Origin of the sequence: Cryobacterium sp. M96 (assembly GCF_002929845.1) — a bacterium.
Classification (GTDB): domain Bacteria; phylum Actinomycetota; class Actinomycetes; order Actinomycetales; family Microbacteriaceae; genus Cryobacterium; species Cryobacterium sandaracinum.
Window position 1 is genome coordinate 1 of sequence record NZ_PJJS01000046.1, and the last position, 114284, is coordinate 114284.

The window sequence follows — 114284 nt, forward strand, 5'->3', positions numbered from 1 at the left end:
CGTCTTCGTCGACGGCCGCATCGCCGAACAGGGCGGCCCCGAACTCGCCGACCGCCTCGAAGACGAGGGCTACGATCGCTTCCAGAGCGCCGACGTCGCCCGATGAGCCTCGGGACAACCGCACTGCAGTCGGCGGAATCGATCCTGGGCGCGGCGCGGTTCGATGCCGTCCAGGAGGCCCTCAAGGATGTGATCGACCCGGAACTCGGCATCAACATCGTCGACCTCGGCCTGATCTACGATCTGGGCTGGGACGATGAAAACGATGCCCTGATCATTCACATGACCCTGACCTCGGCCGGCTGCCCGTTGACCGAGGTGCTCGAGCAGGAGATCGGCGTCAACCTGGACGGCATCGTCGACCAGTTCCGCATCAACTGGGTCTGGATGCCGCCGTGGGGCATCGACAAGATCACCGACGACGGCCGGGAGATGATGAGCGCTCTTGGATTCAACATCTAGCCAGCCCGTTGCCCCGATTCGGCTGAGTCTGACCGGGGCGTGCCGATGACCTATGTGATCGCCCTGCCCTGCGTCGACGTGAAGGACCGTGCCTGCGTCGACGAGTGCCCGGTCGACTGCATCTACGAGGGTGAGCGCTCGCTCTACATCCACCCCGACGAATGCATCGACTGCGGCGCCTGCGAGCCGGTCTGCCCGGTCGAGGCCATCTACTACGAGGACGACGTGCCCGAGAAGTGGGCCGAGTACTACAAGGCCAATGTCGAGTTCTTCGACGACATCGGCTCGCCCGGCGGGGCGGCGAAATCCGGCGTGTTCCAGAAGGACCACCCGATCATCGCCGCCCTGCCCCCGCAGGTGCGGCCCTGATCCTGCCGCGATCCTGAGCGCACCGCCGTGCCGGCTACGAGCGGATGCGGCGGTGCACCGACTGCGGCTTGAGGTAGACGTGCAGACCCTCCAGGCCGAATTCGACGCCGAGACCTGAGCCATGCCGCCCCGCGAACGGGGCGGCATGGCTTGCGGCGAAGAATTTTATCCCGATCGAGCCCGTGTCCACCCGCGAAGCCACCGCGAGGGCGGCATCCTCGTCTGCGGAGAAGACCGTTCCTCCGAGGCCGAAATCAGTGTTGTTGGCGATCCCGATGGCCTCCTCGAGGCGGTCGTAGCGCAAAATCGACAGCACCGGCCCGAAGACTTCCTCCCGGGCGATCCGCATGCCGGGCGTCACGTCGGCGAACACGGTCGGCGTGACGGAGAAGCCCCGGTCGAACCCGCTGGGCACGTCGCCGCCGGTCGTGGCGCGGGCACCCTCCGCCAGGCCCGACCGGATGTAACCAAGCACCGTGTCCCCCTGCGCGGCGGTCGCGCTCGGCCCGAACACGGTTGCCGGATCCATCGGGTCTCAGATCGCGACGGGGTCGATCACCGGGGTGGTTTGCGGGCGCGGGCGGCGGGCTGCAGCGCCGAGGGGGGAGTTGCGCGATTCCGGCCTGGCTGCGCTCGGCCGTGCCGAGCAGGATCGGCAGGTTGCGTTCGAGCTGGTGGGCGCGGCTGGTCGGCAGCACGATGCCGAGCCCGCCGACGACGCGGCCGTCAGCCTGGAAGTCCGGAACCGCCAGGGAGCCGGAGCCGAGGCGAACCTCCTCCGAGGCGAGCGCGAACCCCTGCACGCGGATCTTCTCGATCTCCCGGCGGAGCTGCTCGTGGTCGGTCTTCGTGAAGGCGGTGCGGGCGATCAGCGTGCCGCCGAGCACGGCGTCCTGCACCCAGTCCTCCTCGAATGCCAGGATGGCGCGCCCCATGGCGGTGGCGTGCATGGGCAGCCGGCAGCCGACCCGGGGGGCCTGCTGCACGCGCCGGGTGCCGTAGACGCGGTCGATGTAGAGCACGTCGGCCCCGTCGCGGATGGCCAGATGTGCGGTCTCCTGGGTGAGGCCGGAGAGGTCCTGCAGGTAGGGGGCGGGCCACGTCGCGCAGCTGCCGCCCCGCGTGCTGGCCGAGTTCCCAGAGGCGCAGGCCGATCTGGTTGCGGCCGCGGGCATCCCGCTGCACGGCGCCCCACTCTTCGAGCTCGCCGAGCAGGCGGCGCACGGTGCTCTGTGGCAGCCCGCTCTCGGCGCAGATCTCGGAGAGCGACCGCGGTGCGGCGGGGTGCGGCACCCCCGTTCTGTTACCCCCTGAAGTCCCCCCACGTGCGACAGATTGCGTTTCGGATAACGTGGAGGGTGTGACCCACACCGCCCGCGACCTCGGAATCTCCGCCACCCCAGCCGCCCGGCCCGGGCTGCACGCCTGGCGGAACGCCGTGTTCGCACTCTTCTTCATTGCCGGACTCGCACTGGCCACCTGGATGTCCCGCATCCCGGCCGTGCGAGACGGCCTCGAGCTCTCGACCGCGCAGGTGGGCATTGTCATCTTCGGCCTCTCGGCCGGGTCGGTGATCGGCCTGGTGGCGGCGGTCGGGCTGCTCGCCCGCCTCGGCGCCCGGCGCGCCGTGGTGCTCGGCGTCGCGATCTCCTCGGTCGGGCTCATCACGGCCGGGGTCGGCACGAGCCTGCTGGGGTCCACCGAGCTGGTCTTCGCCGGGCTGGCCCTGGTCGGTTTCGGGATGGGCTCGGTCGACGTCATGATGAACGTCGAGGGGGCGGCGGTTGAGCGGGCGATCGGCAAGACGCTGATGCCGCTGATGCACGCCTGCTTCAGCCTCGGCACCGTGGTTGGCGCACTGGCGGGCGCGGGGGCATCCTACGTTTCGTTGCCGGTGTCCTGGCACCTGGCCGGGGTTGCGCTTCTCGTGCTCGCCACGGCCGTCGCCGGGGTGCGGTATATCCCGGTGCGAGCGGAGCTCGGCGACGAGCCGGCGACGGCGTCGGCGTCGGGCGCGGAGCCGGGCGTCGCGCCGGGAACGGCGGAGGCCGGGCCGCGCCCTGCGCCGCCGTGGCGGGAGCGCCTGCGCGTCGGCCTGTCCGCGTGGGGTGACACGAGGATCCTCCTGATCGGCACGATCGTGCTGGGCATGACCTTCGCCGAGGGCTCGGCCAACGACTGGCTGGCCCTGGCCGCCGTCGACGGGCACGGGCTGAGCAACACGGAGGGCGCCATCATCTTCGGCGTCTTCGTGACGGCGATGACCGTCGGCCGAGTGTTCGGCGGGCCGATCCTGGACCGGTTCGGGCGGGTACCGGTGCTGCGCGCCTGCGCCGCGCTGGGCATCCTGGGCCTGGTGTTGTTCATCCTCGCGCCGAACGAGGGGCTGCTCTACACCGGCACGGTGCTCTGGGGTCTCGGCGCGTCGCTCGGCTTCCCGGTGGGCATGTCGGCCGCCGCCGACGACACGCAGAACGCCGCCGCCCGAGTGAGCGCCGTCGCCATGATCGGCTACTTCGCGTTCCTCGTGGGCCCGCCCGTGCTCGGCCTGCTCGGCGAGGCCTGGGGCATCCTGAACGCCCTGTTCCTGATCCTGGCGCTGATGGTTCTGGCGGGCCTGGCCGCCCCCGCCGCGCGCGAGCGCACCAACGCCCCCGCCGCCTAACGAATTCGACGGAGATTTTGGCGCTAGCGGCCGGTTTTGGGGCTGTTTCAAGCCGAAACGGCAAAATCTCCGTCGAATTGGTTCGGACCCGGGGCGCGGGAGGTTCGTCGAGGGTGGGCGAACGTATGCCGCGGCGCGGTTAGGCTCGAACCGTGCGCCTTGTGATTGCGAAATGTTCCGTCGACTACGCCGGGAGACTGAGCGCGCATCTGCCGCTGGCCACCCGCCTGCTCATGATCAAGTCGGACGGCAGCGTGCTCGTGCACTCCGACGGCGGCTCGTACAAGCCGCTCAACTGGATGAGCCCGCCGTGCAGCCTGGCGCTGTCCTGGCCCGATGACGACCAGACGGAGGCCGGCGTCACGGCCGTCTGGACGGTCACCCACGCCAAGACCGCCGATCAGCTCATCGTCAGCATCTACGAGGTGCTGCACGACTCCGCCCACGAGCTCGGCATCGACCCCGGGCTGATCAAGGACGGCGTCGAGGCCCACCTGCAGAAGCTGCTGGCCGAGCACATCCACCTGCTCGGCGACGGCCATATCCTGGTGCGCCGGGAGTACATGACGGCGATCGGCCCGGTCGACATCCTGGCGCGCGACTCCACGGGCGGATCCGTCGCCGTGGAGCTGAAGCGGCGCGGCGACATCGACGGGGTCGAACAGCTCACGCGCTACCTCGAACTCATGAACCGCGACCCGCATCTTGCGCCGGTGATCGGGGTTTTCGCCGCACAGATCATCAAGCCGCAGGCGCGCACCCTGGCCGAGGACCGGGGCATCCGTTGCCTCGTTCTCGACTACGACGCCATGCGCGGACTCGACGACACACAATCGAAACTCTTTTAGGGGCTGGCGGCCCGCGCGAAAGCGTATTACTCCTATTTTTCTTTAAATTCATGCGATGGATCGACTCCCGACCCCTAGTATTAGCCTGTGATTTCGACATTGACCCGCACGTGGAGTGCCATCATATTTGACCTTGACGGAACGATCACCGATTCCGCCCCGGCCATCACCAATGCCCTCGCCCGCACCTTCGCCGTGCTGGGCCGCCCGGTTCCCGCCGACGCGGAACTACTGGCCTACGTGGGGCCGCCTCTGCTGGCCGCTTTCCGCGAGTACGCGGGAATGACACCGGAGGAGGCCGCCGAGGCTGTCGCCGTCTACCGCGCCGACGACCAGGGCAAGCACCTGCTGGACACCGCCATCTTCCCGGGCGTCGCCGGGCTCCTCGAGCGCATCCACGCGGCGAAGATTCCGATGGCCGTGGCCACCAGCAAAACCCAGCACAATGCGATCGCGGTGCTCGAGCACTTCGACCTGGCACAGTACTTCACCGCCATCGTGGGCTCCACCGACACCGAGACGCGCAGTTCCAAGGCCGACGTCGTGGCGGAGGCCCTCGAGCGCCTCGCCGCCGCCGGTGCCGACCTCAGCCAGCCCGTCATGGTCGGTGACCGCCGCTACGACGCGGAAGGTGCGGCCGCCCACGGCGTGCCGGCCATCCTCGTGGAGTGGGGCTATGGCTCCCCGTCCGAGGCCGCCGAGGCGACCGCGACCGTCTACTCCGCTGACACGCTCGGCAAGATGCTACTCGGCTGACACCCCCCCCTCCCTGCCCCCACGAGAAAGCACCCTCGTCTCGAAACGAGGGTGCTTTTTCCGTATCCACGCGGACTCCCGCGCCAACTCCGGCGCGGACTCCGGGGTGGCTAGATGATGGCGGCGCGCAGGGCGGCCGCCGCGGCGGCCGGGTCCTCCGCGCCGTAGATGGCGCCGCCGGCGACGGCGACCCGGGCCCCGGCACGCTGCACGGAGGCAATGGTGGCGACGCTCACACCGCCGGCCAGGGAGAACGGAACCCGGGCGGTCTCACCCTGGTTGAGCAAAGTCGAGAGCGAGAAGCCGGGCTCCGCCTGCTCGTCAAGGCCGGCGTGCATCTCGACGAAGACGGCGCCGAGCTTTGTCACTTCGCGGGCCCGCGTCACCTTGTCGGCGACGCCGATCAGGTCGACGACGACGCCTTTGCCATGCTTCGTGGCTGCGGCGACGGCCCCGACGATGGTACTGTCCCCGGCCGTGCCGAGCACGGTCACCAGGTCGGCGCCGGCGGTGAACGCCAGGTCGGCCTCGAGCTCACCGGCATCCATCGTTTTGAGGTCGGCGAAGACCGTCTTGTCGGGGTGAGCGGCCTTGATGGCGGTCACGGCACGCAGGCCCTCCGCCTTGATCAGCGGGGTGCCGAGCTCGATGATGTCCACGTAGGGTGCAACTTTCGCGGCCAGCTCGAGGGCCGCATCCGTGGTGAGTACGTCCATGGCGACTTGAAGCTTCATGATGGTCTTCTTTCCGGTTCTGGTGACGTCTGGTGAGGTCTGATAGGTCTGAGTGAGTGAAAAGCGTTATTCGAGGTTGGCGTGCCGCGGCCACAGATCGTCGGCCGTGGCCCCGGATGCCTTCCACAGGCTGTGGAAGATCGCGTCGCCGAGCACGACGACGGTCTGTTCAAAGAGCGCGCCCGAGTACTGCAGTGACCGGAGTTCGTCGTGGTCCTGCTTCTGGGCGGCCGGCACGACCACGGTCACCGCGGCCAGCGCGGCGAGCGGGGAGTCCGGAGCGGTGGTGATCGCGATTACCCGGGCACCGGATGCCGCGGCGGTCTCGGCCGCGCGCACGACGGCGGCCGTCGCGCCGGACCCGCTCGCTACCAGCAGCACGTCGCCGGCCGCGATCGCCGGGGTGGTGACCTCGCCGACCACGTGCACGTCGAGCCCGAGGTGCATCAGCCGCATCGCGGTCATGCGCAGGGCCAGGCCGGACCGGCCCGCGCCGAGCACAAACACGCGCCGGGCTCCCCGCAGGGCGGCCGCAGCCTGGTCGAGGGTCGGGAGGCCGGCCGTGTCGTCAGTGCTGTTCGTGCTGTTCGCGCTGTTCGTGGTCGCCGTCGTCAGGAGCTGGCGCACGATTCCGGCGTTCTCGGCCGCGATGGCGGCGAGCGATTCGGTCACGGTCAGTGTCACGGGGGTGTCGGTGCAAGAGGGCATCCCCTTATGGTCCACTCTTTCGGGCGGGCAGGAGGCCCACCGAACGGGCGGTGCACCTACCCGAACGGATGGCTGAACGCACCTCCGGTAGGCTGCTGAGGTGAATAGTCAGCGCCCAGCCCCCTCGATCGAGCCGTTCGACTCCCGCTCGGCCGCCGCCGAGCGCGCCCGGGTCGTCGCCGACCTGACCGACACGCAGGCGACCACGCTCGAGTCCCTGCTCGCCGTGCTCCGCTCCCGGAACACGAGCGACGCCTCGGCCCGGCAAACCGCGATCGACCTGGCCGCGACGGCGATGGTGGCGCTGCGCGCCGTCTCCGACCTCGACCGGTCCCTCACCGAGGAGCCCGTTGCTCGGGCCTTCGAACGCCTGCGCGACGACCTGCGCCCGCTCGTGCGCTTCGGCGACCTCGACGTGCAGTTCATCGAGCCGCCCGTGAACGGCCGGGCCCTGCCCGGCGAGGTGGCCCACGCCGCCCGGGCCATCGTGCGCGGCGCGGTCCTGGCTCTGGTCGAGCAGGCCGGGGTGGCCCGCGTGCGCGTGCACTGGGACTGCGACGGCAGCAACCTTTTGATCCACATCCGCGACGACGGCTCCGGCGACCTCACCCCGGACAGCCCGAGCGTCAGCCGGTTGACGAGCCGGGTGGCCGCACTGAACGGCTCGCTGCGGCTGGAGGCGACGACCGGCTGGGGGTCCGAAATGACCGTCACCCTCCCCCTCGACGTGCCGCTCGCACCGCTCACGGCCGCCGCCGCGTGGGGTCTGAGCCCGCGCGAGAAGGGCGTGCTCGAGCTGGTCGCCTCCGGCGCCCGCAACCGGGCGATCGCCGAGACGCTCTCGATCAGCGAGAACACGGTCAAGTTCCACGTCGCCAACCTGCTGCGCAAGGTGGGTGCTTCCACCCGGGCCGAGCTGGCAGCGCTCTCCCGCTGAGCCGCCGCTTCCGTGCGAAACTGGCCATCGCGCAGCATCCGTTCACACCGACGGATGCCCGCCGAGAGGACACGCCATGGACGCCACCGAATGGGACACCCGCTACCGCCTCGCCCGTGAGGCACAGGCCGGCCTGGCCGGACGTCTGTGGTCGGCTCTGCCGGCACAGATCGTGCAGGACACCGTGAGCCCGTTCCCGCCGGGGCGTGCGCTGGATCTGGCCACCGGCGACGGTCGCAACGCGATCTGGCTGGCCGGCCACGGCTGGACGGTCACGGCGGTCGACTTCTCCGCCGAAGCCGTCGGCCAGGCGGAAGCGCACGCCGCCGAGGCAGGCGTGTCGGTGGACTGGCAGGTCGGCGACGCCACGACCTGGGATCCGGCAGGCGAAAGCTTCGACCTGGTCACCGTGATGTACCTGCACCTGCCCGAGCCCGCCTTGCGCGCCGTGCTGGCCCGCGCCGCCGGGTGGCTCTCCCCCGGCGGGCACCTGGTCGCGCTCGGGCACGACCAGACCAACCTCGCGACCGGGGCTCCCGGACCAGGCGATCCGGCCATCCTCTACTCGCCCGAGCTGCTGCGTTCCTGCATCGACCCCGCAAGTCCGGGTGCCTCCCGGGTCGTGCGCTGCGAGACCATCCGCCGCGACCTCGCCACCGACCCGGAGGCCCCCGGCGACGGCGGCGCCGCCACATTCGCCCTCGACACCCTGCTCGTCGTCGAAGTCTAATTACCCCCTGGGGTATGCTAAAACCCCAGCGCACATGCCAGAAGGGAGCCCGATGTCCACCAATCCGGATGCGCCCGCGCCCGTGACCCCGGACGCCCGCCCCGCGCCCGCGCCCGCCGACCACACGCCGCTGCAGCGCACGGTCGTGCGGGTGCTCATCGCAGGCCAGATCCTCGGCGGCATCGGCATGGGCGCGACGCTCTCCCTCGGCGCCCTGCTGGCCGCGCAGCTCTCCGGCTCCAGCGCCTGGTCGGGCATGGCCGCCACCATGAGCACCCTCGGCGCCGCCCTCGCGGCCGTACCGCTGGCCCGCCTGGCCCAGCGCCGCGGGCGCCGCCGCTCCCTCGCGACCGGCTCGCTCATCGCCGGCTCCGGCGCTGTTCTCGCCATCACCTCGGTCGCGGTCGACATCTTCCCGCTGCTCCTGCTGGCCCTGATGCTCCTCGGCGCCGGATCGGCCACGAATCTGCAGGCCCGCTTCGCCGCCACCGACCTCGCGAGCACACAATTCCGGGCGCGCGACCTGTCCATCGTGGTCTGGTCGACGACCATCGGCGCCGTGCTCGGCCCGAACCTGTTCGGCCCCGGCGAGACCGTGGGGAAGGCCCTCGGCCTGCCCCCTCTGACCGGTGCCTTCGCCTTCTCCCTGATCGCCACGGTCGGCGCGGCCGTTGTCTACACGGTCGGACTCCGCCCCGACCCGCTGCTCACCGCCCTCGCCGCACGCGAGGTCGACCCTGTCGGCGGCACGCGGCGCGGCGGCCTGGCCATCGTGCGCGTCAACCCGCAGGCCCGCTTCGCAGTGGTCGTGATCGCCTGCAGCCACGCCACCATGGTCGCCCTGATGTCGATGGCCCCGGTGCACCTGCGCGACCACGGCGCCACCCTGACGCTGGTGGGGCTGACCATCAGTTTCCACGTCGCCGGCATGTACGCGCTCTCGCCCGTCTTCGGTTGGCTGGCCGACCGGCTGGGACGGATGCCCGTCATCCTCATCGGCCAGAGCCTGTTGCTGGTCTCGCTGGCGATCTTCTGGCTGGCCGGGGAGTCACAAACTGCCATGACGGTGGGGCTGATCCTGCTCGGACTGGGCTGGTCGGCATCCGTCGTCGCCGGCTCGGCGCTGATCGCCGAGGTGGTGGGCGTGCACGACCGCGCCGCCCTGCAGGGTTTCTCCGACCTATCGATGAACGGGGCCGGTGCCCTCGGCGGAGCCCTGGCCGGCCTGATCCTGAGCGCGATCGGCTACTCCGGGCTCGGGCTGGTCACCATGGTGCTCGCGGGCGTCATCGTCGTCTGGTCTGCCGTGCGCGGCACCACGGCCCGGCCGGCCGTGCGCTAACCGGGTCAGTCCTGACGATTGGTTATTTCACTGCGGCAGGTGCGAGTCGACCGCACCGCGTGGACGCTTTCCGCACAGCTGGCATCCCGCCCTCGGTGTCGAACCAATTCGACGGAGATTTTGTGCTGAGAGCGCTCTTTCCGACTGTTTGAACCCGATTTGGCCAGAATCTCCGTCGAATTCGTTCGGGACGCAGGTACTGCGGGGCCTCAGACTCGACAGACGTAGGGGCTGGAACGCCGGCCGACCCCCTCGCTGGCCGACCGGCCAGCTAGCGAACGGATGCCGGCGCGGGCTGCCGCCCCGCGGCGAGCGCGAGCAGCGCCGGAATGCCCACCGGCTCCTCCGCCAGCAGCGGCACCACCGCGAGCCGCGGGGCGCGCTTCTCGTGCACGTGCTCGAGCTCGGGGAGCTCGTTCCGGGCCCGCGCGAGCAGCAGCGGGTTGGTCGGCGCCGCCGCGGCGATCGAGTTGTTCACGATCCACGCCCACGGGGTGATGCCGGCCCGCTCCAGGTCGGCCTGCAGCTCCGCGGCCTCGAGCACGGGCGTGGTCTCGGCGAGGGTGACCAGGATCACTTTCGTCTGCTCCGGGTCCTGCAGCCGCATCATCGGCGTCGTCAGACGGATGCCGTCGCCCAGCTGCCGGGTGACCTCGCGGTGGTACGACCCGGTCGCATCCAGCAGCAGCAGGGTGTGGCCCGTGGGCGCGGTATCCATCACGACGAAGGTGCCCTTCGCCTCCCGGCTCACGCGGGAGAAGGCCTGGAACACGGCGATCTCCTCCGTGCACGGCGAACGCAGGTCCTCGCGGAGCATAGCTTGGCCCTGCGCGTCGAGGTGAGCGCCCTTCGTGCGCATGACCCGCTCGGAGTAGTTGGCGATTTCGACGGCCGGGTCGATCCGGGACACGGTCAGGTTCGCCAGCCCGCCAGCCAGGGTGTCATCGAGGTGCGCGGCCGGGTCGGTCGTGGTGAGGTGCACGGGCAGCCCGCGTTCGGCGAGGCTGACGGCGATCGCCGCCGCAAGCGTGGTCTTGCCCACACCGCCCTTGCCCATCAGCATCACCAGGCCGTGGCCGCCGGCCTCGATCTCGTCGACGAGAGCCGAGAGCGGGGCCCCCGGAGCGACCGTGGCGATTCCGGTGCCCGGTGTCGGGACGACTTCAGGCTCGAACAGGCTGCGGAGCGCGGCCAAGCCGACCATGTTGGTGCTCTTCAGCCCCACGTAGTCGGTGGGCGCGGTGCGCAGCCCCGCGGGCATCGCGGCGAGCGCCTGCTGTTCGCGCACCCGGATGGCGTCGAAGAGCGGGTCGGCCTCGGCGGGCGTGCCCGTATCGGCATCAGAATCCGTTGCCGGTCCGGCCGGCAGGATGCCGTTGACCACCAGGTGCTGACGCTGCATGCCGATGGCGGCGAGTTCTGCCTGGGTGCGGGCGGCCTCCCGCAGGGCGCCGCCCTGGGCGCGCGCCACGAGCACCAGCCGGGTGCGGGCAGGGTCGGCGAGGGCGGCCACGGCGTCGGCGTAGACGGCGCGCTGCTTCTCGAGGCCGGAGAGCGGCCCGAGGCAGGACGCGTCGCCCGTGCCCTCGGTGAGGAAGTCGGTCCACGACCCGGGCAGCTGCAGCAGACGGATGGTGTGCCCGGTGGGGGCCGTGTCGAAGAGGATGTGGTCGTACGCGGCCGTCCACGCGGCATCCGTCAGCAGGTCGGTGAACTCGTTGAACGAGGCGATCTCGGTGGTGCAGGCACCCGAGAGCTGCTCCTCGATCGAGGCCATCTCGGCGGGCGGCAGCAGGCCGCGCACCGGGCCGACGATGCGTTCGCGGTACTGCGCGGCCGCCTGCTCGGGGTCGATCTCGAGGGCCGACAGGCCGGGCACCGCCGCGATCGGCATGACCGTGTTGCCGATGGTCACCCCGAAGACCTGGCCCACATTGGAGGCCGGATCGGTGCTGACCAACAGCACGGATGCCCCGGACTCGGCCAGACGCACCGCGCTCGCGCACGCGATGGAGGTCTTGCCGACCCCGCCCTTGCCGGTGAAGAAGAGGAAACGTGGGGCGTCGTCGAGGAAGCGCAGGGTCGTCATGATCGGCCCTAGCAGCAGCCGCCGTTGCCGCAGCAGCCGGCATCGGCGCCCGCGGTATTTTCAGTGAGCTCGGTGGCTGTGGCGCTACCGGACCCGGCCATGGCTAGCAGCCGCACCGTTCCCTCCGGCTGCACGGCCGCACGGTGACTGGCCGCGCCGGTGTCGACAGCCGCCACGTCGGTCCAGCTCGCGAGCTCGGCGCGGGTCGGGTAGCGGCCGGTGAGCACGGTGGCTCCCCCTACGAGCGTGACGGGCAGGCCCTCCTGGCCGACGGTGTGCAGGAACTGGCGAGCCACCTCGTTCTGCACGAAGGCGAGGGGCTCCTGGGCCAGGTTGAATCGGGCAATGTCGCCGCCGTTCGTGCGGGTGAAATCGAGGTCCGCGGAGAAGGTGACCAGCGCCTGGTCGACGTCGACTCCGCAGATGCCTGTGCCGCAGCACAGTCCCGGTTCGAAAATCTCGATGTGTGCCATGGGTGACCATCTCCTAGACCGGCATCCAGAGGGGACGACTTGTCCGTGATGACGGTCCCCCCAGTATATCGACGCTTATCGATATTTGACGACTCGTTTGCGTTAGCACTGGCTCCCATTGCGAGCGCGGGAGTGGAAGACTGACTGCGGGCGCCTCTGCCCTGTTCATCATTCAACCCGAAAGGCATGCGATGACCGACGCGCACGACGCCGCAGACCTTCTCCCGCTGCTTCTCGAGCAGGAACGTGTCATTCAGTTCGACTCCTTCGACGTGGGCGACGCCTGGGCCGTCGGGTCGCGGCTCGTGGAACTCGGCAACGCCCGGCGGCATCCGATCGCGGTGTCGATCATGTTCGGCGACCAGCGCGTCTTCCATGCCGCCCTGCCCGGTGCCTGCGCCGACAATGACGCCTGGCTCGAGAACAAGTTCCGGGTGGTGCGGCGCTTCGCCAACTCCTCCTACGCCGTGGGCATGCGCTTCCGAGCGAACTCCCGCGACTTCAGCACCGACTCGAACCTCGACCCGAACACACACGCCGCGCACGGCGGCGCCTTCCCCCTGCGCGTACGGGGCTCGCTCATCGGCGTCGTCGGCGTCTCCGGGCTGGCCCAGCGCGATGACCACGACCTTGTCGTCGAGGCGCTCGAGGAACACCGCCGCACCCACGGCTGACCGGCAACGGTCTGGCCCGCACCCGACTCCCCTGCCCCGGCTGCCCCGTCCCGGCTGCCCCGTCCCGGCTGCCCCGTCCCGCGGCCCCGTCCCGCGGCCCTGTCCCGCGGCCCTGTCCCGCAGCCTGCCCGGATGTGAAAGTCTGGACCGAAGCCCCTGACCTGCTTTCGTTGGAGTATCCGTGACCGCCGCACCTGTCCGTTCGATGTCGCAATTCGACGCGGGCATGCCCGACGACCGCATCACCCTGCGGTTCATGGCCGTTCCCGCCGACGTCGCCGCTTCGGGCGCGACCGTGGCCGCTGGCAGCGTGCTCGAGTGGATTGACAAGGCCGCTTACGCCTGTGCGGTGGGCTGGAGCGCATCCGACACGGTCACCGCCTACGTCGGCAATGTGCACTTCACCCGGCCGATAAAGCCCGGCAACCTGGTCGAGGTGCACGCCCGCATCATCCACACCGGACGCACGAGCATGCACGTGCTTGTCACGGTCGAGACCACGGATGTCCGCGCCCGCGAATACAGTCCGGCGACCCACTGCATCCTCGTCTTCGTCGCCGTCGACGATGCCGGGAAGCCGCAGGAAGTTCCCTTGTGGGTGCCCCACTCCGACGTCGACCGGGAGCTGCAAGAGAACGCGATGGCCCGGCTCGAGCCGCGCAAGCGCATCCAGACTGTCATGCGCTCACAGGAATATACCGATGACAGCACCACGCCAGGCACGGTGTTCCGGTTTTTGGCCGACCCCGCCGACGCGAACTGGGGCGGCAACGCCCACGGCGGTACCGTGATGCGCTGGATCGACGAGGCCGCCTTCGCTACGGCGGCGGCCTGGAGCTCCGTAGCGGCCGTTGCCGTCTACTCGGGCGGCATCCACTTCTACCGGCCGATCCACATCGGGCACATCGTCGAAGTGGATGCCCGGCTCATCCACACCGGCAAGCGCAGCATGCACATCAGCATCCGGGTGCGCTCGGGCAGTCCACGCACGCCGCACGATTTGCACCTCACGACGCAGTGCATGAGCATTTTCGTCGCACTCGGCGCGAACGGGCACGCCGAGCCGGTAGAACCACTGACGCTGATCACCCCGGAGGACAAGCGGCTCGACCAGCACGCCCGGGACCTGATGGAATTGCGCGCGCCGCTGGTCATGATGCCCGTTGACCACCTGCGCCTGCCGTGACCGGCGCGCCCTTACGGCCCGAACGAATTCGACGGAGATTTTGCGCGAATCGGACCTGAATCCTGCGAAAGAGCGCTTTCACGCCAAAATCTCCGTCGAATTGGTTCTACACCGGCTCAGGGGAACCGACGGGTCACTCCGGGGAGTCGTTCGCATGCTCGGCGGCTGCGGCCAGTGCGGCGCGCTCGCTCTTCGAGAGCCGCGCGACGTAAGCGCGCTTGAGTTCGGCCCAGCGGGGCATCGAGACCTGGTTGGCAGGTACCTGCTGGTCGGAACCGGTGGGAGTGGTGCGGTCGGCCATGGGGTACTCAGCGACGCTCGCCGATTGGGGCGGCGCTCGGCGGGGACTGGCGGGACAGGAACGCTCTCTTCAGGGACGCCCAACGCAGCAGGGAAACGTAGTGGGTAGCGGTGGATCCGGATGTATCAGCCAATGGTTCTCTCAGTCTCAAACGTGGTTTGAACGGCACGCCGCTGAGCCTGGTTCAATAGAAGAGCGATCGAGATTGTCACGGTAGAACATCGGGATCTGTCACGGTTGAGCATCGAGATGAAGACCGGCCCACCACCATCAGCGGACGGGATCGCAATTCACCAGTATACCGCGTCGCCTCTCAGGTCCACTGTCTCTAGCCCGGCATCCGCCCAGACGTTCGGGCTAGAGTCGGCGGATGCAACCGCCTCGACCTGACGCCGACACCGCCGCCTCGACCCGGAACGCTCCGTCGACCGCACTAGGGAACGCGCCATTCGCGGGCTTCGTGCAGGTGCGCGGGGCTCGGGAGAACAACCTCCGGAACGTTGATGTCGACGTTCCCCGGGACGCCATCGTCGCCTTCACCGGGGTCTCCGGCTCCGGAAAGTCGTCGCTGGCGTTCGGCACCATCTTCGCGGAGGCCCAGCGCCGGTTTCTGGAGTCCGTCGCGCCCTACGCGCGTCGGCTGATCCAGCAGGGCCACACCCCGCAGGTTGACGAAATCATGGGGCTGCCGCCGGCCGTGGCCCTGCAGCAGCGCCGAGGCGCGCCCAGCTCCCGCTCGAGCGTGGGCACCCTGACCACCCTGTCCAACTCGCTGCGCATGCTGTATTCCCGGGCCGGCATGTACCCGGCGGCTGCCCCACGCCTCGAGTCCGACTCCTTCTCCCCCAACACCGTGGCCGGCGCCTGCCCGCAGTGCCACGGCCTCGGCACGGCGCACACCGTGACCGAGGCAACCCTCGTGCCCGACCCTGCCCTGAGCATCCGTGACGGCGCCATCGCGGCCTGGCCGGGCGCCTGGCAGGGCAAGAACCTGCGGGACATCCTGATCACCCTTGGCTACGACGTGGACACCGCCTGGCAGGACCTGCCGCGCTCTGCGCGGGACTGGATCCTGTTCACTGAGGAACAGCCCGTGGTGGAGGTCACCCCGCAGCGCGACCGCATCGCCAAGCCGTACCAGGGCCGATTCTGGAGCGCGAGGAGCTACGTGCTGCACACCCTGGCCGACTCCAAGAGCCAGAGTCAGCGGGAGCGCGCGCTGCGGTTCGTCGAATCCGGCCCGTGTCCGCTGTGCGACGGCAGCGGTCTCACGCCCGCGGCCCTGGCGGTCACGGTGGCCGGCCGGTCGATCGCCCAGCTCAACCTGCTGCCGCTGACCGTGCTCGCCGAGCTGCTTCGCCCGACGCTCCGGGCGAGCGGCGCCGAGCGCACCGCCGCGCCTGATTCCGCGGAGCCGCACACCGCGAGGCCGCACGCCGCGGAGCCCACGGAGGCCGCCGTGACCCTCACCCGGGACCTGCTCGCCCGCATCGAGGTGCTGCTCGAACTGGGCCTCGGCTACCTGAGCCTCGGGCGCGCGACGCCCACCCTCTCCCCCGGCGAGATGCAGCGCCTGCGCATCGCCACCCAGCTGCGCTCGGGCCTGTTCGGCGTGATCTACGTGCTCGACGAACCGTCGGCCGGGCTGCACCCGGCCGACGCCGAACCGCTGCTGCTCGTGCTGGAGCAGCTGAAGGCATCCGGCAACTCGGTCTTCGTCGTCGAGCACAACATGGACATCGTGCGCCGCGCCGACTGGGTCGTCGACGTGGGCCCGCTGGCCGGGGCCGGCGGCGGCGTCGTGCTTTACAGCGGACCCATCGCAGGTTTGGCCGATGTGTCAGAGTCGGTTACCCGGCAGTTCCTGTTCCCGGCCGCGCCGGAGCCGGCCGCGCCAGCCACGCTCCAGCCCGACGCGCCCCAGCCCGCGGCGCTGCGCACACCAGAACGCTGGCTGGGCCTGCACGGTGTCACCCGGCACAACCTCCGAGGCGTCGACGCCGGCTTCCCGCTCGGTGTGCTGACCGCGGTGACCGGCGTGTCCGGTTCGGGCAAATCCACCCTGGTCAGCCAGGTTCTGGCGGATGCCGTGCGGCTCGCGCTGCATCCGGAGTCCGACGCCACCGTCGCCTCTGATCCGACGGCAGCCGCAGGCGCCGTCGACGACGACGGCAACGACGGCGAACGCGGCGACCCCGAGCCGCGGGCGCGGGTCGACCGGATCACCGGCCTGGAGGCCGTGGACCGCCTGGTGCGCGTGGACCAGAAGCCGATCGGGCGCACTCCGCGCTCCAACCTGGCCACCTACACCGGGCTCTTCGACGCGGTGCGCGCGACCTTCGCGGCCACGGACGAGGCCCGGAAGCGCGGCTACGGCGCCGGGCGGTTTTCCTTCAACGTGCCCGGCGGCCGCTGCGAGACCTGTCTCGGAGAGGGCTCGGTGAGCGTCGGTCTGCTCTTCTTGCCCGGCAGCTACACGCCCTGCCCGACCTGCCTTGGCTCGCGCTACAACCCGGAGACCCTTCAGGTGACCTATCACGGCAAGTCCATCGCCGACGTGCTCGGCCTGAGCGTCGAGGAGGCCGCCGGCTTCCTGGCCGACGTGCCGGCCGCTGCCCGCAGCCTCGCCACCCTGCGGGAGGTCGGGCTCGGCTACCTGCGTCTCGGCCAGCCGGCCACCGAGCTCTCCGGCGGCGAGGCCCAACGCATCAAGCTCGCCACCGAACTGCAGCGCGCCCGCCGCGGCCACACGATGTACCTCCTCGACGAGCCGACCACCGGACTGCACCCCGCGGATGTCCGCCTTCTCCTGGCCCAGCTGGGCCGCCTCGTCGACGCCGGCAATACGGTGATCGTCGTCGAGCACAACCTCGATGTGGTGGCCGCCGCCGACTGGGTGATCGACCTGGGACCGGCCGGCGGAGATGCGGGCGGCCAGATCGTGGCGACCGGAACCCCGGATGCCGTCGCGCGGCACCCGCACAGCCGCACCGCGCCTTACCTTGCCCGCCGCTTGGCTGATCGCTAGTTCGGCGACGCAAGTGCCATAGATTGGGAAGCGTACGTGTCGGCGCGAAGGAGCACTCATGACTGGTTGGCGGATCCGCGACTTTCACTCGGACGACCTCGACGGCATCCTTCGCCTCTGGGAAGAGATCACGGCCGCCAAGACGGAGCCCGTCTACGGCCTGTCCGAGGTGCTGGCCTCCTGCCAGAAGGATGACGCCGTGGTCGCCCTTGCCGGCGACGAGGTCGTCGGGGCCGCCGTGGGCCGCGCCGCCCACGCCCAGGGCTGGGTCGTCTTCCTCGCCACCGCGCAGCGCTACCAGGGCCGCGGCATCGGCACGGCCCTGCTGGCCGCCCTCGAGAAGAAGATGTCCCGGCACGCGTTGACCAAGCTGTCCGCGCTGATGCCCGAATCGGCCACGCGCGTCGACGCCTTCGTGAAGCGGGGCTTCGAGGTCAAGCAGCACCTGCGCTACTTCGAGCGCCACATCCCGGTGCAGCGCGAGGAGCTGCGATCGCTCAGCGAACTGGGCGGGCGCATCCTGCCGCGCGACCTCTGGGAGGGCGTCGGCGGCATGCGCGCCGAAAAGGAGCTGCTCGAACGAAGGCTCGTCATGCCGCTGGCCAAACCCGACATGGCCGAACAGTACGGCGTCGTGCCACCGAAGGCGGTCGTGCTCTTCGGGCCTCCCGGAACGGGCAAGACCACCTTCGCAAAGGCCATCGCATCGCGGCTGGAATGGCCCTTTGTCGAGGTCTTCCCCTCGCGGCTCGCGGCTGACCCCAAGGGCCTTGCCGGTGCGCTTCGGGAGACCTTCCTGAAGATCTCCGAGCTGGAGCACGCGGTCGTGTTCATCGACGAGGTCGAGGAGATCGCGGCGCAACGCGGCGGCGAGCCACCCTCGGCGCTGCAGGGCGTCACCAATGAGCTGCTGAAGATCATTCCCGCCTTCCGCGAGCAGCCCGGCCGGCTCCTGGTCTGCGCCACGAACTTCATCCGCGCCCTCGATTCCGCCTTTCTCCGGCACGGACGCTTCGACTACGTCATCCCGATCGGGCTTCCGGATGTCGCCGCCCGCCAGGCCATCTGGGAGCGCTACATCCCCGAGGGCAGGAAAAGCACGGTCGATCTGAGCGCGCTCGTCACCGCAAGCGACGGGTTCTCACCAGCCGACATCGAGTACGCCGCCCGGCGCGCCTCTCAGCAGGCGCTGGAACGCGCACTGTTCGAGGGGGAGGACGAGTCGACGCCCGGCGGCCCGGGCACCGAGGACTACCTGGTCGCGATCCGGTCGACCCGCACGACCGTGTCGGCCCAGGTCGCCAGCGAATTCCTGGAGGACATCGAGCGGCTCGCCCGGCTCTGAGCACGAGGTGCCGGGCAACGGACACCGCGCCAGGCCGGCAGCCTCAGGCCCCGAGGCCCCGTTCGGCGCGGCCCGATTCCTGGATGAACTCGGTCAGGGTGGCTTCGATCGTGGCATACGACCAGCGGTACGCGGCATCCTCGTCGCGCGCGAACAGCGCCTCGGCCAGCTGGTTGTGCCGGTGGGCCGACGGCGGCGTGTACTCGGTGATGGTGAAGCGCTTCTCCTCCTCGCGCGTGCGGAGGAGCGCCGCGACCGTGCCGGCGAAGTGCCCCATCACGCTGTTGCCGGAGGCGATCAGGATCAGGGAGTGGAACTCGATGTCGGCCTCGAGGAACCCGCGACCGTCGCCGGCAAGGTCAGCCGCGACCATGCCCTCGGCTGCCGCCCGCACCGCGTCCAGCTGCTCGGCGGTCATCAGGCGCGCGCTCAGTCGGGCGGCCACAGGCTCGATGCCAAGGCGCAGTTCGAGCATCTCGCGCATCTGGGTGAGATAGTCGGTGCCGCGTCCGCGCCAGTAGATGATCTGCGGGTGCATCAGGTCCCAGGAGGTGCGAGGCAGCACCTGGGTGCCCACCCGCTGCCGCGGCTCGACCATACCCAGCGACTGCAGCACCCGCAGTGCCTCGCGCAGCACGGAGCGAGAAACCGCGAATTCCTCGCTGATCACGTCCAGGTTCAGGATGTCGCCGGTCAGGTATCCGCCGTCGACGATCTGTTGGCCCAGCGAGTTCACCACCCGCGCATGAAGCCCTCGCTCACGCCACACTCCTGCGCCCGCCCCACGGTTCATCTCAGCTTCTCCCTGCGGACTGGCCGCGCGCGTCGTCGCTACGTCGCCCATCGTGATCGTACCGGCGTTGGTCCCGGAGTCGCGATTCGTGTGCCACACTCAAATATCTGATTAATCAGATTATTGGACGATGAGGTCGCAGTGAAGCAGCCTCGGAATGGAAATTCAGATGATTCTTCCCTACGCGGCTCCGGTGGTTCCGATTGAACCGGCCGGCAGCGACCTCCAGCTCATCCTCGCCGCCCTCGTCGGCGTCGCGGTGATCATCCTGCTCATCACCTGGCTCAAGGTGCATCCGTTCCTCGCCCTCTCGATCGGCGCCGTGGGCGTCGGCGTCGGGGCCGGCCTCGCTCCCGCCGCCGCCGTCACGAGCTTCAGCGCCGGCTTCGGCGCCACCATGGCCGGCGTCGGCATCCTGGTCGGCTTCGGCGCCATGTTCGGCAAGCTGCTGGCCGACTCCGGCGGAGCCGACCGCATCGTCGACTCGCTGGTGACGCGCTCGAGCGCCCGCACCCTGCCGTGGACGATGGCCCTGATCGGCGGGCTGATCGGCCTGCCGATGTTCTTCGAAGTCGGCCTCGTGCTGCTCATCCCGGTGATCATCCTGGTGGCCCGCCGCAGCGGGCTCTCGCTCATCCGCATCGCCATCCCGGCCCTCGCCGGCCTGTCCGTCATGCACGGCCTGGTGCCGCCGCACCCCGGTCCGCTCGTGGCCGTGACCACTCTCGATGCGAACCTCGGGCTCACTCTCGCGATCGGCGTGCTCATCGCCATTCCGACCGTCATCATCGCCGGCCCGATCTTCAGCCGGTTCGCGAGCCGCTGGGTCTCCGTGCCTGTGCCGGCCCTGTTCCTCACCAACGAGGATCAGGGTCTGGGCGAGAACATGCGGCGCCCGAGCTTCCTGATCACCATCTCGGGCATCCTGCTCCCCGTCATGCTGATGCTCGCCCGATCGATCGCCGACGCGATCGACCCGGGATCCACCTCGCCTCTCAACGCCACGCTCGACTTCCTCGGCACGCCGATGATCGCCCTCGGCATCGCTGTGATCTACGCGATGATCGTCTTCGGTCGCGGTGGCGGCATGGACCGCGCCGGGGTCGCCAGGTCCCTCTCCGACTCCCTCCCGCCGATCGCGGGCATCCTGCTCATCGTGGGTGCGGGCGGCGGGTTCAAGCAGGTGCTCATCGACACCGGCATCGGCACCGTCATCGCCGACGCCGTGGCCGGCAGCAGCGTCTCGGTGCTCGTGCTGGCGTGGTTCGTCGCCGCCCTGATCCGCGTCGCTACCGGGTCGGCCACCGTCGCCACCGTGACGGCCGCCGGCATCCTCGCCCCCGTCGCGGCCAGCCTGGGCAGCACGGATGTCTCGCTGATGGTTCTCGCCATCGGCGCCGGTTCGCTCTTCCTCTCCCACGTCAACGATGCCGGGTTCTGGCTCGTCAAGGAGTATCTCGGCACGACCGTCGGGCAGAATCTGAAGACCTGGACCGTGATGGAATGTCTGATCTCCGTGGTCGGCCTTGCCGGCGTCCTCCTGCTGAATATCGTGATCTAGCATGTTCGAGACTCAGCAGCCCGTGCTCGTGATCATGGGCATCTCCGGATCCGGCAAGTCCACCGTGGCGGGGCTCCTCGCCGGCCAGCTGGGCTGGGATCTCGAGGAGGGCGACGACCTGCATCCCCAGGCGAACATCGACAAGATGTCTGCCGGTCGGCCTTTGAACGACGAGGACCGCGCGCCCTGGCTCGACACGGTCTCCTCGTGGATCATCGAGCACACCATGGCGGGGGCGCCGGGAATCATCACCTGCTCGGCGCTCAAGCGCCGTTACCGCGACGTGCTGCGCGAGCACAACGTGATCTTTGTGCACCTGACCGGGTCGACGGACCTGATCGGGCGCCGGCTTGCGACGCGCCTCGACCACTACATGCCGACCTCCCTGCTCGATTCGCAGGTGGCCACACTCGAGGCGCCTGACGCCGACGAGCGCGCGATCTCCATCGACGCCGGCCGCGCTCCGGCCGAGGAGGCCGCCGAGATCGTGCGGCGGCTCGGACTCACGCCCCGGTCCGGCTCGTCGAGCCTGGGCGCGCGAGAACCGGGCAAGTCCTCGGTGCCGGGGTCGCGAGCGATTTCCTGATCGGGTCTGGCGAGTGTCGGCGGCATGAACTACACTCACAGAATCGAATAGATGTTCGAGAAAATCAAGGGAGCCACGCATGCCTCAGATCATTGACGCAGTCGTCGACGTGGAGCTGTCCGTCGACGGCGACCCGCGGGCGTTCATCTGGAACCGGTTCGAACACACCGTCATCGGCCAGCCGCAGGCGATCTTCACCCGCACCCGCTGGTGGGAGAATGCCGGCGGCGTGCCGTCCCGCATCGACACCGAGCTCTGGCGCCTCGATGCCTCGCGCGGCGACGAGGAACAACACCGCTACGACCTGCGCCGCGACACCGACGGGTCGTGGGTGCTCGCGCTCGACTGGGGGTGAGCCCCGGCCCGGGTGTCGCCCCGGACCGAGGCTGCTCCCAGCTGACGCCGATCCGCCCGGTATACCCTGAGGGGGCATCCACGGTGAGCGACAGGCCGACGGAAGCCCAGACCACAGTTCGGACGGAGGCGGCAAGCTGCACACACGCGCTGCGATCTCGCTCCGTGGTGGACGCCGGGTCTTCCACTCCGCCCTGCTCATGATGGCCGCGCTGCTGCTCTGCCTGCTCGCGGCGCACACGGCCGGAACCGGACACGGGCCGGCGCACGGACCGGGCGGCCTGTCCTCGGCCCCGACCGCTCCCGCTCCCTCATCAACAACAGCGTCAACAACCATGACCACTGCGATGACCGCCGACGCACACTCCGCGGCCGGGCACACCGCATCATCCGCCGCGCCTCTCGCTGCATCCCTCGCTGCATCCCTCCCCGCATCCCTCACCGGCCCGCTGCTCGAGCGCGTCGCGCCCGCGACCGCGACCGTGGTCGCCCTGTCCGCCGGCGCACTCGGCAGCGCCGACACCCACGCGATGTCCGGTCTGGCCACCCTCTCGATGACGTGTTCCCTGCTGCTTGTGCTGGTCGGCCTGATTCTGCTGGCACGGCGCCCGTCGGCCTGCCGTCGCCTGCTCGAGGCCGGCAGCTTCATCGTCGGCTCCTTCCGGGAGATTCCGCTGCACCTGCATCGGCCCCGACTCACCCTGCTCTCCATCAGCCGCATTTAGGCCGAAACCCTCGCCAGCGCACCCCACCGGCCTGCGCGGCCCGGCCGCACCCCGGCCCCCGGTTTCTCACCCTTTTGTCAACGAATGGAACACCAATGCTCCGCACCATCCGCACCTCGCTGATCGCCGCCGCAGCGCTCACCACGGCGCTCACCCTTACCGCCTGCGGCGACCCGACCCCGGCCGCCGACGCCCCGGCCGCCGACGGACCCACCGCCACCGCGTCCGCCAACGCCAACGCCGCGGATGTCGACTTCGCCCAGATGATGATCCCCCACCACGAGCAGGCCGTCGCGATGAGCGACGACTTCCTCGCCAAGCACGGCACCGACCCGCGCGTCGTCGCCCTGGCGACCAAGATCAAGGCCGCGCAGGAGCCCGAGATCACCCAGCTGACCGATTGGCTGGGCGAGTGGGGCGCCGAAACGGGCGGCATGTCCGACATGAACCACGGCACCGACGGCATGATGAGCGAGGCCGACATGATGACGCTCGGCAACGCCTCGGGCGCAGACGCCGACCGGGTGTTCCTCGAGCTGATGATCGCGCACCACGAGGGCGCAATCGCCATGGCGCAGACGCACATCGACGAGGGCAGCAACGCCGCCGCCCAGACCCTCTCGGCCACCATCGTCGCGTCGCAATCCGCCGAAATCGCCGTCATGACCGACATCCTCGCCGCGGACTGACCCATGACGACGTCCAGCAGAACCCTCCGCCTCGGCGGCGCCGCCCTGATCACCGTCGGCCTCGCGGCCGCGCTGGCCGGTTGCGCGCCCACTCCGGCTGCTCCGCCAACCGGCACGTCCGCCCCCACCACGGCGGCTTTTGAACACATTCACGGCCTCGGCGCCGACCCGTCCACCGGCAAGACCTACGCCGGCACGCACCAGGGCGTGTGGCAGGTCCCGACCGACCTGCTGCCCGACAGCTACCTGGCCGGCGCGCCGGAGGCCGAACTCACCCAGCCCACCCCGAGCGATGGCCCGGCCTTCGACGCCATGGGCTTCACGGTGGCCGCGCCGGGCCTGCTGCTGGCCTCCGGGCATCCGGGCTCCGACGAGTCCACGTTGGTGGGCCCCAACGTGGGACTGATCAGCAGCGTGGATGCGGCAGCCACGTGGTCGAACGTCTCTCTCGCCGGCAAGACCGACTTCCACGACCTCGACGCGGTGACCCTGCCGCCGGGAGCCTTGCGCGTCTACGGCTACGACGCCGCCGCCGGCAGGGTCAGCATCAGCGACGACGATGGGGCCACCTGGTCGCCCGGAGCCGCGGTGGCGCTGCGCGACCTCGCCGCCGACCCGGCGACCCCCAACCGGGTCTTCGCGACCACCGAGAACGGCCTCGCCGTGAGCAAGGATGCCGGGCGCACGTTCGCGCTGGTCCCCGGCGCACCGATGCTGTACCTGATCGACGTTCAGGATGCCGCGGCCGGCGGCGGTGTCGTCGGCATCGACCCGGAGGGCGTGCTCTGGCACGAGGAGGCCGGAAGCGGAACCTGGACCCGCGGAGGACAGACCGACGGCAGCCCGGAGGCCTTCGGCTTCGTCGGCGGGAGCGTGCCCTGGCTCCTCGCCGCCGACCGACGCGGGGTCGTCGCGAGCGACGACTTCGGTCTCACCTGGACCGTGCTCGTTGCGGCCCAGGCCTAGCCCGGTGCGACGGATGAAGCTATGACCACCACGCTCCCAGCCGGTTCCCAGCCGCGCCGGGCAGAACCCGCTGCTCGCCTAGAATGAGCCGGAAAGAATTGAAGGACATGAAGCACACTGGGTTGTTCCGGCGCACGCCACCGGTTGCGGTCGAAACCGGCCGTCTCGCCGATTTCGCTTACCTCGAACCCGGCGCGGTCTACCTCGACTCCGCCTGTCAGAGCCTCCGGCCGCAGCCGGTCCTCGACGCCCTGACCGAGTACTACACGGAGTACAACGCCTGCGGCGGGCGCGTGAAGTACGCCTGGGGCACCCGCGTCGACCGGGAGGTGCAGGACGCCCGCCGGGCCGTGCTCGAGCTGCTCGGCCTCTCCGGCCGGGGTCACGCGGTCTCCTTCACCCTCAACACGACCTTCGGGCTGAACCTGCTGCTGCATCAGCTGCCGCAGGGCCGGTTCGGGCAGATGGTCACGAGCCACATCGAGCACAATTCGGTCTTCCTGCCCACCATGACGGCGGCGACCCGACTGGGGGTGCCCCGCCTGGTGCTCGACCGCGCCCCCGACGGCGCCCTGGTCTACCGGCCGGCCCAGCTCGAACGCGCGATCGTGGTCGTCAACGTGGCCTCCAACATCGACGGGCGTCTGCTTACCAACCTCACCGACCTGGTGCGCGACACCCACGCCCGCGGCGGCATCGTCATTCTCGACGCCGCCCAGGCCATGGCGCACGAACGCACCCTGCTGGCCAAAACCGAGGCCGACGCGCTCTGCTTCTCCGCCCATAAGATGTACGGCGCCAGCCTCGGCGTGGTCGTCGCCACCCACGAGCTGCTCAGTTCCCTCGAGCTCACCTTCGTGGGCGGCGGCATGGTGGCGGATGTCCGCGAAGACTCCTACGACCTTCTCGCCAACGACCCGGGCGCCCTGCTCGAACCCGGGCTGCAGGCCTGGGGCGAGATCATCGCCCTGCGCCGTGCGATCGAGTGGCTGGGACAGGTGCGCCCCGGCGGCCGGCCCGCGGCCGAGCACCTTCAGGGTCTCTCGCAGCGTCTCTTCGAGGGTCTCGGCGACATCCCCGGCCTCACTCTGGTCAACACCGCGGCCAGCCCGGTGATCAGCGCCTACGCCCCGAAACAGGATTCGCACCGGCTCGCAGTGTTCCTCTCCCAGTCCCACATTATGGTGCGCAGCGGCTACTTCTGCGCCCACCACTACCTGAAAGACCAGCTCGGGCTGCCGCCGCTGCTGCGCTTCTCGCTCGGACTGCACTCAACCACGGCCGATGTCGATCAGGCCGCACAGGCCCTCGCGCGCCTGATGAAAGGCCTCTCCTAAGTGTTCTGCATTGCCGCATTCATCGTTCTCGTTCTCATGGGGGCCGTGTCGGCACGATACCGCCGCTACCTAGGCAGGGCGTGGAACTGCACCCTCCGCCGTGTCACGTTCCGCCCCTGCGACACCACCTTCAAGCAGGACATCAAGGACCACCTGCTCGCGCCGCTGGCGGTGCGCCGTCCGAAGCTCGTCGGCCCGGCATCCGTCGCCCTCGAGGTGGTCGCGCTGCTCGTGGTGCTCACCACCGTCTGGAGCGCATACGTCGTCGTCAAGAGCGGTGTGAACCTGTACGTCTACGGCACCTGCAACAAGCAGGATTCCGCATCCTGCAGCCTGGGCGCCGAGGCCTGCTCGATCCCCGACCAGACGCCCACCTTCGGCGAGTCCCTGCTCTCCGGCGACGTGATCGGCGCCTTCGGCAACGACTTCGCCAGCCTCGGCGAGACGTTCTCGGCGATCCCCTCCCGCATGCAGAACTGGGAGGCCGAGGAATACCTGCCCGCCAACGCCAGCTACCTGGGCGTCTACGACGCGAAGAAGGAAACCGCGCTCGAGGTCATCGACCCCGGCTGCACCTACTGCCTGCAGCTGTTCAACAACATCGAGGAGGCCGGGTTCGACGACCGGATGAACCTCACCTACATCGCCTACCCGATCGCCGCCGCCGACGGCTACAAGTTCCAGAACTCGCTGCTCGTCACCCAGTACCTCGAGGCGCTGCGGCTGAACCCTCTCGCCGACGCCGCCACGCCGGTCGACTGGGAGATCCTGCGCCGGATCTACACGGAAGTCGATGACAAGGGCGTTTCCTGGCAGAGCGTGATCAACGGCGCCGAGCCGGCTGTCGCCACCGCGCTGCTGCAGGACTGGTCGGCCGAATTCGGCCTGAGCCAGGAACAGGTCGCCGACGTGGCATCCGTCGCCGCCTCCGACGAGGTCGCGGACATCATCGCCGCGAACACGCGGCTGGTCGAGGAGAGCATCCACACCGTGAAGATCCCGACGATCATCTTCGATGGCCGCCGTCACGACGGCCTGGTCTCGGTGGGCGACCTGGACTAGCCCGGCGAGACTGTGAACGGCTAGACCGGCTTGACCACCATCAGCACGACCACGACCACCAGGAGCAGCGAGACGATGCCCGAGCCCATGGCCACGCGCGAGTAACCGGCGACCTTGGCGCCGGCGACCCGGGTACCGCTGGCGGACTGCTCGGCGAGGAGCTCCGAGACCGACTTCATGGTCGGAACCACCAGGAACAGGCTGAGTACGAGGGCCACCGCGTAGAGCACGATCGACAGCCAGATCCAGGTCGACGCGAGGGAGGCGTTGTCCCTGAAGCCCGCCGCGCCGAAACCGAGGAACACCACCAGCAGCGACAGCAGAGTGAAGAGATTGGTGGACTTCGCCAGTGAGGCCACCTGGCCGGCTTCCCCGGCACGCATGGAGCGCATGGCGGTCATGGGGAGGATGGCCATGGGCCCGACGATGAAGACGCCGGTGACAATGTGCAGGGTGCTGAGGGGTTCCATTTTTCCAGCGTAGGCCCCCGCCGTCCGCTCGCCGGTGCACCGACACGTTTGAGGGGTTGGCGGCCCGCACCTCTCACGGCTGTCGTCTCGAGGCCCGCACCTCGGGGTGGTCGTCGGGCAGGGCGTGCCGGGAGCCGGCGCGCAGCAGCACGAGGTTCTTCCGCTCCCAGTCGAGCACGGCCTGCCGCTGCGGATCGATCGCCCGACCTTCCGCGCAAGCCGCGGCGGCGCGCCCGCAGACGCAGGCCAGCGGCATGCCCTCCACGGCGTGGTGCAGCTGCCCGATCCGCCAGAGCACGGCCATAGCCCAGTCGAGCTGACGGTGCGCGAGCTCGGTCTTCCGCTCGGCGCGCCGCACCAGGTCACTCTCGAGGAGCGCGCGCACCCCGGCGCTCTTCGTGCGGTCGGACTCGCCGGCCACGACGCCGCGCAGCTCCACCACCTGGGCCGTGAGCCCGTCGATCACCGCCTGCTGCTCGGCATCCGCCCCCGCCGACTTCTCGGCGAACTGCCGGTGGTTCTCCTGCTGGTCGGCGTATTGCCCGACCCACAGCTTGATGTGCTCCGCGTCCCGGCGGGTGGCCTTTTCCGCCCCCAGGTGGTGCAGGCAGGATGCGCAGACCACCTGGTCGGTCGCCGAGGTGAACGTGAACGGCTGCAGCGACTGGCAGCAGAAGCACTGCGCCCGGATGGCCACATACAACGGATACGGGTGGGTCACGGTTGGTCCTTCGTTAGCCTTCTTGAGCCCTATCGCCGAGCGTACCCAATCGGTGGGAGGCCGGGGTCACCCGCGGATGGCGGCCATCCGCTCGGCCAGTTGCGCGGGCGTCAGCGGTGCGCCTCCCCCGATGAAGGACCTCCCTGGGCCGCAGGATTTCCTGCTGGGGATGAGGGTTCCGTCCCCGGCCTCCGGGCCGGCCCCTTTTCGCAGCATCCCACCGGGCACACATCCGTCCATGGTCCGAGCGCGGTGAGCGCGCAGCGTTCCGGGGTCGTTGCCGGCGTCAGTCGCTCAAGCAACAGGTCGACGAGCCCCGCCACGAACGCCGGGTGCAGGCCGGGGGTCGACACCCGGGTAAACCCCAGGTCGTGCGCGGCGGCAGTGGCCGCCGCCTCCGTGTCGAGGTCCCAGGAGACCTCCATGTGGTCGGAGATGAATCCGATCGGCACCACGACGACGGCCCGCGTGCCGGCCGCGGCGAGCACGACGATGACGTCGTTGACGTCAGGTTCGAGCCAAGGCATTTCGGGCGGCCCCGACCGCGACTGGAATGCCAGAGACCAGGCCGGGGTGGCGTCGGCCACTGTGTCGTCGTCCGCCGCCGCTGAAACGGCGGCCATCACCACCTCCGCGACGGCCCGGTGCTGCGCCTCGTAGGCCCCGCCGGCACCGAAGGATCGCTCGCGTGGGCCACTCTGCTCGGCATCCGCCATCGGGATGGAGTGGGTTGTGAAGAGCACGTGAACGTCATCCGGGGCCAGGCCCTGCCGCGCGAAGTCGGCGAGGGCGGAGCAGACGCCGAGCACGAACGGGGCGACGAAGCCGGGATGGTCGAAGTAGGGGCGAACCGCGTCGATGCGCACGGCGTCGCCGAGCCCGGCGGCGCACCGCGCCTCGGCCAGGTCTTCCCGGTACTGCCGGCAGCTCGAGTAGGAGCTGTACGCGCTCGTCGTGAGCGCGAGCAATCGGGTGTGGCCGGCGTCGACGGCCGCAGTCACGGCGTCTCGCAGGTACGGAGCCCAATTGCGGTTCCCCCAGTACACCGGCACGAAGGTGTCTCGGGCGGCCAGTTCGGTCTGGAGCGCGTCACGGAGCGCCCGGTTTTGGGCGTTGACCGGGCTCACACCACCCGAGGAGCGGTAGTGGGCGGCCACGGTTTCGAGGCGTGCCTCCGGAACTCCGCGGCCCCGGGTGACGTTCCGTAGGAACGGGATGACGTCGTCCTGGCCCTCGGGGCCTCCGAAGCCGAGGAGGACCACGGCGTCGTACCCGGCTGGCTCCGTGGGAGGCGCGGGCACGAGGCCATCCACTGGCTGGGACTCAGGCACCGACGTGGGCGCCGGCCGCGCCGGGCTGGAACGGGCAGGCCGGGTCTTCCCCCAGCGGATCGCCGCTCGACGCGAACGCGCGGGCTCGGGAGCCCCCGCACAGGTCCGCGTACTCACAGCTGCCGCAGCGGCCGGTGAACTCCGTGGCCCGGATCTGTTTGAGTAGCGGGTTGTCCCGATAGATCTCGGCCAGCGGGGTCGTGCACACGTTCCCGAGGCCGAGTGGCAGGAACCCGGCCGGGTAGACCTCGCCGTCGTAGGCCACGAAGACGATGCCCTTGCCGTCGCGGGTCGACGCGGTCTGCGCCCGCGGCAGGCCCGCGGGCGGCCCCATCAGGGCTTCCAGCCTCGCGGACAGGATGTTGTACGGTGCGCTCATCGGTGCAGGGTCACCGGCGCGTCGGCGGGCGACGATTCGCCGGAAAAAGGGTGCCTCGACCGTGCGCACGATGAAGCCGTGCTGGGAGGCGTCGAAGAGGAAGTGGCAGATGTCTTCGTGCTCCGCTGGGCTGACGGCCTCGGTCGAGACGCCGCGGCCGACCTGGACGAGGAAGAAGACCTCCCAGATAGCGGCGCCGGCGTTCTTGATCAGGGCCGCGACATCTGCGAGCTCGTCGACATTGGCGCGCATGACGGTCGTGTTGACCTGGACGGTCAACCCCGCCGTGGCGAGAGCCCGGATCGCCGCCATGGTGTCGTCGAAGTGGCCCGGGATCCCGCGCACGCCCTCATGGGTCGCGGCGACGGCGCCGTCAAGGCTGATCGACACCGCCTTGACCCCGCTCGCCACGATCCGTTCGATCATCTGCGGAGTGAGACTCGGCGTGACCGACGGGGACAGCGCCGTCGGCAGTCCAAGGCCGGTGGCGTAGTCGACGAGTTCGAACAGGTCAGGGCGCATCAGGCAGTCGCCGCCGGTGAGCACCAGGATCGGGTACGGCCGGCCGAATCCGGCCACCTGGTCAATCAGGTCTTTGCCCGCTGCCGTGGTCAGCTCGCCCGGTAGGGCTTGCATCGTGGCGCTGGCCCGGCAGTGTTTGCAGGCAAGCGGGCAGGCGCGGGTGGTTTCCCAGAACACCAGCATCGGGCGCTGCGCGTAGTCCGGGCCCTTTCCACGGCGGGCGGTCGGCAGGGTCGGCAACACGGCGGTCTCGCCGAGGGGGATGCTGAGCCCGCTCATGCGGGCACCTCGCTCGCGGGACGCGCATCGGTCAGAAGCTGCGCGAGCTTGTCGGCGGTGCGCTCGGCATCGGCCACGCAGCTGGCCAGCCCGACCCCCCGGTAGGCGGAACCGGTCAGGTAGAGCCCCGGCAGCCGACCCAGAGCCACCTCCGCGGCGGCGAGCCGGCCCTGATGGCCGACGATGTACTGCGGCATCGCCTGCAGCCAGCGCTCGATGTGCTGCTCGGTCGGGCGCCCGGTCAGACCCATGGCCTCGACGAGTTCGGCGTGCACCTGGCTGACCAGGGTGTCCTCATCGAGGTCCATCCAGCGCTGGTCGCGGCGCCTGCCCACCATGCAGCGGATGATCATGGTCGTGTCATCGGCGAGGTGCGGCCACTTGGCGCTGGACCAGGTGCAGCCGACAATGAGTTTGCCTTCCTCCGGCGGCACCAGGAAGCCCGTGCCGACGAGGTTGTGGGCGACGGCGGAGCGCGGATAGGCCAGGCAGATCGTGGCAACATCGACGTAGGGAATACCCGCCAGCGCGGCGGCCAGGTCGGGGGCTTCCTTGCGCACCATGTCCGCCGCAGCGAACGCGGGAGTGGCGAGCACCACCGCGTCGGCCTCGAGCACCGTGCCATCGCTCAGTTTCACCTCATAGCCGGCGGTGCCGCGCGACACGGAGACGACCGCCGTACCGAGGCGCACATCGTCGCCCACGACGTGGACGGCCAGTGCGTCGATCAACCGGGCGAGTCCCCCACGGAGGGTGACGAGGACCGCGCCTCCTGCTCCGGCGGGCTTGGGTGGGGCATTCCGGCGTCGGCGCCGCAGTCCGAGGTAGAGGCTGCGATTGCCGCGGGCGAGAGCGTCGATGTCAGGCGCGGTGCTCCGAGCACTGAGCTCGTCGGCCCTGCCGGCATGCACACCTCCGAGCAGCGGATCGACGAGGCGATCGAACACCTGCCCGCCCATCCTCGGGCGAACGATTTCGGCGATTGTGGGGTCGTCTGGCAATCCCGCCGGGGCCGCCTTCACGAGGTCCAGGGCCGCACGGGCAAGACCGAGCGGCGACAGCAGTCGGGATTTCATCAGGGGCAGCAGCCGATCGGGGATGCCGAAGAGGGTGCCGGCCGGGAGCCGTCGCAGCTTACCGCGCGACCAGATGCGTGCGCCGGACCCGGCGGGGGCCACGACGAGGTCGCTGACCCCGAGATCCTCGATGAGGGCTGCCACCACGGGTGCCCGCACCATCAGCGCGTCAGGTCCGACGTCAACGAGGTGCCCGCCGAATTGCTCAGTGGAGATCTTGCCTCCCAACCGCGCCCCACCCTCAACCAGAGTGAGACGCACCCCGTCGCCAAGCCGGCGGTGCAGGTAGTGTGCTGTCGCCAATCCGCTGATTCCGCCGCCGACGATGACGACCCGTGGTTGAGCGAGCATTCGACATACCTCCAGTTGCCGGTGAATCCGGGGCAACCGGCAACCTGTGGCAATCCTTGTTACTTCGATCCTACGACCGTCGTCTCCAGCGGCCTCTCGCGGGCCGTCGGTGGCGGCCGCCGATCGGAGCACGAATCGCCGCCCGGACCGGGCCCGGGCCAGCCCTGGAATCAGGCCGGACCACGGCCGTATTCACGCCTTCTCATATTCCGTCGGACGGTTGCGCGCGACCGCCGCGCAGGCCCGTTCGACGGCAGCCACGGATGCGGCGACGTCGTCCGCATCCGTCGACCAGTTGCTCACGGAGACCCGCAGCACATCCCGGTCCTGCCAACGCGAACCCGACATCCAGGCGGTTCCCTCCTTGAGTAGTTCTTCCGTCACCCGTCGGGTGCGCTCGTCGTCGCCGAAGCTGACGCAGACCTGGGTGAAGACCACGTCGTTGAGCACCTCGGCGCCGGTGATGCGACCCAGTCCGTCGGCGATGGCCCGGGCGTGATCGGCCAGCCGCTCCACCAGCATCACGGTGCCCGATCGGCCCAGGGAGCGCAGAGCCGCCCAGACTGGAACACCGCGCGCCCGGCGCGACAGCTCGGGCACCTTTTCGTAGGGGTCACCCGGACCGGTCTCATCGGCGAACAGGTAGCTCGTGTGCACCCCGAAGGTGGACCGCAGCTCGGCGGGCCTGGCCACGATGGCCATGCCACAGTCGTAGGGCACTTGGAGTGTCTTGTGCGCGTCGGTGGCCCAGGAATCGGCGGTGTCGAGGCCTGCCAGCTGCTCGCGGTAGCGCGGGCTCACTGCGGCCCAGAGGCCGAAGGCGCCGTCGACGTGCACCCAGGCACCATGCTGGTGGGCGAGGTCGGTGAGTTCACCGACCGGGTCGAAGGCGCCGGAGTGCACATTGCCGGCCTGAAGGCAGACGATCGCGGGGCCAGTGCCCTGGTTGAGCGCGGCCGCCAGGGCCTCGGGGAGCATGCGGCCCTGGTCGTCGGCCGGGACGACAATGGGGGCGCCGAGTCCCAGGTAGCGCAGGGCCAGGTCAATCACCGCGTGGCGCTCATCGCCCACGTAGACGGCGACGCGGGGCGCCCCGGCCAGACCGGCGATCGCGACGTCCCAGCCGGCGTCGCCGAGCACATGATCGCGTCCGGCCGCCAAACCCACGAAGTTCGCCATGGTGGCCCCGGTGGTGAAGCCCACGTCGGCGCCGTCCGGCAGACCCAGCAGATCGAGGATCCAGCCGCCGGCGGCCTCCTCGGCGGCGGCCGTGGCCGGGGTCGCGAAGCGCATGCCGGCGTTCTGGTCCCACGCGCTGACCAGCCAGTCGGCTGCCAGGGCTGCCGGCAACGTGCCGCCGATCACCCAGCCGAAAAAGCGGCCGGACGTCATCGCCATCAGCCCCGGTTCGGCCAGCCGGGCCAGCTCGTCGATCACCTCCGCCGGGTCCGTCGGCTGCAGCGGCAGCGGCGCTGCGAAGCCCGCGGCGAGGGTGTCGGCGTCGACGCGTGGCCCCACGGGCCGGGTGGGCAGGGAGGAGAGCCAGTCCAGGGCATGGGCTTTCGCTCGCTCCAGGGCCTGACGATAGTCATCCGGGTCAGCAGACATGCCGAGATTTTATGCCCGCCGGGAGACCACCGAAAGAGCGCTGTTTTCCGGGCGCGGGTCGTCGCTGGCGAGGATGACCCATCGGAGGCGATCGCGACCCCCGTCCCGGCTCCGACGGCGATGCCCCCGTCGGCCTGCGTCGGCGAACACGCGGTCGATGCCCGGTTCCGCGGCGACCGTACGGTTTTGTTCCGACATGGGGGCTCGTCCAGCCGAAATTCAGCCCATCCGCCGTACCGTGGTCAATGGAGTTCCCCCACTCCAAACGAATCGGCCCCGGCAGATTCCTCGCCTCCCCCCGGCGCGGTGAAGCCGGGGCTTTTTCGTGGCGGTCAGCGAACTCCCTTGAACAAATCACGGCCGATCGGCTCTCGCGACCGCTCTGAGAATCAGTGTCGCACTTCCCCCGGTTGGGGCGGCTCTGGGGTGACGCGCAGACCGGCGGGTGTGTTCGAGATGCGGACGAGTTACTCCACCCTTGCCCGGTTCAGGAGAGGTTCTTTGCTGCCTTGAAAGTTGAACTGCAACGGGATGGTGGGGTGGATCCAGATGGAGCTGTGGCCGCTGCCAGCCGCCGCCGTGTACTCCCAGGAGAAAAAGAAGCTCTCCCCTCGACGCACCTTGGCGAGGATGACGATCTTGAGCTGCGAGACCCCGATCATCGAACTCGACAATGACAGAGGGATTTCCGTAGACAAATTCGCCCATGATTATTGTCCGAGTCCCACGTCGATGTCGCCCATCATGGCATCGAAGTCCTTCGCTGTTGCCTCTGCGTCCCCGTTTTTTTCCACAGTTTCCTTGATGCCCACTTCCGGCAGCTGCGGGACGGGAAAACGACGTGCCTCCTCTTCTTCACCGTCGCCGACATCGGCGATATCCCTGGCCCCGAAGCCACGGCGGGTGTTGTTCGGGACGCTCCAGCGCCCTGCACGGAGCAGAAGGCCCATTGCGCGAAGCGTAGGGGGCCTCCTGTACGGACGCCGCGTCAAGGGCAGATCCGGTCCGTGCACCGAGTCAGTTAGCGGCGGTTGTCGCGCTCGTCACGGTCGTAGTTCTCACGGCTTCCCGATTTGACCGGGCCGCGGCTAATCATGTAACCGATGGTGAGGAGCGTGGCGGACAGCCAGGCGGAGCTGGCCCCGAAACCCTGCCCGTCGTCCCCGTTATCGACCATGGCGGAAGCGATGAACGCGCGACGAGAATCAGCATTCAGGCGCTGAATTCGGTCGTCTTGAAAGCAGCCTTCGTCTCGGTCGAAACGCTCACGGGCTCAGATCACACCGCTGTCTGTGTTCGACGGAACCTGGTTCTGACACACCACGCGTTGCTCCTGCTCGGCGCCGGACCGCACGGACCGACTCAGCGTCCGGCGTTGGCCTCCGGGCGCAGACGGATGAGCCGATGCGGGCCATCTTCCTGCAGCTCGGCCACCTCGCTGCGCGAGGAGAGGAAGTCGGTGAAGGAACGGAAGCCGAGCGGTTTTTCGTTGAACGAGGGGTCCATCCGGCGCATCTGGTTCTTTACCGTGCCGGTGTTCAGCCACTCGTCATCGTCGCCCTTTGCGTGCCCGATCTGCAGGGCACGCACGAGGAGCTCCGACGCGATTGTCTGAGGGTCGATGTCCTCGGCCGGTTCCGGCTCCGGCTCGTCGAATTGCGAACTTGTGGTGTGCGAGAACATCGGGATCGTCGTCAGGGTGCGGGCTTTGACGGGCACCGTCTTGGGCGGCACGGTCGCGGGTTCTGCGGCCTTCCTGCCCGACGGGGGCTTCTGCACGAGCGCCACGGGGGCGGGCGCGGCGGCGGCGACCTTCGCTATGCCGGGGAGAGAGTCATAGTCTTCGAATTCGTCGCACGCAGCCGCGAGGGAGGTGCTGGTCGACCCGGCCACTCCAATGCCCACCACGAAGCGACCGAGACGTTTCGACTTCTGGGCGAGGGCGATGTAATCCGAGTCACCGGCGACGATGATGACGTGGGTGAGGTCGGGCAGCCGGAAGAGGTCTTCGACCACGTCGACGGCAAGACGGATGTCCGCCCCGTTCTTCGTTCCCCGCGTGGTCGTGGTGAATAGCTGGGTGAGGTCAACCGCTCGGGACATGAGCTGGCGTTGGTAGCTCGCATTCACGGGCACGGACCAGTCGGCGTACGCGCGATTGACAACCAGCGTGCCGAACGACGCGGCGAAATCAATGATCGCGTTGAAGTCGACCGTCGCGGCGTTCAGCTTCGCGGCAACCTCGGGCTCGGCATCCGCGCTCGATCTGTCGAAATTACGGATGCCATCGCGCTGGAAGGCATTTCGTCCGTGTAGTTGCTGATAGCGAGAGACGACGATGTTGTCGAAGTCGATGTAGAGGCCGACGCGTGCATCATTCGGTTCAGTCATGGTGGGTTCCTTAGCTACCGGGCGGACGAATCAGTCGCAACCCCAGACTCAAGTCTGCTGCGCACGATGCGACGACGGCAACTCGCGGAATCGACTGCGGCGCTCAGTACGCGCGCACCGATCCGCGCCGAGCCTGCCGGGAGGTACACAATGAGGTATGGCCACTGACGATCCATGCCCGGTTTTCTTTCTCTCGGATAGCACCGGAATCACGGCGGAAACGCTCGGGAGCACCCTCCTGTCCCAGTTCCCCACCGTGGAGTTCGACCGCACGACGATCCCGTTCATCCTGAATGTGGACCAGGCCCAGGCCGTGGTCGACCTGATCGACGCTCTGGTGGAGCGCGGCCAGAAGCCGATCGTATTCTCCACGGCCGTGACCAGCGACATCCGCCGCACCCTCGGCACCTGCACGGCCACCCTGATCGACCTGCTCGGAACCTATCTCAGCGAGCTCGAGGAGACCCTGGCGACGCAGGCCAGCAACGAACCAGGGCGCGCCCACGGCCTCGGCAACGCCGCCCGCTATCAGTCCCGCATGACGGCCGTCGAATACGCGATGGAGCACGATGACGGCCAGAGCCTGCGAGCGCTCGAGAAGGCGCAGCTGATCCTGGTGGCCCCGTCGCGCTGCGGCAAGACCCCCACCACGATGTACCTGGCGCTGCAGCACGGCATCTTCGCGGCGAACTTTCCTCTCGTCGACGAGGACTTCGAGCGGGAGGGTCTCCCCAAGCCACTGCGACCGTTCGTGGACAAGTGCTTCGGGCTCACCACCAATCCCCTGCGCCTGAGCCAGGTGCGCACCCAGCGCCGGGAAGGTTCGCCCTACGCGTCCCTGCGGCAGTGCGGGTTCGAGCTGCGCAGTGCGGAGCGACTCTATGCCTCCCACGGAATCCCATTCCTCAACTCGGCGAGCATGTCCGTGGAGGAGATGTCGGCCATGATTCTGCAGCAAATGAACCTCAAGCGCTGACTCACATTCAAAACGCAGACAAGTGAACATGTCAATCAAGTAAACAAATTGCGCTCAGGCCGGATAGACCTGTCACTATGGGAACAGGGCGCTTATCCATGAGGTGAGCCTCCTCACCTCGTGGCCTCACCTCTGGTCGCACACTGCAAGGGAGCAGAACACATGACGACAGACATCCTCTGGTTTTCCGAAATCGGACTCACGGACCTGGACCGGGTGGGCGGCAAGAACGCTTCCCTGGGCGAAATGGTGCAGAATCTGACGTCGGCCGGCGTCAAGGTGCCCGACGGATTCGCCACCACCGCGGACTCCTACCGCCGGTTCCTGTCCGATTCCGGTTTGGACCAGCGGATCATCGAGCGCCTGCGGGGCCTCGACATCGACGACGTCACCGCGCTGGCAGCGGCCGGCAAGGAAATCCGCGGCCTGATGCGTGACACGCCCTTCCTGCCCGAGTTCGAGTCCCAGATCCGGGCCGCCTACGCGGCCCTGGTCCTGAAGCACGGCGGCTCCGACGACATTTCCTGGGCGGTGCGTTCCAGCGCCACCGCCGAGGACCTTCCGGACGCGTCCTTCGCCGGTCAGCAGGAGACGTTCCTGAATGTGCGCGGAATCGAGAACATCCTGCCGGCCATCAAAGATGTCTTCGCCTCCCTTTACAACGACCGGGCGATCGCCTACCGGGTGCACCACGATTTCGAGCACGCCGAGGTGGCGCTGTCGGCCGGGATCCAGCGCATGGTGCGCTCGGACATCGGCTCCTCCGGGGTCATGTTCACGATGGACACCGAATCCGGCTTCCGCGACGCGGTCTTCATCACCTCCTCCTACGGTCTGGGCGAGGCCGTCGTGCAGGGCGCCGTCAACCCCGACGAGTTCTACGTCTACAAGCCGGCACTCGAGGCCGGCCGTCCCGCCATCCTCAAGCGCACCCTCGGCGAGAAGGCGCTGCAGATGACCTTCACGAAGAACCGTGAAATCGGCCGCACGATCGACTTCGTTCCCGTGGACGTCGACCTGCGCGACCTGTTCAGCATCACCGATGCCGACGTGGAGGAGCTGGCCCGCCACGCCCTCTCGATCGAGGCGCACTACGGACGCCCGATGGACATCGAGTGGGGCAAAGACGGCATCGACGGCGGCATCTACATCCTGCAGGCCCGCCCGGAGACGGTTCAGTCGCGAGCGACCGCGGTGTCCCAGAGCCGGTTCAAGATGAACGAGACCGGTAAGGTGCTGGTCGAGGGCCGCGCCATCGGCCAGCGGATCGGCGCCGGAAGCGTGCGCATCCTCTCGTCCATCGACCAGATGGCGAGCTTTGCCACCGGCGACGTGCTCGTCGCGGACATGACCGACCCCGACTGGGAACCGATCATGAAGCGCGCCAGCGCCATCGTGACCAACCGCGGCGGCCGCACCTGCCATGCCGCGATCATCGCCCGCGAACTCGGCATTCCCGCGGTCGTCGGCACCGGGACCGCCACCGACATCCTCTCCGACGGCCTCGAAGTCACGGTGTCCTGCGCCGAGGGTGAGGCGGGCCTGATCTACGAAGGGCTGCTCGACTTCGGCATCGAGGAGACCGCGCTCACCACCCTGCCGCCGGCCCCGGTGAAGGTCATGATGAATGTCGGCACCCCGGAGCAGGCGTTCACGTTCGCCCAGCTGCCCAACCACGGCGTGGGTCTCGCCCGGCTCGAATTCATCATCAACCGTCAGATCGGCATCCACCCCAAGGCCTTGCTCAACCTTGCCGACCAGCCCGCCGACGTGGCCCGCGAGATCAACACCCGCATCGCCGCCTACGGCAATCCGCGCGACTACTACATCAAGCGCCTGGCCGAGGGCGTGTCCACGATCGCGGCCGCCTTCGCGCCGGAGACCGTGATCGTGCGGATGAGCGATTTCAAGTCCAACGAGTACGCCAACCTCATCGGCGGACCGGCCTACGAGCCGCACGAAGAGAACCCGATGCTCGGGTTCCGCGGGGCGTCCCGCTACCTCGAGCCCTCATTCCGGGACTGCTTCGACCTCGAATGCGAGGCGCTCTCATTCGTGCGAAACGAGATGGGGCTGACCAACGTCAAGCTGATGATCCCCTTCGTGCGCACCCTGGACGAGGCCGCGGGCGTTATTGAACTGCTCGCCGAGAACGGGCTGCGCCGTGGGGAGAACGGCCTTGAGATCGTCATGATGTGCGAGCTGCCGGCCAACGCGCTGCTCGCCGACGAGTTCCTGGACTACTTCGACGGGTTCTCCATCGGCTCCAACGACATGACGCAGCTGGCACTCGGCCTCGACCGCGACTCGGCGATCGTCGCCGGCGGCTTCGACGAGCGCGACCCGGCCGTGAAGAAACTGCTCAGCATGGCGATCGCGGCCTGCAAGGCCCGCGGCAAGTATGTGGGCATTTGCGGTCAAGGCCCCAGTGACCACCCGGACTTTGCCGAGTGGCTCGTCGCCGAGGGCATCGACTCCGTGTCGCTGAACCCCGACACCGTGGTCGACACCTGGCTGCGGCTCGCCGGCGTGACCGCGGGCAGCAACCACTTCGGCACGGATGACGCCGCCACCGACCCCAAGGATGCCTCGGCCGCCTGATCGGAGGTCGAGCTCGCCGAGCCCCGCGGGCGGCGCCCGAATCACCCGGGAACGTGCCACGCAGCTCGGCGCACTCCGGGCCTCCGTCGTGTTGCCTAAACTCGGGGATTTTCACGACACGCCGCGAGATCAGGCTGGGGTGACCCAGCCGGCGTTACGGCAATTTCTCCGAGTTTGCGTAGCGACGGATGCAGCGGGCACCGGGCGTCAGAGCGGCCCGATCAGCTTGCCGGCGTCAGTAGACGTACGGCTGGGCGGGCTGGTCCGTGGGTGTGATCTCGCTCGGAACAAGGGCGATGGTCTCATCGCTGCGGATGCTCGGGTTGGTGTTGAAACCGCTCTCGATGGCAACCCAGCTGTCGGTCGGGAATTCGTCCTGCCAGCCGGGGTAGTAGACGGGGATGCCGACCGGCTGCGCGTCGACCGCGCAGCAGGACACGACGAAGCGGGCCACGAAGAACACGTTCTCGGGGTCGCTCGTGTCGGGCGTGACGAACCCGGTCACGGTCGCGGTCTTGTCGGCGAAGAAGTCCTCGCCGGCGCCTTGGCTCAGCAGCGAGGACCAGTCCCGCACGGTGAAGGTCGAGTAGTCGCCGCCGACGAGGTCGCTCGCCTCTTTCTGCGTGATGAGCGAGGTCGAGCCGTTCAGGTCGCGCTTGGCGACCGTGGCCGTGGTCAGGGTCGCCGGCGGCAACACCAGGAGGCCCACGGTGGCCGCGACGATGATCAGGATGCTGCCGGCCGGCCAGAGCCACGCCCAGCGTCCTCCGTCGTCCTCAGGCAGCTCGTGCTCGTGCCCGTCTTCGGCTGCGGGCAGGAGAGCGAATGCGGCCACCACCAGCGCGGCGGCGATCACGGCCATCACCATGGTGAACACGAAGTACCGGGGGTGGATGTAGAGCCCGAGCTGCCCGCTGACCCCCAGGCAGACCGTGGCCACAATGCCCACGATGCTGAGAAGCGCGCCCTGCCAGCGCCGCAGGAGCCGTCTAAACGACATAGTTGATCGCCAATCCGAGAACCGCGGAGCAGAGAGCCACAATCAGGGTGAGCTGCATCAGGGTCTTGGCCGTGAAGGTCGTGCGCAGCAGGGCCAGCATCTTGATGTCGATCATCGGGCCGAAGACCAGGAAGGCCACGATGGCACCGGGCATGAACGTCGCACCGAACGAGAGGACGAAGAAGGCGTCGACGCTGGAGCAGATCGAAACCACGAAGGCCAGGGCCATCAGCGCCAGCACGGACCAGACCGGGTGGCTGCCGAGCGTCACGAGCACCTCGCGGGAGACGGCGGTCTGGATCAGCCCGGCCAGTCCGGCGCCGATAAAGAGCGCCGGCAACATCGCGCTGGTCTCCTTCGTGAACAGGCCGGCGCTGCGCTTGATCTTCCCGTCGGCCGCGTCATGGTGGTCGCCGAGTGCACAGGCATCCTGAAACCGGGGAGCGAGCAGGGACTCGGGTTTCGGGTGCCGGCTGTAGATGTAGCCGATCAGGTTGGCGATCAGGAATCCGCCGGCGATGCGCCAGACCAGGATGCCTCTGTCCCAACCGAAGGCCTGCTGGGTGGTGATGATGGTCACCGGGTTGAGGATCGGGGCCGCGAAGAGGAACGTCATCGATTCGCCGACCGTCAGCCCCTTGGCGATCAGGCCGCGCGCCAGAGGCACATTGCCGCACTCGCAAACCGGCAGCAGCATGCCCAGCAGCGAGAGTACGACCCGCCGGGCGACCGGGTTCTTCGGCAGGCGCCGCAGCAGGAACCCCTCCGGCAGCCAGGTCTGCACCACGATCGACAGCACGATGCCGAGGAAGACGAACGGCAGCGACTCGATCACCACGCTGATCGACAGGGTGACGAAGTCGCGGAAGGTGTCCGCCAGGGTGTCGGCAGGGGCCGACGGCGCAAACACGCGCAGCAGGATCACCAGCCCGATGATGACGAGGCCGACGGAGAAGCCGCGGCCGGGCCTCCGGCGCGCGGTGAAGGGCCGCGCGGCGATGGTCTGACTCATGGGTATATCTTGTCCTGTTTCGACTCGGTTGCGCTCGGGACAGGAAGCCATCGGCAGGAGGTTGGCGGGGGTATCCCTCGGTTAGCCGCACCAATCAGGGAGAAAACCGGACACGCTACGGCTGCTGGTGCCGCGGTCGAGGTCTACCAGGGTGGTCGTCATGCCCGAGAACGCGGGCAGGGTCGGGTAGTCGTCGCCGAGGCCGGCCGCCGGGATCGTCTCCACCGCGAGGTACTGGCCGTTCGGCGAGACGCAGAAGTCCCGCACGCGCGACGCGTCCGACGCGGGAGTGAACGCCACGCTCGAGTCGGCGGCGTCGGTGACGGCGATCAGGTAAGCCAGCTGGTTGCTGTCGCCGGTCTCCTGCAGAAACAGGCGGGCGTAGCGCCCCTGCTCGGTGAGGAGCACGAGCTTGCCGGGGTAGGCGCTCGCTTCGAGCAGGCTGGGCGCGAGGTCGAGTGTGGTCACGGCACCGTCGGCGAGGTCGATCGTCGAGCCTTGGTCGGGGTCGGCGACGACGAGCGCGCGGGTGCCGGGAACGAATCCGCGCATCTCGTCGTGCTCGCCCAACGGGGTCAGCACGGCGTCGCCGAGCATGTCGATCAGGAACAGAGTCTGCCCGGCGTTCTGCACGACGAGAGAGGTGCTGTCCGGCACGAAGCGCAGGTCCATCACCGTCATCGGCAGGCCGTCCACCCCGGTGACCTCGGCCGGGAGGCCCGAGTACTCGGTCAGGTCGTAGACGAAGGGGGTGCGGTCGTAGCGGCGCCCCGCCGTCTCCGGGGCGCTGGTGAAGGTGTACGCGATCAGGGTTTTCGATGGGGAGGCCGCCAGGTTCTCGATCACGCCCGCGCCCGGCACGGGCACCTGCACGTTGTCCCCGCCCCCGAACGAGACCACCTCGAGGGTGGCCGTGTCGTCTTCGGCGAGCGTGACGGCGGCGAGGTGGTTCTCCAGGGCGACATACTGCTGGATGCGCGGGGCGCTGAACACGATGTCTCCGTCGCCCCGGCCCTGCAGGGTCGTTCGGCGCACGGTGTCGGGCCGCTTCGCACCGGCGTCATCCACCCGGCTGTCGCGCTGCAGCGCATAGATGTCGACGTCCGGGGTCGTGAACTCGTATTCCAGGGTGGCGGTGGCGTCCTGGGTGATGCTCGCGACATCCGTCACCGTCACCGTATAGACGGTGTTGTAGCGCAGGATGCCGGCGAACTCCACCGTCAGGGCGCGGTCGGCGACACGGGCGGAGACCTCTGTAGCCGGGGATACCGCCACCTGGCCGGCTTGGACCTCGGCCAGCGGCTGGTTCGCGGTGAGCAGCAGGCGCGCGTTGCCACGCGTGACGGCGGCGTCGAGGTTGATCTCGGCGGAGGCCAGGCGGGGACCCTGGCTGAAGTTGGCCATCGCGAGGCCCGCCGCCAGCAGGACGAGAACCGCAACCGTGACCGAGAAGAGCTGTCGGAAACGCCGGCCCGCCAGCCGCGCGGAGCGCGATCGATTCGCGGACGCGGGTGCGGCCGAGAGCGCGCTCCGTTCTTGGTTCATCCTGCCAATAGTATCGGCCGATTTTCCGGGCGCGCCGGAGACCGGGGGATCAGGGCCGCGCAACCGGAGAAATCGGCGCAACGCCGTCGGGGGCATAGGATCGGGGGGAGTATTCAGGCGTATGCAGTCCTAGCCCTGGTCCGCAGCGTCGTCAATCGCATTCCTCGCCGCGTTGGCGCACATCACGTCGATCCCCCGATCGAGATCGTGATCATTTGACCGCTTCGATCAGACCTCCCACTGTCTCAGGACCTACCAAGCAAGGCATCAGTTATGACTTCTACGCGATTCCCCCTGTCGCGCGCGGAAACGCGCGCCCGGCTCCTGTCCATGCGCGGTGTACTCTTCGACCTCGACGGGGTGCTCACGCCCACCGCCGATGTTCACATGGCCGCCTGGTCGCGCCTGTTCACCCGCTTTCTCGAGGACCAGGGAGTGAGCCCCGCCTACAGCGAGGCCGACTACTTCCAGTACATCGATGGCAAGCCCCGCTATGACGGCGTGCGGTCGCTGCTCGCCTCCCGGGGCATCCAGCTGCCCGACGGCGACCCGACGGACGCCCCGGAGCGCAACACCGTCTGCGGCCTCGGCAACCGCAAGAACGAGGCCTTCAACGAGACCCTCGCCGAAAGCGGTGTCACGCCCTACCCGGGATCGATCGAGTTCCTCGACTACGTCGTGGCCGCCGGCCTCGCCGTGGCCGTCGTCACCAGCTCGCGCAACGGGGAGAAGACCCTCGCGGCAGCCGGCATTCGCGGACGCTTCGAAATCGTCGTCGACGGCCTGCTCTCGGCCGAGCGTGGTCTGGCCGGCAAGCCGGCCCCCGACACCTATGAGCTCGGCGCGGCACTGCTCGGCCTCGATGCGGCCCAGTGCGTCGTCGTCGAAGACGCGCACTCGGGCATCCAGGCCGGTCGCGCCGGCAACTTCGGCCTCGTGCTCGGAGTGGACCGCGGCGTGGGCACGCAGACCCTGCTCGACGCCGGGGCCGACGTCGTCGTTACCGACCTGCACGAGCTGCTCCCCAACGTCGAAACGGAGGCCGGAGAATGAACCGGATCACCGACACGAACGACCCGCTCGACCGCAACCGATTTCCGATCGACGAGTGGGCCCTGGTCGAGAAGGACTTCTCGGGTGACGACATGGGACGCACCGAGACGCTGTTCGCCATCGGCAACGGGTACCTCGGCCTGCGCGGCAACGTGGACGAGGGCCGGGACGGCCACGCCCACGGCACGTTCATCAACGGGTTCCACGAGACCTGGCAGATCCGGCACGCGGAAGAGGCCTTCGGCTTCGCACGCGTCGGGCAGACGATCGTCAACGCGCCGGATGCCAAGATCATTCGCATTTACGTCGACGACGAGCCGCTCGTCCTGACCCTCGCGGATCTGCTCAGCTATGAGCGCCGCCTCGACTTCGCCGGCGGCATCCTCTCCCGATCCCTCGAATGGCGCACGCCCTCGGGCAAGCGCGTGCTGATCCAGTCGCGCCGCCTGGTGTCGTTCACGGAACGCCACCTCGCAATCCTCGAGTACGAGGTCACCATGCTGGACGCCGACGCGTCGGTCGTGATCTCCAGCCAGATCCTCAACCGCCAGGACGGCATCGGCGAGTACGACGCCCCGAAGCCCACCAACGGCAAGGACTTCGACCCGCGTAGGGCCGAGTCGTTCACCGACCGGGTGCTGCGCCCCCGCTTCAAACGGGCATCCGAGGGCCGCTACATCCTCGGCTTCCGCTGCACGAACTCGGGCATGACCATCGCCTGCGCCGCCGACCACCAGCTTGAGACGCTCAATGAGTACGACGAGGCCTCGCACATCGGCGACGACCTCGCCAAGCACGTCTACCGCATCAAGGCCAAGCAGGGCCAGTCCATCCGACTGACCAAGACCCTCAGCTACCACACCTCCACCGGCGTGCCCACGCACGAGCTCGCCGACCGGTGCGACCGCACGCTCGACCGCGCCGTCGCAGCCGGAACCGAGCAGTACGTCGCCGAGCAGCGCGACTGGCTCACCGCTTTCTGGGCGCGCACGGATGTCGAACTCGCCGGCCAGCCTGCCCTCCAGCAGGCCACCCGCTGGAACTTCTTCCAGCTCGCGCAGGCGTCCATGCGAGCCGACGGCCAGGGCGTGTCCGCGAAGGGCGTGTCCGGATCCGGCTACGGCGGTCACTATTTCTGGGACACGGAAGTGTACGTGCTCCCCTTCCTGACCTACACGTCACCGAACGCCGCGCGCAACGCTCTGCGGTTCCGGCACGCGATGCTCGAGCACGCCAGGATGCGCGCCACCGAACTGAACCAGCTGGGCGCGCTGTTCCCGTGGCGCACGATCAACGGCCTGGAGTCGTCCGCGTACTACGCCGCCGGCACCGCGCAGTATCACATCGACGCTGACATCTCCTATGCGCTGACCCAGTACGTGTCGGCCACCGGCGATGAGGACTTCCTCTCCCGCGAGGCCATCGACATCCTGGTGGAGACGGCGCGCATGTGGGCCGACCTCGGCTTCTGGCGCGGCAACGGCAACGACGTCTTCCACATTCACGGCGTTACCGGGCCCGACGAGTACACGACCGTCGTCAACGACAACCTCTACACGAACATCATGGCCCGCTCGAACCTGCGGGACGCGGTCACCAGTGTGCGCAGACTGCGCGAGGTCGACATCGCCTCCTACGACTTCATGGTCGCCCGCCTCGGACTCGGCGAGGCCGAGATCATCGAGTGGTCGTTCGCCGCGGAAGCAATGCACATCCCCTTTGACAAGACCCTGGGCATCCACCCGCAGGACGCGCAGTTCCTGGAGAAGGAACGTTGGGACCTCTCGCAGACGCCGCCCGCCAACCGCCCGCTGCTGCTGCACTACCACCCCCTCGTGATCTACCGCTTCCAGGTGCTCAAGCAGGCGGATGTCGTGCTCGCCCTCCTGCTGCAGGGTGACCAGTTCACGCCGGAGCAGAAACGTGCCGACTTCGACTACTACGACCCGATCACCACGGGTGACTCCACGCTGTCCGACGTCGTGCAGTCGATCATCGCGGCCGAGGTCGGCTACCACGAGCTGGCGCTCAAATACTTCACCTCGGGCCTGTTCGTCGACCTCGCCGATCTGCACCACAACGCGGCGGACGGCGTTCACGTGGCATCCGCCGGCGGTGTCTGGAGCGCGCTCGTCTACGGCTTCGGCGGCATGCGCGACCACGGCGGCAAGATCACCCTCGACCCGCGACTGCCTGAGACCTGGGAGGCGCTGACCTTCCGCGTCACGCTCCGGGGAACCCGGCTGCGCGTGGACGTGCGGCAGAGCGAGGTCAACCTCACGATCGAGGAGGGCGTCGACGTCATGCTGTCCGTGCGCGGTGTTTCCGTCATCGTGCGGATGGGCCTGCCCATCACGGTCGCGCTGACCCACCAGGGCCCGCGCGACCCGGGAGCACCCTCTCGGACCTTGGTCGAGGGCGGGCGACGGGCCGACGGCACCGTCATCACGTCCTCGATCCCGACGATCGCGCACACCACCGAGTTCCTGGAGCCGAACGACTAGTTCGCTTCCGCGGGGAGGGCCACGGCACATCGTCGGGGGCCCTCCCTCGTTTCTAGCCCTGGCCCTGGCCCCGGCCCCTCGTCCGTCACTCTGGCAATAACCAATTCGACGGAGATTTCGCGATAGTGACCGCATTTCACATGAAATAGGTCGATTTTCGTCAAAATCTCCGTCGAATTCGTTCGCGGCGTCGGCAGGCCAGTGCCCGGGGAGCCGGGAACCGGGACTGCTACCGAGTTACAGCGCCGCCTGGATGGCCGCCGCGTAGGCCTGGTAGCCGGCGGGGGTCGGGTGGAAGGCATCCGGACCGGCGAAGTAGACCCACGAGTCGACGTCTCCGATGCCGTGGCCCGCGAAAGCCGCGGACACGTCGACGTATTCGATGCTGGAGTTCGGTCGGATTGCCTGGGCCTGGGCTACGACGCCCTGGATGGTCTGGTTTAGCAGCATGGTTGCCCCGTTGAGCTGGGCGATCAGCGGGTTAGCCGAGGGGGCAAAGAGCAGCGGGTAGCCGGTGACGACCACGTGGGCATTCGGGGCGGCCGCCGCGACGCGCGCGTAGGTGTCGGCCAGACGGGCTGTAAACTCGCCGGAATAGATCAGGGCGCCGGCGGTGGAGATGGCGTTCCCGCACGCGACCGGATCCGCGGACGCGCACGCCGCCGCCACGCCGGCCACATTCAGATCGTTGCCGCCCACGGTAAGTGTCACCAGGGTGGTCCCCCGGTTCAGGGACGACAGCTGCGTGGTGGTCACAGTCCCGGTGGTGGCCAGGCTGCAACTGACGTTGCGCAGCAGGTTCGTGCCCTTCACCGCGTCCAGAAGGGCGGGGTAGCCGTTCGGGCTCTGCAGGCAGCTGTCCACGTAGTCACCGCCGCCTTGCCCGGCCGCGTAGGAGTCGCCCAAGGCGACGTACTTGTTGGCCGGGGCCGTGGGTGCGGCGGATGCCGGTAGAGCACCAGCGGCAAGCACGCCCGAGGCGGCGAGGATGGCGGCGAGGACGCTGGACAGGAGTCGGATTCGGGGTTTCATGGCCCGACTTTACTCGGATCTGCGCTCTAGGTGCAGGGTTGATTTCGGCACGACCTCAGCGACTCCCGGAAAGCGGCCTGGCGCTCAGCCAGCTCGGCTTTCTGGGCCGCCCGTGCTCACGGTGCCGACCTCACCAATTCGACGGAGATTTTGCCGGGATCACCCCGATCGGTGCGAAAAACCGGGTCACGGAGCAAAATCTCCGTCGAATTGGTTCGCGCGCTCAGGGGATTGAATCGCGCGTCAGGCGGTAAGGGGCACGTAGCGGTAATACTCGATGCCCTGGTCGTAGAAGTCGGGGCCGTTCGCGGTGCCGAGGTGGTCGACGACGAACTGGTCCTCGGCCGGGGCCGGCACGAGGTCACCGGGGCGCCCCTCGTGCAGCGCGATGTACTGCGCCTCGGTCAGGTCGACCGGGCCGTGCAGGGCGGTCTCGAAGTTGATGCGTGCGGCGGCGGCCTGCCAACCCTCGGCGACCCGCATCGGGAGAGCCTCGGCGGCGTCGCCGCTGCCGTAGCCGAGCGCCAGCCACTCCTGGCCGGCGAGCTCGAGGCCCTCCGTCAGTGCGTGCTGCAGACCGGATGCGAGCCACGCCGGCAGGGCGGCCGTGTAGAGGTTGCCCAGGTCGCGCATGGCGTCCGAGCCGAGGCCGAGCTTCTCGCTGACCAGGGTGTTCCAGACTTCGGTGCTGCGCAGGTGCTGGCGCAGGCGGCGGGACAGCGGGAAGACGTCACCGATGATCTCGCCGATGTCGGCCCCGTTTCCGTGGAACGGCGAGGGTGCGCACATCTCGGCGAGCAGGAGGTCGGCGTCGATCCCGGCATCCGCGCAGTGCGCGCGCAGCTGGTCGCGGCCCGATTCCTCGTCGGCCGCGAGCGTGAACAGGTAGGCCATCACCCAGCCGGTCGCCGGCATCTGGTGGTACGGGCGGTGCATGAACACCCGGTCGACCTCGTTGAAGTAATCGAGGGAATTGCCGGGGCGCTTTCCCAGCATGGCCGTCATCGCGTGGTGGGTCGCGTCGATGTAGCAGCTGGTCGAGTACCGGCCGTTGAACACGGGCAGGTCCTGCATCTGCCCGTCGTCGCGGGGCGGCTGCCCGCGGAAGCGCGCGAACGGCTTGCGGAAGTCGGCCACCCGGTAGTCGGAGTCGCTGCCGGACCCGGCCAGATTTACTTCCAGCAGTCGGGCCTCGCTTTCCAGGAGCACAGCGACGGCGCCTGCACCTTGGGTGGGCTCGCCGCTGCCGCCGCGAGCGTATTCGGCGATGTCGGCGGAGACGACGATGGCCTGGCGGCCCACGCCATCCGTCGCCAGGTAGCGCAGGGCGGCCTTGATGCCGTAGACGCCGGCGAGGCAGGCCTGCTTGAACTCGGGCACCTCGCAGTCGCGCGCGAGCAGCGGCATGCCATGGGCGGTGAGGGCATCGTTGACCATGCCCTTGACGATGACCGCACCGGCCGAGTTGTCGCTGCTGGATTCGGTGCCGAGGGCCAGGAGGCCGACCTGACCGGGGTCGATGTCGTAGTCGCGGATCAAACGCCACACCGCGTTCGCCGCGAGCGTGTAGACACTTTGGCCTGGGCCGCGCATGCGGAAGCTGCGTCCAACGACGTTCCGGACCTTCCCCCACGGCTGGTCGTTCCAGTCGCACCAGGCTTCGAGCTGCACCCGGTAGGGCGGCACGAACAGGGAGAATCCACTAATTCCAGGCGTCAACAGTTCCCTCTTCAGGTTTGGCGTGGTTGTTCACCCACACCGGGTCTCAAACGCACCACTCCATTATCAACGGATCGGTTGGTGAAAGTGGTGACCAGGATCAGATCGTCAGGCGGAACCGACCCGATCACGGCGGTGCGGCCCCCCGGGAAGCGACTAAAATCGAGTGAACCCGATCGGAGCACCACTGTGGACCAACCCATCGATGGTGGCGCCACCGCCGTGGCCCGCGCGCACAGCAACATCGCCCTCGTCAAATACTGGGGCAAGCGCGACGCCGCCCTCAACACGCCCGCGGTCGGCTCCATCTCGGTCTCGCTCGACGCGCTCTACACCGACACCCGCGTCACCTTCACGCCCGGTCTGGTCGCCGATGAACTGTGGCTGGCCGGATGCCGCATCCCGGCCACGCGCATCAGTCACGTTCTCGACCTGGTGCGCGGGCATGCCGCCAGCATGGGCCTGTCCGCCGCCCGACTGAACGCCATCGTGACGTCGACGAACAACTTTCCGACCGGGGCCGGCCTCGCCTCGTCGGCGTCCGGCTTCGCCGCCCTCGCGGTTGCCGCGTCCGGCGCCGCCGGCCTCACCCTGGCCGACCGGGAACTGTCGATCCTGGCCCGGCACGGCTCGGGCTCGGCCGCCCGCTCGATCTTCGGCGGCTTCGCCGAGATGCACGCCGGCACCGCCGCCGACGGATCGGACGCCTACGCGGAAGAGCTGCTCGACCGGGCGGACTGGCCGCTGGCGGTCGTCGTGGCGATCACCGAGCACGGCGAGAAATCGATAAATTCCACTATCGGCATGAACGAGAGCAAGGCCTCCTCGCCGTTCTACCAGGCCTGGCTTGACTCGGCCGACGACGACCTCAACGAGATGCGCTCCGCCATCCGTGACCGCGATTTCGCCCGGCTCGGGCAGCTCTCCGAGTACAACTGCCTCAAACTGCACGCCCTGATGCTCACGACCCGACCCGCACTGATCTATTGGAACGCCGCGACCGTCGCCGCGATGCACGCCGTGGCGGGTCTTCGCGCCCAGGGCGTGCCGGCCTATTTCACCATCGACGCCGGGCCGCAAGTCAAGGTGCTCTGCCTGCCCGGCGACGCCGCCGCGGTTCAGCGGGCGATGGTGCTCGTGCCCGGGGTGCTCGAGGCGCGCATCAGCGCGCTCGGCCCGGCCGCCTGCCGGCTGGAATGACCATGGCGACGACTCTGCCGACGCCTCCGCCGAAGCCGACGATCCGGGCGTCCGCGCCCGGCAAGCTCTTCCTGCTGGGCGAGTACGCCGTGCTCGAGGGCGCGCCGGCCCTGCTCACCTCCGTCGACCGACGCGTAGAGGTGACGGTCGACGAGTCAACCACGGGCTCCTGGCAGGTCAGCGCGTCCAATTTGGGCATCCGGAACCTGGTGTTGGGCACGGATGGCGCCCTCCCGGCCGGGCTCACCGACCAGCAGCGCGACCACCTCCGCGTCTTCGACCAGGTGCGCGTCGCCGTGCAGGCCGCTGCGCTGCAGGCGCGGGTGCTGCCGCAGAGTCAGACCCCGCTCGCCATCACCATCGACAGCAGCGCGCTGTCCCGGGGCGGCCACAAGCTCGGCCTCGGTTCCAGCGCCGCCACCGCCGCCGGCCTGACCGACGCCCTGGCCCGCGCCCTGGGCCTGACGCTCGACCGGGACGAGCTGTTCCGCCTGGCCCACGCCGCCCACCGCAGCGCGCAGAACGGCGCCGGCAGCGGCGGAGACGTGGCCGCGAGCGTGCACGGCGGGTTGATCCGCTATGCCCCGGGTGCCGCAGTGGTGCCTCTGCGCTGGCCGGAGGAGCTCTGTATCTCGGCCGTCGTCACCGGCGAGGGTGCGCTGACCACCCGTCTGGTGGGCCGCGTGGCCGACTACGCCGCCGAGAACCCCGCCCGGCACCGGGCCGACCTCGACCGGCTGAAACACCTCGCCGAACAGGCCGAGGCGGCGCTGGCCAGCCCGGCCGATTTTCTGAGCCTCGCCTCCGACTACTTCGCGGCGCTCACCCAACTCGACGCGCATGCCCAGGCCGGCATCGTGAGCGAGCGACACCGTGAACTGCACGCCCTCGCCCGGCGCAAGGGCGGCATCTTCAAGACCAGCGGGGCCGGCGGCGGAGACGTCGGTCTGGCCTTTAGCTACGCTGGAGAACCCACCGAGCGACTCGCCAGGGCACTCGCCCGGGCCGGGGCCGCCATCGTCCCGCTCGGCTTCTTCGCCGCCGGCCTACAGGGAGGCACCGCGTCATGAGCCGGTCCCGCATCCCCCGCTTCTACCAGTTGTCGGTCAGTGAACGCATCGCGCTCCTCCGGCAACGTGGTGTCCTGTCGACGGATGCCGCCGCGCACCTCGCAGACGGAACGTCCGCCCTCGACGTGGAGGCCGCCGACCGGTTGATCGAGAACGTGATCGGCGTCTTCTCAATGCCGATGGGACTCGGCCTGAACTTCCGGATCAACGGCCGGGACCACCTGGTGCCGATGGTGGTCGAAGAGCCCTCGATCGTCGCCGCGGTCAGCTCCGCGGCCCGGCTGGTGCGCCAGGCCGGCGGGTTCACGAGCGTCGCCGACGAGCCGCTGCTGATCGGCCAGATCCAGGTCGTCGACCTTATCGACCCCGAGCGCGCCCGGGCTGACCTGCTCGCGCGCGGCGACGAGCTCGTGGCGTTGGCCGACAGCGGGCATCCGAAAATGGTGGCGCGCGGCGGCGGCGCCCGCGGCATCGAGGTCTTCCTGCGCGGTGCGACGGCGCAGAACGGCGAACTGCTCGTCGTGCACCTGCTGGTCGACACCCGCGATGCGATGGGCGCCAATCTCGTCAACTCGATGTGCGAACGGCTCGCCCCACTGGTCGAGGAGATCAGCGGCGGCCGCGTGTTCCTGCGCATCCTCTCCAACCTCACCGACCGGGCCCTGGTGCGCGCCCGTGCCGTGATCCCGCACGCGCTGCTCGAGACCGCCGACTTCCCCGGCGAACGCGTGCGCGACGGTATCGTGCTCGCAAACGAGTTCGCGGCCATGGATCCCTACCGGGCCACCACGCACAACAAGGGCATCATGAACGGCATCGACGCCGTCGCCCTCGCCACCGGCAACGACTGGCGGGCGATCGAGGCGGCGGCCCACGCCTACGCCGGCCGCGGCGACGGCTACGGCCCGCTCACCACCTGGAGCGTGAACGACGCCGGCGATCTCGTCGGCGAACTGACCATCCCGTTGAAGGTCGGCACGGTCGGCGGCCAGGTGGAGTCGAACCCGGCCGTACGGCTCGCCCACACGATCCTCGGGGTGTCTTCAGCGCCCGAGCTGGCCGAGGTGATGGCCGCCGTGGGGCTGGCCCAAAATCTCGCCGCCCTCAAGGCCCTGTCGACCAACGGCATCCAGCACGGCCATATGCGCCTGCACGCGCGGGCCGTGGCGGCTGCCGCCGGCGCCAGTGGAGCCCGGTTCGAGGAGGTCGTCGAGAGGCTCATTGCCGACGGCGAGATCAAGGTGTGGAAGGCGCGCCAGATCATGCAGGCCCTCGAAGAAGGCAGTGACGGCGACCGGGTTATTGAGCCGGCCGCGCCGGATGCCGGGTACGGCACCGCCGCCGTCGTCGCCTTGCCCGCGGCTCACCCCGCACCCACGGCCACCCTTACGCCCAGCGCTTCCGCCACGTGCGCTGCTGCCCTCACCCCCGGCGCCCCCGGCTCGGATGCCCACCTCGGCTACGGTAAAATCATCCTGATGGGCGAGCATTCCGTCGTCTACGGCTACCACGCGATCGCCGCGCCGATCGGTCTGTCGGTGCGCGCGCAGGTCACCCGCCAGGCGTCGCTCCGCGAACCGGTCATCGCCGACCGGGACGTCGACGGCTCGGTGCGCGAACCGATCCGAGCAGACCTCTCGCACCGGGTGGCGGCGCTGATCGTCACCCGGCTCGGCGTGTCCGACGCCGGCCTTCGGGTCGACGTGTTCTCTCACCTGCCGCGCGCCAGCGGCCTGGGTGCCTCCGCCGCGTTCGCGGTGGCATTGATCCGCGCCGTCGCCGACAGCTTCCAGCTCACGATCAGCGACGCCGAGGTCTCGAGCCTCGCCTTCGAGTGCGAACAGATCGTGCATGGCACCCCGTCGGGCATCGACAACACCGTCGCCACCTTCGGCCGGTCGGTTCTTTTCCAGAGATCGGATGCCCCGGGCGGCCACACGATCCGCGACATCTTCACTCCCCACCCGATCCCCATCGTCATCGGGCTGTCCGGGGTGGAGTCGCTGACGAAGCAGACCGTGGGCCTCGTGCGCAGCGCCTGGCAGCGCAACCCCGCGCGTTACGACGCGATCTTCAGCCAGATCGACGGGCTGGTGTTGGCCGGGGTAGACGCGCTCCGCCGCGGCGACATCGCCGAGCTCGGCGAACTGATGAACATCAATCAGGGACTGCTCAACGCGCTACAGGTGTCGAGCCCGGAGATCGAGTCACTCGTGGCAATCGCCCGCCGCGCCGGCGCCCTCGGAGCGAAGCTGACCGGTGGCGGGGGCGGCGGCGCCATGATCGCTATCGCCGAACCCGGCGGCACCGAACCGATCATCACCGCGATGCGCAGCGCCGGCTACACGACTTACCTTACCGAGATTCGCTGAGCACCCGAAATTCGAACCTGTATTTGAGGTATTCGGAGCTGGGCATCTTGCCATTCCCGACAGCGATAAAAGGCGATTATGGCAGTCGTCCACAGGTTTCACGCGTAGTTATCCACACCGGGCGTTCCAGTAATTATGCGGGCAAAAGCCACATTTCACTCTGCTGTCCACAGGGTTATCCACAAGGCTGTGGATAGACGTATCTTCGACGTCTGCCAGGCCTGCCTGCCCGCCTCGCGGCGCAGGTCTCAATCGGCGGCCCTACGGCGGGCCCACGCGCCCCGGCCACAGGTCGACACCCAAACCGTTCTCCAGACGGGCCACGGTCGCCAGGTCCGGCCAGGACCGCCCGTGCAGCACCGAGAGCAGTGTCGTGTGGTCGAGCCCGGCATCGCGCGCCGCGGCGCGCACGCTCCGCTCGCCGATTGCGGCCTGCACGTTCACCGCGAACTGACGGGCCACCTCGCCGACGGCGCCCGCCGACGGCACGTCGGGCCACCCCACCACGAGGTCACGGGGAGCAGGTCGCGCCGGTCTGGACATAGCCCGAGCGTAGACGACGGATGTCCCCCTCGGATCGCCCACCCCAACCCGTCAGTCGAATCCACGGTGGTCGGGCTGGTCGAGACCCGGTGAGCCGCTCTCTGAACTTGTGAACAAACCTTCGAGATAAACTCTGAATCGAGTCTCTAAATACTGACAGACTATCAACTCTGTGTTCGCTTTGAGGTATCCTCGTATCATGATCAATCTCGCGGATGACCTCAGGCAAGCGGCCGGGGCCGTCGCCCTGCTGGGTTCCTCGAGTGCCGATTATGAGGCGCTGGCTGATGCCGCAGTATTGTCCGGTCAGAAGCAGATCGCGGCGGCTCGCCGCCTGCTCGACACCCGCGCCGCGTGGATGGCCGGCACCATCGCCCGCCGGTCCCGGCCGGAGTTGGGCCACTCCGGGTTGGCGGCGCAGCAGGGGTTTCTCTCGCCGGAGGCCCTCATCCAGAAGTGGACCGGCTCCTCGAAGGGCGACGCCTACAAAATGGTCGCCGTCAGCACCATGATGGCTGATGCCGAAGCAGCCGAGAAGCAGGTCGAGGCGGCGCTCTCCTCGCCCGACGCGGATGCCGCCGAGGTCGCCGAATTCGAGGCGAAGGTGCCGTGGCAGGCGCCGATCGCCCGGGCCGTCACCGCCGGCACCCTCTCCGTCGACGCGGCCGAGTCGATCCGCTCAGGGCTCAGCCAGATCGACGCCGCGGTCACCGCCGAGAAGCTCGGTGCGGCACTCGAAGCGCTACTCACCGAGGCGTCGTCACTGAATGCCGACGAGGTCTTCAAACGGGCGAGACGGATGCGCGACCGGCTCGATGAGGCCGGCATCGCCGCCCGCGAGAAGCAGGCCGACGACGACCGCTACCTGCGGGTCTACCGGCTGGGCAACGGCGACGTACGACTCAGCGGGCTGTTCGCGCCCGAAGATGGCGAGTTCGTGCTCTCCACCTTCGACTGAGCAGGTCAACGAACACGGGCCGGCCGAACCCGCCGCTCACGGGCAGATCGAGGGCAACCCTTTCCCCATCTCCCAGGAAACCATCGACCGGCTGCTCTGCGACGCCGGCACCGGCACCGGCGGCATCAAATTCGACGACAACGGCCAGATCATCAACGTCGGCCGCGACGAACGACTCTTCACCGAGAAACAGCGCGCCGCGATGGCTGTGCGTGACGGCGGATGCCTCTGAATCGACTGCGACAGATCACCGGCCTGGAGCGAAGCCCACCACACCAACGAGTGGTCGAAAGGCAACGGCTACACCGACCTCGCCGACGGGGTACTCCTCTGTCATCCCCACCATCTGCTGCTGCACAACCAGCATTGGACGATCAGCCGCACCGGAACTCAGCATTGGTTGCGGCCACCGGTGGAGGTTGACCCGAAGCGGACACTGATCGCTCTGCCGAGCAAGCGGGCGAACCTGTAGGGCGGGACGGGTCGCCGGGTCTCGACGGGCTCGACCACCGGAGCTGAAACTACCGGAACGACACAAGGCCCCCAATCTCTCGGGGGCCTTTCTGTCCGAATGGGTGGACGGCAATCAACCCATCGTGTTCGCTGTGGGTAGATTGCAAAACTCAAAACTTCGGCCTGACCCCGTGTGCTGGTCACGTAGTTCCTCGCGATTCTTCTAAATGATCTTGCCGATCCTCTGGCGTTCGACGAAAATCTTCTGAAAATTCATGGAATCGAGGGACACGCCTCCGCTGGCTCCACCGCGCTGTAGCGCCCGCGAGCGCCACGAAAGCTGGAACGCCTTCCTGAACCGCCTACACCCGTGTGTGGTGTGGTGCAGTTTCTGGTCATCGACGATGTCTTTCCCGTCGCGCAGTGACCGGGCGAGGCGGTCGAGCTTGGCGACCACAAGCGTGTCCCCGGCCCGGCATGCAGCCAGCGCTTCTCGTAGTCCTGGCCGCGCCCGGTTCGTGCCGGTCACCCTTGATCGGTGAACGTCCGGCTATCGGGCACCCGGTAGATATAGATCCAGCACATACGTCGGCGACGGACGTCCCAACAGCGAATGCTGGAATGGATGTGCGCCAACTCACCGGTGACGACCTGGAACTCATTGCGAGAGCGGAAGAGGCAATTGATGCCAACGCGGACGTTGAAGGCGGGGTACACACAGTCGGGGCTGCCGTTTGTGATGCCACGGGACATATCCACGTCGGCGTCAACGTTTATCATTTCACGGGTGGCTCCTGCGCTGAGCTCGTCGCGTTGGGATCAGCACGAACCTCCGGAGCGCGCGAGCTAACGGCGATTGTCGCCGTGGGCGACAGTCGGCGTGGCGTGAACACCCCGTGCGGCCGCGATCGCCAAGTTCTTGCCGAAGAGAAAGCGACCGCTGATGCGGCGAGCTCGGTTGCTGGCTAGTTCGACCATGAGTTGCCACGGGACGGCCGGGTGCCTCACGAACGGATAGCTTCCCATAACGCCGTTGACAGTTCCTGATGAGGCAACCCGACCGAGCTGTGGTTCTGCGGCGTGGACCCGACCTTTTCACCTTGCTGCTGCGTGAGGAAGAATTAGTCTGTACAACCACGATCCGAGACACCAATGGGTCGTGGTGAGAATCGTGCCGCCGAGAGCTACCATTCCTCCCAGCACGATTCCCAGTGCTGATAATCCGAAATAGAAGGCCAAGGCCGCACCTGCAAGTAGCACGGTGGACAGCAGGTAGGAAAACCGTCGTGGACTCGGCGTGGGGGGAAGCGCCGGAGCGCGAAACATATGGCGAACGACCAAGTTATAGACCAGATCGAGAATCATGCCACGGGGAAATAGTGCCCCTGTGAGAGGAACGATTGCACCCAATCCAAGAATGATAGGCGACTGCAAAATCAATCCGAGAACGATCAAGACAGTGCCCACTGCCGGTGTGAATCGTAGGGGCCATGCGTAACAAGACTTGGCTTCATCATCGAGGCCTCCGAATCCCTGCTTATCCAGATTGGTCTTCGTTAGTTCTCTCAGTGCCGCCACCTTCGATTCCTTAATGCTGGCCATAGGCAACCCCATTTCGCAGACAGGGGCTATTCGTCTTTTCTTAGGACATCTCAATGTTCCTAGGATATCGAACCCATGCCTCCGGCCCGGCGATGAGTGTTCACTCCCACTCCCGGCACCTACATGGCAATCGACCGTGCCAGTGGCAAGCGCGTCACCAGACCCGTCACACCAGTGACCGTCACCATCCCGATGGATGCCGGAGCCCCAGCCGAACGGAATCAGGACCCCCGGTTGGCTGTGAAGCACCTCCAGAAGTTCGCCTTCAATTACCTCGCGGCGACCATCGCCGCCGTGTCATCGAACCTGCGGAAGATATTCGACTTCTTCGTGAAGACCGCCGAACGTGACAGCGGCGAAAGTCTCTCCCGAGGACGCCGACGCAAAGAAGCCACCGGAACACCGTTGAACAAACACAGCGCACTTCCCGCCCTGGCACCGCCGCAGTAGCAGAAACCAACGCCAATTCCGAACGTCACCCCGCGCACCGAACGCTTCAGCTTGCCCACCAGCAGGCTGATTGGCGTTTAAAGCGCAAACCCCCGAGCGGCGAGCGTTAAAACGGCCACCGAACGCGCACTGAGTCATTAAAAGAAGAAGGCCGGCTGAGCATTTCTGCTCAACCGACCTGTCCACTTGGATTTCATGACAACCATTCCTGGATTTCCTGAAACACCCACTGTGCGCGAGGGGGGACTTGAACCCCCACGTCCTTTCGAACACTGGCACCTGAAGCCAGCGCGTCTGCCAATTCCGCCACTCGCGCGAACTTAGGAAGATTAGCACTTTCCGAGGGCACAACGCCATTCGAGACAGGCAGGCCGCGCGAACACAGGTCTGCGCGGCGTGCCGAACATCCTGAACACGCGCCCGATATGCGCCCGACATGGTGACCCGGACTGGCTCCCGTAGGATGACAACCCTCACCGGGTATTGCCCGGCGGGTGAGTTAACACTTGAGACAAGTAACATGCTCATAGCCGAAAGGATCGGATCGGGAGACCTGTGGGCATTCTGGATAGTTTTGAAAAGGGTCTCGAACGCGCCGTCAACGGTGCGTTCGCCAAGACCTTCAGGTCGGGGCTGCAACCGGTTGAAATCACCTCAGCACTGCGTCGCGAACTCGACACAAAAGCAGCGGTCGTGTCCCGCGATCGCATTCTCGCGCCCAATCGCTTCACGGTGCGAATGAGCCATGCCGACTTCCAGCGCATGTCCGCCCTTGGCCAGACCCTCCTCGACGAACTCACCGAACTCGTGCAGCTGCACGGCCGCGAGCAGCGTTACCAGTTCGCCGGCGGCGTCTCGATCACCCTGTCCGCGGATCGCGGCCTCAGTGAGGGCATGGTCCAGATCGACTCCAGCACGATCAAGGGCAGCGTCGCCTGGATCCCCGTGGTCGAGGTCAACGGCAAGCGCTATCCCCTGACGCAGTCGCACACCGTCATCGGCCGCGGGAGCGACGCCGACATCACCATCGACGACTCCGGCACCTCTCGCCGGCATGTCGAGATCCTCTGGGACGGCTCCCGCGCCCAGGTGCGCGACCTCGGCTCGACAAACGGCTCCCAGCTCAACGGTTCACCGGTCACGCAGGCCATCCTCGAGCCCGATTCAGTCGTCACCATCGGCCGCACCCGCATCGTCTTCCGGGTCATCGCGCAGGCATCCTCTTCCGAGCCGGTGACCGAGCGTCACCGCGACGGCGGCCGCGAACGTCACGACATGGACGGATTCTGGGGACCCACCGCATGAGCGTCAGCGAGCTCACCCTGCTGGTGCTGCGCCTCGGCTTCCTGCTGGTGCTCTGGCTCTTCATCTTCGGCATCGTCTATGCCCTGCGCAGCGACCTGTTCGGCCAGCGCGCCCGCAAGATGCAGGCGGATGTCGCTGGCTCGGCCGGCGCGCCCGCCGCGTTCCCGAGCGCCACGCCCGTGCCGAGCGCCACCCAGCCTCCCGCCGCCGCGGCCTCCGCGCCGACGGAGCAGTTCACGGCTCGGCCTGGCCCGGCGTTCACCGCCGTGGACGACAAGGCCACCAGCCAGAACGCGACCCGCCTCGTGATCACCTCCGGCCCGAAGTCCGGCACTGAGTTCCCGCTCACCGGCGACTCGATCACGATCGGGCGGTCGGGCGACTCGAGCCTCGTCATCCGTGACGACTACACGTCCACCCACCACGCGCGTCTGATGCTCTGGCATGACAAGTGGATGATCCAGGATCTCGATTCGACCAACGGCACCTTCCTGGATGGCAACCGTTTGGCCGTGCCGACCCCGGTCCCCCTGAACACCACCGTCAAGATCGGCGCAACCAGCTTCGAGCTTCGGCGGTAGCTGCATGGCGACAGTCAGTCACAGCGCGGCCGCGTCCCACGTTGGAAAGATTCGGTCCAACAACCAGGACTCCGGCTATTCCGGGCGCCATCTCTTCCTGGTTGCCGACGGCATGGGCGGGCACGCCGGCGGCGACGTCGCTTCGGCGATCGCCACCAAACGCATCATGGATGCTGACCGGGACTTCCAGTCCCCGCAAGACGCCGAGTTCGCCCTGCAGGCGGCGCTGATCGCCGCGAATTCGCAGCTCGCCGAGACCGTGTTCGAGCACGCCGAACTCACCGGCATGGGCACCACCGTCAGCGCGCTGATCGTGCTGGAAGACGAGGTGGCGATCGCGCACATCGGTGACTCGCGCATCTACCTGCTCCGCGAGGGCGAACTCTCCCAGATCACCATCGACCACACCTTCGTACAGCGGCTCGTCGACAGTGGCCGCATCACCGAGGCGGAAGCCATGGTGCATCCGCGCCGCTCGGTGCTCATGCGCGTGCTGGGCGACGTCGAATCGGCGCCGGAGATCGACACCTCCATCCTTGCGACCTTCCCCGGTGACCGCTGGCTGATCTGCTCCGACGGGCTCAGCGGCGTGGTCTCTAATTCGGGCATCGCCGCGGCCCTGCTCAGCCCACTTGACGCCCAGGGCGTGGCCGATCGCCTGGTCAAGGAAAGCCTCGACGGCGGAGCCCCTGACAACGTCACCATCGTCGTCGTCGACATCGGCTCACCCGCCGAACGCATCGACATGCCCACCGTGGTTGGGTCGGCATCCGCTCCCCTCGCCTTCGGCGAGGAGCCCACCCGCGGCCGGGCGCTGCGCATGTCGAGCTTGCGCCTGCACCCCGTGCGTGAGACGCACTTCGAGCCTGACTCCCAGGACTATCTCTCGGAGCTGATCGAGGAAGACAATCGCCGGGCCCGCCGCCGCAAGATCACCTGGCTGGTCGGCATCATCCTGCTGATTCTGGCCATCGTCGGCGCCGGCTTCCTCGGCTACCGGTGGACCCAGTCCCGTTACTACGTGGGGGTGGAAGGCAGCACGGTCGCCATCTTCCAGGGCGTGCAGCAGGACCTCGGCCCCCTCTCCCTGTCCTCCGTCTTCGAGGACACCGACCTGGAGCTGTCCGAACTGCGGGTCTACGACCGGCAGCAGGTCGAAAAAACCATCAGCGCAACCTCCCTCGCGGATGCGTTGCTCATCGTCGAACGGCTCCAAGATGCCAGCGTCCAGTAACCGGTCCACGACGACGGATGCGCCTGCGCGCCCGCCCCGCACAGGTCGCGTGCGCCGACTGCACCTGCCCCAGAAGCTGCGCAACCTCGAGTTGGTCCTGCTGCTCATCGCCTGCGGCATCAACGCGGCCACCGTTGTGCTCGTGCAGCTCGGCGCGCTCGGCCGAATCGACACGACACTGGTGCTGCTCGGCGCCGGCCTGTCGGTGCTGGTTCTGGCCATGCACGTGGTGCTGCGCGTCGTGGCCCGCGAGGCCGACCCGTTCATCCTGCCCATCGCCACCCTGCTCAACGGCCTCGGCATCGCCATGATCTACCGCATCGACCTGGCCAACGAAGAGTCCGGCTGGGCCAGCGCCTCCGTACGCCAGACCGTGTGGAGCGCCCTGGCCATCGGCTGCGCGATCGCGGTCATCCTGATCATCCGCAACCACCGGGTGCTGTTCCGCTACACCTACATCGCCGGGTTCGTCGGTGTGGCACTGTTGCTGCTCCCGCTCGTTCCCGGCCTCGGTCGCGAGGTCAGCGGGGCGCGCGTCTGGATCGGCGTCGGATCCTTCGCCACCTTCCAGCCGGGCGAGATCGCGAAGATCGCCCTGGCCGTCTTCTTCGCCGGCTACCTCGTGCGCAACCGCGACAGCCTTTCCATGGTGGGCAAGAAATTTCTTGGCATGCGTTTCCCGCGCCTGCGCGACCTCGGCCCGATCCTTGTCGTCTGGGCGCTGTCCATGTCCGTGATCATCTTCCAGCGCGACCTCGGAACCGCCCTGCTCTACTTCGGTCTATTCCTGGTCATGCTCTACCTGGCCACCGGCCGCCTCAGCTGGGTGCTGTTGGGCATGTCCCTCTTCCTCGGCGGTGCCCTCATCGCCAGCCAGACCCTGGACTACGTCAACGGCCGGTTCCAGAACTGGCTCGACGCCCTCAACCCGGATGTCTACGGGGCCGACGGCGGCAGCTACCAGCTGGTGCAGGGGCTCTTCGGTCTCGCCAAAGGCGGGCTCATCGGCACGGGCCTGGGCCAGGGGCGTCCAGAGATCACCCCCGTCCCCCAAAGCGACTACATCATCGCCAGCCTCGGCGAGGAACTCGGCCTGGCCGGCATCTTTGCGATCCTCGCGCTCTACCTGCTCCTCGTCGCGCGCGGCTTCCGCATCGGCTTCGCCGGCAATGACGACTTCGGCAAGCTGCTCGGCGTGGGTCTCTCCTTCGTCATCGCCCTGCAGTGCTTCATCGTGATCGGCGGCGTCACCCGTGTGATTCCCCTCACCGGTCTGACCACACCCTTCCTCGCCGCCGGCGGGTCCTCCCTCGTCGCGAACTGGATCATCGTGGCACTGCTCCTGCGCCTGTCCGACACGGTGCGCAACCAACCCAGGCTGGTGGTCTGATGAATCGTGAACTCAAACGAGTGAGCATCGTGGTCATGCTCATGTTCGTGGCCCTGCTCGTCTCCACGACAATCGTGCAGGTCTTCCAGGCAGACAGCCTGTCCGCGGATGCCCGCAACACCCGCACGCTCTACGACAGCTACTCCGTCGAACGCGGTCCGATCCTCGTCGCGGGCGAGCCGATCGCCCAGTCGATGCCCGCCGACGATGAATACAAGTTTCAGCGCACCTACAGCAACGGGCCGCTCTACGCCCCGATCACCGGGTTCATTCCGCTCAACGGTGCCCCCACCGGGCTGGAGCATTCCCTTAACGGCGAACTCAGCGGAACGTCCGACGCCCAGTTCTTCGACAAGATGAACGCCCTGATCACCGGCCAGAACCCCAAGGGGGCTTCTGTGGAGGTCACGATCGACCCGGTCGCGCAGCAGGCCGCCTGGGATGCCCTCGGCGACCTCACCGGCTCCGTCGTCGTCTCCGAGCCGGCGACCGGTCGCATCCTCGCCCTGGTCTCCAAGCCCAGCTACGACCCGAACCTGCTCACCGTGCACGACAACCAGCAGGTCACCGACAACTATCAGTCGCTGCTGAACGACGACGGTAACCCGCTGCTCAGCCGCGCCACCAAAACCCTCAACCCACCCGGCTCGGTGTTCAAGCTGGTCGTGATGACGGCCGCCTTGGAATCGGGCAAGTTCACCCCGGAGAGCACCTTCCCGAACCCGCCCACGTACCAGCTGCCCGGCTCGTCGGCGGTCGTCATCAACTCCGGCGGCGGCACCTGCGGCGGAGGGGACACCGTCACTCTCGCCACCGCCCTGCGTCTCTCCTGCAACATTCCACTGGCCGAACTAGGTCTGCAGCTGGGCAACAAGGCCATTCGCGACACGGCCGAGAAGTTCGGCTTCAACAGCGACTATTCGATCCCCCTCGACGTGTCTCAAAGCGTGTACCCCACGGTTCTCGACGACGCCCAGACCGCACTCTCGGCCTTCGGCCAGACGGATGTCCGTGCGACGGCCCTGCAGATGGCGATGGTTTCAGCCGCGATCGCCAACGGCGGCCAGCTGATGACGCCCAACCTCGTCGACAAGGTGACCGCACCGGACCTGAGTCCGATTCAGGTCTTCGAGCCGGAAGCAATGAAACGGGTGATGAGCGCCGAAACGGCGGCAACACTGAACCAAATGATGGTCAACGGAGTCCAGGATGGCGCCGCCAGCAATGCAAGAATAGACGGGGTCAAGGTGGCAGGTAAAACGGGCACGGCGGAGAACGCCGAGGACGAGCCTTACACCCTGTGGTTCACCGGATTCGCTCCTGCGGAGGATCCGAAATATGCGATCACCGTTCTCGTTGAAAATGGCGGGGGACTTGGCCAGACAGGGTACGGCAATCTGCTTGCCGCACCTATTGCAAAGGAAGTACTAGAGGCGGTGCTGAACAAATGAGACCCACATCAGGGCTCACCTTCGGGGGACGATACGAGCTGCAGTCCCGGATCGCCATTGGCGGGATGGGCGAGGTTTGGAAGTCGATCGACCTCGTAATCGGTCGCACGGTCGCCATCAAGATTCTCAAGGACGAGTACCTCGGTGACCCTGGGTTCCTCGAGCGGTTCCGCGCCGAGGCCCGTCACGCCGCGCTCGTCAACCACGAAGGCATCGCCAACGTGTTCGACTACGGCGAAGAAGACGGCAGCGCCTTCCTCGTGATGGAACTCGTACCCGGTGAAGCACTGTCCACCATCCTCGAGCGCGAGCATGTCCTCCCCGCGGACAAGGTGCTGGACATCGTCTCCCAGACGGCCGCCGCACTTCACGCCGCGCACGCCGCCGGACTCGTGCACCGCGACATCAAGCCGGGCAACCTGTTGATCACGCCCGAAGGCCGCGTCAAGATCACCGACTTCGGCATTGCCCGCATCGCCGACCAGGTGCCGCTCACCGCGACTGGCCAGGTCATGGGCACCGTGCAGTACCTCTCACCCGAGCAGGCCAGCGGCCGCTCCGCCTCGCCGACCACCGACATCTACTCGCTCGGCATCGTCGCTTACGAAAGCCTCGCCGGCCGCAGGCCGTTCACGGGCGAGTCCCAGGTCGCGATCGCCATGGCGCAGATCAATGAGACCGCCCCCGACCTGCCCGACACGGTGTCGGAGCCGGTGCGCAACCTGGTGATCTCCTGCCTGGCCAAGAACCCCGCGGACCGTCCGGCCTCGGCCGCGCACCTGTCCCGTGCCGCCGCAGCCCTCCGCCGCGGCGACATCGCGGCCGCTGCGGCATCCGTGCCTGCCATCATGAACGGCGTCACGCCCACCTCCGCGACCATGTTGATGCCCGGCGCCGGCGGAATGCAGGCCACGACCGTGCTGCCCACCGGAGCGCCCGCGACGCGTGCCTCCGCGACGGCGGAACCCGAGGAAAAGAAGCGCAGCCCGTGGACCTGGCCGCTGATCGGCCTGATCGGCCTGCTCGCGCTCGTACTCACCGGCACCCTGATCGCCCTGTTCACACAGGACAACACGACGCCGGTGGAGACGCCGACCACGTCGGCACCGGCATCGGTGACTCCGTCCCCGAGCAAAACGCCCACCCCCTCGGCGACCCCCGCGCCATCGCCGACCCCAACGAGCAACACCGTCGAAGTCAGTCTGGCCGACTACCAGGGACTGACCAGCACGGAGGCGCGCGACAAGCTGTCCGGGCTGGGATTCGTAGCGGATGTCCAAGCCGGCAACGCGGCCACCACCCCGGAGCAGATCGCCGACACCGTCTACGACGTGAACCCCACCGGTCCGGTGACGAAGGGTTCCACGATCACGGTCACGGTCTACGCCCCCGCCGTCACCCCCGACGACCCGACCGCGGCGCCCACCGTCGCCCCCGCCTCGGTCGCCGCCGGAGCAGAGGCCACGGTCACCTGGGCTGCACAGTCCTGCCCAAGCGGCCAGACCCTCTCCGGCTATGAGGTCGTGGCCGACGGCGACGCCGTCTCCCCCGGCCCGATCAGCCCGGACGCCACCTCTACGAAGATCACCGCGGGTCCCGACGCCGGCACCTTCACGGTCAAGTTCCGCTACATCTGCGGCCAGGTCGCGTCGGCCTACTCGAAGTCCAGCACACCTGTCACCGTCACCCCGGCGGCGTAGCGGAGGCTCAGGAAGGTACGGCTAAAATACGGTGAACTGTGTGCGCGAGCTGGGAGTAATGCTTTGACTGATGAAGGCCGTCTGCTCGCCGGTCGTTACCGAGTGGGTGCGCTCCTCGGGCGAGGTGGAATGTCTGATGTGCACATCGGCACCGATTCCCGGCTCGGCCGCACGGTCGCGATCAAGCTGCTCAAGTCATCGCTTGCCGCCGACCCGGCATTCCGCACCCGCTTCCGCCAGGAGGCGCAGGCGGCCGCCCGTATGGCTCACCCCACCATCGTGCGCGTCTTCGACGCGGGCGAGGAGTCTGTCTCCGAGATCGGCGGCCACGAATCGCAGATCCCGTTCATCGTGATGGAATACGTCGACGGTCGACTGCTCAAGGACATCATCCGCGAGGGCGCGGTTCAGCCCGACGAGGCCGTTCGCATCATCGTCGGCGTTCTGACAGCCCTCGAATACTCTCATCGCGCGGGCGTCGTGCACCGCGATATCAAGCCCGGCAACATCATGATCACCAAGACAGGTCAGGTCAAGGTGATGGACTTCGGCATTGCCCGGGCCATCTCCGACTCCTCGACGACCGTGGCGCAGACCACGGCGATCCTGGGCACCGCCTCCTATTTCTCCCCCGAGCAGGCCAAGGGTGAATCGGTGGATGCCCGCACCGACCTCTACTCCACGGGCGTGGTCCTGTTCGAGATGCTCGCCGGTCGCCCTCCATTCCGCGGTGACTCCGCCGTGGCCGTCGCCTACCAGCACGTCAGCGAAGCCCCGGTCGAACCGAGCTCGATCAACTCCCGGGTGTCCCCCGCACTCGACGCCGTCGTGCTGCATTCCCTGGCGAAGGACCGTTTCACGCGCTACCAGAGTGCCGTGGAGTTCCGCACCGACGTCGAGCTGGCCGGGTCAGGGCAGATTCCGGAGTACCACACGTCCGATGACTCCAGCGGTGGGCTGTTCGCTGCTGCCCCGCTGGCGGCTTCCGGCTCCGAGCTCGCGCTCAAGCAGCTCACCGAAGACGAAACCATGGTGCGCACGCAGCGCCGCCCGCCCGTGATCTGGATCTGGGCCGGTATCCTCAGCGTCATCGTCATCGTGCTCTCCGTCATGATCTGGGCCTTCAGCCTCACGCCAAGCGTTGATCTGCCCGACAACTCGCGCCGGGTGCCGTCGCTCACCGGATTCAGCTATGAGAACGCCCAGAATTCACTTCTGGACCGTGACCTGGCCGCGATCCGGGCCGAGGAGGCCAGCGCCACGGTGCCCAAGGACCAGGTGATCCGCACAGACCCTCCGGCAGGCACGATCGCCCAGCCGACCGACCTGATCGAGGTTTATGTCTCCACCGGCGCCCAGCCGGTCGACGTTCCGGATGTCACCAACCTGCCCCTCGCCGACGCCCAGACCGCGGTGACGGACCTCGGCCTCACCGCGGGGTCGGTCACTCGGGAGAACTCTCCGACCATCGCCGCCGGTCTGGTGCTCCGAACCGACCCAGTCGCCGCGACGACGGAAAAAACCGGTGTCACGGTCGATTTCATCGTCTCAAGCGGCCTCGTAGCCCTCCCCGACCTCGAGGGTCAGCTCCTGAGCGCGGCGATCGATATGCTCGCCGCAGCCGACGTGCAGTTGTTCCCCATCCCCACACCCGATGAGACATGTCCCCAGCAGGATGGCTCGCCGGTGACCCAGCAGTCCCTGGCTCCGGGCGACGTGCCCCAGAAGTCCGAGGTTACGCTGGTCTACTGCACCGGCCCGGCTGCCGACTGAGTCCCGGCCCGGCGGTTGACTGCCTCAGCTGAGCTTCAGCAGGGGAGTGAGCCCCTGGGCCGTCTTCCGGGCGCCGGGCAGTCCGGCTAGAGCCAGCCAGTTGGCCACCATCAGGTAGCCGCCCTCGGTCAGCACCGACTCGGGGTGGAACTGCACACCCAAAATGGGGGCGCTCACGTGCCGGAGCCCCATGATCACGCCGCCCTGCGTGCGTGAGGTGACGATCAGGTCGCTCGGCACGGTGCCGTCGACGACGGCGAGCGAGTGATACCGCGTCGCCGAGAACGGCTGCGGCACGCCGGCGTAGAAGTCGCTGCCGTCGTGCGTGATCAGGCTGGTCTTGCCGTGCATGAGTTCTTCGGCGTTGGTGACCGTGGCCCCGAAGGCCTCGGCAATCGCCTGGTGCCCCAGGCAGACGCCGAACAGGGGCTGGCCGGAACCGAGGGCGGCGCGCACGATCGGTACGGAGACGCCGGCGTCGGACGGCTTGCCGGGACCGGGTGAGATGAGCACGCCGTCAAATTCCGCGATGCGGGCCGCGGCCTCCTCCGGCTCGAAGGCATCGTTGCGCAGCACGACCGTTTCGGCTCCGAGCTCCATCAGGTAGCCGTTGAGCGTGTAGACGAAACTGTCGTAGTTATCGATGACGAGGATGCGGGTCATGGGCTTCCTACCGTGACTTCCTGATTGTTGACAATGGAATCCACCCATGGGAACGCCCAGGTGGCAAGCACGAACAACATGGCTGTGAGCAACACGAACACCAGCACGATCCGGAGCCAAACCGGTCCGGGCAGAACCCGCCAGAGAGCAGCGTACATCCGAGCCTCCTAGCCCTGGGCCTGGGCATTGATAACGGTCGCGACTTCGGCCGGCGGGCCGGCAGATGTCGGTTGCCACGCCTCGAGAACACCGTACGCGATGATGCGCTCGGCCGTGGAGAGCAGGGGATTGCAGCTCGTGAGCGTGATGAACCGGTCGACGGGCGCCACATCCGGATTGTGCGGCACCGGCGCGATCACATCGACCGCGGTCGGGGCGACGTACTCGAGGTCGCGGAACCGGTAGGTGTAATAGCCGTCGGCGGTCTGAACGTAGATCGCGTCGCCCAGCTGGAGTTCGTTGATCAGGTGCATGCCACCGCCGTTAGCGCTGCGGTGCGCCGCCAGGGCGAAGTTGCCGGCCTCACCGGGCATCTGGGTGTCGGGGTAGTGGCCGATCCCCGACCGGGAGCTGTTGAGCACATTGTTACCAATCCCCTCGGCGATGGACCGGTGATAGTCCGCCCCGAATCGCGGCACGTAGAGCACGGCGAAAGATTGGGCGCTGGGGGGAGCCTCACGGACGACCGGGTCACCGAAGTCGGCCGGGGCCGACTCCCCCGGGTCGGTTGTCTGCGGGGTATCCGCGGCCTGATCGCGACTGGACCGCTCGTCGTCAATCCAGGTCTGGCTGATCTCGGCCGCCGCCTTCGACTGCTGACCGGCCATAATCATGTCATTCCACCAGAGTTGCCAGCCCAGGAATGCGAGCACGAGAACGCCGGCCGTGATAAGCACCTCGCCGATGATCCCCACGGCACTGAGTCGCGGGCGACTCTTGTGGCGGGGGGCGTGGCGGGTCGCCTCTGCGGGAGGCTGATCTGCTCGCTCGGACATGGTCTCAATTCTAATCGGGGAGGTGGGTCCTCTCTGCCGGGCGCCTGCCGGTCGATCCAGCCAAAGACGCTAGAATCGCAGGCATGTCACGCTCGAATCCCCGCAGCAAGCCCGCCCGCACCGAGGTCGCCCGCTCCGGCGAGGCCGGTCCGAACGCCGTGTGGTTCAAGCCGGTGATGTTCGGTTTCATGCTCATCGGGCTGGCCTGGATCATCGTCTTCTACGTGAGCCAGGGAACGCTGCCCGTCGCTGGTTTCGGGTCGTGGAACATTCTGGTCGGTTTCGGGATCGCCTTCGTCGGCTTCCTGATGACCACCCGCTGGCGCTGATCCCGCCCTTATCCGGCCCGGTTGTCACACCTGTCGAGACCCCGTCCCGCACCCCCGCGACGGGATAATGACAACGGTGTAATTATCCCCATGTGGACAAACCTGTGGATAACTTTTCCGGAAAGCGACCGCGGCCGAACCGCTCGCTGAACCCCGGCACTGTGTCTCACATTGTGCACCTGCTAAGGTGCTGTGTGAAACCAAGCGGGGGCACCGGCCGAGACGCGGTCGAGACGTGTTTCCGCTGTGTGAGAAGAGGCGTAACTCATGAAAGCATCAGCAGAACTCGGCTCCAACCTTCAGTCCGTTCTCGTCGACCTGATCGAGCTGCACGTGCAAGGCAAGCAGGCGCACTGGAGCGTCGTGGGCAAGAACTTCCGGGACCTGCACCTCCAGCTCGACGAGATCATCGACGATGCCCGACTATTCACCGACCAGCTGGCCGAGCGGATGCGCGCGCTCGACGCCCTGCCGGACGGCCGAAGCGAGACGGTCACGGCGACCACCCACCTGCCCAAGTTCCCCGCCGGAGAGGTGGACACCTCGGAGACCGTCGGCCTGGTCACCGAACGCCTCGACGCGGCGGTCGACAACATCCGTGCCGTTCACGACGCGGTCGACGAGGAAGACCCAACGAGCGCCGACATCCTGCACGGCTTTATCGAGAAGCTGGAACAGTACGCCTGGATGGTCAGCGCCGAGAACCGCACCCCGCGCAAGGCGCCGGCCAAGGCCCCGACCAGGCCAGCCGGCAGGGCCTGAGTCGGAAGCTGCGCCTCCTGTTTCACGCACCTGCACACGGAGCCTGGTGTGGTCGGTACCAAACCAGGAGGTCGGTTTGACGAGGATAGAAAGTCCGGGACCGACCTGGCTGACCGTGCCCGGGAAACGCACGGCGGAGTCCAGCCTGCGCGACGCCGCAACGGCTGCCTTCGCAGTGAACGGAGACGCGGGGCGGGCCCTGGGGCTCTCCCGCGCGCTCGGCGGCTCCGTTCCCCGACCAGGGTCAGGGCGGACGCTGCGCCTGCTTGAAACCCTGGCTTCCCTGGCCGCCGCGGACCTCACGGCCGCGCGGGTAGCCGAGGCGCACCTGGACGCCCTCGCCATCCTCGACCAGGCCGCCCTGCATCCGGCCGGGCTCGTCGCGGGGGGCAGCCCGGAACCGAGCTGGGGCGTCTTCGCCGCCGAGGCCGCAGGGTCTCGTCTCGAGGCGAGACTGGTCGGCGGCGAACGGTGGCGTCTCGACGGCACGAAACCCTGGTGCTCGCTCGCCGGCTCGCTCAGCCACGCCCTGGTCACGGCGAACACCGCGGCCACCACCCAGCGGCTGTTCGTGGTCGACCTGGCCGACCCCGGCATTACCGTCCGCACGGACGCCTGGGTGAGCCGAGGGCTCCCCGCCGTGCCGAGCGGACCGGTCGAGTTCCGAGGCACTATGGCCCGGCCGGTCGGCGACGACGGCTGGTACCTCCGCAGACCGGGCTTCGCCTGGGGTGGGATCGGCGTCGCGGCCTGCTGGTGGGGTGGCGCCGTGGGTCTGGCCAGGCGGGTCTGGGAGTCCGTACTCGAGCGAGAGCCCGATCAGATCGCGCTCGCGCACCTGGGCGCCCTCGACCTCGCACTGACCGCCGCCGGGACCTCCCTGGCTGCCGCCGCAGCGGCGATCGACGCCGGGGACGCCGTCGGCGACCAGGGCGCACTCCTGGCAGCGCGGGTGCGCGGCCAGGTCGCGCGCACGGTCGACGAGGTGATCACCCGCACGGGCCACGCGCTCGGCCCCGCGCCGCTCGCCTTCGACGCTCGGCACGCTGGGCGCATCGCCGATCTGCAGCTCTACGTTCGCCAGCACCACGCCGAACGGGACGACGCGGCGCTCGGCCGCCGACTACGGGACGCCGGGGTATCCCCGTGGTGAGCTTCAGTCACACGGATGCTGGCACGGCCGAAACCGTGTGGACGGCGGTGCACGGTGATGCGGCCGGCGTGCAGGCACTGCGCATCGACGAATTGCGCCGACTCGTCGTGGTCGCGTCGCATCCCGACGACGAAACGCTCGGTGCCGGCGGGCTGATCGCCCGGGCCGGGGGAGCCGGAGTTCCGGTGACGGTTGTAGTGCTCACCAATGGTGAGGCCTCCCATCCCCGGTCCCGTACGCACGACCCCGGGCGGCTTGCGGAATTGCGCCGGGTTGAGGTGACGGCTGCCGTCACCGCCCTGGCGCCCACGGCCCTGGTGCGCCTGGTCGAGCTCCCCGACGGATCCCTCGCCGAGCGCCCGGAGGAGGCGTCCCGGGCGATTTCCGTCGAACTCGGGGCCGGCGGGCCGGGAACCTGGTTGGTCGCCCCCTGGAGCCTGGACGGCCATCCTGACCATGCGGCGGCGGCCGAGGCCGCCCGCCACGCGGCCCGCGGCCGAGGTGTCAGCCTCTTCGAATACCCGATTTGGGCCTGGCACTGGTCCACCCCGGGGGACCCGATCTGGTCGGACGGCGTGCTGCGAACCCTTGACCTGGCGCCCGAAGACCGTCGGCGTAAATCTAGGGCAATGGCTCTGCATATCAGTCAGGTGCAGCCGCTGTCCGAGCTGCCCGGCGACGAAGCGATCATCCAGGCGGCCTTCGGTGCGCACTTCGAACGCGAGTATGAGATTTTCATCGAGATCGAAACTGAGAAAGAGTCGGGGAATAGAGCGAGTCTGGCCGGGGATTTCTTTGAGGAGTTCTACGCCGGGAACCGTGACCCGTGGCGTTTCGAAACTCGCTGGTACGAGGAGCGCAAGCGGTCACTGACCCTGTCGGCGCTGCCTCGGAAACGCTACCGAGCGGCGCTGGAACTGGGCTGCTCGATCGGCATGCTGACGGCTGGTCTTGCCGACCGGTGCGACACTGTCGCCGCGGTCGACATCGCCGAGCAGCCGCTCCAGGTCGCCCGCGCCCGGCTGGTGTCACGCCCCAGCGTCACTTTCGCACGGCTCACCCTGCCCACCGAGTGGCCGGAGGGCTCCTTCGATCTCATCGTGTTCTCCGAGGTCGGGTACTACTTCTCGGCGGAGGAATTGCGAGCGGTTCTCGGGCGATGCCGCGACAGCCTTGCTGCCGGTGGTGTGCTCGTAGCCTGCCACTGGCGGCATTCCGTGCCAGAATATCCACTGACCGGCGACCAGGTGCACGCAGAACTCGGCAGGCTGGCCGGGTTCGAGCGCACGGTTGAGCATCGGGAACGCGACTTCCTGCTCGAGGTGTTCGAAGCCGCGCCGGCTCGCTCGGTCGCACAACGTGAAGGCCTGGTTCCGTGAGCGGCCGCGGCGCGATCGACAGAATCATCGTCGTGGTACCGGCCCGCAATGAGGAGGAGCTCCTGCCGAGATGCCTGTCGGCATTGGCCGTGGCCGTCGGAGAGGTCGGCGGGGTGGCCGGTCAGGCGCCGCCGGTCATCGACGTCGTGGTCGTGCTCGACCGGTGCAGCGATGGTACAGCCGACGTCGCCTCGGAGTGGCCGATATTCGCGAGCATCCAGACGAACGGTGGCGCCGTCGGCGTTGCCCGCCGCGCCGGGGTGCGGCACCTTGTGCCGACCTCTGACCGGTTCACCTCGGCGACGTGGATCGCGACGACGGATGCCGACTCCGCTGTGCCGCCGAACTGGCTGACCGTTCAGCTCGCATTCGCCCGCAACTCCATCGATCTCGTCCTGGGAACCGTGGTTCCCGACGACGGGTTGTCCGACGGAGGCAGGGAACGGTGGGACGCCCAGCACCGCCTGGTCGAGGGCCACACCTATGTGCACGGTGCGAACCTCGGAGTGCGCGCCGACCGGTATTTGCACGCCGGAGAATTCGCGCGCGTCGACGGGCATGAGGACGTGCGGCTGGTCTCCGCCCTGCGTAGTCTCAGGGTGAGCGAGATTCGCACCGAACTGATCCCCGTTGTTACCTCCGGTCGCCTCGCCGGGCGCACTCCAGAAGGATTCGCCGGCTATCTGCGTGACCAGGCGGCCGAAGCCACTTCCTAGGGGAGTGAGTTCTCATCGTTTGGTTGTGTCGCTCCCGGAAGGTCGCGGGCTGACCGCACTGCGGGCACGCGTTCATCCCCGGCGGAGCGCCGTGCCCGGCGTCGAACCAATTCGACGGAGATTCTGGGTCAAACACCTGTTCCTCAGCCCAAACGGGCTATTTAGCGAAGAATCTCCGTCGAATTCGTTCGGGCAGAGTAGCTGCAGGCCTCGGGCTCGACAGACACGGCGGTTGGGCCGCACGTACCGCCCGCCCCGCGGTCCCCTGCGCGCCTGCGTCGGTATCGGGAACAACCTTCTCCGCCACCCTCCGCGAACCCACATTGCCCCGGGCAATCGGGGCTCACTCGGCGAGCTAGGTCAGGAACATCGCACCGCTGACGACCACCAGAAACGCCCCGAAAGTCGTTATCAGCACGGTCTGCAGCCGCTGCTGCTTGATGCGGCGGGTCTGCACGAAGATCAGCCCGACCACCGCACCAGCGATCAGACCGCCCACGTGCGCCTGCCAGGCCACATTCAGCCCCGGTAGGAATCCGATCACCAGGTTGATGCCGACCAGGATCAAAAGCTGGGTCGCGTTGCCGCCCAGGCGTCGCTGGATGATCAGGAACGCGCCCATCAGGCCGAAGATGGCGCCGGAGGCGCCGACAACGGGAATCCGGGGGTCGGACAGGAACAGGACGCCCAGGGATCCGGCGAGGCCGCTCAGCACGTACAGGGCGAGGAAACGGCCACGACCGAGCATTCCCTCAAGGATCTGACCGAAGATCCAGAGCGTGTACATGTTCAGCAGTACGTGGAAGATGGAGCCGTGCACGAGCACGCTCGTCAGCATGCGCCAGGGCTCAAAGCTCCCGGGAGAGGAGTAAACGCCCGCGTACCAGAGGAGGCTGGTGAAACCAGCACCCAGGATGAACTGCAGCAGGTATATCGCCAGTGTGACGCCGATGATCACTGTGGTCACCGGGTGCGAGGTGCTCTTCAGCCGGGTCAGGATGGCCGGCTTGGTGCGCGGGGCATTCCTGCGCTGTTCGTTCATGCACTCGGGGCAGATCACGCCGACGGCGCCCTGAGTCTGGCAGTCAGGGCAGATTGTGCGGCCGCAGCGCTGGCAGAGGATGTAACTCTGCCTGCCCGGATGCCGGTAGCAGAAGTTAGCGGCGGTTCCGGGCAGGCCTGTCATCGTAGGCGGAGCCTAGACCTGCTCGACGGTGACGCTCTCGATGACGACTTCGGTCTGCGGACGGTCGCGGCCGTCGGTGGGCACGGTCGCGAGCTTGGCGACGATCGCACGGGACTCCTCGTCTTCGACGGCACCGAAGATGGTGTGCTTGCCCTGCAGCCAAGTCGTCGGCACGACGGTGATGAAGAACTGCGAACCGTTGGTTCCGCGTCCGCCCTGGATACCGGCGTTCGCCATTGCGAGCACGTACGGCTGTGTGAAGTCGAGGTCCGAGTTGATTTCATCGTCGAACTGGTAGCCCGGTCCACCGGTGCCCTGGCCGAGCGGGTCGCCGGCCTGGATCATGAAGTCCTTGATGATGCGGTGGAAGACCGTACCGTCGTAGAGAGGTGCGTTGGAGGTTTGACCGGTGGCGGGGTGCTTCCACTCAATCTCGCCGGTTGCGAGACCGACGAAGTTCTTGACGGTCTTCGGCGCGTGATTGCCGAAGAGGTTGACCTTGATCGGTCCGAGGGTGGTATTGAGCGTTGCGACGGCGGTGTGCTTAGACATGGACTCAATTCTTGCACAGCCGGATTAGTGGATTCCGATCAACACCGGCTCCACCCAGAGCCCTCCCAGACGATTGCGTGGCAAGATGGATAGTGTTCGCCACATGACATCGATGGAGGGTCCAGATGAGCCTGTCACGCAAGCGCCGCAAGGAACTTACTCGGCTGCGTAAGAGCGCAGACGAATTATGGAACAACCAGCAGGAAGTGCTCGAGCGTGCCAACGCCATTGCAAGGGAGGCCAGCCGCCAGGCCGGCATCCTCACCCGTGAAGAAGTAGCTCCGCGCGTGCGTGAAAGCTATGAGCACCTTTTGCGCCCTGGAGTGCAGGCCACTCAGGATCTCGCCGAAGGTGTTCGCCACCAGGTCATCGACCGGGTGTTGCCCGGAATCGGCAGCGGAATCGGCACGGCCATCGGCTCGGTGATGAGCGTCGGGGACGTTGCCCGCGACGCCCGCGTTCGTGCGGCACTGAACCGCGTGCGGTTCCAGAAGCCTGTCGTGCTAGAGAACAAGGGTCCTGGCGCCGGCACCTACATCGCACTCGGCGTTGCCCTGGCCGCCGCCGCAGGCGTCGCCTACGCCGTCTGGCAGACCTTCCGCGCCGACGACGAGCTGTGGGTCGCTGAAGATGATCCCGCCGCCGCCACATCAGTCGAAGACTAGACCGCAGCACCGCAACACCAGGGGAGGGCCCGCATCCATGAGATGCGGGCCCTCCCCTTTTCTTTCGGGTTGCCGGCTCAGCCGAGAAGAGTCGTCGAGGCACCCTCGAGTTCTTCGAGCTGCGTCAGAATCGACATGACGACAATCACGTCGATGACCACATTGAACAGCGCAGCGACGATCGAGAGGATCAGCCCGATCTGTGCCAGCTCCCGGCGATTCGAGCGCCGCCGCGCGATAATGCCGAGCACACTCCCTACGATCGCGAGCAACAGGCCGAGAACCGGGAGCCAGCCGCCGGCGAAGGCCACAATGCCCATCCAGAGGGCCGTGATCGCGAGCCTGTCGGCCGTGGGCCGGGAGGGCGGCATTGCGGCGGCTGGTGCGGGGCGGTTGCTGGCTGACATGCGCCTCACCGTACCAAATCGCAGGGTGAAGCTGTGCGAAAGTGACTGAGGGCCGATAAATGGAGAACGCCCGGCCCCAAAGAAAGGGGCCGGGCGTTCTTCCTTGTGGAGCCACGGGGAATCGAACCCCGGACCTCCTGCTTGCAAAGCAGGCGCTCTACCAATTGAGCTATGGCCCCGCATGATCACGGGGATTGCATGCCGCGCTGTCAAAACTTTTCTTGCGTGGGGATACCGGGATTTGAACCTGGGACCTCTTCGTTATCAGCGAAGCGCTCTAACCAACTGAGCTATATCCCCCTAATGGGCAGGTTTGAGACTACCCGATTCGGCGGGATTGTCCCAATCGAGCCGCAAAGCGACCCGACCGGCAACATCCGACGACTAGTTGTTGGTGAATCCGACGAGCAAGCCGCCGGTGATTTTCACACTCAGGTTGTACAGAACCGCGTACACGGCTCCCAGCGCAGTGATGACGACCGTGTTCAAGATGGCCACGACGAAGGCGAAGCCCATCACGTTCCCGATGGATAGGATACTGGCCAGATCGGACGAGGCGCCGGCGATATCGGTGTAGAGGTCATCGACCTTGCCGAAGATGCCCGTTCCGTTCAGGATCGTAAAGATCAGGAACGTGGCCACGATCGTGACGATGCCCAGGCACAGAGCGATCAGGAAAGACAGTTTGACAGCCGACCAGAAATCCACGTAGACGAGCTTGAGCCGCACCTGCTTGGTCGCGGCCGGCTTGCGGCTGGATTTCTTGGCGAGCTTTTCGGCGACACTACTCATTTACAGGTTCTTCCTCTCCCAAGGCGTTTTCCGGTTCGGCCGCGAGAATCTCGGCCACCAGATTGCGCTCGGTGTTTTTCGCAATGGCGATGATTCTGTCTTCATCCGCAAACTTAGCGAAAACAACGCCCATTGTGTCCCGTCCCTTGGCCGGGACTTCGGAGACGTCAGAGCGTACCACCTTGCCGCTGGCAAGTACCACGAGCACCTCGTCTTCCTCGTCGACGATCAACGAACCCACCAGGTCGCCACGGTCGTCGTTGAGCTTGGCCACCTTGATGCCCAGGCCGCCTCGGTTCTGGAGGCGGTACTGGTCGGCTGCGGTGCGCTTGGCGTAACCGCCCTCGGTCACGACGAACACATAGCCGTCGCCCGAGACCACGGATGCGTCCAGCAGGCTGTCCTCGCCGCGAAAGTGCATTCCGATGACGCCGGAGGTGCTGCGTCCCATCGGGCGCAACGCCTCATCCGACGCCGTGAACCGGATCGACATTCCTTTTTTGGAGACGAGCAGCAGGTCGGAGTCGTTTTCGACCAGCAGGGCCGAGACAAGTTCGTCGCCCTCGCGCAGCTTGATCGCGATGATGCCGCCCGTGCGGTTCGTGTCGTATTCGCGCAGCTCGGTCTTCTTAATCAGGCCGTCGCGGGTCGCAAGCGTCAGGTACTGGGCCACGCCGTAGTCGCGAATGTCCAGGATCTGCGCGATCTCCTCACCCGGCTGCAGCGCGAGCAGGTTGGCGACGTGCTGGCCCTTCGCGTCCCGGCCGGATTCCTGCGCTTCGTAGGCCTTGGCCCGGTAGACGCGTCCGGTGTTCGTGAAGAACAGCAGCCAGTGGTGCGTGGTCGTGACGAAGAAGTGCTCGACCACGTCGTCCGCCCGCAGCTGGGCTCCCTTGACACCCCTGCCGCCGCGGTGCTGATTGCGGTAATTGTCACTGCGCGTGCGCTTGATGTAGCCGCCGCGGGTAACCGTGACCACCATCTCCTCTTCGGGGATGAGGTCCTCGATCGACATGTCACCGTCGAAGCCGAACATGATCTCGGTGCGCCGGTCGTCGCCGAACTTGTCGGTGATCTCGGTGAGCTCATCGCTGATGATGGTGCGCTGACGCTCCGGGCTGGCCAAGATTGACTGGAACTCCACGATCTGCAGTTCCAACTCGGCAGCCTGATCGATGATCTTCTGACGTTCCAGAGCAGCTAGTCGTCGCAGCTGCATGGTCAGGATCGCATCGGCCTGGAGCTTGTCCACGTCCAGCAGTTCCATCAGGCCGGTACGAGCGTCGTCGACGGTGGGGGAGCGACGGATGAGGGCGATCACCTCGTCGAGGGCGTCGAGGGCCTTGAGATAGCCGCGCAGGATGTGCGCATCCGCTTCGGCTTTCTTCAGGCGGAACTGGGTGCGCCGCACGATGACCTCTACCTGATGGGCGACCCACGCGTTAATGAAGCCGTCGAGGGACAGGGTGCGCGGCACCCCGTCGACGATGGCCAACATGTTCGCGCCGAAGTTCTCCTGCAGCTGGGTGTGCTTGTAGAGGTTGTTCAGCACGACCTTCGCCACCGCGTCGCGCTTGAGAACGATCACAAGGCGCTGGCCCGTACGGCCACTGGTTTCGTCACGGATGTCGGCGATGCCGCCGATCTTGCCGTCCTTGACCAGGTCGGCGATCTTGATCGCGAGGTTGTCCGGGTTGACCTGGTAGGGCAGCTCGGTGATCACCAGGCAGGTGCGACCCTGGAGCTCCTCGATGCTCACCACGGCACGCATGGTGATGGAACCACGGCCGGTGCGATAGGCATCCTGGATGCCCTTGATGCCGAGGATCTGAGCGCCGGTGGGGAAGTCGGGGCCCTTGATGCGCTGGATCAGCGCTTCGAGCAGTTCATCGCGGGTCGCGTCGGGGTTCTGCAGGTACCACAGGGCGCCGGCCGCCACCTCGCGCAGGTTGTGCGGCGGGATGTTTGTGGCCATACCCACGGCGATGCCGACCGAGCCGTTGACCAGCAGGTTAGGGAAGCGGGAGGGCAATACGGTGGGCTCGAGTGTGCGGCCGTCGTAGTTGTCCTGGAAGTCGACGGTGTCCTCGTCGATGTCGCGCACCATCTCGAGAGCGAGCGGGGCCATCTTCGTTTCGGTGTACCGTGGGGCTGCGGCGCCGTCGTTGCCGGGGGAGCCAAAGTTGCCTTGCCCGAGGGCCAGCGGATAACGAAGGCTCCAAGGCTGCACGAGGCGCACGAGCGCGTCGTAGATCGAGGAGTCACCGTGGGGGTGAAACTGCCCCATCACGTCGCCCACCACGCGAGCACACTTGGAGAACGCCTTGTCCGGACGGTAGCCGCCGTCGAACATGGCGTAGATGACGCGACGGTGCACGGGCTTCATGCCGTCGCGCACGTCGGGCAGCGCGCGCCCGACGATGACGCTCATCGCGTAGTCGAGGTAGGAGCGTTGCATTTCCAGCTGCAGGTCGACCTGATCGATCTTGCCGTGCTGCACGAGGTGCGCAGCCTTGGCCGCGGTGTCTGCTGCCACGGACGCGGCGTCCATGTCGGTCCCGTCGGGGCCCTCGCCCGAGGTGCCGCCGGTGTTGGAGTGGTCAGATGTCAAGGAAACGCACGTCCTTCGCGTTCTTCTGGATGAAGTTACGGCGGGACTCGACGTCTTCGCCCATCAAAGTGGAGAAGATTTCGTCGGCGGCGGCAGCATCGTCGAGGGTGACCTGCAGCAGAGTGCGGGACTCGGGTGCCATCGTGGTTTCCCACAGCTCCTTGTAGTCCATCTCGCCCAGACCCTTGTAGCGCTGGATCCCGTTGTCCTTCGGAATGCGCTTGCCGGCCGCGGCTCCGTCTTCGAGGAGCGCGTCGCGCTCTCGGTCGGAGTAGACGTACTCGTGTGCCGAGTTCGCCCATTTGAGGCGGTACAACGGCGGCTGGGCCAGGTAGACATATCCGAGATCGATAAGTGGCCGCATATACCGGAAGAGCAATGTGAGCAGCAGGGTCGTGATGTGCTGGCCGTCGACATCGGCGTCGGCCATCAAAACGATCTTGTGGTACCGCACCTTGTCGGGGTTGAACTCTTCGCCCATGCCGGCGCCGAAGGCCGTGATCATGGCCTGAACCTCGGCGTTGCCGAGGGCACGGTCGAGCCGGGCCTTCTCCACGTTCAGGATCTTGCCCCGCAGGGGCAGAATCGCCTGGAACTCGGGGTTGCGGCCCTGCACGGCGGATCCGCCGGCCGAGTCACCCTCCACGATGAAGATCTCGGAAAGCGATGGGTCCTTGCTCTGGCAGTCCTTAAGCTTGCCGGGCATGCCGCCACCCTCGAGGAGTCCCTTGCGCCGGGCGGTCTCTCGCGCTTTGCGGGCGGCCATCCGTGCGTTCGAAGCTTGAAGCGCCTTGCGGATAATTTCCCGCGCCGGGTTGGGGTTGCGGTTGAACCAGTCGGATAGCTGGTCGTTGGCGACCTTCTGCACGAAGGACTTCGCCTCGGTGTTGCCCAGCTTGGTCTTCGTCTGTCCCTCGAACTGCGGTTCGGCGAGCTTGATCGAGACCACGGCGGTCAGGCCCTCGCGCACGTCGTCACCAGTGAGGTTGTCGTCTTTTTCCTTCAGGATGCCCTTTTCCCGGGCGTATTTGTTGACGAGGGTGGTGAGCGCGGCGCGGAAGCCCTCCTCGTGGGTGCCTCCCTCGTGGGTGTTGATCGTGTTCGCGTAGGTGTGCACGCTCTCGGTGTAGGCGGTGGTCCACTGCATGGCCACTTCAAGCGCCATCTTGCGTTCGTGATCTTCCCACTCGAACGAGATGATCTCGTCGTTGACCAGGTCGGCTTTCTTGGCCCGGTTGAGATATTCGACGTAGTCGACAAGGCCGTTCTCGTAGAGGAAGGTCCTGGTGACCGGCGTGCCCTCGTCGTCGAGGTTCTGCGGGCGCTCGTCGGTGAGCGTGAGGCTGAGTCCCTTATTCAGGAAGCCCATCTGCTGGAAGCGGGCTCGCAGAGTCTCGAAGTCGAAGTCCGTGGTCTCAAAGGTCTCCGAACTTGGCCAGAACGTGATGGTGGTGCCGGTTGCATCCGACGGCTCGTCCATGGTGAGGGGAGCGTTGGGCACGCCGTCGTGGAAGCTCTGGCGCCAGACGTGACCCTGACGGCGTACCTCCACCTCGAGGCGGCTGGACAGCGCGTTGACAACCGAGCTGCCCACGCCGTGCAGACCGCCGGACACCGCGTACCCTCCGCCGCCGAACTTGCCTCCGGCGTGCAGCACGGTGAGCACGACCTCGACGGTCGAGCGGCCCTCCGCCTTGTGAATGTCGACCGGAATTCCTCGGCCGTTGTCGGCGACGCGAACCGCGCCATCCGACAGGATCTTAATGTCGATGGTGTCGCAATAACCGGCGAGGGCCTCGTCGACTGAGTTGTCCACGATCTCGTAGACGAGGTGATGCAGACCGCGAGGTCCGGTGGACCCGATATACATTCCGGGTCGTTTACGAACGGCTTCAAGTCCCTCGAGAACTTGGATATCGTCTGCGCCGTATCCGTGCTCCGGCTCGATCTGTGGGTCAACTGACATCTGTAATGGGGCTCCTGACCGTCGCGCGGGCGACCCTTTAGCCTACCAAAGACGCCAAGCACTGCGGGCCAAATCGGGCATCTGCGGCGTTTAATGCACCGTGTTGACCTGTTTTGTCCAGTTACCCATAGGTATCGCGTGGACCGCGCCCTGGAATTGATCTGGGACCCTTTTTCCAAGAGGGGGCGTTAGGTCCTTGAAAACGGATCGACTCGATGCCTGCGTCCGGATACTTCACGGCGATATGCGTCATTATCTCCACCCGCATCATGCGCAGCTGCGTCGCCCAGGCCGTCGACTCGCACTGCACCGTCAAAACGCCCTCGTCGATTCCGACCGGGGTCGAGTGTTTCGACGTCTCCTCGCCGGCCAGCAGGGCCCAGGAAGCAAGCAGCTCCGATTGGGCCAGTGGTGAATTCCAACCCAGCTGCAGCGTGAGCGATTTGATCGTATCGCTCAGTCCCCGAGGATCCCGGCCCGCACCGAACGGAACGCTCGAGCCGATTTCGGCTCCAGGACGCCGTCGGGCGCGGCTGCGCTTGGCGTTTGGGTCACCGAATACATCCTTGAAGCGCAGGTAGACCCGGGAGGCCTCGCTCGGCTCAGCCATCGACGACCGCCCCGGCATGGATGTGGATGGTGTGCTCGGTGAGTTCTTCCGGCACGTCTTCGAGCACCGCCGCGGTGATCAGGACCTGTTCGAAACCGGTGACGGCGGCGGCCAGACGTCTCCGGCGGCTCAGATCCAGTTCGGCGAAGACGTCGTCGAGGATCAGGACCGGGTCGCCCGTCGTCGAGTCCCGGCGCAGCAGCTCCGCCGAGGCGAGTTTCAGGGCGAGGGCGAACGACCACGACTCACCATGGCTGGCATAGCCCTTGGCGGGCAGTGCATTGAGCGCGAAGACCAGGTCGTCCCGATGCGGTCCGACCAGGGTCATACCCCGGTCGAGCTCCTTGCGACGAAGGGCGGCCAGTGCCGTGCGAAACGAGTCCCCGGTGGTCGATCCTGTCGAAACCGAGGCTGACGAAACCGAACCGGTGGGAACCGAGCCCGTCGAGGCCATCGCCTCCATCGCTGCATCCTCGTCTGCACCCAGGATGCTGAGCGATGGAACCAGCATCGGCCCATGGTCTTCCCCCGCGACCGCCCGGTACGCAGCACCCAGGGGTGGCCCGAGCAGGCGAACGAGTTCGGCCCGCTCGTCGATGATCTCGGAGCCGAAAGCAACGAGGCGATCGTCCCAGATCTCGAGTGTTCCAAGCTGGGTGGTGCGCACCCCCGAGGCCCGCGCCGACTTCAGCAGCGTATTCCGCTGGCGCAGCACCCGGTCGTAGTCGGCCAGAACCCCGCTAAGCCGGGGGGTGCGCAGCACGAGCAATTGGTCGAGGAATCGCCGGCGCCCGGACGGGTCACCCCGAACCAGTGCCAGGTCTTCAGGGGCGAAGAGCACGCTGGAGAAAAAACGTGGGAGTTCTCGAGTCTTGATCACCGACCGGTTGACTTGGGCCCGGTTCAAGCCCGAGCGGTTGATCTGCACCTCGGTCAGGATCTCGCGGCCGTTGAACTCGAGCTTGGCCCGGATGATGCCGGCGTCGCGACCGGCCCTGATCATGGCGGACGTGTTGGAGACCCGGTGCGAACTGAGGGTACTGAGGAATCCCAGGGCCTCGACGAGATTGGTCTTTCCCTGCCCATTCCGGCCCACGATCAGATTGGGTCCCGGCGCGAACGGCACCTCGACCTGCGCATAGTTGCGAAAGTCGGTCAGCGAAAGGTGTTGGACCCGCACTCGGGTCAGTCGGTTGTTTTGACGGCGTGGCCGCCGAACTGATTGCGCAGGGCCGCGACCGCCTTCATCGCGGGGGAGTCGTCCTGCCGGGACACGAACCGCGCGAAGATGGCCGCGCTGATCGTCGGTACGGGTACCGCGTTATTGATGGCCTCTTCGATGGCCCAGCGGCCCTCACCGGAATCCTCGACGAAACCCTCGATGTTCTGAAGTTCCGGGTCGTCGTCCAGGGCTCGCACGAGAAGTTCAAGCAGCCAGGACCGCACCACGGTGCCGCGCTGCCAGGCCTTGAACACGCCGGGAACGTCGGCGATCAGGTCACTGCGCTTCTCCAGCAGTTCATAGCCCTCGGCGTATGACTGCATGAGGGCATATTCGATTCCGTTGTGCACCATCTTCGCGTAATGCCCGGCGCCGACCGCTCCGGCATGCACGAAACTCTCGTCGCGTGGGCCCTCGGGACGCAGAGCGTCGAAGACGGGCATGGCGCGCTCGACCTGCTCGGCGGCGCCACCGACCATCACCCCGAATCCATTGGTCAGCCCCCACACGCCCCCGGAAACCCCGGCGTCGACGTAATGCACGCCCGATGCCGCCAGAAGGGCGGCATGGGCGAAGTCATCGGTGAAGCGCGAGTTTCCACCGTCGATGACAAGGTCGCCGGCGCTAAGCTCATTGGCCAATTCGGCGATCACGGCATCCGTCGCGGCACCGGCCGGGACCATTACCCAAACAAGCCGCGGAGCCGGCAGCGCGGCAATCAGCTCAGCGGTGCCGGCAACGTCCGAAATCTCGGGGTTCCGGTCGAAACCAGTGACCTCGACGCCATTGGCCCGCAGACGGTCGCGCATGTTCGCGCCCATTTTCCCCAGGCCGATGATGCCGATGTGCATGGCTGTTCCTTCCGAGATTGGTCTAGCGCAACAGCAGGTTGGGCTGGAGCAGGTACTTGTAGCTGTCGGCGCCCGGCTGATCCCGAGAGGTCTGGCTGGTGATCAGAACCGGGCCCGGCTTGTTGGGATTCTCGGTCTTCGTGAAAGAGATTCGCACAAATTCCGAGTGCACCGCGCCCAGGCCGTCGAGCAAAAACTGAGGTTTCAACGAAACGATCGTGTCCGTACCGGACAGGATCGCGTCGATCGTCTCCGATGCCTGGGCCTGCTCCGATCCGACCGCCTCGAGGGTGAGACCGTCGGCGGTGAAGGTGAACCTCAGGGCTGCTTCGCGCTCGAGGACGAGCTGCACTCGACGGGTCGCCTCGATCAGGTCCGCCGTGTTCATGACCGCGTAGTTGTCCACGTTATCGGGGAACAGGCGCCGCACGGGTGGATAGTTTCCCTTGATCAGAAGGGAGGTGACGGTTTTCTTATCGGCGGTGAAGGCGATGAGCTCGCGGTCGTCGGTGTGGGTGATCGCGATAGAAATCGTGCCGCTGTGACCGAACGTCTTGCCGACCTCCTGCAGAGTGCGGGCCGGAACCAGGGCCGTGATGGTGTCGGTGGTCGTGGTGCTGCCTTTATCCCAATCGATCTCGCGCACGGCAACACGGTACCGGTCTGTGGCCACGAGGCTGAGGCTGTTTTCCGTGACTTGCAGCTGTACGCCGGTGATCACGGGGGTGACATCGTCACGGGAGGCAGCCACGGCCACCTGGGCGACAGCGGCCGAGAACTCTTCGGCGGGCACGAGACCGGACTGCGCGCTGACCTGCGGGATGCTCGGGTATTCCTCAACCGGCATGGAGAGCAACGTGAAACTCGCACTGCCACAACTGACCGTGATCCGGGATTCGTTGGTCGAGAACCGCACCGGTGCGTTGGGCATCCGACTGGCGATGTCGGCGAGGAGTCGTCCCGAGACGAGAACTTTGCCGACTTCTTCGACGTCGGCGGCGATCTCGGTTTGCGCGGAGACCTCGTAGTCGAACGAGGAGAGGATCAGCCCGGTTGCCGTCGCCTCAATCAGCACACCGCTCAAAATCGGCAGCGTCGTCCGCTGGGGAAGGAGCTTGACAGCGAAAGAGACGGCTTCACTGAAGACGTCCCGGTTGGCCTGAAATCTCACGAAGTCACTCCTGTTCGGTTAGAGACCTGGATACGGCCTCAATGGTAGCCGTGTTTCACGGAGCAAATTTTTGCAACCGTCGAGCACTCAAGGTTGTCGGATGGAGAGAAAGAGAAGTTAATTGTTAATCTTCTTAACCGGTGTGGAAACTGTGGATAACTTGTGGGATGCCGCCACGCGACTGGGAACTACAAACTTGTAACTTGTTGGCAGCCTGTGAGTGCCCAGCACACTTCGGTGTCGTGCCGGTTTGGCAAGGAGGGGAGTTTGCACAACCACGTGCTGAGTTTCTACAGGTTGTGCCCAGTTGTGTAAACAATTTCCACAGGGTTATCCACAGGTGTGAAAACTGAAGGAATACCGCTATTTGTAACGGTGGTTCTGCTTGATGCGGTTCGTGAGCTCGGTCACCTGGTTGTAGATCGACCGGCGTTCCTTCATCAGCTCGCTGATCTTTTTATTCGCGTACATCACCGTGGTGTGGTCGCGGTTGCCGAACAATTGGCCGATCTTGGGCAAGGAGAGGTTGGTCAGCTCACGGCACAGGTACATCGCGATCTGGCGCGCCGTGGCGATCGCCTGCGACCGGGATGACCCGTAGAGGTCATCCACGGAGAGCTTGAAGTAGTCGGCGGTGTTGGTGATGATATCGACCGGAGCGATCACGTTGTCCTCATCGAGGGTGATCAGGTCCTTCAACACCGTCTGGACCAGGTCCATGTCGACCGGGGTGCGGTTGAGGCTCGCGAAGGCCGTCACCCGGATTAGGGTTCCCTCGAGTTCACGGATGTTCGAGGAGACCTTCGAGGCCATGAACTCGAGAATATCGTGCGGGACCTGCAGTTTCTCGCTCTGTGCCTTCTTGCGTAGGATCGCAATTCGCGTTTCCAGGTCGGGTGCCTGGACATCCGTGATCAGGCCCCACTCGAAGCGTGACCGCATTCGGTCCTCAAAACCGGTGAGGTGCTTGGGCGGGAGGTCGCTCGTGATGACCACCTGCTTGTTGTGATCGTGCAGGGTGTTGAAGGTGTGGAAGAAGGCTTCTTGCGTTTCCGCCTTGCCCTGCAGAAATTGGATGTCGTCGATCATCAGGATGTCGATATTGCGGTAACGCGACTGGAATGCGGAACCACGGTTGTTGGCGATCGAGTTGATGAAGTCGTTGGTGAATTCCTCTGAGCTGACATAACGCACCCGGATGCCGGGGTACAGGCTCATCGCGTAGTGGCCGATGGCGTGCAGAAGGTGGGTTTTACCGAGGCCGGACGACCCATAGACGAAGAGAGGGTTGTAGGCCTTCGCCGGCGCCTCCGCTACCGCGACCGCCGCGGCGTGTGCAAAGCGGTTGGACTGGCCGATCACGAAGTTGTCGAAGCTGTACTTCGAGTTCAACCGGGTGTCATGGGGCCGCTCGGGCGAGCTGCTCTCGAACACCGATTGCGGTGCGGCTGGGGTTTCCACATCGGGGGGAGAACTCGATTCGTGCACCGGCCGGATGGATTCCTTCTCCAGCTCGGGATTGACGACCACATAGAAGGTGGACACCGCGGACGCCTCATCCAAGTGGCCCATCGCCGTCAGGAGCGGCACTCGCATGCGCTGATTGAGCATGCTGGCCGTGAACTCGTTGGGGACCTCGAGGTAGAACGTGCCGGCGGCGATACCCTTGGGTTCGACCAGGTTGAGAAAGCCGTACAGCATGGGCGTGATGCTGTCGTCGGATTCCAGGCTGGTCAGGACAGACCGCCAGGTCTCCGTGATGGGCTGTTCTTCGGTGGCCATGGTTTCTCCGCTTTTCTCTCATTGTTGCCTTCTACAACGACGGAGATCGAGGATTGGGCTCGTCTCTGAACGCATAATCCAGCCAAAGCATCCACAAGGTTATCCACCGCCTGTGGGCAAATAAGCCCCAATTCACAGGGTTTGTTGAAAACCTGTGGATAACTTGTCCTCACGGTAGTCAATCACCGCCAGTCCGGCCAAATTCGTTCGCATTTCGTGCGCGTGTCGATGCTCGAAATGGGTGCGATTGTGTGTACAACCGATGATTTCGGGAGGTCGAGTTTGACCATCACCGGCCAAAGCCGTAGTTTTAATCAGTTGACCCCAGCCCGAGGGCTACCTCACTCTTTCCCGGCCGCTCAGTTTGGCCTACGGAGATTTAACACGTGGAGACAAAACAATGAGCAAGAGAACGTTCCAGCCGAACAATCGCCGTCGCGCCAAGGTGCACGGCTTCCGCCTTCGCATGAAGACCCGTGCCGGCCGCGCGATTCTGGGTGCTCGCCGTCGCAAGGGTCGCATCGAACTCTCCGCTTAAGTACTCTCGTGCTCGCGGGGGCCAATCGCATCACCGCCGGTGACGACTACAAGTCGGTCGTGCGCCGGGGTGCGCGCATCGTCGGCCCGCACCTGGTGACGTATCTGCGCCGGAATCCGGAGGAGGCTCCGGCACGGTTCGGTTTCATTGTGGCGAAAAACGTGGGTGACGCCGTGCGGCGCAATCGGGTCCGACGTCGTTTGAAGGCGGCGAGCTACGCTGTGCTGATCTCTGCGCGGCCCGGCACGGATGTCGTCATCCGCGCTCTGCCGTCAGCAGCGGATGCGCCGTGGTCGACCCTGCATGCGGAACTGTCCGTGGCGCTGGAGAAGTTTCAGCGCATTTCGGTTACATCCGTTGCCGGTAAGGCCCCGGCAGCGATCCGATCGGATCGCTGACTGATGAACAGGTTCTTGACTACGCTCGTACTCCTCCCACGCAATGCGGGGGTTCTCGTACTGCGTGCGTACAGAGCCGTGATTTCCCCGCTCTACGGCGATGTTTGCCGGTACTACCCCTCCTGTTCGGCGTATGCACTCGGCACCGTTCAGGAATACGGACTCGTCGTGGGATCAGCCCGAGCCGCGCTGCGGCTGGGCCGATGCCATCCGTGGGCCGAAGGCGGGATCGATGACGTTCCCCTCAGGCGGAAGCGTCGCGTCATCGTGACGTCGTTTGGTTTTGTTATCGCAGCGAGCCACGGAAAGGGCTGACGCAAAGATGGACCTCCTAGGTACGATTCTCTGGCCGCTGAAATGGGTCGTCGAGGCTCTACTCGTCGCATTCCACTCCCTCTTCTCCGTCATGGGGATGAACTACGACGACGGCCTCACATGGGTGCTCTCGATCGTCGGACTCGTGATTGTCGTCAGGGCCGCCCTGATTCCCATCTTCGTGCGGCAGATCAAGAGCCAGCGCAAGATGCTGGAGGTCGCGCCGCAACTCAAGAAGATTCAGGACAAGTACAAGGGCAAGAAAGACCAGTTTTCGCGCGAGGCCATGTCCCGCGAGACCATGGAGCTCTACAAGCGCACAGGCACCAACCCGCTGAGCTCCTGCCTGCCTCTGTTGCTGCAGATGCCGATCTTCTTCGCCCTGTTCTCCGTATTGAATGACGCGCAACGCAGTCAGGCTGGAGTCGGCCCACTCAACGACGATCTCGCGAAGAGCTTCGGAAACGCCACCCTCTTCGGCGACGCGCCGCTGCATGACTCGTTCGCGTCTCAGTGGACGAAAATGGTCGCTGGTCAGGACTTCAATGCCGTCGTTATGTGGATCGCGGCCATCATGGTGGTCCTGATGACCGCCTCACAGTTCATCACCCAGCTACAGATCGTCTCCAAGAACATGTCGCCGGAAACCAAGGCAAGCCCCATGTTCAAGCAGCAGCGCATCATGCTCTACCTGCTTCCCCTCGTCTTTGCCTTCTCCGGTGTTGCCTTCCCTCTCGGCGTCATGTTCTACTGGCTCACCTCGAACATCTGGACCATGATCCAGCAGTTCCTGGTCATCCGGAATATGCCCACGCCCGGCAGTGAGGCCGCCAAGGCGCGTGAAGAGCGACTGGCCCGAAAGGGTAAACTCATCGCCACGGATGGTGACGTGATTGTGGTCGAAGAACCCAAGAAGCCTCAGCGTCAGCAGCCGGTCGCAAAGAATCGTGCCAAAAAGCAATCCGGCCCTAAAAAATAAGAAGAGACCCAACGTGACTGAGAACACTGACGTGATCGCCGCACCTGGACCGGCGGACGATTCCCCCACGCTCGGCCAGCTCGAGCAGGAGGGGGACATCGCCGCGGACTACATCGAGGAATTCCTCGATATCTGCGACCTCGACGGGGACATCGACATTGACGCGCGTAATGGGCGGGCATACCTGTCCGTCAATTCCTCGGATGTCGCAAACCTGCGTTTGCTCTCCAAGCCGGAAACCGTCAATGCCTTGCAGGAATTGACGCGACTGGCCGTGCAGAACAAGACCGGGGCTTTCTCGCGGTTGATCCTGGATATCGGCGGCTCGCGCGACGCCCGGCAGGCCGAGTTAGCCTCGCTGGTGTCCCGCGCCGTGGAACGCATCCAGGCAGGTGCCGCCGAGGCATCACTGCCGCCGATGTCCTCCTACGAGCGCAAGCTCGTGCATGACCTGGTGTCGGAAGCGGGTTTCGTCTCTGAGTCCAAGGGCGAGGGCCGGGACCGTCACACGGTCATCTCCGCCGCGTAGTACATCGAAATATTGTGACTCACACTCTCGAGGTGGAGCCAGCCGTTGCCGCGGATCTCTTCGGTGGCCAGATCGACGGTGCCCGCGCCTTCGTGGCCAGTCTGGCTGCGCAGGGCGAGGAACTGGGCCTGATCGGCCCGGTGGAAGTACCACGGCTATGGAGTCGACATATCCTCAACTGTGCGATCGTGGCGCCGCTGCTCCGACCCGGACTCGTCGGCGATGTCGGTTCCGGGGCCGGGTTACCCGGCTTGGTGCTGGCGATCGCCCGGCCGGACGTGACGTTCGTACTCATCGAGCCCATGGAGCGCCGGGTCGCGTGGTTGACCGGCCAAGTGGCCGCGCTCGGCCTGACCAATGCGACCGTACTCCGGGCTCGGGCGGAAGACGTTCGGCTGCCCGGGCGGCTTGACCAGGTGACCGCCCGTGCGGTCAGTGCCTTCCGCACCCTGATCCCTCTCACGGCCCCCCTTCTGAATCCCGGCGGTGAGTTGGTGCTGATGAAGGGCACGGGCGCCGCGGCGGAGGTCGAAGCCGCGGCGAAGGCCATCCGTAAGTTCCGGCTCAGCAATGTCGAGGTGATCACCCTCGGCGAGGGCGTGCTGCAGGATGTGACTCGAGTCATAAGGGCTACAGTGGATTAGTCCCTGGTGTCTGCTCTTATCAGTGCTGAGGTACAACCGGAGTCCCTGTGGGGGTGGCTCATCAATCGTCGATCGCGAAGGTTTCACGTGAAACAACCTGGTGGAGACCAGCAATCAAGCAAGGCGGCCGCGGTGTTTGACGATACGACCCCGCTTGCGCGTGAGATTTCTGACCTGACGCGGCGCCGACAGCGGATTGCCTCCGAGACGCTGCCGAGGCCGGCGAAGACGCGCGTCATCACCATCTCGAACCAGAAGGGTGGCGTCGGCAAGACCACGACCGCGGTCAACTTGTCGGCCGCTCTGGCCCGTCAGGGCGCTCGCGTTCTGGTGATCGACTTGGACCCCCAGGGCAACGCGTCTACAGCCTTGGGCGTCGAACATCGCGCGGAAACACCCAGCGTCTACGATGTCATCGTCAACGACGAGGAAATGGCTGCGGTCGTTCAGACCAGCCCGGAGTTCGGCTCGCTGTTCTGTGTGCCGGCCACCATCCACCTCGCGGGTGCAGAAATAGAGCTCGTCTCCTTGGTCGCCCGTGAGCAGCGTCTCAACCGTGCCCTCGAATCGCACCTGAAAACGATGGATGACCCCTACGATTACGTTTTCATCGACTGCCCCCCATCTCTGGGACTCTTGACGATCAACGCGTTTGTCGCGGCCCGCGAGGTGCTGATTCCGATTCAGTGTGAGTACTACGCGCTCGAAGGTCTCAGCCAGCTGCTTAAGAATATCGAATTGATCGAGAAGCACTTGAACCCGGATCTCGGGGTGTCCACGATTCTGCTCACGATGTACGACAGCCGCACCAACCTGGCGAACCACGTGGCCCAGGATGTGCGTGAACACTTCCCCAAGCAGGTTCTGAACACCCTTATACCGCGTTCCGTGCGTGTCTCTGAGGCGCCGAGCTACGGTCAGAGCGTTATCAGTTACGACCTCAACTCTGCCGGATCACTCTCATACCTCGAAGCAGCAGCAGAGATCGCCCATCGGGGCGCCCCCAAGACAGGAGTCGCGCTCTAATGGCTAAAAGGACTGGGCTTGGCCGGGGGATCGGTGCACTCATCCCCATTCAGGACGACCCGACTCAGGCGCGTCCAGTCGATGTGTTCTTCCCCTACACCAATGCGGTGCGCTCGGACGAGACCGAGGGACTTCTCCCGGTTCCGGGTGCGCGGCTCGCGCACCTCAATCCCAGCGACATCGTGCCGAACCACGTCCAGCCGCGGAGCACCTTCGATGAGTCCGACCTGGCCGAGCTGGTACACAGCATCCAGGAAGTCGGCGTGCTGCAGCCCATCGTGGTTCGTTCCATCGTGGAGCAGCCCGGCAAATACGAACTAGTGATGGGGGAGCGTCGGCTTCGTGCCACGAAGGTGGCCGGACTGACCACCATTCCGGCGATCATCCGTGAAACGGCGGATGCCGACATGTTGCGTGACGCGCTGCTGGAGAACCTGCATCGCGCACAGCTGAACCCGCTCGAGGAGGCGTCCGCCTACCAGCAGTTGCTGGCCGATTTCGGCATCACCCAGGAGGAGCTCGCACAGAAGATCGGTCGGTCGCGGCCGCAGATCACCAACACCATCCGTTTGTTGAAGCTCCCCGAGGCCGTGCAGATGCGCGTTGCCGCCGGTGTTCTGTCCGCCGGGCACGCGCGCGCGATCCTCTCCGTCGGGGATCCGGCGGGCATGGTCAAGCTGGCCGATAAAATCGTCAACGAGGATCTCTCCGTGCGGGCAGCAGAGGCCGCGGCCGCGATGCAGCCACGTGTCGATTCCGCCAAGCCAACGGGCGGACGTCGTCAGGGACACCTCGACGAGATCGCGGAACGCCTCGGTGACCGACTCGACACCCGCGTAAAGATCCATTTAGGCGCAAGAAAAGGCCAGATCATGGTCGATTTTGCCACGATCGGTGATCTCAATCGCATTCTCGACGTCCTCGGTGAACCCGGTTTCGGAGCCAGCTAGCCTCACCCGAGTGTCGAGCGCCCCGCTGATCGACCGCTCGGTGGTCGACCGGCCGGTGACCGATCACCCCGTGGTCGAGTGGGTCGACACCCGCCCACCCCATTAGTGTTTCACGTGAAACATGAGCATCGGCCCTCACCCGTGCGTCGAACCGGGCCGCGGTGTTCGAGCCTGTCCAGACTTCTGTCCCCTCACCTTTTCCGGTGGTGGAGCCTGTCGAGACCCGCGACCCGAGACCCGCGACCCGACATCTTGGTCGCACGTCCATCCAGATACGCTGGTCCTCCCGCGCATGCGGGCCTGCGATTCGTCAAACCGACCTCCGGTCATCGCCAGCTGAGTCTCCGGGGCGATCAAATCAGCCATGAACTGCACATTAGACGTCATCAGGAAGCAACCTAAGCATTCAGGTGGCAGAACAGAAATCCGCGTTACGGCCCTTATGAGGCCTAAATTCTGCGTTTCAGAGATCGTGCACTCAAGAAGCGCACTGACCAGCCCACCCTGGATTCACGGCTTGAGTCACGGCGCTCATTTCGAGTGAGCAGGCGGCATCCGCGGTCAGATTCTTGCCTGCAGAGAATGGAGCGATCCAGTGTGCACAGGTTGCGACAGGCTCGACGACCGTCGCCCCCCGTCCCGTTCCGGTGGTCAAGCGTGGCGGGACTGGTTCTCGTCGATCCGCTTCGGTGGTCGGGTTCGTCACGTGCCGGGCTCCTCGGGTCCTTCCGCGTGACCGAGCATGACGCGGGTCAACCTGGTAAATCATGAGTGTTGCGCGGGTGAGGTCAATCACTGGAGCGACCCTCGGCCCCCGTCAACTGATGACTTGTTCCCCACGGCTCGTGGGTTTGGTCCTGCCGTTTGTGCAACACGACGGGGAGTCGCCTGCCCCGTGCGCTGCGCAAACCCAGCAGGACCTGGGTGAGGCAGTATCGGCATCCCCTCGTCCCTGATCGATATTGCCGAAATCCAACCGCGTCGAGCGCAAGAACCCCGACAGGCAGACCCGAAGACACGACGTCCAGATCGGGCGGGTCGCCATGCGAACGGGTTCCGGGGCACTGCGTGGGCGAAGAATATCGTTTCCCCGTCCCGACATGGTCATGTTTCACGTGAAACACATGCCGGGTTCGGATCTGGTCTCTAAAAGTTCGACCCTGGAGCAGTTCCGCAGCGTCGACACCTCCGCGCACCTGCGCCGGTTCCCATTCCGGTCTTGACAGGATCGACCGCCGAAATGAGTGTGTTCGTGAGATCGGGGATCGTCAGCGGATGCATCCGCCCACGGCATGGCATCTGTCACAGTCGCGAGTTCGATCCGCCACCTAGGCCGATATGGTCGCGATGTTGCCTGTCTGGATTGCGCCTAATCCCGGGCACACGGTGCGGCGGAACGGTGAGAATGTCCTGCCTTGCGCGCGGAGTGCCGACTCCCTGGAGGCACGGCGGTTCGTCTGCGGTCTGGTCTCATTCCGTTAGCTTGCGTCACATCCGTCGAATCCGCGAAGGCGCCACACTGCCAAAGGGGAGGGGTAGGGGAGAGGGCCAGTCAGTCCGAGCTTGCTCACCCGTGGTTGTTCTCGGGCCGGTTCGTACGTGGAGACTCGGTGGTTTAGCGTCTACTGCGGTCAGCGAGTGGATGTGTCGTGAGCGTTTCACGTGAAACGTTGGATCCCGCGGATGACGGTCGGTGAGCGGACGGTGGCAAGTGTGGCCGGGGCTGTCCCTCGCGAGAGCATCGTCGATCAAGTAGTGTTCATCGACGCAGAGGAGCGACACCGAGCGTCGGGTGCGTGTGTACTCGTCACCATCTCCGACGGTGTAATGAAAGAGTCTGCGACCTAACTTCCAGGTGCAGCCAACGACGTCGGTGCCGTCCGGGCATTCGGGCAGGTACGGGGGGCAAGGCGTCCATGCCGGCAGGGCGGGCGGTGTGGGAGCGGGGTGGGTGCTCGATAGCCTTCACCAGCGTGAGGGGGGGGCTGGTCGGCGTGATCTCGATGAGTTCGTCCACCGACGGGCTCGAGTGGCGACAGAACCATGTTTCACGTGAAACACGGCCCACGGCGCGGACTACGAGCCGGCGATGGCGGCTCGGGCGAGGGCGTCGTAGACGGCGCCGAGAGACTGACCGGAAGCCTCGATGCACTGGGGCACCAGGGATGTCTCGGTCAGACCCGGAAGCACGTTCGCTTCCAGGAACCAGGGAACGCCATCCGAGTCCACGATCAGGTCGATGCGGGAGATGTGGCGCAGGCCGAGCAGTTCATGGATGGCGACCGCGGTTTGTGCCACCAGTTCCGCAATCTCCGCGTGGATCCGGGCCGGTGTGTAGAACAGCGTCTCTCCCGCGTTGTAGCGGGCCTCGAAGCTGTAGACGCCGTCAATGGGTACGATCTCCACGGCGGGCAGTGCAATGGGGCCGTCTCCGATGTCGATGACCGTGACCGCGAGTTCGCAACCCTCGACCTTCTCCTCCACCAGGGCGACCGTGGCGTAGGTGTAGGCGTCGACCATGGCACGCGGCAGTCCGGCGGGGGAGTCGATGATGTTGACCCCCTGGGCCGAGCCACCCTCGGCCGGTTTCACCACGAGCGGCGTGGGCATGGCCGTCAGGAGGTGCTCGAGGACGCTGGCGGCACCGAGATCGCGGAACGTTTCGGTGGACAGAGCGATTGCGTCGGGGGTGGCGTAGCCGGCCCGGCGCACGAGCTCCTTGGCGATCGGCTTCGACCAGGCCAGACGGGCCGGTCCAGCTAGCGAGCCCACGTGGGGTATCCCGGTGGTCTCCAGCAGGGCCAGGAGTGCACCGTCCTCACCGGTGGCGCCGTGCACGACCGGCCAGATCACATCGGGTTTCCGGATGGTCAGATCGGCGAGCAGGCCGGCCTGCGGGTCCAGAACGGTGACGGTATGGCCCAAGCTCGTCAGTGCATCCGCGACCCGGCGACCCGAGCGCAGTGAGATGTCCCGCTCGTGCGAGATCCCGCCCGCGAGAACAACGATGTCAAGTGCCAAAAAATCGCTCATGGTCAGGGTTTTTCCTTGCTTTGGCTGGTGTGGATACCGACGGAGACGAACTACGAAATGTCGGGGGGTGGGGAGTTGAAGCGGCCTTCTGCGCGCAACGGGTTCAGGGAACCGGTGCCGGCGAAGGTCTCGAGCAGGTCGAGCTCATCACGGAGGACGGATGCGAGGCGACGGATTCCGACCCGGATGTGATCCGGCGTCGGGTAGCAGAACGAGAGGCGCATGTTGCGCCGCCCGTCGCCGTCGGCGAAGAAGGCGGTGCCGGGCGTGTACGCCACGAGTTCCTTGACCGCCCGCGGCAGCATGGCCTTGGAGTCCAGTCCCTCTGGAAGAGTGACCCAGACGTAGAACCCTCCGTTCGGATTGGTCCAGGTGAGGCCGGGCAGGTACTCTTCCAGGGCGTCCAGCAGTGCGTTCTTTCGCTCGTGGTAGACCCCGCGGAAGGTGTTGATCTGGCCCTTCCAATCGGACGTCGCCAGGTACTCGGAAATCACCAGCTGGCTGAACGAGCTGGGGGAGAGCACCGCGGCCTCGTTGGCAAGCACCAGTTTCTCCCGGATGGCGTGCGGGGCCAGCGCCCAACCGACCCGGAAGCCCGGGGCGAGGGTCTTGGAAAACGTGCCTAGGTAGACGACTCCGTCCTCTTCGAGCGAGCGCATCGCATCCGGTGCCGGCTGGTCGAAGTAGAGCAGTCCGTAGGGGTTATCTTCCAACACCAGGATGTCGTTCGCCCGGGCGATCTCGAGGATCTCGAGGCGACGGGCCCAGCTCAGGGTCACTCCGGCCGGGTTGTGGAAGTTCGGGATCGTATACAGGAACTTGATGGTCTTGCCGGCGGCCTTGAGGCGCTGGATGTGCTGGCGGAGCGCTTCAGGGATCAGGCCGTGCTCGTCCATGGGCACGTGTTCTACCTCGGCCTGATACGACTTGAAGATGACCATGGCCGTGACGTAGCTGGGGCCCTCCGAGAGCACCACGTCACCCGGGTCGAGAAAAAGTTTACTGACCAATTCGAGGGCATGTTGCGACCCCGTTGTCACGACGACATCGTCGGCGTGCGCACGGATGCCTTCAAGCCCCATCACCTCGAGTATCTGCTCCCTCAGAACGGGAACGCCCTGACCAGAGCCGTATTGGAGAGCGACGGGGCCCTGCTGGCGCATGACCCGGTCCATGGCGTTGATAACCAGGTCGGGCGGTAGGGCGGCCACGTAGGGCATACCGCCGGCCAGTGAGACGACTTCGGGGCGGGAGGCCACCGCGAAGAGAGCCCTGACCTCGGAGGCGCGCAACCCCGCGGCTCGCTCGGCGTAGTGGTGGTACCACGGGTCGAGGTTGTTGCCGGTCTGGGGGGAGCGCTTCGCTGTCACGTCACTTCCGATCTGGTGAGGTTTCAATCGTATGCGGTCGGTACCATCCGGCCCGAATCCCGAAAAACCCGCCCGGCGTGAGCCGGACGGGTCAGTGCCTCGGTAGAGGCAGGGACGGTTAGGCCAGGTAGGCGGCCAAATCTTTCTCAAGGGCGACCTTCGGCTTGGCGCCGATGACGGTCTTGACGACCTCGCCCTTCTGGAACACCTTCATCGCCGGGATGGAGGTGATCTGGTACTTGGCGGCCAGCGCCGGGAAGTCGTCGACGTTCAGCTTGACGATGTCGAGCTTGTCAGCGTTCTCGCTGGCAATCTGGTCGAGGATCGGGCTGACGGCGCGACACGGGCCACACCATTCCGCCCAGAAGTCCACCAGAACGGTTTTTTCGTTGTTGATGACTTCCTGGTCGAAGGTGACGTCGGTGACGGCGCGTGCAGACATGTGGTTACTCCTTGATTGAGGGTTATGTGACTTCGGTGAGGGGTTACGCGAGTGCGGGTTCGCCGGCGCTGGCCAGCAGGTTCTCGGGAAGCGAGGCCAGGTAGTGCTCCGCGTCGAGTGCGGCGACGGTTCCGGATGCCGCTGCGGTCACCGCCTGGCGATAGGTCGGGTCGATCACGTCCCCGGCGGCGAAAACACCGGTCTGGCTGGTTTTCGAGCTGCGACCGGCGACGGCGATGGTGCCCTCCGGGGTCAAATCGAGCTTGGTGTGCACGAGGTGCGTGCGCGGGTCGTTGCCGATGGCCACGAAGATTCCGCCGAGGGGGAGCAAGGTTTCATCACCCGACACGGTGTTGCGCAGGACCAAGCCGTCGACGGCATCCGTGCCGGTGATGCCGACGACCTGGGAATTCCAGAGGAATTCAATCTTGGGGTTGGCGAACGCACGCTCCTGCATGATTTTGGAGGCCCGCAGGGTGTCCTTGCGGTGCACGACGTAGACCTTGCTGGCGAAGCGGGTGAGGAAGGTGGCCTCTTCCATTGCGGAGTCGCCGCCTCCGATCACGGCGATCGTCTTCTCCTTGAAGAAGAAGCCGTCGCAGGTGGCGCACCAGGACACGCCGCGGCCGGACAGGCGCTCTTCGTCGTCCAGGCCCAGCTTGCGGTAGGCGGAACCCGTGGCAAAAATCACGGAGAGGGCTTCGTGCTTCTCGCCGCTGCCCAGCGTGATGGTCTTGGTGTCGCCGGAAAGCTCGAGCTCGGTGACGTCGTCATAGACGACCTCGGTGCCGAACCGCTCGGCCTGCTCCTGCATCTTGGACATCAGTTCCGGTCCCTGGATGCCGTCGGGGAAGCCCGGGTAGTTCTCCACCTCGGTTGTGTTCATCAGTTCGCCGCCGGCCTCGACCGAACTGGCGATCAGAAGCGGCTTCAGGTTCGCCCGGGCGGCATAGATCGCGGCCGTGAAACCGGCCGGTCCGGAGCCTATGATGATGATCTGACGCACGCGTAGACTCCTTCAGATTGTGGGGGCAGCGATCTCGATTGCCTCGCTTCCGGATACAACACATCCTAATCGGATGCTATTCCACGCCGGCTGGGGACCGGTCAACGACGACGGATGCGGTCGATCACCGGGTCGATGAAGCCGCGCAGCTCAGCGGTGCGCATGAGCAGCAGCAGGCCGAAGTAGACGCCTGACATGGCGAGGCCGATGACGATCATGGTGAGAACGGCCTGGAGCTTCCCGGACAGGGCGAATCCAGCCTCCTGGGTGCCACCAAACACGAGCAGGAGGAGAACGCCGGCCGTGATCGCGGGCACGGCGGCGACTAGGTACTTCACGAGGCTGCGCAGGATGCGCCGCCCGTCGATGCCGCCGAGGCGCCCACGGAGCAGCCCTGCCGCCAGCAGGGCCTGCGCAATGCCGGACACGGTGACCGTGAGCGCGACGCCCGCGGCGATCCAGGCGCTGGGCAGGAGCGAGCAGGCAAGGACGCCGATGATGACCAGCGTCACCTGGAACAGGGTGAAGTAGAACGGCGTACGGGTGTCACCGAGCGCGTAGAAGGTGCGTTGTACGACGAACAGGACGCAGAACGCAACGAGGCCGAGCACGTAGGCGACGATGACGTTGCCGATGCTCTGCACCTGTTCGTAGGGGGCGACGAAGACCCGGGCGAACGGGTAGGCGCAGACCGCGATGACGGCGGAGGCGAGCACGATGATCAGGGTGGTGCCGCGGATGGCGGAGGAGGCATCCGTTCTGACCAGGGCCAGCTTGCCCACCGAGGCGTGCTCGCTCATCCGGGTGAAGTAGGCGGTGGTGACTGAGACGGTGATCACCGAATGCGGGAGCATGAAGATGAGCCAGGCCGTGTTGAGTGCGGCGACCGAGGCGTCGGAGTCGCCGGCGAGGGTGACCACCCGGGTTTCGACGACGCCGGCCAGGGTGGTCAGCAGGAGCATCCCGAAGGTCCAGCTCGCCATCCGGCCGGCCACGCCGAGCCCGACGCCGCGGAAGCGGAAGTCGGGGCGGAAGCGCAGACCGATGCGGTGCCAGAAATAGAACAGCACGACGGCCTGCAGCACGACGCCGAGCGTGGCGCTCCCGGCGAGGACGGCGATCATCGCGGGCGTGAACTCGGTGGCCAGCCGGGTCCCGTTCGGGTCGGCTCCGTAGAACGCCGAGAAGGTGAGTAGGCCCGCGATGGCCACGACGTTGTTGAGCACGGGAACCCAGGTGAACGGGCCGAAGGACTTGCGGGCGTTCAGAACCTCTCCGAGAACCGTATACAGGCCGTAGAAAAAGATTTGTGGCAGGCACCAGAAGGCGAACGCCGTGGCGAGGGCCAGCGATTCCGGCTTCATGTTGGACCCGTAGAGCAGGGTCAACAGCGGAGCAAGCGCGGTCGCTGCGATGGTGGTCGCGGCGAGGATGACCAGGGCCAGCGTGAGGAGTTTGTTGATGTACGCCGTGCCACCGTCGGCGTGCAGGCTGGCGCGCACGATCTGCGGCACCAGGACGGCCGTCAGCACCCCACCGGCCACGATGACGTAGACCGTGTTCGGAAGCTGATTCGCCACGGCGAAGGCGTTGGTGCTCTGACCGACCTGGCCGATCACCCCCGCCAGCACAATCAGCTTCACGAAGCCGAGGATGCGAGAAGCAATGGTTCCGGAGGCGAGGAACGCGCTCGCCCGGCCGATGCTGTCGGTCTTAGGCACGGGGCTCCGTCGGGGCATCGGCCGCGCTGGCGGGGGTCAGCGGGCCGGGCGCAGCGCCGGCGCCCCCGGATTCGGGATCTTCTTCTGGGGGTGCTTCGGCTTCAGGGACTGTGGCCGGTTCTGCCTCTGGCTCGGGGGCGTCCGCAGTCTCAGTTTCGGCACGTTCCCGTCGGCGTCGCAGAATGTTGCGCCACACCCCGAACCCGAAGAACAGCACCACGAACGCGGCGAACAGGAGGGATCCGAGGCCTTCCCAGTCTGCGCGCACGTTGATCGGGATGAGGGCGGGCTGCGAGATGACCGTTCCCGCCGGAGTGAGCAGGGTCACGCGCAGGGTGACGGCGCCGTTTCCCACTGCGGCCGTCACCGGGATGGTCACGGTGCGGGCGGATTGGGCTTCGATGGTGGACTCCACCGCCTCGCCGACCAGGAGGCGCCCGTTGGAGGGAACGACCTGCACCATCACCGTCACGGCCTGGCTCAGGGCGTTGTCCAGGGTCACCGGAATGTCGACCTGGCTGCCGACCACGTTGATGGGGCCCTTGGTCGCGACCGTGATGGAGCCCACAAGCGCCGAGGAGTTCGCGAGGCTGGTGCCGACGGCATCCGCCCAACTGGCCTCCTGGGATGCCCAGGAATTGGATAGCAGAGCCATCAGGTCCAGGCGCTGCGTGCCTGTGACGATCGTCGGGTCGGACAGTACGGAGGAAAAGTCGGTGATTGTCTTCTCGGCCTCGAAGAGCTCGGCGGCCAGGGCCACGCGATCCTCCGGCTCGGCCTGGCTGTCAAACTCGACCTCTTCGGCTGGAACGGATGCCCGCACCTCCGGCAGGGTGGACGGCGCGTACCACCGCAACCCGGCCAGCGCGTCGATGGTCTCGGTGAGTCGGTCCGCGTTGGGCGGCCACCCGCGGTCGAAAGTGGCCAGGAGGGTGCGCGCGGTTCCGGGGCGCTCGGCCGAGACGACCGCCAGCTGCGAGCTGACCTGGGACATGGCTTCGCGCCACGCGTCATCCGTTGTCGCGGCCGCGGCGGTGCGCAGGGCGGCGGCCAACGAATCATCGACGACCAGACCCAAACCGTGGCCGGTGCCGAGATCAAGGGATGCATTCGGGGTGAAGTCGCCGGCGGCCCCGGATGCGTTCGATCCGCCCAAAATGGTTGTGTTGAGGCCACTGGCCGCGAATACGTCCAGGTCTGCACTCGCAACGTCACCCTCGGCCGGCCAGCCGATGTCAGTGGCGCTATATTCCCAAGCAAGCAACTCTTCCGTGGTGGGTGGTCTGCCATCGCTGGGGGGTGCGGGCTGGTCCGTTGACGGCGCCGGTGTCTCGGTGCCAGGCGGGAGGGCAGGGTCGGAGTTCGGCGTCGCGGACTGGTCCGTCGCGGCGAACAAGGCAGGGTCGATCGCCTGGCCGAACGTGGTGGGCGTCAGCAGCGGCCCGGCGCCGGCTTGAGCCTGCAGGGCAAGGTCGGCATCGGCATAGCTGAGCGGGAATATATCGTTCGGAGCCTCGTCCAGCCGGTTCAGCCACGCGATTGCGCTGGGCGGTGCCGCCGAACCGAGGATTCGGATGGAAACAATGATCAGCGGGTCGATGGCAATGGTGACCGGGCGGCCGACGACGCCGTCGAGCTGGCGGCTCAGAACACCGGTCGGCGCCGTAAACGTTTCCAGTGCCTTTGACGTAATCAGGCCCGTCGACTGCGCGGGGACGGTGATCGGCATGATCACCGACATGTTGACGGGGGTGACCTCTTCGTCGGAATACCAGACGAAGGTGCCTCTGCCCTCTGCCCGCACCATGTCGTCTGTACTCAGGGTGGCGGCAATGCCGCGGGCACCCCACGCGTTGCCGCTGGTGAGGCCCACGGAGCCGGCCGGCACGGTCAAGGTGAAGATCTCGGTGCTGTCCGGCTGAATGGACGCCATCGTGGGCTCGCTCAGCATGAGATCGCCGGGTTTGCTGTTCTTCTCCGGATCCAGCCAGCTGTTGAGGGCGTTGCGGTTGATCAGTGCCCGTTCCGCGAGGAAGAGGTTGATGGTGCCCGGTGAGATGGTGTCAAGGGTCGCGTTCTCGACGGTGACAGTGACCGTGAGGTCCTGGCCAGCCTGGAGGGGCGCCAGTGTCGCGGGCGACACGCGCAGGTTCACCGCATTGGCCGTTACGGCGGCGATGGTCTTCGCTGTCGGGGCCGCTGGGGCAGATGCAGATGTGATTTCAGACGCGGTTGCGGATGCGGGCAGACCGGCGGAGGCGACCGGCAGAACCCCGGCCAGTAGGCCGATCAGAACGGCGCCGATCGGCCTCTTCGTGCGTGACCAGAGGCCGCGCATCGCTCCGGGGAGCGCGGGCCGACGCTTGAGAACAGACTCGGCCACCATGTAGGGGATTCTACGGCTTCGACGCGGGGGTAACGCCGCACCGGGGCAGCCGGCGTAGCTCCAGCAACTAACATGGGGTCATGCAAAGCGTTGCGACAGCCCTCAAGCGGCTGGGCGACCTGGCTGCCACCCCGACCGTTTCCCGATTGGCGACCGCGTTCCAGACGGCTGGACACGAACTGGCCCTCGTCGGCGGACCGGTCCGCGACGCCTTCCTCGACCGGCCGTTCAACGACCTCGATTTCACGACGGATGCCACGCCGGACCAAATCCTGCACCTCGTGAAGCCAATCTCGGATGCCCACTGGGATATCGGCCGCGCCTTCGGAACAATCGGCGCCCAAATCGCCGGCGAAAAGGTGGAGATCACGACTTACCGGTCGGAGAGCTACGACGGCCAGACGCGCAAGCCCGAGGTGGTTTTCGGCCACCGCCTGGAGGATGACCTGCTACGCCGCGATTTCACGGTGAACGCACTGGCTCTGCGCCTTCCGGGGCTGACTCTGGTCGACCCCGCGAACGGCATCGACGACCTCCTGGCCGGCGTTCTGCGCACGCCGATTTCCCCGGAGATCTCGTTCGGCGACGACCCGCTGCGCATGATGCGGGCGGCCCGGTTCGCCGCCCAGCTCGGATTCGCCCTCCACGCCGACACCGCGGAAGCGATGGAAGCGATGGCGGACCGCATTCGTAATATCTCGGCCGAACGCATCGGCGACGAGCTCTCGAAGCTGCTGTGTGCGGACAACCCGCATGCCGGGCTCGAGCTGCTGGTGGACTCCGGGCTCTGCAGCCGGGTGCTGCCGGAGATCCCCGCCCTGCGCCTCGAAGTCGACGAGCACCACCACCACAAGGATGTCTACCAGCACACCCTGACGGTGCTGGACCAGGCCATCGGCTACGAGAAGTCCCGCGGCAGCTTCGACGGCCCCGACCTGATTGTGCGCCTGGCGGCGCTGCTGCACGACATCGGCAAGCCCGCGACTCGCAAGCTCGAGCCGGGCGGCGTGGTCAGTTTCCACCACCACGACCTGGTCGGCGCGAAGCTGGCGAAGAAGCGGCTACGAGCCCTCCGTTTCGACAACGACACGACCGCCGCCGTGGCACGCCTGATCGAACTGCACCTGCGTTTTTTCGGCTACACCGAGGGTGCCTGGACGGACTCCGCGGTGCGGCGCTACGTGCGGGACGCGGGGGACCAGCTCGAACGACTGCACATCTTGACTCGTGCGGACGTCACCACCCGTAACCGCCGCAAGGCGGACCGGCTCGGCTTCGCCTACGACGACCTGGAACAGCGCATCGAGGAGCTGAACGAACAGGAAGAGATGGCGGCGGTGCGCCCCGATCTCGACGGTGAGCAGATCATGGCCGTCCTCGGAGTGGGTCCGGGCCGTGACGTCGGCGAGGCCTACCGGTACCTGCTCGAGCAGCGGCTGGATGATGGGCCGCTCGGCGAAGACGAGGCCACCCGCCGCCTTATCGCCTGGTGGGCCGAGCGCGCACAGTAGGCCCTCCCGGCGCCTTCCGGCCCCTCTATTCGCCGAGGCTCGCCGTTTGTGCCGAGAGTCGCCGCACGGGTGACGACTCTCGGCACAAACGGCGAGCGTCGAGACCCGGTGGCACTTCGCGAGCGGATGTGTCACCATCCCTCTCACAGGACCTCCGCCGCCGATCTTGGCCACAGGAGCCGCCCTTGCGATCGGAGCCAGTAGGCCGCACCACCAGCATGGCGCTATGAATCTCAACTCCCCGCATGACTGGCGGCCTTTGTATCTCGGTCGTGACGCTCGGTTTCTCGGCAGCGATGGGCGTCCTGTTCAACGGCTGGTCGGATCCGGTCAAGCCGTTCGCCTACGACGTGGCGTTGCCGTTGACGCGACCGGCTGGGACACCATCAGCGATCGTGATCGGTACTTCTTGCGTATGCGCGCCGTGGAGGCCACCAGAAAGTCCCAGCCCGTCTACTCTTATGAATCGGCTGCTGTTTTGTGGGGACTGCCCATCGTCGGCAGATGGCCCGACGAGGTCCACCTCATGGCTGCCGGTAAAACCGGCGTGCATTCGAAGAACGGGGTCACCTGGCATCACGACCGATTGCCCGACGAACACGTCGTGGAGATCGAAGGGATGCTGGTCACGGGTCTGCTGCGTACGCTGATCGATGTTGCACGAACGGCAGGATTCCTGTCGGCAGTCGCCACGCTCGATTACGGAACGAAACCTAAATTCATCCTGCCGAACGGCATGGCTGCGCTCGGGATCGACCGCGACATTCTGCTTGATCGACTCGACTCCGACGGACCAACCCGTGGGGCACGAGCCGCTCGGATCGCCATTGTCTTCTGCGACAGTCGATCCGGTTCGGTGGGCGAGTCCCTCAGCCGAGGACAGATTCACCTGTGCGGATTCCCGCCCCCCGAATTGAAGGTGTCCTTCGTGCACGAGGACGGGCAGGAAGACTTCACGGACTTCCGGTGGGTTCAGAAACAGGGGAACCGCACACTTCGCCTCCTCGGCGAATTCGACGGAAAAGTCAAGTACACGCGGGACGCCTTCATGAATGGGCGTACCAGTGAAGAAGCCGTGTGGTCAGAAAAACTTCGCGGGGACCGGCTTCGCGGGACGGGGCACGGAATGGCGCGCTGGATCTGGGCCGTAGCGCTGCGCCGGGAGAGCCTGAAACGGCTCCTGCTCGCCGCCGGACTGCGTCCCGAACCAGGGAAATGCCCCAACAGGTGAAGCGACCGTCGCCGTTCGTGCCCAGAATCTCCGATAGAACGGCGATGGTCGGCACAGTTGGCGATACTCGCGACAGCGTTGACGGACTCGGCGGCGACGAGGGCGCCAAACGGGTGAACGGGCGGAGGCGGTGGCGGAGGGCCGCCGTTTCCGGTAGCCTTGGCAGGCTGTCTGTGCGCCGGATTCCCGGCCTCCGCTTACAACACATGCACAACCCTCCTGCTGCAGAGATTCTGCAGCCGTTTAGTCCGAAGGAGGTGGGTTAGTCATGCATCAGTACGAGTTGATGGTTATCCTCGATCCCGAGATCGATGAGCGCACCGTAGCTCCCAGCCTTGACAAGTTCCTCAACGTTGTTCGCAACGATGGTGGAACCATTGACAAGGTTGACGTTTGGGGTCGCCGCCGTCTCGCTTACGAGATCAACAAGAAGTCCGAAGGCATCTACGCCGTTGTCGACTTCACCGCCAACGCTTCTGCCACGGCCGAGCTCGACCGCCAGCTGAAGCTGTCGGAAGCCGTCATGCGCACCAAAGTGCTTCGCGCAGAAGAAGGCATTGCCCAGGTCGCCGTCGCGAGCAAGCTCGCCGCCGAGAAGGCCGCCCGCAAGGCAGCCAACCCGAAGGTAATCGCTGCGAAGGCTGAAGCCGCTGCTGCCGCCCCGACCGCCAAGGTCGCCGCGTCCGTGAAGCCCGCATCGGCAGCTGCTGCCGCCGCGGTCAAGGCTGCTCCGGCTAAGGTCGAAGCCCCGGTTGTCAACGCTCCTGCCACGGCAGAAGCTGTTGCTCCCGCGCCGGCCGCGTCCGCCGACAAGGCAAGCGACAAGTAGCCCGTGGCCGGCGAGACCGTAATTACCGTGGTGGGCAACCTGACCAGCGACCCGGAGCTGCGGTACACGCAGAACGGGCTGGCGGTTGCCAACTTCACCATCGCATCCACTCCGCGCAATTTCGATCGCGCGACCAGTGAGTGGAAAGATGGCGAGTCGCTCTTCCTGCGCGCGAGCGTTTGGCGTGAATTCGCCGAGCACGTAGCTGGTTCACTGACCAAGGGTACCCGTGTCATCGCTTCCGGGCGTCTCAAGCAGCGTTCGTATGAGACGAAGGAAGGCGAGAAGCGAACGAGCATGGAGCTCGAGATCGATGAAATCGGTCCTTCGCTGAAATACGCCACCGCTCAGCTCACTCGCGCGCAGTCATCGTCTTCTCCTCGAGGCGGTGGCTCACCTGCCGTTGCCTCGAACGACGAGCCCTGGGCTGCCAGCGCCCCCGCCGCGAACACCGGTGGAGATGTCTGGAACACTCCGGGAAACTTCAGCGACGAGACACCCTTCTAAGCCGAGCCTTACAGGCTGTTGGCTGAAAAACACTTCTTTGAGAAAGTAAGGAAATCATGGCTGGAAAGTCGAGCGGCGACCGCCGCAAGCCGCTCCGCGGTGCTAAGGGTGGCAAGAATGCCGCTCCCGCGAAGTCGATCCGGGTTGGTGTCATCGATTACAAAGATGTCCCCACCCTCCGCAAGTTCATCTCCGAGCGTGGAAAGATCCGCGCCCGTCGTATCACCGGTGTTTCCGTTCAGGAGCAGCGTCTTATCGCCCGCGCCGTCAAGAACGCTCGCGAAATGGCGCTGCTGCCCTACGCCGGTTCAGGCAGGTAGGACACCTCATGTCAAAAATCATTCTGACGCACGAGGTCTCCGGCCTCGGTGCACCCGGTGACATCGTCGAGGTCAAGAACGGGTACGCCCGCAACTACCTCTACCCGCAGGGATTTGCTGTTTCCTGGACTCGCGGTGGCGAGAAGCAGATTCAGCAGATCAAGGCCGCTCGCGTAGCCCGCGAGCACGCCACCCTCGAAGAGGCGCAGGCTCTCAAGGCTGCACTCGAGAACGCCAAGGTCAAGCTGGTCGTCAAGGCCGGCGAAGGCGGACGCCTTTTCGGCTCCGTCAAGACCACGGATGTTGCGGATGCAGTTGCCGCAGCGGGTCTCGGTGCCCTCGACAGGCGCAAAATCGAGCTCAGCCCGATCAAGATGACGGGTGAACACCAGGCAACGGTTCGTCTTCGTGACGAACTGAGTGCGACCATCACACTGCTGGTGGTAGCTGCCAAGTAGGCTCTACAGCTTTACACCCGTGTGGCGGTGGGTTCCGAAAGGAACCCACCGCCACACCTGTTTAAGCGATGTCACACACCCAATCGGGGGTGATTTTAGTCCCAGAACATGAGGCGCTGTACACAGGTTTTCCCACACCTCGACAAGATTCAACACGTACTTTAGATAGGTTTTCCACACCACATTGTGAATAGAATTAATACCCGATCAAGCTGCATTTATGTGATAAAAAACTTAAGTTGTCCACAGTTGATTCCACAGCTTGTGCACAAGACACGCGGCGTTTCGCCCAGATTCTCCACAGGCTTATCCACAGGGCAGTTTGTTCTCTGCCGAGCCGGGTCCGTATGGTGGGCACGCGGCCGCAATCGAGGTGTGCACAGTGCCCGGCAGCGATGTCGGTGGGCCCTGATAGAACTGCACCACGAGTAAAGGAGGCACGAGTGTCGATCTCTCACTTGGGTCTGGCGGACAAGCGCGGGGCAGACTCACGCGGCGGACTGGAAGCCCGGCACACCGAGCGCACGCTCCCGCACGACCTCCTGGCCGAGCAGAGCGCGCTCGGCGGCATGATGCTGAGCAAGGATGCCGTCGCCGACGTCGTCGAGACCGTGCGCGCCGCAGACTTTTACATCCCCAAGCACGAGATCATCTTCGACGCGATCCTGTCGCTCTACGCGCAGGGCGAGCCGACCGACGTTATCGCCGTCACCGACGAGCTCACCAAGCTCGGCGAGCTGTCCCGGGCCGGCGGCGCGGACTACCTGCACACGCTCACGAGCCTCGTGCCGACCGCGGCCAACGCCGGTTTCTACTCTTCGATCGTCGCCGAACGCGCTCTCCTCCGGCGCCTCGTCGAGGTCGGCACCCGCATCGCCCAGATGGGTTACTCCGGTGAGGGCGAGGTGCTGGATCTGGTCAATACCGCCCAGGCCGAGGTCTATGCCGTCACGGGTGGCAGCGAAACCGAAGACTATGTGCCGCTGACCGACGCGGTCACAGCCGCGATCGAGGAGATCGAGGCTGCCAAGCTCAAAGACGGTCAGATGACCGGTGTTCCCACCGGCTTCGCCGATATGGACGAGCTCACCAACGGCTTCCATCCCGGCCAGCTGATCATCGTGGCGGCGCGTCCGGCGCTGGGTAAGTCCACGCTCGCCCTCGACTTCGCCCGGGCAGCCTCCATCAAGCACGACATGCCCAGCATTTTCTTCTCCCTGGAAATGGGCCGCAGCGAAATCGCGATGCGTCTGCTCGCGGCCGAAGCATCCGTGCCCTTGCAGAGCATGCGCAAGGGCGCCGTCGACGCGCGCGACTGGACCACCATTGCCGCCACCCGCGGTCGCATCAACGACGCCCCGCTCTACATCGACGACAGCCCCAACATGACCCTGGTCGAGATCCGGGCCAAGTGCCGCCGGCTGAAGCAACGGGTCGGCCTCAAGATGGTCATCATCGACTACCTGCAGCTGATGACGTCGGGCAAGAAGGTCGAGTCGCGCCAGCAGGAGGTCAGTGAATTCTCCCGCGCGCTCAAGTTGATGGCCAAGGAGCTACAGGTTCCCGTCATCGCCCTCTCCCAGCTCAACCGTGGTCCCGAACAGCGCGCGGACAAGATGCCGGCCATCTCAGACCTGCGCGAGTCCGGTTCGCTCGAGCAGGACGCCGACATGGTCATCCTGCTGCACCGCGAGAGCGCGTACGAGAAGGACAATCCGCGCGCCGGCGAGGCGGACCTGATCGTCGCCAAGCACCGTAACGGCCCCACGCGCACCGTCACGGTCGCGTTCCACGGCCACTACTCCCGCTTCGCCGATATGGTGCCGGGCGCCTGACACCCTGTAGGTTCCTGATCTACATGTCATAATCCTGATCTTGCTGTCCATCGCTTGTCAGTGATGACAACTAGCAATCCTCGAAAGTCGAAACAGCTTGGCGTGACTCGCCCACCGCGTCAGTCAGTAGCGGCCCTGTGGATGGACTGGAGCGCCGCACGGCTCCAACCTTCACTCGCGGGAATCGCCAGGGCCCGCCGGCGTCGGGGCAGCCTTTCGCGAGGCCAGCCTTCTCCCGCTGGCCTGCGCCGGTGGACCATCGGCGTGCGCGGGGCACAACAATCAGCTAGCATCACCGCATGAAGCGCATAACATATATCGGCGGCTCCATTGTCACGAGCAACAGCATCACATCAACGCTTCTCGACTACGTCACCTCAGTGGCCGAAAGCGACAATAGTGTGGCTGTGGATGTCACCGTGCTCGACGAGAACGACGAGACATCCGTGCACACGCTAATTCTCAGCCCAACCAGTCAATTCGACGTCGTCGATGTCGACGTCGAAGGGATGACGGAGGAAGATGAGGCGACGCGTTTCCCGTTACCTGAAATGCCGATGATCGGTATTACCGGCACCGTCGAAACCACAGGCGACGCTGGTCGGACGGCCAAAGACTTTAACCTTGTCGCTAACGAAATCGACAACGGACTTGGGAGCATTCATGGGTAAATTTATCTACGGGACTCCGTCGATCACCGTCGATTTCGACGACCGGGTGCTCGCTCACCTCAAGATCGTCATTTTGTCCAAGGTACGCCGAGGGGAAAGTTTCACGTTTTCGTGGGAATACTCGGCGGCATCAGGACACGGTCACAGCACCATTTGGATCCACCCAACGATTCCGCTTCAATTCGATTTTTTCGGCAATAGGGAACCTCTCCTAAACCGTGCTTGGGTCGAGGAATTGGTGCGTCTGTCAAACACACCAGGCGGCCTGCGGGTAACGCCGGAACCGGCCGAGTTGGAGACGCCCGCACGCGATCGATAATCGCCTGACTACTCCACCCTGGCCCCTGGCGTGAAGCCTGCCGGCGGGGTCAGGGCCAATGGATGCGCGACGTCGTGTCGATGGCCCGGATTGCGACGGACGCACTCGCCCTCAGGGGCTCCATCCGGTCAAAGGGCTAAGGCAGGCACCCACTTTCGGGGCAGTGATAAACTTAGCTAAACTTATGAACTTGGGCTGTGGTGTCCGCGGAAGTTCCGGTCGGCCTCGCCCCGGAAGGACGGCTTAGCCATGTCCCAACCTCTCTTCGAAGCGAGCACGGTGCCACCGAGACTCTTGATTCTCGGGATCACCGCCTGCCCCACGGGCATAGCGCACACCTACATGGCGGCCGAGAAGCTCGAGAGCGCAGCGGCTGAGTTGGGCTACGAGATGAAGGTCGAGACGCACGGCTCGGTCGGCGTCGAAGGCACCTTCAGCCAGGACGACATCGACCGTTCGGACGCAATCGTGATCGCGGCCGACACCAAGATCGATGCCTCGCGCTTCGTGGGCAAGCGGATCGTCTCCGTCGGGGTCGCCGACGGCATTCACCGCCCCGCCGCCCTGATCCGGGAAGCCCTCGCCGCCGAGCCGTCCACCGTCGGCGACAGTTCCAGCCGGGACGCCACGCCCTCGAGCAGCGGCAAGGCCGACTTCGGAAGCACCCTGTACCGCGCACTGATGAACGGCGTGTCGTACATGATCCCGTTCGTTGTGGTCGGCGGGCTCCTGATCGCCATCTCGCTCTCCTTCGGCGGCGAGGCGACCCCGAATGGGCTCGTCATCCCGGAGGGCAGTTTCTGGCTGACGCTCAACCAGATCGGCGGACTCGGTTTCACCCTGATGGTGCCGATCCTCTCTGGCTTCATCGCCTACGCCATCGCCGACCGACCCGGGCTCGCACCGGGCATGATCTGTGGCTGGATCGCCACGACCGGGGCCTTCTACAATTCCGAATCAGGCGCCGGCTTTATTGGCGGCATCATCACCGGTTTCCTGGTCGGCTTCGTCGCCCTCGGCATCAAGAAAATTCCCGTGCACCGCTTTATCAAGCCGATCATGCCGATCCTCGTGATCCCCGTGCTCACCACCGTGATCGTCGGCGGCGCCTTCGTGCTCGCCCTCGGCCAGCCGATCAGCTGGGTCTTCTCCAGCATGACCACGTTCCTCACCGGCCTGCAGGGTGGCAGCGCGATCGTGCTTGGCCTGATTCTCGGCGCCATGGTCGCCTTCGACATGGGCGGCCCGATCAACAAGACCGCATTCCTCTTTGGTGGAGCATTGATCGCGGAGGGGAACTCAGCCCCGATGGGCATGGTCGCCGCCGCGATCGCCGTCCCGCCGCTCGGGATGGGCTTGGCCACCCTGATCCGCGGCCGCTACTTTTCCAAACCAGAGCGTGAAGCCGGCATCGCCGCACTGTTCCTGGGATTCTTCGGCATCACCGAGGGCGCGATTCCGCTCGCCGCGGCCAAGCCGCTGCAGGTCATCCCGGCGAACATGATCGGTGGCGCCATGGCCGGAGGCATTGCCGCCCTGTTCGGGGTCACCAACTCCGTACCGCACGGTGGCCCAATCGTCGCCGTCTTCGGTGCGGTCTCCGGGGTGCCGATGTACTTCGCGGCCTTGCTCACCGGCGCCGTCGTCACCGCCCTCGTTTCGGTGCTGCTGCTCGGCATTTCCGGGCGCAAGTCGACCCGCCACGCTGCAGCGACGGGTGCGGCCACGGGCACCGCCGCCGGGGCTTCCGGTCCTGTCCCCGCGCCCACGGGCCCATCGGACGCGGATGCCGGCACGATCGGCTCGGTCGCGTCCGAGTCCGAATCGTCGCCTATGCCCCCGGCGAAGAAGACGGTGCTCGACTATATCGACGAACGCACGATCGTGCTCGACGTCGAAGAGACCGACCGGGATGCGATGATCAGCACCCTCGCCGGCCTGATGAGCAAGACCGGCCGCGTCACCGACGAGACCCTGGTGACCCAGGCCGCCCTCGCCCGCGAGAAGCACGGCACGACGGGCATCGGCGACGGCATCGCGATCCCCCACGCAAAGTCGGACGGTGTAACCGCCCCGGTACTCGCCTTCGCCCGCAGCACGCAAGGCATCGACTGGAACTCAGCCGACGGCTCCAAGGCCACGCTGATCTTCATGATCGCCGTCCCGGAGGCGGAGGCCGGAACCGAGCACCTGAAGGTACTCGCCCAGCTATCCCGCGCCCTGATAAAGCCCACCTTCCGCGACGCCCTCCAGGCCGCCACGACCCCCGCGCACGTACTCGAGGCGCTGGCCCTGCAAGTCGGCGCGAAGACGGTCGCACCCGACGCGTTCTAGGAGCCTGCCGATGGTACGCATCGGCAAACCCGAGCGCTTAGTCTCCAGCAGACCAGAAACGCCGCGGCTTCGGGTCGAAAACTCAACGATTTCGGCCTGCCAGGTTGGGTGTCACGAAGGAACGTCTAGCGGGGCACTGGCTGATGTTTTCGTTTACCGAATTTGTTGTCGGGAACCGCGACTGATTCAGGTCGCTGCGGTCGGTCAGGCGATGCTCGTATAGCGGGAGCAGGCATCGAGCACCTTGTTGGCATCATGAGTTCCTGCGCGATTGATGCCTTGCGGACCGAAAATCGGAAACGGTAGATCTAGCCGGCGCCCATCGACAGTCTGAAAAATGCGGAGGGCCAGAACCGCGACGCTGATATTTCCTATTTCGACCATGTGTCGGCCGGGATGGGCGTAATCAATGTCGTTCCAGGGCAGGGCCATTCGAGGGACATCGGTTCGTCCGCGGCCCCAAAGCTCGATTCCTTTCGGTCCGAGCGTGACCACGAAGTGCTGGCGCAGTCGCGGTCGGTCGGTCCCAATCGTCTTCAGGGCGTCGATGAGTGCCGGGGTGCGCTGCGTCATGAAGACAAAGGCGTCGGGTCGAAGCGCCTTTGCCGCTCGCAACTTGGCGCGCTGGAATACGGCGGTGCCCAAGAAAATCAGGGCGACAAGCACTCCAAGCCCCACCAGCCCGATCCGGCCTGTTTGTTGGAACGACATTCGATCGGCGAACTGGCCATCTGCGCCAACCAACAGGTCGCTGAGGACCACGGCGATGAACCCGATCGCGATGATTGCAAGGCCCCAGATCCCGATCTTCATTGGCAGCGAGGTGGGCACGTCGACGAACCGCACGGCATTGCCGAGCGACGACGTGTTGACTACCGCTCCAGAGGTCATGAGCCGAGCCTACCCATGGGGTGACCCGGAGCGGTAGCAACAACAGGGGTCGGAAATCACACGCCGTTAGGGCTGGTGATGCGGTCATGACGCGGCAGCATTGCTGCTCACCAAGGTGATGAGGGCAGCGGTGAGATTGCGTCCGGCAACCCTTGAGACACTAGGCACCGCCCAATTCGCCAAATGCAGTCAGATTCATGTGTGGGGTGTCTCGTAACCTCGGTGTGTCGAAACACATGAGATGTAAGACGACTCGAAGCCCGATAATGCGACATCGAGCTTCACAGGGCGCCGCCATTTATCTCCAAACTCCACAGAAACCCTGCCAGATAGGGTTCAAGCTCGATCTTCTTGGCACTGACACGCAAGGGTCTCAGACCCTGCTCATTAAAGGATTCGTCACCCCTCCGCCCGGCGTGAGCGCTCCTTGGATAGTTCGAGGCCGTGTTTGGCAATTACGGCCTCCGCTTGCTCTTTGTAATCAACCCGCATGAAGCGCCTCGAGAAGGCCCATTTGATCCACGGCTCCTGACTGTCGTGAAAACTCGCGTGTGCCGCGAACTCGCGTCGAACTCGCTGATGTCACTGCCAGCTGCGCGGAGGTGATCGCCGTTGGGCTGTTCAGACTCCAGCTCTGACCAAACTAAGCCAGCAAAGTAGGCCACGAAGAAGCTCGCCGCGCCCACCTGCCAGGAATGTCTGGCTATGAATTGCGAGGGCAACCGCGCTGTCGCGTCGAAAAGCGCTTCGACCGCTGGCGCGAGCCTTTCAATTTGTGTTAACGCCAACTGAAAACAGGGCCAGAAACGCCAACTGAAAATAGGGCCACCAACCATCATGGAAGGTGATCAAATTGG

Annotated in this window: 107 protein-coding genes, 3 tRNA genes and 4 pseudogenes; 63 read left to right on the plus strand and 51 right to left on the minus strand. The window is 66.4% G+C overall.

The features are described from left to right. The 3 genes and pseudogenes from sufC to fdxA all read left to right on the plus strand — a co-directional run. A pseudogene (sufC, locus tag CXY79_RS07790) lies at nucleotides 1-106 on the plus strand (Fe-S cluster assembly ATPase SufC); the annotation flags it as partial. Beyond that, entirely contained in the window at nucleotides 103-462 is a 360-nt protein-coding gene (locus CXY79_RS07795) for a metal-sulfur cluster assembly factor (RefSeq protein ID WP_104100574.1), read from the plus strand. The pseudogene sufC and the gene CXY79_RS07795, both read left to right, overlap by 4 nt. Nucleotides 463-507: 45 nt before the next feature. Next, nucleotides 508-831 (plus strand): ferredoxin, encoded by a 324-nt coding sequence (gene fdxA / locus CXY79_RS07800; protein ID WP_104100575.1) that lies wholly within the window; start codon nucleotides 508-510, stop codon nucleotides 829-831. Nucleotides 832-865: 34 nt separating this feature from the next. On the opposite strand, the gene CXY79_RS07805 is transcribed toward fdxA, so the two are convergent. The 3 genes and pseudogenes from CXY79_RS07805 to CXY79_RS16910 all read right to left on the minus strand — a co-directional run. Continuing rightward, nucleotides 866-1360 carry an aldehyde dehydrogenase family protein gene (locus CXY79_RS07805; protein ID WP_104100576.1) on the minus strand — a complete coding sequence of 165 codons (495 nt, stop codon included), beginning with the start codon at nucleotides 1358-1360 and terminating at the stop codon, nucleotides 866-868. Between the two features lie 196 nt (nucleotides 1361-1556). Next, nucleotides 1557-2006: pseudogene (locus tag CXY79_RS16905) on the minus strand (IclR family transcriptional regulator); the annotation flags it as partial. Between the two features lie 43 nt (nucleotides 2007-2049). Further along, nucleotides 2050-2289: pseudogene (locus CXY79_RS16910) on the minus strand (hypothetical protein); the annotation flags it as partial. Between CXY79_RS16910 and CXY79_RS07815 the strand changes: the two are divergent. The 3 genes from CXY79_RS07815 (at nucleotide 2192) to CXY79_RS07825 (ending at nucleotide 5100) form a co-directional block, all read left to right on the plus strand. After that, nucleotides 2192-3496 carry an MFS transporter gene (locus tag CXY79_RS07815; RefSeq protein ID WP_233191361.1) on the plus strand — a complete coding sequence of 435 codons (1305 nt, stop codon included), beginning with the start codon at nucleotides 2192-2194 and terminating at the stop codon, nucleotides 3494-3496. The pseudogene CXY79_RS16910 and the gene CXY79_RS07815 overlap by 98 nt on opposite strands. 152 nt (nucleotides 3497-3648) lie before the next feature. Further along, nucleotides 3649-4344: an endonuclease NucS gene (gene nucS, locus CXY79_RS07820; protein ID WP_104100577.1), complete on the plus strand. Its 696-nt coding sequence runs from the start codon at nucleotides 3649-3651 to the stop codon at nucleotides 4342-4344. A gap of 87 nt (nucleotides 4345-4431) precedes the next feature. Continuing rightward, entirely contained in the window at nucleotides 4432-5100 is a 669-nt protein-coding gene (locus CXY79_RS07825) for an HAD hydrolase-like protein (protein WP_104169262.1), read from the plus strand. A 110-nt stretch (nucleotides 5101-5210) separates the two neighbouring features. Here the strand turns inward: CXY79_RS07825 and hxlA are convergent, their stop codons facing one another. Continuing rightward, on the minus strand, nucleotides 5211-5834 hold the full coding sequence (gene hxlA / locus CXY79_RS07830) for a 3-hexulose-6-phosphate synthase (protein ID WP_104100578.1): 624 nt from the start codon (nucleotides 5832-5834) through the stop codon (nucleotides 5211-5213). Between the two features lie 66 nt (nucleotides 5835-5900). Beyond that, a complete protein-coding gene (gene hxlB / locus CXY79_RS07835) occupies nucleotides 5901-6542 on the minus strand; it encodes a 6-phospho-3-hexuloisomerase (RefSeq protein WP_104100579.1) in 642 nt (213 codons plus the stop codon). Nucleotides 6543-6642: 100 nt separating this feature from the next. Between hxlB and CXY79_RS07840 the strand changes: the two genes are divergently transcribed. The 3 genes from CXY79_RS07840 to CXY79_RS07850 all read left to right on the plus strand — a co-directional run bounded on the left by CXY79_RS07840 (nucleotide 6643) and on the right by CXY79_RS07850 (nucleotide 9551). After that, nucleotides 6643-7479: a LuxR C-terminal-related transcriptional regulator gene (locus CXY79_RS07840; RefSeq protein ID WP_104100580.1), complete on the plus strand. Its 837-nt coding sequence runs from the start codon at nucleotides 6643-6645 to the stop codon at nucleotides 7477-7479. Between the two features lie 76 nt (nucleotides 7480-7555). Next, nucleotides 7556-8209, plus strand: coding sequence for a bifunctional 2-polyprenyl-6-hydroxyphenol methylase/3-demethylubiquinol 3-O-methyltransferase UbiG (locus CXY79_RS07845; RefSeq protein WP_104100581.1), 654 nt, complete (start codon nucleotides 7556-7558; stop codon nucleotides 8207-8209). A gap of 52 nt (nucleotides 8210-8261) precedes the next feature. Next, nucleotides 8262-9551 (plus strand): MFS transporter, encoded by a 1290-nt coding sequence (locus CXY79_RS07850; protein WP_104100582.1) that lies wholly within the window; start codon nucleotides 8262-8264, stop codon nucleotides 9549-9551. A gap of 271 nt (nucleotides 9552-9822) precedes the next feature. Here CXY79_RS07850 and arsA read toward each other — a convergent pair whose 3' ends face one another. Next, complete coding sequence (arsA, locus tag CXY79_RS07855) at nucleotides 9823-11631, minus strand: arsenical pump-driving ATPase (RefSeq protein ID WP_146068116.1); 1809 nt, start codon at nucleotides 11629-11631, stop codon at nucleotides 9823-9825. 17 nt (nucleotides 11632-11648) lie between these two features. Next, nucleotides 11649-12113, minus strand: coding sequence for an arsenite efflux transporter metallochaperone ArsD (arsD, locus tag CXY79_RS07860; RefSeq protein WP_104100584.1), 465 nt, complete (start codon nucleotides 12111-12113; stop codon nucleotides 11649-11651). Between the two features lie 191 nt (nucleotides 12114-12304). Here arsD and CXY79_RS07865 point away from each other — a divergent pair, with 191 nt between their 5' ends. Then, nucleotides 12305-12787, plus strand: coding sequence for a heme-degrading domain-containing protein (locus CXY79_RS07865; protein WP_104100585.1), 483 nt, complete (start codon nucleotides 12305-12307; stop codon nucleotides 12785-12787). Nucleotides 12788-12968: 181 nt separating this feature from the next. Further along, nucleotides 12969-13973, plus strand: a complete 1005-nt coding sequence (locus tag CXY79_RS07870) for an acyl-CoA thioesterase (RefSeq protein ID WP_233191362.1) — start codon at nucleotides 12969-12971, stop codon at nucleotides 13971-13973. Nucleotides 13974-14106: 133 nt separating this feature from the next. Here CXY79_RS07870 and CXY79_RS15945 read toward each other — a convergent pair whose 3' ends face one another. After that, the gene (locus CXY79_RS15945; protein ID WP_158250245.1) at nucleotides 14107-14274 is read right to left on the minus strand and encodes a hypothetical protein; all 168 of its coding nucleotides are present in this window, start codon (nucleotides 14272-14274) and stop codon (nucleotides 14107-14109) included. Nucleotides 14275-14644: 370 nt separating this feature from the next. Between CXY79_RS15945 and CXY79_RS07875 the strand changes: the two genes are divergently transcribed. Both CXY79_RS07875 and CXY79_RS07880 read left to right on the plus strand, forming a co-directional pair. Continuing rightward, nucleotides 14645-17302 carry an excinuclease ABC subunit UvrA gene (locus CXY79_RS07875; protein WP_158250246.1) on the plus strand — a complete coding sequence of 886 codons (2658 nt, stop codon included), beginning with the start codon at nucleotides 14645-14647 and terminating at the stop codon, nucleotides 17300-17302. A 58-nt stretch (nucleotides 17303-17360) separates the two neighbouring features. After that, a complete protein-coding gene (locus CXY79_RS07880) occupies nucleotides 17361-18647 on the plus strand; it encodes an ATP-binding protein (protein ID WP_104100586.1) in 1287 nt (428 codons plus the stop codon). Between the two features lie 43 nt (nucleotides 18648-18690). Here the strand turns inward: CXY79_RS07880 and CXY79_RS07885 are convergent, their stop codons facing one another. After that, nucleotides 18691-19386, minus strand: coding sequence for a FadR/GntR family transcriptional regulator (locus CXY79_RS07885; RefSeq protein WP_158250247.1), 696 nt, complete (start codon nucleotides 19384-19386; stop codon nucleotides 18691-18693). Between the two features lie 223 nt (nucleotides 19387-19609). Here CXY79_RS07885 and CXY79_RS07890 point away from each other — a divergent pair, with 223 nt between their 5' ends. The 8 genes from CXY79_RS07890 to CXY79_RS07925 all read left to right on the plus strand — a co-directional run bounded on the left by CXY79_RS07890 (nucleotide 19610) and on the right by CXY79_RS07925 (nucleotide 26720). Continuing rightward, entirely contained in the window at nucleotides 19610-21001 is a 1392-nt protein-coding gene (locus tag CXY79_RS07890) for a GntP family permease (RefSeq protein ID WP_104100673.1), read from the plus strand. 1 nt (nucleotide 21002) lies between these two features. Continuing rightward, nucleotides 21003-21587, plus strand: coding sequence for a gluconokinase (locus CXY79_RS07895; protein WP_104100588.1), 585 nt, complete (start codon nucleotides 21003-21005; stop codon nucleotides 21585-21587). Nucleotides 21588-21666: 79 nt separating this feature from the next. Continuing rightward, on the plus strand, nucleotides 21667-21942 hold the full coding sequence (locus tag CXY79_RS07900; protein ID WP_104100589.1) for a hypothetical protein: 276 nt from the start codon (nucleotides 21667-21669) through the stop codon (nucleotides 21940-21942). Between the two features lie 199 nt (nucleotides 21943-22141). Further along, a complete protein-coding gene (locus CXY79_RS07905) occupies nucleotides 22142-22666 on the plus strand; it encodes a hypothetical protein (RefSeq protein ID WP_104100590.1) in 525 nt (174 codons plus the stop codon). Nucleotides 22667-22761: 95 nt separating this feature from the next. Beyond that, on the plus strand, nucleotides 22762-23355 hold the full coding sequence (locus CXY79_RS07910) for a DUF305 domain-containing protein (protein WP_104100591.1): 594 nt from the start codon (nucleotides 22762-22764) through the stop codon (nucleotides 23353-23355). A gap of 3 nt (nucleotides 23356-23358) precedes the next feature. After that, nucleotides 23359-24321, plus strand: a complete 963-nt coding sequence (locus tag CXY79_RS07915; protein ID WP_104100592.1) for a F510_1955 family glycosylhydrolase — start codon at nucleotides 23359-23361, stop codon at nucleotides 24319-24321. 107 nt (nucleotides 24322-24428) lie between these two features. Continuing rightward, on the plus strand, nucleotides 24429-25658 hold the full coding sequence (locus tag CXY79_RS07920) for an aminotransferase class V-fold PLP-dependent enzyme (protein WP_158250248.1): 1230 nt from the start codon (nucleotides 24429-24431) through the stop codon (nucleotides 25656-25658). A gap of 36 nt (nucleotides 25659-25694) precedes the next feature. Beyond that, on the plus strand, nucleotides 25695-26720 hold the full coding sequence (locus tag CXY79_RS07925; RefSeq protein WP_233191368.1) for a hypothetical protein: 1026 nt from the start codon (nucleotides 25695-25697) through the stop codon (nucleotides 26718-26720). 20 nt (nucleotides 26721-26740) lie between these two features. Here CXY79_RS07925 and CXY79_RS07930 read toward each other — a convergent pair whose 3' ends face one another. The 10 genes from CXY79_RS07930 to CXY79_RS07970 all read right to left on the minus strand — a co-directional run bounded on the left by CXY79_RS07930 (nucleotide 26741) and on the right by CXY79_RS07970 (nucleotide 35848). Continuing rightward, nucleotides 26741-27190 carry a DUF2269 family protein gene (locus CXY79_RS07930; protein WP_104100595.1) on the minus strand — a complete coding sequence of 150 codons (450 nt, stop codon included), beginning with the start codon at nucleotides 27188-27190 and terminating at the stop codon, nucleotides 26741-26743. Nucleotides 27191-27263: 73 nt separating this feature from the next. Continuing rightward, on the minus strand, nucleotides 27264-27911 hold the full coding sequence (locus tag CXY79_RS07935; protein WP_134342761.1) for a hypothetical protein: 648 nt from the start codon (nucleotides 27909-27911) through the stop codon (nucleotides 27264-27266). A 110-nt stretch (nucleotides 27912-28021) separates the two neighbouring features. Next, nucleotides 28022-29212, minus strand: coding sequence for a ferrochelatase (locus tag CXY79_RS07940; RefSeq protein ID WP_233191363.1), 1191 nt, complete (start codon nucleotides 29210-29212; stop codon nucleotides 28022-28024). Between the two features lie 22 nt (nucleotides 29213-29234). After that, the gene (locus CXY79_RS07945; RefSeq protein ID WP_104100598.1) at nucleotides 29235-30422 is read right to left on the minus strand and encodes a TIGR04053 family radical SAM/SPASM domain-containing protein; all 1188 of its coding nucleotides are present in this window, start codon (nucleotides 30420-30422) and stop codon (nucleotides 29235-29237) included. Further along, nucleotides 30419-31849 carry a protoporphyrinogen oxidase gene (gene hemG, locus CXY79_RS07950; RefSeq protein WP_104100599.1) on the minus strand — a complete coding sequence of 477 codons (1431 nt, stop codon included), beginning with the start codon at nucleotides 31847-31849 and terminating at the stop codon, nucleotides 30419-30421. Before hemG ends, CXY79_RS07945 begins: the two co-directional genes overlap by 4 nt. A 192-nt stretch (nucleotides 31850-32041) precedes the next feature. Continuing rightward, nucleotides 32042-33457 carry an aminotransferase class V-fold PLP-dependent enzyme gene (locus CXY79_RS07955; protein ID WP_104100600.1) on the minus strand — a complete coding sequence of 472 codons (1416 nt, stop codon included), beginning with the start codon at nucleotides 33455-33457 and terminating at the stop codon, nucleotides 32042-32044. A gap of 467 nt (nucleotides 33458-33924) precedes the next feature. Continuing rightward, nucleotides 33925-34155, minus strand: a complete 231-nt coding sequence (locus tag CXY79_RS07960) for a hypothetical protein (RefSeq protein ID WP_146068112.1) — start codon at nucleotides 34153-34155, stop codon at nucleotides 33925-33927. A gap of 12 nt (nucleotides 34156-34167) precedes the next feature. Beyond that, on the minus strand, nucleotides 34168-34407 hold the full coding sequence (locus CXY79_RS07965; protein ID WP_104100602.1) for a hypothetical protein: 240 nt from the start codon (nucleotides 34405-34407) through the stop codon (nucleotides 34168-34170). A gap of 71 nt (nucleotides 34408-34478) precedes the next feature. Continuing rightward, nucleotides 34479-34634 carry a hypothetical protein gene (locus CXY79_RS15950; protein WP_158250249.1) on the minus strand — a complete coding sequence of 52 codons (156 nt, stop codon included), beginning with the start codon at nucleotides 34632-34634 and terminating at the stop codon, nucleotides 34479-34481. Nucleotides 34635-34819: 185 nt separating this feature from the next. Beyond that, nucleotides 34820-35848 carry an NYN domain-containing protein gene (locus CXY79_RS07970; RefSeq protein WP_104100603.1) on the minus strand — a complete coding sequence of 343 codons (1029 nt, stop codon included), beginning with the start codon at nucleotides 35846-35848 and terminating at the stop codon, nucleotides 34820-34822. Nucleotides 35849-36005: 157 nt separating this feature from the next. On the opposite strand from CXY79_RS07970, the gene CXY79_RS07975 reads away from it, so the two are divergent. Both CXY79_RS07975 and ppsA read left to right on the plus strand, forming a co-directional pair. Then, nucleotides 36006-36824, plus strand: a complete 819-nt coding sequence (locus tag CXY79_RS07975; protein ID WP_104100604.1) for a pyruvate, water dikinase regulatory protein — start codon at nucleotides 36006-36008, stop codon at nucleotides 36822-36824. 162 nt (nucleotides 36825-36986) lie between these two features. Then, complete coding sequence (ppsA, locus tag CXY79_RS07980; RefSeq protein ID WP_104100605.1) at nucleotides 36987-39425, plus strand: phosphoenolpyruvate synthase; 2439 nt, start codon at nucleotides 36987-36989, stop codon at nucleotides 39423-39425. Between the two features lie 235 nt (nucleotides 39426-39660). Here ppsA and CXY79_RS07985 read toward each other — a convergent pair whose 3' ends face one another. The 3 genes from CXY79_RS07985 to CXY79_RS07995 form a co-directional block, all read right to left on the minus strand. After that, nucleotides 39661-40425, minus strand: a complete 765-nt coding sequence (locus tag CXY79_RS07985) for a TIGR03943 family protein (protein ID WP_104100606.1) — start codon at nucleotides 40423-40425, stop codon at nucleotides 39661-39663. Then, entirely contained in the window at nucleotides 40415-41437 is a 1023-nt protein-coding gene (locus CXY79_RS07990) for a permease (RefSeq protein WP_104100607.1), read from the minus strand. The genes CXY79_RS07985 and CXY79_RS07990 overlap by 11 nt, the downstream gene beginning before the upstream one ends. Nucleotides 41438-41518: 81 nt before the next feature. After that, complete coding sequence (locus CXY79_RS07995) at nucleotides 41519-42982, minus strand: hypothetical protein (RefSeq protein WP_104100608.1); 1464 nt, start codon at nucleotides 42980-42982, stop codon at nucleotides 41519-41521. A 273-nt stretch (nucleotides 42983-43255) separates the two neighbouring features. On the opposite strand from CXY79_RS07995, the gene CXY79_RS08000 reads away from it, so the two are divergent. Together CXY79_RS08000 and CXY79_RS08005 are read left to right on the plus strand one after the other, a co-directional pair. Further along, a complete protein-coding gene (locus CXY79_RS08000; protein WP_166785114.1) occupies nucleotides 43256-44035 on the plus strand; it encodes an HAD-IA family hydrolase in 780 nt (259 codons plus the stop codon). After that, nucleotides 44032-46539, plus strand: coding sequence for a glycoside hydrolase family 65 protein (locus tag CXY79_RS08005; protein WP_104100610.1), 2508 nt, complete (start codon nucleotides 44032-44034; stop codon nucleotides 46537-46539). The genes CXY79_RS08000 and CXY79_RS08005 overlap by 4 nt, the downstream gene beginning before the upstream one ends. A gap of 237 nt (nucleotides 46540-46776) precedes the next feature. Here CXY79_RS08005 and CXY79_RS08010 read toward each other — a convergent pair whose 3' ends face one another. Next, entirely contained in the window at nucleotides 46777-47571 is a 795-nt protein-coding gene (locus tag CXY79_RS08010; RefSeq protein ID WP_104100611.1) for an SGNH/GDSL hydrolase family protein, read from the minus strand. A gap of 243 nt (nucleotides 47572-47814) precedes the next feature. Beyond that, the gene (locus tag CXY79_RS08015) at nucleotides 47815-49290 is read right to left on the minus strand and encodes a hydroxymethylglutaryl-CoA synthase family protein (protein ID WP_104100612.1); all 1476 of its coding nucleotides are present in this window, start codon (nucleotides 49288-49290) and stop codon (nucleotides 47815-47817) included. Between the two features lie 189 nt (nucleotides 49291-49479). On the opposite strand from CXY79_RS08015, the gene mvaD reads away from it, so the two are divergent. The 3 genes from mvaD to CXY79_RS08030 are packed head-to-tail and all read left to right on the plus strand — an operon-like array spanning nucleotide 49480 to nucleotide 53932. After that, on the plus strand, nucleotides 49480-50490 hold the full coding sequence (gene mvaD / locus CXY79_RS08020) for a diphosphomevalonate decarboxylase (RefSeq protein WP_233191364.1): 1011 nt from the start codon (nucleotides 49480-49482) through the stop codon (nucleotides 50488-50490). Between the two features lie 2 nt (nucleotides 50491-50492). Further along, entirely contained in the window at nucleotides 50493-51560 is a 1068-nt protein-coding gene (locus tag CXY79_RS08025) for a mevalonate kinase (protein WP_104100613.1), read from the plus strand. Continuing rightward, complete coding sequence (locus tag CXY79_RS08030; protein ID WP_104100614.1) at nucleotides 51557-53932, plus strand: hydroxymethylglutaryl-CoA reductase, degradative; 2376 nt, start codon at nucleotides 51557-51559, stop codon at nucleotides 53930-53932. Before CXY79_RS08025 ends, CXY79_RS08030 begins: the two co-directional genes overlap by 4 nt. Nucleotides 53933-54193: 261 nt before the next feature. Here the strand turns inward: CXY79_RS08030 and CXY79_RS08035 are convergent, their stop codons facing one another. Continuing rightward, nucleotides 54194-54475 (minus strand): helix-turn-helix transcriptional regulator, encoded by a 282-nt coding sequence (locus CXY79_RS08035; RefSeq protein WP_134342752.1) that lies wholly within the window; start codon nucleotides 54473-54475, stop codon nucleotides 54194-54196. A gap of 199 nt (nucleotides 54476-54674) precedes the next feature. Here CXY79_RS08035 and CXY79_RS08040 point away from each other — a divergent pair, with 199 nt between their 5' ends. Together CXY79_RS08040 and CXY79_RS08045 are read left to right on the plus strand one after the other, a co-directional pair. Beyond that, a complete protein-coding gene (locus CXY79_RS08040; protein WP_104100616.1) occupies nucleotides 54675-55433 on the plus strand; it encodes a DUF222 domain-containing protein in 759 nt (252 codons plus the stop codon). Beyond that, nucleotides 55402-55665, plus strand: a complete 264-nt coding sequence (locus tag CXY79_RS08045; protein WP_104100617.1) for a hypothetical protein — start codon at nucleotides 55402-55404, stop codon at nucleotides 55663-55665. Before CXY79_RS08040 ends, CXY79_RS08045 begins: the two co-directional genes overlap by 32 nt. Nucleotides 55666-56109: 444 nt before the next feature. Here CXY79_RS08045 and CXY79_RS16915 read toward each other — a convergent pair whose 3' ends face one another. Beyond that, the gene (locus tag CXY79_RS16915) at nucleotides 56110-56415 is read right to left on the minus strand and encodes a recombinase family protein (RefSeq protein WP_369827956.1); all 306 of its coding nucleotides are present in this window, start codon (nucleotides 56413-56415) and stop codon (nucleotides 56110-56112) included. 92 nt (nucleotides 56416-56507) lie between these two features. Between CXY79_RS16915 and CXY79_RS16205 the strand changes: the two genes are divergently transcribed. Next, a complete protein-coding gene (locus tag CXY79_RS16205) occupies nucleotides 56508-56855 on the plus strand; it encodes a cytidine deaminase (RefSeq protein WP_199186745.1) in 348 nt (115 codons plus the stop codon). 126 nt (nucleotides 56856-56981) lie between these two features. On the opposite strand, the gene CXY79_RS08060 is transcribed toward CXY79_RS16205, so the two are convergent. Further along, complete coding sequence (locus CXY79_RS08060; RefSeq protein ID WP_158250250.1) at nucleotides 56982-57488, minus strand: DUF4395 domain-containing protein; 507 nt, start codon at nucleotides 57486-57488, stop codon at nucleotides 56982-56984. A gap of 96 nt (nucleotides 57489-57584) precedes the next feature. Here CXY79_RS08060 and CXY79_RS08065 point away from each other — a divergent pair, with 96 nt between their 5' ends. Then, complete coding sequence (locus tag CXY79_RS08065) at nucleotides 57585-57938, plus strand: hypothetical protein (RefSeq protein ID WP_104100620.1); 354 nt, start codon at nucleotides 57585-57587, stop codon at nucleotides 57936-57938. Between the two features lie 232 nt (nucleotides 57939-58170). Here CXY79_RS08065 and CXY79_RS08070 read toward each other — a convergent pair. Beyond that, nucleotides 58171-58254: transfer RNA gene (locus CXY79_RS08070), tRNA-Leu, on the minus strand. Nucleotides 58255-58493: 239 nt separating this feature from the next. On the opposite strand from CXY79_RS08070, the gene CXY79_RS08075 reads away from it, so the two are divergent. The 7 genes from CXY79_RS08075 to pknB all read left to right on the plus strand — a co-directional run bounded on the left by CXY79_RS08075 (nucleotide 58494) and on the right by pknB (nucleotide 67372). After that, complete coding sequence (locus CXY79_RS08075) at nucleotides 58494-59243, plus strand: DUF3662 and FHA domain-containing protein (protein WP_104100621.1); 750 nt, start codon at nucleotides 58494-58496, stop codon at nucleotides 59241-59243. Next, nucleotides 59240-59824, plus strand: coding sequence for an FHA domain-containing protein (locus CXY79_RS08080; protein WP_104100622.1), 585 nt, complete (start codon nucleotides 59240-59242; stop codon nucleotides 59822-59824). The genes CXY79_RS08075 and CXY79_RS08080 overlap by 4 nt, the downstream gene beginning before the upstream one ends. A gap of 4 nt (nucleotides 59825-59828) precedes the next feature. After that, nucleotides 59829-61058, plus strand: a complete 1230-nt coding sequence (locus CXY79_RS08085) for a PP2C family serine/threonine-protein phosphatase (protein ID WP_104100623.1) — start codon at nucleotides 59829-59831, stop codon at nucleotides 61056-61058. Continuing rightward, entirely contained in the window at nucleotides 61042-62448 is a 1407-nt protein-coding gene (locus CXY79_RS08090) for an FtsW/RodA/SpoVE family cell cycle protein (RefSeq protein WP_104100624.1), read from the plus strand. The genes CXY79_RS08085 and CXY79_RS08090 overlap by 17 nt, the downstream gene beginning before the upstream one ends. Next, on the plus strand, nucleotides 62448-63899 hold the full coding sequence (locus CXY79_RS08095) for a penicillin-binding protein 2 (protein ID WP_104100625.1): 1452 nt from the start codon (nucleotides 62448-62450) through the stop codon (nucleotides 63897-63899). Before CXY79_RS08090 ends, CXY79_RS08095 begins: the two co-directional genes overlap by 1 nt. After that, the gene (locus CXY79_RS08100; protein WP_104100626.1) at nucleotides 63896-65599 is read left to right on the plus strand and encodes a protein kinase; all 1704 of its coding nucleotides are present in this window, start codon (nucleotides 63896-63898) and stop codon (nucleotides 65597-65599) included. Before CXY79_RS08095 ends, CXY79_RS08100 begins: the two co-directional genes overlap by 4 nt. 129 nt (nucleotides 65600-65728) lie before the next feature. Next, nucleotides 65729-67372 carry a Stk1 family PASTA domain-containing Ser/Thr kinase gene (pknB, locus tag CXY79_RS08105; RefSeq protein ID WP_233191365.1) on the plus strand — a complete coding sequence of 548 codons (1644 nt, stop codon included), beginning with the start codon at nucleotides 65729-65731 and terminating at the stop codon, nucleotides 67370-67372. 24 nt (nucleotides 67373-67396) lie between these two features. Here pknB and CXY79_RS08110 read toward each other — a convergent pair whose 3' ends face one another. From CXY79_RS08110 to CXY79_RS08115, 3 genes are read right to left on the minus strand one after another with little or no spacing between them, the layout of a single operon-like run. After that, complete coding sequence (locus CXY79_RS08110) at nucleotides 67397-68035, minus strand: aminodeoxychorismate/anthranilate synthase component II (protein ID WP_104100628.1); 639 nt, start codon at nucleotides 68033-68035, stop codon at nucleotides 67397-67399. After that, entirely contained in the window at nucleotides 68032-68193 is a 162-nt protein-coding gene (locus CXY79_RS16210; protein WP_146067669.1) for a DUF4175 domain-containing protein, read from the minus strand. Before CXY79_RS16210 ends, CXY79_RS08110 begins: the two co-directional genes overlap by 4 nt. A 9-nt stretch (nucleotides 68194-68202) precedes the next feature. Beyond that, entirely contained in the window at nucleotides 68203-69030 is an 828-nt protein-coding gene (locus CXY79_RS08115; RefSeq protein ID WP_104100629.1) for a class E sortase, read from the minus strand. Between the two features lie 83 nt (nucleotides 69031-69113). Here CXY79_RS08115 and CXY79_RS08120 point away from each other — a divergent pair, with 83 nt between their 5' ends. The 5 genes from CXY79_RS08120 (at nucleotide 69114) to CXY79_RS08140 (ending at nucleotide 73369) form a co-directional block, all read left to right on the plus strand. Beyond that, a complete protein-coding gene (locus CXY79_RS08120) occupies nucleotides 69114-69359 on the plus strand; it encodes a cell division protein CrgA (RefSeq protein ID WP_104100630.1) in 246 nt (81 codons plus the stop codon). Nucleotides 69360-69626: 267 nt separating this feature from the next. Continuing rightward, nucleotides 69627-70121, plus strand: a complete 495-nt coding sequence (locus CXY79_RS08125; protein WP_104100631.1) for a Dps family protein — start codon at nucleotides 69627-69629, stop codon at nucleotides 70119-70121. Nucleotides 70122-70197: 76 nt separating this feature from the next. After that, nucleotides 70198-71274, plus strand: a complete 1077-nt coding sequence (locus CXY79_RS08130; protein ID WP_146068113.1) for an acyl-CoA dehydrogenase family protein — start codon at nucleotides 70198-70200, stop codon at nucleotides 71272-71274. After that, nucleotides 71271-72653, plus strand: a complete 1383-nt coding sequence (locus tag CXY79_RS08135) for a bifunctional PIG-L family deacetylase/class I SAM-dependent methyltransferase (RefSeq protein WP_233191366.1) — start codon at nucleotides 71271-71273, stop codon at nucleotides 72651-72653. The genes CXY79_RS08130 and CXY79_RS08135 overlap by 4 nt, the downstream gene beginning before the upstream one ends. Continuing rightward, nucleotides 72650-73369: a glycosyltransferase family A protein gene (locus CXY79_RS08140; RefSeq protein WP_104100634.1), complete on the plus strand. Its 720-nt coding sequence runs from the start codon at nucleotides 72650-72652 to the stop codon at nucleotides 73367-73369. Before CXY79_RS08135 ends, CXY79_RS08140 begins: the two co-directional genes overlap by 4 nt. Nucleotides 73370-73724: 355 nt before the next feature. Here the strand turns inward: CXY79_RS08140 and CXY79_RS08145 are convergent, their stop codons facing one another. After that, on the minus strand, nucleotides 73725-74555 hold the full coding sequence (locus tag CXY79_RS08145; protein ID WP_104100635.1) for a rhomboid family intramembrane serine protease: 831 nt from the start codon (nucleotides 74553-74555) through the stop codon (nucleotides 73725-73727). Between the two features lie 12 nt (nucleotides 74556-74567). After that, a complete protein-coding gene (locus tag CXY79_RS08150) occupies nucleotides 74568-75107 on the minus strand; it encodes a peptidylprolyl isomerase (RefSeq protein ID WP_104100636.1) in 540 nt (179 codons plus the stop codon). Between the two features lie 125 nt (nucleotides 75108-75232). Here CXY79_RS08150 and CXY79_RS08155 point away from each other — a divergent pair, with 125 nt between their 5' ends. Continuing rightward, entirely contained in the window at nucleotides 75233-75772 is a 540-nt protein-coding gene (locus CXY79_RS08155; protein ID WP_104100637.1) for a hypothetical protein, read from the plus strand. 77 nt (nucleotides 75773-75849) lie between these two features. On the opposite strand, the gene CXY79_RS08160 is transcribed toward CXY79_RS08155, so the two are convergent. The 11 genes from CXY79_RS08160 to dnaA form a co-directional block, all read right to left on the minus strand. Next, nucleotides 75850-76179: a hypothetical protein gene (locus CXY79_RS08160; protein WP_146068114.1), complete on the minus strand. Its 330-nt coding sequence runs from the start codon at nucleotides 76177-76179 to the stop codon at nucleotides 75850-75852. A 106-nt stretch (nucleotides 76180-76285) separates the two neighbouring features. After that, nucleotides 76286-76358: transfer RNA gene (locus CXY79_RS08165), tRNA-Ala, on the minus strand. A gap of 47 nt (nucleotides 76359-76405) precedes the next feature. Further along, nucleotides 76406-76479 (minus strand) — tRNA-Ile (locus CXY79_RS08170). 84 nt (nucleotides 76480-76563) lie between these two features. Next, nucleotides 76564-76971 (minus strand): DUF3566 domain-containing protein, encoded by a 408-nt coding sequence (locus CXY79_RS08175; protein WP_104100639.1) that lies wholly within the window; start codon nucleotides 76969-76971, stop codon nucleotides 76564-76566. After that, nucleotides 76964-79522 carry a DNA gyrase subunit A gene (gyrA, locus tag CXY79_RS08180; RefSeq protein WP_104100675.1) on the minus strand — a complete coding sequence of 853 codons (2559 nt, stop codon included), beginning with the start codon at nucleotides 79520-79522 and terminating at the stop codon, nucleotides 76964-76966. The genes CXY79_RS08175 and gyrA overlap by 8 nt, the downstream gene beginning before the upstream one ends. Before the next feature lie 49 nt (nucleotides 79523-79571). Further along, on the minus strand, nucleotides 79572-81548 hold the full coding sequence (gene gyrB / locus CXY79_RS08185) for a DNA topoisomerase (ATP-hydrolyzing) subunit B (RefSeq protein ID WP_104100640.1): 1977 nt from the start codon (nucleotides 81546-81548) through the stop codon (nucleotides 79572-79574). A gap of 121 nt (nucleotides 81549-81669) precedes the next feature. Then, a complete protein-coding gene (locus tag CXY79_RS08190; protein ID WP_233191367.1) occupies nucleotides 81670-82158 on the minus strand; it encodes a DUF721 domain-containing protein in 489 nt (162 codons plus the stop codon). Continuing rightward, the gene (recF, locus tag CXY79_RS08195) at nucleotides 82151-83338 is read right to left on the minus strand and encodes a DNA replication/repair protein RecF (RefSeq protein WP_104100642.1); all 1188 of its coding nucleotides are present in this window, start codon (nucleotides 83336-83338) and stop codon (nucleotides 82151-82153) included. Before recF ends, CXY79_RS08190 begins: the two co-directional genes overlap by 8 nt. 5 nt (nucleotides 83339-83343) lie before the next feature. Then, a complete protein-coding gene (gnd, locus tag CXY79_RS08200) occupies nucleotides 83344-84249 on the minus strand; it encodes a phosphogluconate dehydrogenase (NAD(+)-dependent, decarboxylating) (protein ID WP_369827958.1) in 906 nt (301 codons plus the stop codon). 4 nt (nucleotides 84250-84253) lie between these two features. Next, the gene (dnaN, locus tag CXY79_RS08205) at nucleotides 84254-85402 is read right to left on the minus strand and encodes a DNA polymerase III subunit beta (RefSeq protein ID WP_104100644.1); all 1149 of its coding nucleotides are present in this window, start codon (nucleotides 85400-85402) and stop codon (nucleotides 84254-84256) included. A gap of 363 nt (nucleotides 85403-85765) precedes the next feature. Further along, nucleotides 85766-87184: a chromosomal replication initiator protein DnaA gene (gene dnaA, locus CXY79_RS08210; protein ID WP_104100645.1), complete on the minus strand. Its 1419-nt coding sequence runs from the start codon at nucleotides 87182-87184 to the stop codon at nucleotides 85766-85768. Between the two features lie 400 nt (nucleotides 87185-87584). On the opposite strand from dnaA, the gene rpmH reads away from it, so the two are divergent. From rpmH to CXY79_RS08250, 8 genes are all read left to right on the plus strand, one after another. Beyond that, on the plus strand, nucleotides 87585-87722 hold the full coding sequence (gene rpmH / locus CXY79_RS08215; RefSeq protein ID WP_104100646.1) for a 50S ribosomal protein L34: 138 nt from the start codon (nucleotides 87585-87587) through the stop codon (nucleotides 87720-87722). Nucleotides 87723-87730: 8 nt separating this feature from the next. Then, nucleotides 87731-88120, plus strand: a complete 390-nt coding sequence (rnpA, locus tag CXY79_RS08220) for a ribonuclease P protein component (RefSeq protein ID WP_104100647.1) — start codon at nucleotides 87731-87733, stop codon at nucleotides 88118-88120. A 3-nt stretch (nucleotides 88121-88123) separates the two neighbouring features. Next, nucleotides 88124-88435 carry a membrane protein insertion efficiency factor YidD gene (gene yidD, locus CXY79_RS08225; RefSeq protein WP_104100648.1) on the plus strand — a complete coding sequence of 104 codons (312 nt, stop codon included), beginning with the start codon at nucleotides 88124-88126 and terminating at the stop codon, nucleotides 88433-88435. A 7-nt stretch (nucleotides 88436-88442) separates the two neighbouring features. Then, complete coding sequence (yidC, locus tag CXY79_RS08230; RefSeq protein WP_104100649.1) at nucleotides 88443-89414, plus strand: membrane protein insertase YidC; 972 nt, start codon at nucleotides 88443-88445, stop codon at nucleotides 89412-89414. A gap of 13 nt (nucleotides 89415-89427) precedes the next feature. Further along, nucleotides 89428-89943, plus strand: a complete 516-nt coding sequence (locus CXY79_RS08235; protein ID WP_104100650.1) for a R3H domain-containing nucleic acid-binding protein — start codon at nucleotides 89428-89430, stop codon at nucleotides 89941-89943. 11 nt (nucleotides 89944-89954) lie between these two features. Beyond that, entirely contained in the window at nucleotides 89955-90587 is a 633-nt protein-coding gene (gene rsmG, locus CXY79_RS08240; RefSeq protein ID WP_104100651.1) for a 16S rRNA (guanine(527)-N(7))-methyltransferase RsmG, read from the plus strand. Nucleotides 90588-90674: 87 nt separating this feature from the next. Then, complete coding sequence (locus tag CXY79_RS08245; protein WP_304466194.1) at nucleotides 90675-91613, plus strand: ParA family protein; 939 nt, start codon at nucleotides 90675-90677, stop codon at nucleotides 91611-91613. Continuing rightward, on the plus strand, nucleotides 91613-92563 hold the full coding sequence (locus tag CXY79_RS08250) for a ParB/RepB/Spo0J family partition protein (RefSeq protein ID WP_104100653.1): 951 nt from the start codon (nucleotides 91613-91615) through the stop codon (nucleotides 92561-92563). Before CXY79_RS08245 ends, CXY79_RS08250 begins: the two co-directional genes overlap by 1 nt. Nucleotides 92564-94639: 2076 nt before the next feature. On the opposite strand, the gene CXY79_RS08255 is transcribed toward CXY79_RS08250, so the two are convergent. From CXY79_RS08255 to CXY79_RS15955, 6 genes are all read right to left on the minus strand, one after another. Next, nucleotides 94640-95596 carry an ATP-grasp domain-containing protein gene (locus CXY79_RS08255; RefSeq protein WP_104100654.1) on the minus strand — a complete coding sequence of 319 codons (957 nt, stop codon included), beginning with the start codon at nucleotides 95594-95596 and terminating at the stop codon, nucleotides 94640-94642. Between the two features lie 50 nt (nucleotides 95597-95646). Continuing rightward, nucleotides 95647-96966: a PLP-dependent aminotransferase family protein gene (locus CXY79_RS08260; RefSeq protein ID WP_104100655.1), complete on the minus strand. Its 1320-nt coding sequence runs from the start codon at nucleotides 96964-96966 to the stop codon at nucleotides 95647-95649. Between the two features lie 118 nt (nucleotides 96967-97084). Then, the gene (gene trxA / locus CXY79_RS08265; protein WP_104100656.1) at nucleotides 97085-97408 is read right to left on the minus strand and encodes a thioredoxin; all 324 of its coding nucleotides are present in this window, start codon (nucleotides 97406-97408) and stop codon (nucleotides 97085-97087) included. A gap of 43 nt (nucleotides 97409-97451) precedes the next feature. Next, nucleotides 97452-98414 carry a thioredoxin-disulfide reductase gene (gene trxB, locus CXY79_RS08270; protein WP_104100657.1) on the minus strand — a complete coding sequence of 321 codons (963 nt, stop codon included), beginning with the start codon at nucleotides 98412-98414 and terminating at the stop codon, nucleotides 97452-97454. A 101-nt stretch (nucleotides 98415-98515) separates the two neighbouring features. After that, on the minus strand, nucleotides 98516-100135 hold the full coding sequence (gene murJ / locus CXY79_RS08275; protein WP_369827957.1) for a murein biosynthesis integral membrane protein MurJ: 1620 nt from the start codon (nucleotides 100133-100135) through the stop codon (nucleotides 98516-98518). Further along, nucleotides 100128-102521, minus strand: a complete 2394-nt coding sequence (locus CXY79_RS15955) for a DUF6049 family protein (protein WP_158250251.1) — start codon at nucleotides 102519-102521, stop codon at nucleotides 100128-100130. The genes murJ and CXY79_RS15955 overlap by 8 nt, the downstream gene beginning before the upstream one ends. 80 nt (nucleotides 102522-102601) lie before the next feature. Here CXY79_RS15955 and CXY79_RS08285 point away from each other — a divergent pair, with 80 nt between their 5' ends. The 10 genes and pseudogenes from CXY79_RS08285 (at nucleotide 102602) to CXY79_RS08330 (ending at nucleotide 112536) form a co-directional block, all read left to right on the plus strand. Next, nucleotides 102602-104032: a CCA tRNA nucleotidyltransferase gene (locus CXY79_RS08285; protein WP_104100659.1), complete on the plus strand. Its 1431-nt coding sequence runs from the start codon at nucleotides 102602-102604 to the stop codon at nucleotides 104030-104032. A 226-nt stretch (nucleotides 104033-104258) separates the two neighbouring features. Further along, entirely contained in the window at nucleotides 104259-105263 is a 1005-nt protein-coding gene (locus CXY79_RS08290; RefSeq protein ID WP_146068115.1) for a hypothetical protein, read from the plus strand. A gap of 268 nt (nucleotides 105264-105531) precedes the next feature. After that, nucleotides 105532-105900, plus strand: a pseudogene (rpsF, locus tag CXY79_RS08295) (30S ribosomal protein S6); the annotation flags it as partial. A gap of 195 nt (nucleotides 105901-106095) precedes the next feature. Continuing rightward, on the plus strand, nucleotides 106096-106599 hold the full coding sequence (locus tag CXY79_RS08300; RefSeq protein WP_104100662.1) for a single-stranded DNA-binding protein: 504 nt from the start codon (nucleotides 106096-106098) through the stop codon (nucleotides 106597-106599). Between the two features lie 56 nt (nucleotides 106600-106655). Next, nucleotides 106656-106919, plus strand: coding sequence for a 30S ribosomal protein S18 (gene rpsR / locus CXY79_RS08305; protein ID WP_035835236.1), 264 nt, complete (start codon nucleotides 106656-106658; stop codon nucleotides 106917-106919). Between the two features lie 8 nt (nucleotides 106920-106927). Beyond that, on the plus strand, nucleotides 106928-107377 hold the full coding sequence (gene rplI, locus CXY79_RS08310) for a 50S ribosomal protein L9 (RefSeq protein WP_104100663.1): 450 nt from the start codon (nucleotides 106928-106930) through the stop codon (nucleotides 107375-107377). Nucleotides 107378-107820: 443 nt separating this feature from the next. Next, a complete protein-coding gene (gene dnaB / locus CXY79_RS08315) occupies nucleotides 107821-109212 on the plus strand; it encodes a replicative DNA helicase (RefSeq protein WP_104100664.1) in 1392 nt (463 codons plus the stop codon). Between the two features lie 299 nt (nucleotides 109213-109511). Then, nucleotides 109512-109883 carry a hypothetical protein gene (locus CXY79_RS08320; protein ID WP_104100665.1) on the plus strand — a complete coding sequence of 124 codons (372 nt, stop codon included), beginning with the start codon at nucleotides 109512-109514 and terminating at the stop codon, nucleotides 109881-109883. Beyond that, on the plus strand, nucleotides 109876-110202 hold the full coding sequence (locus CXY79_RS08325; protein WP_104100666.1) for an ATP-dependent DNA ligase: 327 nt from the start codon (nucleotides 109876-109878) through the stop codon (nucleotides 110200-110202). The genes CXY79_RS08320 and CXY79_RS08325 overlap by 8 nt, the downstream gene beginning before the upstream one ends. Before the next feature lie 249 nt (nucleotides 110203-110451). Further along, nucleotides 110452-112536 carry a fructose-specific PTS transporter subunit EIIC gene (locus CXY79_RS08330; RefSeq protein ID WP_104100667.1) on the plus strand — a complete coding sequence of 695 codons (2085 nt, stop codon included), beginning with the start codon at nucleotides 110452-110454 and terminating at the stop codon, nucleotides 112534-112536. Nucleotides 112537-112740: 204 nt separating this feature from the next. Here CXY79_RS08330 and CXY79_RS08335 read toward each other — a convergent pair whose 3' ends face one another. Next, on the minus strand, nucleotides 112741-113427 hold the full coding sequence (locus tag CXY79_RS08335) for a hypothetical protein (protein WP_104100668.1): 687 nt from the start codon (nucleotides 113425-113427) through the stop codon (nucleotides 112741-112743). Nucleotides 113428-114284: the final 857 nt, after the last annotated feature.

Bases quoted from the DNA above. Each gene is read 5' to 3' on its own strand.
- yidD (WP_104100648.1), top strand. From the start codon at position 88,124: ATGAACAGGTTCTTGACTACGCTCGTACTCCTCCCACGCAATGCGGGG.
- fdxA (WP_104100575.1), top strand. From the start codon at position 508: ATGACCTATGTGATCGCCCTGCCCTGCGTCGACGTGAAGGACCGTGCC.
- CXY79_RS07805 (WP_104100576.1), bottom strand. From the start codon at position 1,360: ATGGATCCGGCAACCGTGTTCGGGCCGAGCGCGACCGCCGCGCAGGGG.
- gyrB (WP_104100640.1), bottom strand. From the start codon at position 81,548: ATGTCAGTTGACCCACAGATCGAGCCGGAGCACGGATACGGCGCAGAC.
- CXY79_RS08285 (WP_104100659.1), top strand. From the start codon at position 102,602: ATGCAAAGCGTTGCGACAGCCCTCAAGCGGCTGGGCGACCTGGCTGCC.
- CXY79_RS07945 (WP_104100598.1), bottom strand. From the start codon at position 30,422: ATGAGCGGGCTCAGCATCCCCCTCGGCGAGACCGCCGTGTTGCCGACC.
- CXY79_RS08090 (WP_104100624.1), top strand. From the start codon at position 61,042: ATGCCAGCGTCCAGTAACCGGTCCACGACGACGGATGCGCCTGCGCGC.
- CXY79_RS08005 (WP_104100610.1), top strand. From the start codon at position 44,032: ATGAACCGGATCACCGACACGAACGACCCGCTCGACCGCAACCGATTT.
- hxlA (WP_104100578.1), bottom strand. From the start codon at position 5,834: ATGAAGCTTCAAGTCGCCATGGACGTACTCACCACGGATGCGGCCCTC.
- CXY79_RS08155 (WP_104100637.1), top strand. From the start codon at position 75,233: ATGAGCCTGTCACGCAAGCGCCGCAAGGAACTTACTCGGCTGCGTAAG.
- CXY79_RS08080 (WP_104100622.1), top strand. From the start codon at position 59,240: ATGAGCGTCAGCGAGCTCACCCTGCTGGTGCTGCGCCTCGGCTTCCTG.
- CXY79_RS08150 (WP_104100636.1), bottom strand. From the start codon at position 75,107: ATGTCTAAGCACACCGCCGTCGCAACGCTCAATACCACCCTCGGACCG.
- CXY79_RS16210 (WP_146067669.1), bottom strand. From the start codon at position 68,193: ATGTACGCTGCTCTCTGGCGGGTTCTGCCCGGACCGGTTTGGCTCCGG.
- CXY79_RS15945 (WP_158250245.1), bottom strand. From the start codon at position 14,274: ATGGCCGACCGCACCACTCCCACCGGTTCCGACCAGCAGGTACCTGCC.
- CXY79_RS07970 (WP_104100603.1), bottom strand. From the start codon at position 35,848: ATGACTGAACCGAATGATGCACGCGTCGGCCTCTACATCGACTTCGAC.
- CXY79_RS07925 (WP_233191368.1), top strand. From the start codon at position 25,695: ATGGGGGCCGTGTCGGCACGATACCGCCGCTACCTAGGCAGGGCGTGG.
- CXY79_RS07930 (WP_104100595.1), bottom strand. From the start codon at position 27,190: ATGGAACCCCTCAGCACCCTGCACATTGTCACCGGCGTCTTCATCGTC.
- CXY79_RS07895 (WP_104100588.1), top strand. From the start codon at position 21,003: ATGTTCGAGACTCAGCAGCCCGTGCTCGTGATCATGGGCATCTCCGGA.
- ppsA (WP_104100605.1), top strand. From the start codon at position 36,987: ATGACGACAGACATCCTCTGGTTTTCCGAAATCGGACTCACGGACCTG.
- hemG (WP_104100599.1), bottom strand. From the start codon at position 31,849: ATGCTCGCTCAACCACGGGTCGTCATCGTCGGCGGCGGAATCAGCGGA.
- yidC (WP_104100649.1), top strand. From the start codon at position 88,443: ATGGACCTCCTAGGTACGATTCTCTGGCCGCTGAAATGGGTCGTCGAG.
- CXY79_RS08010 (WP_104100611.1), bottom strand. From the start codon at position 47,571: ATGAAACCCCGAATCCGACTCCTGTCCAGCGTCCTCGCCGCCATCCTC.
- CXY79_RS07955 (WP_104100600.1), bottom strand. From the start codon at position 33,457: ATGTCTGCTGACCCGGATGACTATCGTCAGGCCCTGGAGCGAGCGAAA.
- CXY79_RS08115 (WP_104100629.1), bottom strand. From the start codon at position 69,030: ATGTCCGAGCGAGCAGATCAGCCTCCCGCAGAGGCGACCCGCCACGCC.
- CXY79_RS08250 (WP_104100653.1), top strand. From the start codon at position 91,613: ATGGCTAAAAGGACTGGGCTTGGCCGGGGGATCGGTGCACTCATCCCC.
- CXY79_RS08120 (WP_104100630.1), top strand. From the start codon at position 69,114: ATGTCACGCTCGAATCCCCGCAGCAAGCCCGCCCGCACCGAGGTCGCC.
- gyrA (WP_104100675.1), bottom strand. From the start codon at position 79,522: ATGGACGCCGCGTCCGTGGCAGCAGACACCGCGGCCAAGGCTGCGCAC.
- arsD (WP_104100584.1), bottom strand. From the start codon at position 12,113: ATGGCACACATCGAGATTTTCGAACCGGGACTGTGCTGCGGCACAGGC.
- CXY79_RS07865 (WP_104100585.1), top strand. From the start codon at position 12,305: ATGACCGACGCGCACGACGCCGCAGACCTTCTCCCGCTGCTTCTCGAG.
- pknB (WP_233191365.1), top strand. From the start codon at position 65,729: ATGTCTGATGTGCACATCGGCACCGATTCCCGGCTCGGCCGCACGGTC.
- CXY79_RS07890 (WP_104100673.1), top strand. From the start codon at position 19,610: ATGATTCTTCCCTACGCGGCTCCGGTGGTTCCGATTGAACCGGCCGGC.
- CXY79_RS07910 (WP_104100591.1), top strand. From the start codon at position 22,762: ATGCTCCGCACCATCCGCACCTCGCTGATCGCCGCCGCAGCGCTCACC.
- CXY79_RS08045 (WP_104100617.1), top strand. From the start codon at position 55,402: ATGGCGAGTTCGTGCTCTCCACCTTCGACTGAGCAGGTCAACGAACAC.
- CXY79_RS08085 (WP_104100623.1), top strand. From the start codon at position 59,829: ATGGCGACAGTCAGTCACAGCGCGGCCGCGTCCCACGTTGGAAAGATT.
- CXY79_RS07920 (WP_158250248.1), top strand. From the start codon at position 24,429: ATGAAGCACACTGGGTTGTTCCGGCGCACGCCACCGGTTGCGGTCGAA.
- CXY79_RS15955 (WP_158250251.1), bottom strand. From the start codon at position 102,521: ATGGTGGCCGAGTCTGTTCTCAAGCGTCGGCCCGCGCTCCCCGGAGCG.
- CXY79_RS07990 (WP_104100607.1), bottom strand. From the start codon at position 41,437: ATGAGTCAGACCATCGCCGCGCGGCCCTTCACCGCGCGCCGGAGGCCC.
- CXY79_RS08110 (WP_104100628.1), bottom strand. From the start codon at position 68,035: ATGACCCGCATCCTCGTCATCGATAACTACGACAGTTTCGTCTACACG.
- CXY79_RS08320 (WP_104100665.1), top strand. From the start codon at position 109,512: ATGAAGCGCATAACATATATCGGCGGCTCCATTGTCACGAGCAACAGC.
- CXY79_RS07795 (WP_104100574.1), top strand. From the start codon at position 103: ATGAGCCTCGGGACAACCGCACTGCAGTCGGCGGAATCGATCCTGGGC.
- CXY79_RS08030 (WP_104100614.1), top strand. From the start codon at position 51,557: ATGAGCCGGTCCCGCATCCCCCGCTTCTACCAGTTGTCGGTCAGTGAA.
- CXY79_RS08060 (WP_158250250.1), bottom strand. From the start codon at position 57,488: ATGGCCAGCATTAAGGAATCGAAGGTGGCGGCACTGAGAGAACTAACG.
- CXY79_RS08290 (WP_146068115.1), top strand. From the start codon at position 104,259: ATGAATCTCAACTCCCCGCATGACTGGCGGCCTTTGTATCTCGGTCGT.
- hxlB (WP_104100579.1), bottom strand. From the start codon at position 6,542: ATGCCCTCTTGCACCGACACCCCCGTGACACTGACCGTGACCGAATCG.
- CXY79_RS07850 (WP_104100582.1), top strand. From the start codon at position 8,262: ATGTCCACCAATCCGGATGCGCCCGCGCCCGTGACCCCGGACGCCCGC.
- CXY79_RS07975 (WP_104100604.1), top strand. From the start codon at position 36,006: ATGGCCACTGACGATCCATGCCCGGTTTTCTTTCTCTCGGATAGCACC.
- CXY79_RS08175 (WP_104100639.1), bottom strand. From the start codon at position 76,971: ATGAGTAGTGTCGCCGAAAAGCTCGCCAAGAAATCCAGCCGCAAGCCG.
- CXY79_RS08035 (WP_134342752.1), bottom strand. From the start codon at position 54,475: ATGTCCAGACCGGCGCGACCTGCTCCCCGTGACCTCGTGGTGGGGTGG.
- rplI (WP_104100663.1), top strand. From the start codon at position 106,928: ATGTCAAAAATCATTCTGACGCACGAGGTCTCCGGCCTCGGTGCACCC.
- CXY79_RS08100 (WP_104100626.1), top strand. From the start codon at position 63,896: ATGAGACCCACATCAGGGCTCACCTTCGGGGGACGATACGAGCTGCAG.
- CXY79_RS08000 (WP_166785114.1), top strand. From the start codon at position 43,256: ATGACTTCTACGCGATTCCCCCTGTCGCGCGCGGAAACGCGCGCCCGG.
- CXY79_RS08335 (WP_104100668.1), bottom strand. From the start codon at position 113,427: ATGACCTCTGGAGCGGTAGTCAACACGTCGTCGCTCGGCAATGCCGTG.
- CXY79_RS08095 (WP_104100625.1), top strand. From the start codon at position 62,448: ATGAATCGTGAACTCAAACGAGTGAGCATCGTGGTCATGCTCATGTTC.
- CXY79_RS08190 (WP_233191367.1), bottom strand. From the start codon at position 82,158: ATGGCTGAGCCGAGCGAGGCCTCCCGGGTCTACCTGCGCTTCAAGGAT.
- CXY79_RS08025 (WP_104100613.1), top strand. From the start codon at position 50,493: ATGGCGACGACTCTGCCGACGCCTCCGCCGAAGCCGACGATCCGGGCG.
- CXY79_RS07995 (WP_104100608.1), bottom strand. From the start codon at position 42,982: ATGAACCAAGAACGGAGCGCGCTCTCGGCCGCACCCGCGTCCGCGAAT.
- CXY79_RS08145 (WP_104100635.1), bottom strand. From the start codon at position 74,555: ATGACAGGCCTGCCCGGAACCGCCGCTAACTTCTGCTACCGGCATCCG.
- CXY79_RS07965 (WP_104100602.1), bottom strand. From the start codon at position 34,407: ATGGGCCTTCTGCTCCGTGCAGGGCGCTGGAGCGTCCCGAACAACACC.
- CXY79_RS08160 (WP_146068114.1), bottom strand. From the start codon at position 76,179: ATGTCAGCCAGCAACCGCCCCGCACCAGCCGCCGCAATGCCGCCCTCC.
- CXY79_RS16205 (WP_199186745.1), top strand. From the start codon at position 56,508: ATGGATGTGCGCCAACTCACCGGTGACGACCTGGAACTCATTGCGAGA.
- CXY79_RS08255 (WP_104100654.1), bottom strand. From the start codon at position 95,596: ATGAGCGATTTTTTGGCACTTGACATCGTTGTTCTCGCGGGCGGGATC.
- CXY79_RS15950 (WP_158250249.1), bottom strand. From the start codon at position 34,634: ATGGTCGATAACGGGGACGACGGGCAGGGTTTCGGGGCCAGCTCCGCC.
- rpsR (WP_035835236.1), top strand. From the start codon at position 106,656: ATGGCTGGAAAGTCGAGCGGCGACCGCCGCAAGCCGCTCCGCGGTGCT.
- dnaA (WP_104100645.1), bottom strand. From the start codon at position 87,184: ATGGCCACCGAAGAACAGCCCATCACGGAGACCTGGCGGTCTGTCCTG.
- CXY79_RS07985 (WP_104100606.1), bottom strand. From the start codon at position 40,425: ATGTCGTTTAGACGGCTCCTGCGGCGCTGGCAGGGCGCGCTTCTCAGC.
- CXY79_RS08125 (WP_104100631.1), top strand. From the start codon at position 69,627: ATGAAAGCATCAGCAGAACTCGGCTCCAACCTTCAGTCCGTTCTCGTC.
- CXY79_RS07875 (WP_158250246.1), top strand. From the start codon at position 14,645: ATGCAACCGCCTCGACCTGACGCCGACACCGCCGCCTCGACCCGGAAC.
- CXY79_RS08040 (WP_104100616.1), top strand. From the start codon at position 54,675: ATGATCAATCTCGCGGATGACCTCAGGCAAGCGGCCGGGGCCGTCGCC.
- trxA (WP_104100656.1), bottom strand. From the start codon at position 97,408: ATGTCTGCACGCGCCGTCACCGACGTCACCTTCGACCAGGAAGTCATC.
- CXY79_RS07905 (WP_104100590.1), top strand. From the start codon at position 22,142: ATGATGGCCGCGCTGCTGCTCTGCCTGCTCGCGGCGCACACGGCCGGA.
- CXY79_RS07900 (WP_104100589.1), top strand. From the start codon at position 21,667: ATGCCTCAGATCATTGACGCAGTCGTCGACGTGGAGCTGTCCGTCGAC.
- CXY79_RS08330 (WP_104100667.1), top strand. From the start codon at position 110,452: ATGTCCCAACCTCTCTTCGAAGCGAGCACGGTGCCACCGAGACTCTTG.
- CXY79_RS08325 (WP_104100666.1), top strand. From the start codon at position 109,876: ATGGGTAAATTTATCTACGGGACTCCGTCGATCACCGTCGATTTCGAC.
- CXY79_RS07880 (WP_104100586.1), top strand. From the start codon at position 17,361: ATGACTGGTTGGCGGATCCGCGACTTTCACTCGGACGACCTCGACGGC.
- rpmH (WP_104100646.1), top strand. From the start codon at position 87,585: ATGAGCAAGAGAACGTTCCAGCCGAACAATCGCCGTCGCGCCAAGGTG.
- CXY79_RS07915 (WP_104100592.1), top strand. From the start codon at position 23,359: ATGACGACGTCCAGCAGAACCCTCCGCCTCGGCGGCGCCGCCCTGATC.
- CXY79_RS07845 (WP_104100581.1), top strand. From the start codon at position 7,556: ATGGACGCCACCGAATGGGACACCCGCTACCGCCTCGCCCGTGAGGCA.